Raw genomic sequence first — 115,343 nt, forward strand, 5'->3', positions numbered from 1 at the left:
TTTTGGTCCCAAGGCAAAATTTCGTCAGCCATCGATCAGGTGTTAGCATTTGCGAACACTTTTGAAGCTTGGCAAAATCAAGGTATCGATTTTGAACGACAAGTTACTGATTATCGGCATTTATTGGAGTTGATTCAGCAAGAGTCTGTCATTCAAAATGGCGCAGAAAAGCTAATGGCTTGGTTGCGACAAGCCGTTATCGAGAATACTGTTGATAGCAGCGACGATGTCTCAATGCGTTTAGAGTCTGACAGTAATTTAGTACAAATAGTAACTATGCATGGCTCTAAGGGACTTGAATATCCTATTGTTTATATTCCCTTTGCTACGGAATTTAAGGCTCAGAAAATTGCATTGCATCAATCAAAGCGCTTAAACGCTCTTAGTTTGCGAGTAGATAAACGCAAAATAGAAATGCAAATTGCGGAAGGAGAACGTTTAGCTGAAGATATTCGACTGCTTTATGTGGCGATGACACGAGCAAAACAACGTTTGGTACTAGGGTGTTTTAATTTAAAAGAGCGTTCAAATAGTAAAGACAGCAGTGTTGATAAATCAGCATTTGGTCGTTTGATTTTAGGAAAAGACAAACCCAAAATATCGGAAACTGATTGGCAGTCCGCTTTAACTTCTAAAATTGAAAGTTTAGCTGAACCTATCGCGAAGCTTTCTATTATTGGGCCACAAACTGTAAACGCTAATTTTAACGCGGTAAAAGATGAGTTTGTTGAATATCAATCTAAGCATGCAATCTCGGATAAAAAAGAGACTTATTCATGTGCAGAGTTTGAAGGTCAGATCCCTCAAAACTGGCGAGTGTTGAGTTACTCTGCATTGGTTGGTGCAGGCGAACACTTTATACCAGGTGCATCAGATGAAATGACGCACTTAGGGATATTTGATCCAGCACAGACTAATAGCTTTGAAACTCTGACGCCAGATAATGATGATGGTGATAGCTTTCCTGATAATAATCCGCTTGATGTGCGTTTCACTTTTCCAAAAGGCGCAAACCCAGGCTCTTGTTTACATCATATGTTTGAGCATTTAGATTTTACTCAACCAGTCACTGATCAAACTGAAATAGTATTGGACGCTTTGCAACGCTTTGGCTTAGATGAGCACCTACTTGATGATGCGATTTTATGGTTGAATGATGTTATGCGGGCCGATTTAGGACAATGGTCACTGTCTGATATAAAACACGAACAACGTTTGGATGAAATGGAGTTTTATTTTAATGTTCAATCACTTAATTCTAAAATTATTGGTAACGCGTTATCAATGTGCGGTTTTGATAAAACGAAGATAAATACATCTGTGTTAAATCTGAAAGGGCTCACGGGATTATTAAAAGGTTTTATAGATTTAACAGCCTGCGTAAACGGGCAATATTACATTATCGACTATAAATCCAACTACCTTGGTAATCGTTTTGAGGACTATCAGTCAGATAACATTTTTGATGCCATGACAGATCACAATTATCACCTGCAATTAATCATTTATAGTTATGCTTTGCACAAATGGCTCTCGCTAAAATTAGCGGATTATCGCTATGATGAACATGTGGCTGGCGGAATGTACTTGTTCCTTCGAGGAATGTCTCAAACACACAGAGGCAAAGGCGTTTACAGTTATAAAGTACCTTATGAGGTGATTCAATATTTTGATAACGCGTTACTTGAAGGCGGCGAATAATGAGTAATATGTTAGAAAATAACACACTATTACCCTCGAATGAGTTAATGACGGTGGACTCCATATTTATAAGTAAGGAGTTAAAGGGGAATTCTACTTTACAGTTTATAAATGAGCTTCGAACAAATGGTTCAATTAGCGACGCGGATTATCATTTGGCTTGTTATTACGCGAACGAAGTGAGAACGCTAGATGCTGCAACCTTTAACTTGATTGTTTTGTTGGCTCTAAGGTGCAGTTATGAACTAAATCAGCAAAACACGTGTTTTTTACTAACCCAACTCACATGGGTAGATTGGTTAATGCACCATAGTGTTTTGTTACCTGAACATAATGAATGGGCCGAACTGCTTCAGGCTACGGATTTATTTGGTGAAGATGCGCCCTTTGTTCTAGACAATGGTTTGGTTTACTTTTCTCGTTATCACAACATGGAGTTAGCTATAGCGGAGTTTGTGATTGCCGGACAGTCACGAAAACCAGCTCACCATTGGTTACCAGCAGAGTTGCTCGATGGCCAAAGCGAGATTGTTAATGGGTTGTTCCAAAGCACTTCACCTAAGGCTGATAAATTGGACGAACAACAAAATACTGAAATTGATTGGCAATATCGAGCAGTACTGAATAGTTTAAGCCATCAGTTTTCGGTTATTACTGGCGGTCCGGGAACCGGTAAAACAACGACCGTAATAAAGCTGTTGTCATCGTTAGTTCAATATTACCTGGAGCAACCTACTTTAATTCAAAAACAAATAGGTCAGTTCACTATCAAGCTCGCTGCACCAACAGGCAAGGCTGCTTTAAGACTAACTGAATCGATGTTGTCAGAAATTGATAAGTTAAATATTAGTGACGATATAAGAGCGTACATACCTACAGAAGCATCAACAATTCATCGGTTATTAAAATCTCGTGGTCGAAATGACTTCTATTACAATTCAAACAATAAATTGCCGATTGATGTTTTAGTATTAGATGAAGCGTCGATGGTTGATTTAAGTTTAATGTCTAAATTAATGTCTGCTTTACCGAGTCGTTGTCAGTTAGTGTTAATTGGTGATAAGGAACAACTAGCTTCTGTTGAAGCCGGTAACTTACTAGCTGAAATTTGTGCACCATTGCAATCAATAGGTATTGAACGGCAAAATGCTCTTCAACCCGTTACTGAGCTAAAAAAGTCTTATCGATTTGACTCTAATGGTGAGATAGGTCTTCTGGCAAAAGCAGTAAATAAGGGTGTTGGGAAAGCTGTAGAGCATTTGCTGATAGAAAATTGTTTAGGTACAGATGATGCTAACCGGCAAAGGTATTTAGAATCTGGGAGTGTGTTAACTTGGTTGGATCCAAATTCTCATTCTATAAAGCTAATAGTTGAACGTGTTGTAAGGCACCAGGTCGCTATTTTAGACAGCATCAGTGAAATAACCGAAAGTAATGAGTTCAACGTGGTTAAGGCGTTGTTTAAAAAACTTTATGAGCTGCAGGTATTAAGCTGTGTGCGTCAAAGTATATATGGTGTTGAAGAGTTTAATAAATTAGTGAAAGAACGCCTCTCACAATTGGGTAGAGTGGCTTGGCAAGATGAACACTACGCTGGCCGACCAATTCTAGTGACAGAAAATGCATATCACTTAGGGCTGTATAACGGTGATATTGGCATTCAAATACCAGATCCGGTTTCGGATCAATTAGTAACGTATTTTATAGATGGTAAAGGTGACATGATTAAATTGTTTAATCAGAGGTTGCCAGCGCACGAAAGTGTATATGCGATGACAGTGCACAAAAGCCAAGGCTCGGAGTTTGACCATACAATATTGATCATGCCTGGTGACGATGTTGGCGTTAAGTTACTAGGCCGTGAGCTTATCTATACCGCTATAACTAGAGCAAAAACCCGCTTTACTATTTTTGGGGATAAAGATAGAACAATACGAGCCGTTAATAACCACACGGTACGTCAGTCTGGTTTGAGCAAGCTGCTGTATGGGCTGTAATAGTTAAAAGTATATTAAGGTTTTATGCAATAAAAAAAGGCCAGCGGGGAGCTGGCCTTGTCCAAATTAAGTTGGAACTTAATAATGAAGAAATAACATTAACACGGTCTCAAGATGCCAATGCTATCCATATATTAAGACCGAGGTTTGCCATAAAAGTTTCACTAAAATAGGAAAATATTTATATTAATTTTTAACGACTGGTTTTTTTAACGAAAACCACCACATAAAGTGCCAACGCAAAACTACCAATAAATGCTTCAAAAGTAGCTACCGCTCTAGCTATACCAATAGGATGGATGTCTCCGTAACCAAGTGTAGTAAAGGTAACAACACTAAAATAAATAGACGATCCAAAGTGGCTTAAATTTTCATAAAAAGTGTGGTTTGAGTCAAAACCTATAGGGCCATAATTAGATTCAACGCCCATGGTAAAGTAAAAACAGGCACAAAAAAGAATAAACCACACGGAAAACGCGATAACGTTACGAGGCTTTTCACCATAGCCGCAAAATAAGTCTACGAGTTTTGAACTGATGCGCTCGGCAGAATAGCGAGGCTTCTGTTTGCGTATCATCGTCGACTCTTTATAGGCAAATTGCCCTGATAAGTTCATTAAACCATTGTCACTAGCTGCTTTTCTAAAAGCACGATAAATTTCTTCTGACTGCTCATAAAAGTCAGCTGCTTTAGTATGGTTTCCTTCACGATCAGCTTGTCTGGCGATTGACTCTTGATATACATATGAGCCTAAACTCACATTGTCTAACCTGGCGCCACTTAACTTTACGCCAAGTAAGTTACAATTAAATAATTCTGCACAGTGCAAATCAGCGTCTTTTAATTGGGCTTTCATAAAAGAGGCACCGGAGCAGTTTGCGTTAAACAAATGAGCATTGCGTAGGTTTGCGCGATAAAAGTCTGCATTTCGAAAGTCATAACCTGTGGAGTGCCCGTAGCGAACGAGCCTAACATTCTCCAAATCGGCTTTTTTTAAACAAACCCCTTGAGTAACGCCACCAGCAGCTACAAACTCTTCAAGTTTTAGCGCTAATTTCATGCCTGTTTTATCTATGGTTTTATCGTGCCAAAAACAAAAGCCATTTCCTATATCTAGCTCATTGCAAGACTCACCTTCGGTAGAGGTAAAGGAGCAACGCTTAGGGTTTGATTTATCTTCTAACATAAACCTACATATAGTTTGTTTCTCTATGTATATAAAGATAGACAAGTTTTTTTAAAATAGACAAACAAAATAACCTTTCGATATTTTAGAATACTTACAATCACATTTAGCAATTTACTTAAATTTGTAGAAGCCCAATACTACTGACATCGTAAATGCAGCTAACCTGCATCTTTATTTTTAAAGTGTGAGAACAGTATGAACAAACAAGTGTCGAAAATAATGAACGGGATGCCGACTCAGGACGGTGCTGGGGTAAACCTAACTAGAGTTATAGGGCAACCTGCGCTTAGGAACCTAGACCCTTTTTTAATGCTTGATGAAATACGCTCGGATAACCCAGATGATTATATTGCGGGTTTTCCACCACATCCTCATAAAGGGTTTGAGACATTGTCATACATGGTTCAAGGTAGCATGGAGCATAATGACTCAACGGGTGGACATGGTTTAATTACCTCTGGTGGCGTTCAGTATATGACGGCAGGCAAGGGCATTGTTCATTCTGAAACCCCAAAACAAGACTCTGGCATGTTATTCGGATTCCAACTTTGGTTAAATTTACCAAGTAAAGACAAGCTTCAAGCTCCTCGCTATATCGATATTCCGAAAGAAAATATTCCGGTCATTAGTGAATCGCCAGCTATAAAGGGAAAAGGGCAAGTAAAAGTCATAGCAGGTCAATTTAACGGCGAAGGTGAAATAGGCCCGGTTGTGCGAGATGATATTCAAGCTGAGATTTATGACATAACATTAGCCTCAGGAGTTCTAGAGACAAGTATCCTAGATGAAAAGCGCGGTTTCATTTATGTTTATCAAGGTGAGATAACGGTCAATGGTAGTAAGGTTGCAGCTAAACAAGTTGCGGTATTGTCAGAAGGTGAAGTTATTAACATCAAAAATGACCACACTGACACTAACTTTAGCACTCAAACTCACTCAGGCAGACACATTGGTTCTCACGTAGGCATTAGTGAGGAGAGTGAAGCCGGCTTTTTATTGTTGGCAGCTAAACCAATAGGTGAGCCAATAGTGCAATATGGTCCATTTGTGATGAATAAAATGTCTGAAATAGATACGGCGCTTAAAGATTATCAATCCGGACACTTTGTGTAACATTATAACCATCGACAAAATCTTGTAATCGGTTGAATAAATTACCAATCCTAGCCATAGTATGGGGTTATAGTAATTTATTTGATCGAAGTTGAGACATTTGTGGCTATACACCCACCAACCATTTTATGTGGTCCATTTCTAAGACTCGTAGACAAACATCAAGCTAATATTTGGTTTGTTGCCGATGGATTGCATGATTATCAATTAGAAGTTAAGGCCTTATCCAACAAGGTCGATATTCAGCAAGCCCTAGACTTTGTCCAGTTGGGCGAAAAGTGCTTTGCCTACCTTATTAATATCAGACCAATGGCAGAACATTGGGCGCTCTCTACTGAGCACTCATATACTATCCTTAACAATGTACCTAACGTAAAGCCTAGTGGCGAAGTCTTAGGACATTTTAAGGTTAACGAAACCATCTCTTCTGTAATACAAGGTTCCTGTCGTAAACCCGATCATCCATCGGTAGATGCTTTTAATGGTATTGCGGATAAAATTAAAGAAGATTTTGATGCGCGTCCAGATTACTTATTGATGACGGGCGATCAGGTATATGCCGATGACGTGTCTGCACCTATGTTAGTAGCCGCGCAAGCGTTATCTAAAAAGCTTGGATTATTTTCAGCGGAGCATGAGCTAGGGAATGTATCAAAGCAGCAACTTGACTGGCGATATTCATTGAATAATCGAAGCCAATTGTTTCCTAAAAAAGAAGATCAAAGTCGCTGGTCTGAATTTTGGCATGGCACTGACATCATTTCTTCTCGATTTCATGATAATCACTTAATAGGACTTGATGAGTTTTTTGCCGTTTATTTATTAACTTGGTCTTCAAGCGTCTGGAGTTTTGTTACGGACGACGTGGAAAAAGCAGAAGAGAAAGTGCATGGTCAGCTTAAAGTCGCTTATCAAAATGACTGGCAAGCATTAAAAGGCTTTATAGAAACACTGCCTGACTTTGAATATGCATTGGCAAATACCCCAACCATGATGATATTTGATGATCATGACGTTACCGATGATTGGAATTTAAGTGTTGATTGGGAAGAGCATGTCTATGGGCATTTAATAACTCGTCAAATGATCCGAGATGCTTTGTTGTCGTACACGGTATTCCAAGGCTGGGGCAACAACCCAGATAATCATCAACCGCTTATAAACACCATGAAACAGTTATCCATGACGGGGGATTTTGCCGACAATAAGTTTACTGAAAGCCTGTATGATTTTAATGACTGGCACTACGAAGTACAAAGCCAACCTAAAATAGTGGTCTTAGACACACGGACGCACCGTTGGCGCTCAGAAACATCAGCTAAAAATCCAAGTGGTCTTATGGACTTTAAATACTTAGAAGAGTTGGAGAGACAACTATTTGAGCCGCAAACCTCCATGTTATTAGTTTCACCGGCCCCAGTTTTTGGCGTAAAGGCCATAGAAGTGGTTCAAAAAGCTTGTGCTCTAGTGGGTAAGGAACTGCTGGTGGACGTTGAGAATTGGATGGCCCATCAAGGCTCCGCTAAAAAGTTAATGAATATGTTACGTCATGACAACGCGCCAGACGAAGTTATTATTATGTCTGGTGATGTTCATTACTCTTTTTGTTTTTCAGCCGAGAGGCGATTTAGCTCCGACACCGATAAAATTTGGCAGTTGACCTGCAGTGGTTTCAAAAATCAATTTCCACCAGGCTTACTTAAGTTCTTTGATTATATAGACAGGTTTCTTTATTCACCGCACAGTCTGCTAAACCTTTTTACCAAACGAAGAAAGTTGGAAATTGAACATCACCCATTAAAAGCGCAGGCAAGCCGTTTTAAACAAAGAAATTTGCATACACAATCAGCGGCAGGTTTAGTGGAATTAAATGAGGATGGAACATTAAAAGGGTATAGCTTAATTACTTCTGATAATCATCAGCTTTTCTTTGATCTAGAAGAGAGTTGAGAAAACGAACACAGAAATCTAAGTGAGATTTTATAAATCGAGTTAGAGTTTATAATAAAGTGAAAAGAAAGACGCGCCATATCAGATAACAATATGGCGCCAATAACTTAGAATACTTGGCAAACAAAACCTTTTAAGTAAAAACCTTCAGGGTATGTACTTGCAATAATGTGGTCGTGGGCTTGGTTTAACTTCTCTTTAAAGAAAACATCGCGATTTGCATCGAGAGCAGCATCAGCAACAACCTTTTGGAAAAGGTTCGTTTCCATAAGACCAGAACATGAGAACGTTAATAAGTGACCGCCTGGGTTTAATAGCTCCATAGCAATACGGTTAATGTCTTTATAACCACGACATGCACCGGTTAACTGCGCTTTAGACTCAGCAAACTTTGGTGGGTCCATTACAATCACATCAAACTTCTTACCATCTTCTTTATACTTACGAAGCAACTTAAATACGTCGTGACGAACATATTCAACTTTAGAGTTATCAAAGCCATTAAGCTCTACATTACGTTCAGCTATTGCTAATGCTTCTGCAGAAAGGTCAACTTGAGTAACACTTGTAGCACCACCACGAAGCGCATATAAACCGAAAGTACCTGTATAACTGAAGCAGTTTAAAACAGACTTGTCTTTAACATAGGTTTCTAACAATGCTCTGTTGTCACGTTGGTCAAGGTAAAAGCCCGTTTTATGGCCTTGTTCAACATCAACGTACGCTTTAATGCCGTTTTCTGAAATTATTACATCTTCAGGTAGTTCACCATGAATTAAACCACGTGTTTTTTTGATGCCTTCTTTACCACGTACATCTGCATCAGAACGTTCGTAAATAGTGAAATCAGGGAACACCTGTTTTAATGCTGAAATAATATTGTCTCGTTGGAACTCTGCGCCTGCACTTACCAATTGAATCACAATCGTCGTATCAAAAACGTCAACGGTTACACCAGGTAAACCATCATTTTCAGCGGCTAAAAGGCGATAACCTGTTAACTGACCTTTTTCAATGATGTCAGCGCGAATAGCTTTTGCACGCTCGATACGCGCTACAAAAAAGTCGTGATCAATCGTATCACCTTCATTAAAACTCCATATACGAGCTCTAATTTGTGAATGAGGAGAATAAGAGCCTGTTGCTAGCCAGTTGCCGTCTTCGTCTTTTATATCAATAGTTTCGCCTAGTTTAGGGTTATCTACTACTTTTTTAACCCCTTTAGAGAATATCCAAGGGTGTTTACGAGTTACGGCTTTGACACGTTCATTTCTAATAATAATTGCAGGCATACAGGGCTCTATTTTGTAAAGGCGATAAATGGGTCGCGGATTTTAGTCTAAATGGTAATTATAGCAATGAATAATAGGCTGGATTCAAAAAAGTTTTAATATATTAGTCATATCTTAGTCACTAAAGCTTAAAGAAATTCGCGTACATTTTAGAGCAGAAAATATACCAATCTGTTTTATTTTTTAACTTAATCAACTTGGGTAGCTTAGTCATGCCAATATTAAATAGAAGACATTCATCACGATATAAAAAGAGCCAGTCGCAAAAACTATACCTACCATCAAACAGCCGTGAAAATCAGTATTTTTTGTTAGAAATACCCACTAGCGCAATATCAAATGATATAAACAATGTTGGTTTGATTGAGCTGAAAAATCGCTTTTTTCAATGTTGTAAAGAATATGGAATTAGAAATGGTCTATTTGTTGCGAACAACAAGCTTGTGAAGGTTAGGTACGGGGAAGAAAATAACGTGCTTATGACAGACATGCAGTGTTTAGTTTCATATTCGCCAACTCAATACTTTGGTTTCCATAGCTATATAGAGCCTGATACTAAAGTTAGTAAAATTGTGTTTGTTGTATTGGCGTCGGGAAATGACATTCGTAGTCAAGCGGTAAACCTGCATAGTAAAGTAACTGCGTTATTGGCAGACTTTGCTAGTGACATTGATGTAGCCGTTGAGTTATTTAAATTAAGGGACTTTCAACACATTACCTATGATTTATTTGCCCCAGAAAAAGGCCATAAGCAAACGGTGACTCATGGTTTTAGGTCTGTTGTTACTCGTTATAATCAACAGGGGCTTATAATCCCAAAAGTTCACAAATCTAATCATTTTGTGGTTGTTAAAATGCCAATCAACATTGAACTTGCCAATAAGTTTGAAAATAGCCAATTGGGTTTTGAGTATTCGAGTTTATATAACCAGTTATCTAATTCTATTAAAAATGCATTAGAAGCGCAGTCACTTAATCACGCTGCAATCGTTGCCAATGGCAAACAGCCATTTATCAGTATCAACGATGAAGAATTTGAACTTGAGTCCGATGAAATTGTAAAACTCGGATTTGACAGTAATGTTAAAGATCACCGTTATCTGTGTTTGTTCGACTCTAAAATGCTGGTGGACTACATTCAGATTGTAATTTCGGCGAAGTCAGATGATGATTTCCAATCAAGTTATGCACCTTTTGTCAAAAGAGTACACAACGCTATTTCAAGTTTAACTGAGGCTTTACATATTGAACCAAGCAGGGACGTTATAACTTGTCGGTTCTTTCAGCATCTGAGATACAGTTTACCTACTGATCTAACCAACCTTTAATAACAGCTACGCTAACGTCTTGTCGTTGAGACACATAAACTCGAACTAAATTCTTAAGTTTTAGCTGCTTTTGTTTGGCGTCGTCTATTTGGCGACGCATTAAGCGCATTTTATTTCGAGCTCTCTTTAAACGCTCTTCTTTCGAAAGTTCAGTCATGACTTTGTAAGTTTATTCCTTGTTTGCCTGTCTATAAATATAATTCAAAGAACTATAAAGGGATACTCTCAATGTCAGTAGTTTCACTATATGACCAAGCAACAAAAAAATTAAACTACTTGGATGGAATAGCGCCACTTTTACTGCGTTTATATTTAGCGCCCATTTTTATCCAAGCTGGCTGGACAAAATTCCAAAATTTTGAAGGAACATCAGCCTGGTTTGGTAATCCAGATTGGGGCTTAGGACTGCCTTTTCCTGAAGTATTAGCCTTGTTAGCCGCGAGTACCGAGTTAGTAGGCGGTTTCCTTTTATTAATTGGGCTTTTTACTCGTTTAATATCAATTCCATTGGCTTTTACCATGGTTGTTGCTGCGATAACAGCACATGCTGAAAATGGTTGGTTAGCGTTATCCGATGCCACTAGTTGGTTGGCGGACGGTACTATTTTGCTGAATGAACAAGTTTTAGACGCCGTTGAAAAGAAGCAAGCGGCAATCTCAATTCTAAAAGAGTATGGTAATTATGAATGGCTCACCAGTTCTGGCTCCATCACTATTTTAAATAACGGCATAGAATTCGCAGCGACCTATTTTATTATGGTTTTTGTTTTGATTTTTACCGGTGGCGGTCGCTATACCAGTGTTGATCACTTATTGCGCAAAAAAATCTTTAAACAAGGCCACTAGACTATTGATATAAAAGGGTATGGGATAGTTTGAGTAAACACGGTAAACTAACGCCATTGCTTATTACAGGAATCGAACATGCAGGCGTTAGATCTTTTATTGACCCGATCATCATTTTCAAAGCTTACGGCACCCGCACCGTCGGGAAAACAACTTGATCAAATCATTCAGGCTGGACTAAGAGCCCCAGATCATGCTCATTTATCACCTTTTGATTTCATTGTTTGTGAAGGGGAAGGTTTAAATAAGTTAACAACTATTTTTACTGATGCTGCAATAAAAGCAGATTCTAGTATCGAAAAAATTGAAAAATCAAAAAAAATGACGTCTAGAGCGCCTATGATCATTGTCACAATCATGCGTTATCAAGAACATGAAAAAGTGCCACGTGTTGAGCAGGTCTCTACAGTAGGATGTGCAACTCAAAATATGCAAATGGCGGCACAGGCCATGGGCTTTAACGGTATTTGGCGTACTGGTAGTTTTGCTACCGACATTAACGTTCGTAATGCTTTTGACTTAAATCAAGAAGATGAAATTATTGGCTTTCTATATTTAGGCACACCTGAGTGTGAGCCGCCAATCAAAAGAGATCGAGATGCCAGCAAATACGTTCGCTATTGGCGTTAATCTACCGAATTAAAGAACACATTAGGGATCAAATGAAAATTACAAATGCGCTACAAAAATTAGGTGTAACTAATCCACTTATATACGGTTGTATGGGACTAGGTGGCGGTTGGAATCAGAATCCAGTTTCAAAAGACGACATACGCCAGGCTAATGAAGTTATAGATAGGGCATTAGAGTCTGGGTTCCAGTTATTTGATCACGCAGACATTTATACTTTTGGCAAAGCAGAACAAGTATTTGGTGAAGTATTAAAGTCACGTCCAGAACTTAAAGAGCAAATGGTTCTGCAATCCAAGTGTGGCATTCGTTTTGATGCCGGCACTACACCTAAGCGTTATGACTTTTCAAAAGAGTGGATAAGCTCTAGTGTAGAAGGCATTTTAGAGCGTTTGAATATTGAGCATTTACCTATTTTGTTGTTACATAGACCAGACGTATTGATGGATGTTGAAGAAGTCGCCGAGGTTTTTTCTGAATTGCAAAAACAAGGCAAAGTAGGTCAGCTTGGCGTTTCTAATATGTCAGCAAATCAAATGCAGCAATTACAAAGCAAAATGAAGTCGCCGTTAGTTGCAAACCAACTTGAGATGAGCTTAAGCAAATTAGATTGGTTAGAACAGAGTATTCTAAATAACGTAGGCAATGCACCTGGTCATTCTTTTACTACAGGGACTATTGAGTATTGCCAATCTCAGGATGTGCAAATTCAAGCCTGGGGTAGCATGAGTCAAGGGCTGTTTAGTGGACGTAATGTGAATGATGAAAGCCAAGCTGTACAGCAAACCGCGGAAAAAGTATGCCGCATTGCAGCTGAAAAAGAAACATCCACTGAAGCCGTTATTTTAGCGTGGCTAATGAAACATCCTGCGAACGTTATGCCTGTGGTTGGTACAACAAACATCGACCGAATTAAAGCCGCAGCACAGGCAACTAAAATAGAGTTGTCTCGTGACCAGTGGTACGAACTTTATGTATCAGCTAGGGGCGAAGAGCTTCCTTAATAGGAAACTCTGTTGGCTGTTTGTCGCTTACGATGAACGGCCAGCTAACAACCTTCCACCAATAGTTTATTTATTTCTATCTAAACCAAATAATTGTTTGTAACGTTTAGCAAAAGTTTGTTTTTTTTGTGCTCAACGTTGTCACCTTAAATTCAAGCGACTAAGGTTGCAGTTATCGCTCATTTAATGCACTGTGATCACTTATTAAATAGATAAGTAAAACTAAGTGTAGAGACACAATATATTTTATTAGTCAGTTAGTTATTATTTCAATTAGAATGCGCGCCATTCGAAGTTACCACTTAGGTAGCTCATAATTTGTTTAAGAGGATTTTGCCTATGTTGTTTAACGACAACCTAATTACAGATTGCCCAATTCGTCAAAAAATTCGAGACTTTTATCGTATTGATGAAGAAGAGGCAATGAAGTATATCCTACCTGAGGCTGAGATCAGCCTTGCTGCTCGAAGTAGAGCATGGGAAAGGGCACGTAAAATGGTTGTGCGTATTCGTAAAGAGAATACGGAAAACAGCGGCATAGATGCACTCTTAAATGAATATTCATTGTCTTCAGAAGAAGGCGTTGTACTTATGTGCTTGGCCGAAGCTTTACTGCGAGTGCCAGACAAAGGAACGCAAGATAAGTTAATACAAGATAAGATTGGCCAAGGCTCTTGGAGTCGCCATATTGGTGGCAGCGAGTCTTTGTTTGTTAATGCTTCTAGTTGGGGGCTGTTACTTACCGGTAGTATGGTTAAATACTCTAGCGACAGCACTAAAGCGCAATATGGTGTATTAAAAAGAACCGTAGGTAAGTTTGGTGAGCCTGTGATTAGAAAAGCAATGAAAGTTGCAATGAAAATCATGGGTCAGCAGTTCGTGATGGGCGAAGACATTGAAGACGCTACTGAACGCGCCATGAAAAAAGAAACAAAGGGTTACGTATATTCCTACGACATGCTGGGCGAAGGTGCTCGTAACATGGAAGATGCGGATAAATATTACCAAGCCTATGTAGATGCAATAAAAGTTATTGGTAGAAAAGCGAAAGGTCGTGGACCAAGAACGAGCCCAGGCATTTCAGTAAAGTTATCGGCAATTCACCCGCGTTACGAATTTGGTAACCGCCAACGAGTGTTAGACGAAATTGTACCAAAGCTAAAAGCGTTAACATTGATGGCAAAAGAGTGGGATATTGGCCTTACAGTTGATGCTGAAGAATCCGAGCGATTAGACATTTCATTAGACATCATTGAAGCTGTTTTTCTTGATGATGATCTTGGTAATTGGAATGGTTTTGGTCTTGCGGTTCAAGCCTATCAAAAGCGTGCAATTTTTGTAATTGAATGGCTTCGCAGCATAACGCTAAAAACAAATCGCAAATTAATGGTGCGTTTAGTTAAAGGTGCTTACTGGGATTCTGAAATAAAAAATGCACAGCGCGATGGCGAACCTCATTTCCCTGTGTTTACTCGTAAATCGTCTACAGACGTTTCATACCACGCATGTGCAAATAAACTATTAGAGTATCGCGATACCATTTACCCACAATTTGCCACTCATAATGGTTATACCGCTTCTACTATTTTGGAACTGGCGGGTGATGATAAAGAAGGTTTTGAATTTCAATGTTTACACGGTATGGGCGACAGCCTTTACGACCAAATTGTAAGCGAACAGCAAATTCAATGTCGTATTTACGCACCAGTAGGTGTGCACGAAGACTTACTTGCTTACCTAGTAAGACGTCTTTTAGAAAATGGCGCAAACTCGTCATTTGTTAATGCGATAGTTGATGTTGATAAGCCAGTAGAAGACTTGCTCTTTGACCCAATGGAAAGAACGCAACGTTTGTCTTCTATTTACAACGAACAAATTAATTTGCCACATCAAATATTTGGCAAAGAAAGAAACAATTCGAAAGGTCTAGATCTAACAGACATTAATGAGCTTGTGACACTTAAAAAGTCATTGGTCAATTGGTTTGAAAATAATCAAGCAGACGTGAAAGCATCTACAACAGCCGATGCTTCAAATAAAACGCTACATCCGGTGTTAAACCCAGCAAATCATGATGAAGTTGTTGGTTACCATCAGTTTGCAGAGCCTGCTGACATGTTAAGTATGCTAGAAAAAGCTGACTCGACGTTTAACTCATGGTCTCAAACTCCAATTGCGGAGCGTGCTGAATTATTACGCCGAACTGCAGACATTCTTGAAGAACATATGGAAGAGCTTATTGGTCTTTGTATTAAAGAGGCCGGTAAAATAGCAAAGGATGGCGTGGATGAAGTTCGAGAAGCAGTAGATTTTTGTCGTTATTATGCGGCCCGCGCTGAAGAACTAGCAGAAGATAATCGCTTAGAACCTCGTGGTGTTATCGTTTGTATTAGCCCTTGGAACTTCCCGTTAGCAATATTCTTAGGCCAAGTGGTTGCTGCTATTGTGACCGGTAATACGGTACTAGCAAAACCAGCTGAGCAAACGAGTTTAATTGCTATTAGAGCAATTGAATTAATGAAGCAAGTTGGCCTTAAAGAAGGTGTAGTGCAACTTGTTATCGCAAAAGGCCCAGAAGTTGGCAGTACATTATTGCCTGATGAACGTGTTAAAGCAGTAATGTTTACTGGTTCAACACAGACAGGCACTCTAATTTCACAAATATTGGCTGAACGTGGCGGAGAGCAAGTTCCTTTGATTGCTGAAACGGGCGGTCAAAACTGTATGATTGTTGACTCTACAGCGTTACCTGAACAGGTTGTTGATGACGTGATTGCGTCTGGTTTCCAAAGTGCAGGCCAGCGTTGTTCGGCGTTACGTGTACTGTTTGTTCAAGAAGATATTGCTGATAACGTAATCCGAATGATTAAAGGCGCATTAGAAGAATTGTCCATTGGCGATCCCGCTTTGTTATCAACGGATGTTGGCCCGGTTATCGATGAAAAAGCGCTTTCAACATTAACCAGTCATGCTGAGTCAATGAAATCAAAAGGTAAGTTAGTTTTTGAAGGTGTACTTGGTGAAGACTGCCAAAACGGAACTTACTTTGCCCCTCGTTTATACGAAATCGATAATATTAATCAGTTAGAGAAAGAAGTCTTTGGTCCATGTGTGCATGTTATTCGTTTTAAAGCGGATCAAATCAATGAAGTAATTGAGCAAATAAACTCAACTGGATTTGGTTTAACCATGGGCATACATTCTAGAATTGAAGAGCGAACACTTGAGCTGGCAAGATTATCACGAGCGGGTAACGTATACGTAAACCGTAACATGATTGGCGCAGTAGTTGGTGTTCAACCGTTTGGTGGACGAGGCTTATCAGGTACTGGACCTAAAGCGGGCGGACCAAACTACTTACCTCGTTTAATGATAGAAAAAGCAACGCCAGATGACTTTGAATATCCTGATGAAGATCCAGCGCTAGAGACGGACGACCTGTCTATTGATGCCGCTGGTGAGTTAATGGATACAGCAAAAGTAACAAGAGAAACGTGGCGATTAACTGATTTGGTTCAACGTTTGTCTTATGTTCGTCAGTTGTTAGCAAGTATTGCAACGGTTGATATTGTAGAAGACTTAGCGGATGACTTAGAAGAGACGTTAAGAGCTTCTCGCAATCAGTTAATTAACATTGAACGTAAGATGAAGCGTCCAGTTCAATTACCTGGACCAACGGGTGAATCAAATACTCTGTACTATGAACCTCGTGGTACGTTAGTTTGTTTCGCCGATAAAAACGTATCTTTCCACTATTGGACGCTTTCTGTAGTTACTGCACTGGCAACGGGTAATGTAGTTGTTGCTGTGGTATCAGACTTATTCTATGAGGAAGCTCAAGCGTTCAGAGAAAAGTTACTAGCGACAGGTGTTGAAAAGGGAGTGTTACAGGTTGCTCGTCTTCGCCACTTAGAACCTCTATTGGCACATGAAGATTTAGCCGGTGTTGTAATCGAATCAAGATCAAAGCGTACTGCTTATGTAGCAGAGCAACTTGCTCGACGTTTTGGTGCGATATTACCTGTAATCGAAGCTGAGTATGACGATAACCTAATCTCGCGTATGTTGACTGAGAAAACAGTGAGTATTGATACAACGGCTTCTGGCGGTAATACATCATTGATGACGCTTACTGAAGAAGACTAATTTTATAGATAGTAAAAAGCCCGCTTAAAGCGGGCTTTTTTATTGGGAAAACGTTAGCTTTTACCTTTCAAATGGAAACGGCCTAATCAGGTAAAAACGTATCTGGGTGTTTAAGTGTTTTTCTGAGCCAGTAGAAGAACATTACTGACGCGGCACTTAAACCTAATACAATTCCCCACCAAAAGCCGGCTGGCCCCATTGCTGGGACGAGTATGTCGGTTCTGCCAAGCATATAACCAAGTCCAAAACCTAACGGCCAGTAGGCAATAAATGTAATATAAAGCAGAGGCTTAGTGATTTTTAATCCTTTAAAAATACCAGCACACATTACCTGAACGGCGTCTGGTAATTGGTATATAGCGGTAATGATTAAAATACTAGAGGCGAGGGCAACTACTTCAGGCTGCTCTGTATACATAGAAATGATTGAGTCTCTGAACAGATAAGTTATTAGCATCACAAATGAACCAAATGCTGCGGCTAAAACAAAGCATGTTTTAATTGCCTGTTTAAGCATATTTATATCGCCAAAACCTTTTAAGTAACCAATGCGAATAGTGGCCGCCATAGATAAACTTAGCGGAGCCATAAATACAACGCTACTGTAGCTAAATGCAACTTGGTGACCAGCAATAGCAATTGCGCCTAGTGGTGCAATCGCTAACGCTGAAAATGCGAATAGGGTAGTTTCAAATAAAAGTGATACAAAAATAGGTAAGCCGATTCGAGACAGGCTTTTAATTTTTTCTAAATTTGGTTTTTCAAAACGGCTAAATACTTTCATTGGTTTAAGCTTTTTGCCTTTGTGTAAATAAATTAAAAGCACAATAAAGCTTATCCACTGAATGATGGCGGTAGCTAATCCGCTGCCCGCTCCACCAAGTTGTGGCATGCCAAACTCACCAAAAACAAAAATATAATTGAGAGGAATGTTAAGAATTAAACCAATTACGCCGGTAATCAAAGCTGGAGTAGTTAAGCCTATGCCTTCAAAAAAGCTTCTGAAAACAAAAAATAAACAGGTTGGTAATATGCCCCAAATAGCAAACTGCAAATAACCTAAAGATTTTTCATGGAGTTCAGGTTCTAAATCTAGGTTATCAAGCGGTACGTTTACAAACTGATAAATTAGTACCACAAAAAAGCAAACAATTAACGCGAGGTACATTCCCTGATAAAGCGTTGAAACAAGTGGTTTTGTATCATTATTAGAGCCAGAAGCCCCTAGGAGTTGTGCTACTACCGGAGTAACGGCAATTAGCAGTCCTTGGATAGAAAAAACAACAGGTCCCCACAAACTAGTTGCAACGGAAACTGAGGCCATATCAACGTGGCTTAACTGACTTGCAATAACAGTATCGGTAAATAGCATTAATGCCGTAATTACTTGGGTAATTAAAAGCGGAATGGCCAGCTTTAAAAGGTGTCGAGTTTCATTTAAATCAAACAGTTTTGATTTTACTTGGGTCATTGAGGCACTTCTGAATAGCATAGGGTGCTTTATTATCTATTTAAACACTATTGATGGCTAGAAATAATCTGTTGATTTGAGTTATTTGGCGACTAATAACTAAAAATAATAAATTATTAGTATATACACTCTATTTTCCTGTCAGAAATAGTTTAAATATTCCTTACAGTATGGCTTAATGGGGACATAGGTTTGGCAAGTAAGATGTCTTTTGACCCTTTTCTTTTTGTCCTACGTTTTTTGTTAAACCACTTAGTTTAAATTTCAAACAAGGTTATCTGTTAAGTGACATTAGCTTCTATTAATTCTGTACTTTTCGTGTGTTTAGGCAATATTTGTCGTTCACCATCAGCTCATGCTGTTTTTAGACATAAATCTAAAAACGCTGGGTTTGATATAACTGTGGATAGCGCAGGCACAGCGGCATATCATCAAGGTGCACGCCCTGATAGTCGTTCTCAAAAAGTAGGTGAAAATAGAGGATATGACTTCACAGAAATTTCCGCGAGAAAAGTAGAGCAACATGACTTTGAAAAGTTTGACCTTATCCTAGCAATGGATAACGCAAATTTTTCAGATTTAATAGAGCGCTGCCCAGAAGAGTACCAACCTAAAGTAAGGTTAATGACTGAGTTTTGTCAGACGTACGCTGACGAAAGTGAAGTACCTGATCCATACTATGGTGGTGCCGCCGGATTTGAATTTGTTTTGGACCTCATTGAAGACGCAAGCGATGGTCTTCTTCATCAAATTAAAAACGAACCTAATTAAACTAAGGGTATTAAGTGACCAATTGGACTCCCGAAAGTTGGAGAGCGTTGCCAATACAGCAACAGCCAACGTATAAAGATAAAGAATTATTAGCAAATGTAGAAGCTCAAATTCATTCGTTTCCTCCTCTAGTTTTTGCAGAAGAGACTAGAGAATTACATCGTCAATTAGGCGAAGTAGCTAATGGCCGTGGATTTTTACTACAAGGTGGTGATTGCGCGGAATCCTTTAGTGATTTTAGTGCGACAAATATTCGCGATACATTTAAAGTTATGTTGCAAATGGCCGTAGTACTTACCTTCGGTGGTAAAGTACCGGTAACTAAGATTGCTCGTGTTGCAGGTCAATATGCTAAACCTCGTTCGTCGGACTTAGAAGAAGTTAACGGTGTTAAACTGCCAAGTTACCGTGGCGACATAGTGAATAGTTTTGAGTTTAATGAGTTAGCTCGTGAACCTGATCCTCAACGTTTAGTGACAGCTTACCATCACTCTGCATCAACACTGAATTTGTTAAGAGCCTTTGCACAAGGTGGACTAGCAGACTTGCATCAAGTAAACCGTTGGAACATGAGCTTTGTTGAGTCAAACCCGAACAGAGACCGATACCAGCATTTAGCTGATCAGTTGAAAGAAACGCTGGATTTCATGCAAGTTATTGGACTTACGTCTGAAACAACGCCAATGATTAAAGAAACGCAGCTGTTTACGTCGCATGAGGCATTGCTTCTTAATTACGAACAAGCGTTAACGCGTAAAGATCATTTAACGGATAAATGGTACGACTGCTCTGCGCACATGGTTTGGATTGGTGAGCGTACGCGTCAATTAGATCATGCACACATTGAGTTTTTCAAAGGCATTAATAACCCGATTGGCGTTAAAGTAGGTCCAGGTATGCAACCTGATGAACTTATTAAACTAATTGATGCATTAAACCCAAATAACGTACCTGGTCGTTTAACCTTGATTACTCGTATGGGCGCTGATGTTATTGGTAAGAAGTTACCAGCACTTGTGCAACGTGTGAAGCAAGAAGGTCGTCATGTTGTATGGAGTTCAGATCCAATGCATGGCAATACAATTAAAGCCAGCAACGGTTATAAAACACGTAACTTTGATGCGGTACTAACTGAAATTCAAGACTTCTTTAGCGTTCATAAAGCGGAAGGCACTTGGGCTGGCGGTGTTCACTTTGAAATGACAGGTCAACACGTCACAGAATGTACCGGTGGTGCTTACGGTTTAAGTGAAGCTGATTTAAGCAAGCGTTATGAAACACAATGTGACCCTCGTTTGAATGCCGATCAAGTATTGGAACTCGCTTTTCTAATTACAGATGCACTTAAAGACGCAAGATAAAGTTATGAACAATGTGCGTTATCCCGTTATTGATTGGTTTCGGGGTTTCGCAATTTTGTTAATGGTGATTTATCACCTATGTTACGACCTAGATGTTTTTGGTTATATTGATACGGTATTTGGTACTGGTTATTGGGTACCGTTTCGTTACGTTATTGTGATAAGTTTTTTACTGTTAGTTGGCCTCAGTTTACAGTTTGTTCATTACAAAAAAATAAACGTCAAAAACATGAAAGTAAGAACTCTGCAATTAGGTTTAGCCAGTGCAGTTGTAACAATTTCCTCTTATTTTATTGCTCCGCAAAAAGCCACTTTGTTTGGTATTTTACATCTTATTTTACTAGCCAGTTGGTTAGGCCTGTTATTCATAAATCGACCTAAGCTAAGTGCTATCGCTGGCACCACTATTTTTGCACTAGGCCATTTTGTTGAAACAAACCTGTTTGATTCTAATTGGTTACATTGGGTAGGAATGGTTGAATACGTTCGCCCAGCGCTAGATTACGCGCCATTATTTCCTTGGTTTGGTGTTGTGTTGTGGGGGATTGCGCTCGGTTATGTAATACAGAGCAATGTTTTTATTAGTCGCAGCTTACTAAATATAAATGTCACTCAATCTAAATTTAATTCGTTTTTAAATTGGGCTGGCAAACATAGTCTTATCATTTACCTTATTCACCAGCCTTTAATGTATGGCGTATTAATGGTTGTGTCGGGCTAACTTCATTGCTGAAATTATTTTTGCCGATATCTCTTCAACCGAAAAGTGCGTGGTATTGATAAAAGGTATTTTATTGCCTTTATACATGCGCTCAACTTCACGTAATTCCATTCTGCACTGCCTTAGAGAAGCGTACTTACTGTTTGCATAACGCTCATTTCTAATTGCAGCAAGTCTATTTGGTTCAATGGTAAGTCCAAAGATCTTACGTTTGTTTTCTTTCAGAACCGCAGACAGTTTAAAGTCTTCCATGTCATCTTCAGTAAAAGGGTAGTTTGCAGCTTTAATTCCGTACTGGAGCGCTAAATAAATACTGGTAGGTGTTTTACCACTTCGAGACACCCCAACCAATATTACATCGGCATCTTTATAGTTATCAGTTGTTTGGCCGTCATCGTTAGTCAGTGCAAAATTCATCGCTTCTATTCGAGCATCATATTTATGCTCTTTAATAGAGTGTGTTCTATGCTTAACGGGATTTGCTGGGACGTTTAGCTTATCGCTAATTACTTTTGAAAATGGTTCCAATACGTCAAAACATATTGAATGAGAGTCTGCAATTTTTTCAGCTAATGACTTATCTACAAAGGTATGAAATACAAAAGGGCGATGACCTGTAGTTTTAAAACGTCTATTTATCTGTTCTTTTAATAGATTAGCTTTTTCATCACTTTCAATAAATGGCACTGTTATATGCTCTATCGTAAAGTCATATTGAGACAAGGTAGCATGGCCAATGGTTTCAGCAGTAATGGCGGTGCCATCTGAAACATAAAATGCAGTGCGAGTCATAGTTGTCCTTTGTAGTAATAAATTTTCAAGTGCATTTAAATTTTACCAATTGAGGTTGGTTGTGTAGAATGCGCTCGCGTTTGTAAGTCTTTTTGTAATAATACAAATCATATAACAAAATAGGCTTCGAACTCTATTTTATCTCAAAACTTATTAAAATTAGTGGAGAATGTCACGTGCAGGAATATGTACTCTGGTATCAAGAATTAGGAATGAACGACGTCAACCAAGTTGGCGGTAAAAATGCGTCATTAGGCGAAATGATCAGTAACCTCGCCAATGCTGGAGTGAAAGTGCCGGGTGGATTTGCCACAACGTCTTTCGCGTTTAATGAATTTTTAGAACAAAGTGGTTTAGAAGCAAGGATTCATAACATCCTTGATACGTTAGATGTAGATGATATTGCTGCACTAACAAAAGCAGGTGAGCAAATTAGAAACTGGATCATTGAGACTCCGTTTACACCTGCATTAGAATCAGCGTTAGCAGAGTCTTATGAAAAATTAGCAGGTGAATTAGGCGAGCAAGCGTCATTTGCGGTTCGTTCTTCTGCCACTGCCGAAGACATGCCAGATGCATCATTTGCCGGTCAACAAGAAACTTTCCTTAATGTAAAAGGCTTAGACGCAGTAAAAGTTGCCGTTAAGCACGTTTTTGCATCTTTGTTTAATGACCGAGCTATTTCTTATCGCGTACACCAAGGTTATGACCACAAAGGCGTGGCATTATCAGCGGGCATTCAGCGCATGGTTCGCTCTGACCGTTCTTCTTCAGGTGTTATGTTCTCTATCGACACTGAATCAGGCTTTGAAGACGTTGTATTTGTAACGTCAGCATTTGGTTTAGGCGAAATGGTTGTTCAAGGCGCAGTAAATCCTGATGAGTTTTACGTACATAAACCAACACTAAAAGCGGGGCGCCCAGCTGTAGTGAGAAAAACTATGGGTAGCAAAGCTATTCAAATGGTTTATGCCGATACTCAAGAGCACGGTAAGCAAGTTAAAATTGAAGATGTTGATGTAAACAAGGCAAACGAGTTTTCATTAACAGAAGAAGAAGTAATGGAGCTTGCAAAACAAGCCGTTATTATTGAGCAACATTACGGCCGTCCAATGGATATTGAATGGGCCAAAGACGGTTTAGATAACCAACTTTATATTGTTCAAGCTAGACCGGAAACCGTTCGTAGTAACGAAGAAGCGAATGTAATAGAGACTTTCCAATTAGAGCGCCGAGGTACTGTTAAGTGTACAGGTCGTGCTATTGGTCATAAAGTCGGTTCGGGTGAAGCTAAAGTTCTTAAGTCTATTGCTGAGATGGATCAAATCAAGCCTGGCGATGTCCTAGTTACAGATATGACTGACCCAGATTGGGAACCTATCATGAAGCGAGCTTCTGCGATTGTGACTAACCGTGGCGGGCGTACTTGTCACGCAGCAATCATTGCTCGTGAACTAGGAATTCCTGCTGTAGTAGGTTGTGGCGATGCAACTTCTTTAATTACCACAGGTGATGAAGTAACAGTATCGTGTGCAGAAGGCGACACAGGTTACATTTACGGAGAAGTTTTACCATTTGAAGTGGTAACCTCAAAAGTAGATGAAATGCCTGACTTACCAGTAAAAGTAATGATGAACGTAGGTAACCCTGACCGTGCATTTGACTTTGCTAGGTTACCGCACGCAGGTATTGGTTTAGCACGTTTAGAATTCATTATTAACCGTATGATTGGTGTGCACCCTAAAGCACTATTAAACTATGATGTGCAACCAACTGACGTTAAAGATGAAATCGACGAATTGATTGCGGGTTATGATTCACCAGTTGAGTTTTACATCAACAAATTAAAAGAAGGCATTGCCACTTTAGCAGCCGCTTTTTATCCTCAAAAAGTTATCGTTCGTATGTCTGATTTTAAATCAAACGAATACGCTAATTTAGTTGGCGGTGAGCAGTACGAACCAGACGAAGAAAACCCAATGATTGGCTATCGAGGAGCTTCTCGATATATCTCTGACAGCTTCCGTGATTGTTTTGCTCTTGAGTGTGAAGCATTGAAGCGTGTTCGTAATGAAATGGGCCTAACAAATGTAGAAGTAATGATCCCATTTGTAAGAACCGTTGGTGAAGCAAAACAAGTTGCTGAGTTACTAGACGAACATGGCTTAAAGCGTGGTGAAAATGGCCTTAGAGTTATTATGATGTGCGAGTTGCCATCTAATGCATTGTTGGCTGACCAATTCCTAGAGTACTTTGATGGGTTTTCAATTGGTTCAAACGATTTAACACAGCTGACGTTAGGTTTAGACCGTGATTCAGGTTTAATTGCACACTTATTTGATGAGCGTAATGAAGCCGTTAAAGCTTTATTATCTATGGCGATTAGAGCAGCGAAAAAGGCCGGTAAATACGTAGGTATTTGTGGTCAAGGGCCTTCAGATCATGAAGACTTTGCAAACTGGTTAGTAGAAGAGGGTATTGACTCTGTTTCTTTAAACCCAGATACAGTATTAGAAACATGGTTGTATTTAGCGGAACAAGAACAAAAACGTTCTTAACCCAATAGTACAAGACTCACCTTAGTAAAAGTCAGCCATGTGCTGGCTTTTATTTTGAGTGACACTTTTTAAATTTTTTACCTGAACCGCATGGGCATTGTTCATTGCGTTCTATTTTGATGATTGGCGTATCAAACAGCTCTCCACTATCGTATTTCCAATGTTCATCTTCTATTACAAAATATGATTGTTCATGTATTTGTTGTAAATAACCGTCTGCAATAAAATCCGCTTTAAACTCTACAGTAGTGTCTGTAGCTTCAACAATTGTAAGACCTATAAAGTGACAACTCATACACGCTGCTTCTAGATCTTGTTCAGTTAACTCTAACTTTAGTTTGTTAGAACTTGTTTGGTATAAATAATCACTAGCGCCAGTAGCAAATGCAACATAACGAGAGCGCATTAATTGCAACGGGTTATCCGCTTTACGCTTGGCAGAGATAATATCCTGACAAGGGCAGGAGATTTCTTTAGATTTACACAAACAGGATGACAATATTTAACGCCTTATAATTGAGTAGTAACAACCCCAAATTAATGAGCTTGCAGTGCGCCCTCAATGTTATCAGATTTTATAGCGTGAATCGCTACTTCCGAATCGGCCCCTTTTAAATAGATTGATTTTTGCTGTTCTGGAGATAGTGCGTCTTCCCAAAAGATTATAGCTGAGCAATTGTGATGTTTAATTGCTTCGCTCGCAGTAAAAAATACGTCTTGGCAATGTTTCTTTTGAAAAACAATTACCTTATTAACATCTATACTATTGCGAGTTAAAAACTCTTTTGTTGGGCGACCATCAGGGGCAATAAGTAAAATCCAACCGGCTTGGGTACTATATAACTTTAGTAAAGGTATTAGCCCAATGTCACTTTTAGTAATATTATTCAAAGGGTTAAACTGATATTCTGTTTTTTCGTTTATAAGATTATTAAGCATTTTCAAAACCACTGGATAAATGAACAGTGGTTGTAATTTAGTTGGTTTTTTATACCACTGCAAGTTTTTTATTCATTTAATGTAATAAAATTTTATAGGACTTAGTTTTGAAGAGTTTCAACAAATATTTATTAACGATTATATTTTTATCACCTATTGTCGCGTTTTTAATAACGACGACTCAATCGTTTAATAAACTTGATAGTTTGCAAATAGGAGACAGTGAGTTAACAACTTCTATTACTAAGTCTTATTATGTAGATGAGGGACAAGGGGCGTTTTTAGATCAACAACTTAAAGAGTTAAGCTTATTCGATTTACCTTACAAGGACTTTACTGGCACCTTAAATTGGGGATTTGACAATAGAACGTTTTATTACAAATACGAAATAGAAAACCTATCAAAAGAGGCAAGAAGCTATGTTGTCCATTTTGACAATCCTACAATAGATAGGTTAAGCGTTTTTGAGGTGACCAACGTACAAAATGTATTACTGGCAGAGTTTGGTGATACCGCTAAAAATGTAAGTCAGAGTAATAAAGCCATGCCATCCGTTATAGTTGGAGTTCCTTCTGGGCAAACTAAAACACTGGTTTTTGTATCCAAAACGACAGGCGCTGCTTTTTTACCTGTACTTATTTTCCTATCCGACAGCTTCTCAGAGTATCAACAGTTCATATATTTAATTTGGGGAGCGTTTATCGGTATTTCCGTACTTATGTCGCTTTACAATTTAATCCTTTTTGCTGGTGCCAATGAACGAATATATTTGTATTACATTGGGTACGTGTGTTTTTTCCTTGTGCAGCTTGGTGCATTGCATGGTTTTAACGCTTATATAATTGGTGGTGAGTTAAATCAATGGTTATCAAAAAACATAAATGTTCTCAGTTGTTTTGTCAGTTTTTTCTCGGTTAAATTGGCATTACGATTTTTAAAGCTAGATCACCTAAAGGATTATATATGGGTGAAAGTAGCAAATATCTATAGTTACACCTTGGCGTTTTTTGCTTTTGTATTCATTTTTTTAGAAGAGTCTACGGCAGCTTCTATATTTTTCTTCTTGTTAATTGCTGCTTATACAATCGCAATTGCGTTGATGCTTTATAAATTTAAAGAGCGTATTAAGTGGACTAAGTACTATATTATTTCGTGGGTGCCGCTATTTGTTGGTGCTGGTTTAGGCTCCTTAATGTTTGCGGGCGTGTCAGAGTATAGTTTTTGGAATCGTCACGCTTCACTAATGGGCGTGCTAACCGAAATGGTTTTAATATCTATGGCTTTGGCGGAGCGATTAAGGAACAGTGAAGCAGAACGTCTATATCAAGCATCCCATGAACCTTACTACAAGTTACCAAATGTAAACTTATTGGAGCAGAAAGGGCTCGAGCTAAGCACAAATAATACAAACTTTGATTTTTCTATCGTTTCTGTGTCTATCAACAACTATGAATCATTAGAATCGTACATTCCAAAAGATAGACTAAAGGAAGTTGTTTATAAATTCTTAACCGATATCGAACAAAGGTTAAGTTTAGATCTACAGCTAGTGGATTTTGACTCCGATTCTTATTTGCCAAATGTGGCCATGCTAAATGACGGCGTGTTTAGCTTTTTAGTCTCAAGTAGTGACCAAATGCTTTTGAGTAGTGCCCTAAAAAAAGTGTCAGAGCGTCAGCCTATAAAAATGGAAATACCAGAGTTACCCCTACAGTTAAACTTCGTTGTTGGTGCCTCATCATTTATTGATAGTCCCTACGGAGTAACTGACGTTATTTATAAGGCGCAGTTAGCTGTTGAACAAGCTAAGGAATTAAACAAAAACGTATGGATATTTAGTCAATCGGAACCAGAAGCTAATAATAGAAAATTTAGAATGGCCAGCGATATCAAGTTGGCAATGCGAAGTGGAGAAATGTTTGTTAAGTATCAACCTCAGTTTGATATTGATAGTGGTGAGATAGTTACTTTTGAAGCGTTACTAAGATGGAGACATCCCGAATTAGGAGATTTAAACCCTTTAGAAGTAATAACTGTTGCAGAAGACACAGGGCTCATTGAAGAAGTTACTATTTGGCTAATAGAAGCTTCATGCCGTAACTTCTCACGTTTTTACAGCGCTGAGAAAAACAGTGAGCTTTGTATTGCTATTAATATGTCGACACAGGTTATTCTATCGCCTTCTTTCTCGCAACGGGTCATGGATATTATTGAAACCCATAAACTTAAAGCGAGTCAGTTTTTACTGGAAATTACAGAAAGGTCATTCAAGTCTGATTCGCAACAATTAGAACATAAAATTCGAAAGCTAAGGGCTTTGGGTTTTAAAATTGCTATTGACGATTTTGGTACAGGCTCAGCATCATTAACATATCTCAATAAAGGAATATTTAACGCCTTAAAAATTCCAAAAAAATTCATTCAATCTATGCCTGGGAATGAGCGCAGCCAAAGCATTGTTAGATCTTGTATATCTTTGGCAAACCAACTAGAGATGGATGTCGTTGCTGAAGGTGTAGAACGAGAGATTGAACTGGATTTATTGAAAACGATGGATTGTAAAAGTGCACAGGGATTTTTGTTGTCCTATCCGCTTACCGTAGAGGAAATAGAAGATCAAATTGAAAAAGGCTGGAAGTTAAACGGAGTTGATTAATTATCGGTAATATTAGTTCAATCAATTGGTAATTTTAGATTAGTGAACTCTTCTTTAAGTTGCTTAATTATAGAGGGGTCTGTTCCTAAACTGGCAGCTAAATAAAACTCTTCAGATAGCTCCTTGAAGGTATAAATCGTTTTGAAATCTGATGATTCACATCCGGTTTTTTTACAATAATACTGAACGATATGACGATTAGCAGGAATAGCATCAATCCTGTGTCTTTCTAACATTTTCATAGTAGAAACGGAACTAACGATCTCTACTAACTCTCGTTCAAATTCAAATCCATTCTTGCTTAAAAAGTTAGCTACGGCGTCCTGGCGCTTAACCCCAATTTGAATATTCGACAAGTCTTCTAAATCGTCTACTGGTTTAATATCGGCGTCTTTAAGTGAAATGAGCCGCGTAGTAACGTGTGCAACTTTACCAATCCAGATAAATTTATCTTCTCTTTCAGGTGTTCTTATTAGAGAGAAGATTAACGTATTGGGCTGATTTAATGCAATTTCATAAGCTCTAGCCCATGGCATTACGTCAACTTTACTAGTGGGTAATACTATATCAATAAGCTCAGAGACTTCTTTTCCTACTGAGCCTCCAATTAAATCATTATTGCGACTAATTTGATAAGGCGGAAAATGATCGGTCACTATTCGAATGAACCCGTCGTTGGATTTTGCCGGCACCTGAAGGCTAAAAACAATTAGTAGTGACAACAATAAACTTGAAGCATTAGACAAAATAGTGGAATCCATAAAAATAACTATCTTTAATTAATAGCGCGTGATCGTTATTCTTGCAAAAAATAGGTAGTGCATAAGCTATTAACGTAATCAGGAAAACTATTGAAAAATCAATTTCGAGCTCTTCAATTTGCCATTGTGGCCGTTTTGCTTTGGTCAACGGTAGCCACCGCATTTAAAATTTCATTGGCTGGCATGACGCCAATACAGCTTTTATCAGTAGCCAGTATTTCTTCGTTTATTGCTTTATTCTCTGTTGTAATTTTTACTGGGCGTATCGTTACTTTTAAAATAACACTGAGGAAAAAGTGGAAGTCCTTTGTCTTCTTTTCCTTATTAAACCCAGTTGCATACTACTTAGTATTGTTCTCCGCTTATGATCGATTACCTGCTTCTCAAGCACAATCGTTAAATTACACTTGGGCCATTGCACTTACTGTTTTGAGTGCCGTTTTTTTGGGGCAGACGATTAGAAGGCGAGATTGGGTTGCTTGTTTCCTAGGCTATTTTGGGGTTTTTATTATAGCGACGAGTGGCAACATATTTAACTTAGAGTTTGAAGATTCTCTTGGCGTAGGTCTTGCGCTACTATCTACTTTTTTATGGGCAACGTACTGGATTTTGAATACAAAAATGAAAGCGGATCCTATCGTATCAGTGTGTTTGTGTTTCTTTTTTGGTTCGTTGTGGTTGTTACCCGGCGCAATTTACTTTGGTGGCTTTAGCGGAATCACGCAATCTGCTCTGTTTGGCGCAGTTTATGTTGGCTTGTTTGAAATGGGGATAACGTTTGTGTTTTGGTTAATGGCAATGCGTTACGCCACCAATACGTCATTAATTAGTAACCTAATCTTTGTATCGCCATTCATATCATTACTACTTTTGCACTTTGTTATTGGCGAAGAGATATTCGCATCAACAATAATTGGTTTGGCAGTCATCATTTTAGGCTTGTTGGTACAGAATCTGAACTATAGAAAGTGATTGGTACAACCGAGTGGATTCGAACCACCGACCCCCACCATGTCAAGGTGGTGCTCTAACCAGCTGAGCTACGGTTGTATAACACGAGTATCGCGAAGAGGTTGTATGCTAAACAACGGGCTTTTAAAGTGCAAGCCGTTTTATCATAATTTTGATTCAACTGATTAATTTCCCAACAAAACCTGAACTTAAGGCCTCTATCGTAAGTATTCTAGAGAAAGGTGTTGGGCTCATTGGCCAATTTTTTATATAGTAGCGGTTCTAAAGTTGAGGGCTAATTAATGTTTACAGGTATTGTGCAAACAAAAGCAACGGTTATCGGTATTACCGGTCACGACGCATTTAAGACAATTTGCTTGTCGGTAGGAAATGAATATTTAGAAAGACTTACAATAGGGGCGAGTATCGCAATTAACGGTGTTTGCCTAACTGTAACTAAGTTTGAAAGCCGGTTGTCTGACGTGGTTGGGCAAGTGTTTTTTGATGTAATTGATGAAACGCTCGATGTAACTAACTTGAAGTCTATAAAGCAGGGCGACCAAGTTAACTTTGAACGAAGTGTTACTTTTGGTACTGAAATTGGTGGTCATATTGTATCTGGCCATATTCACGCTACGGCGATTTTAGAAAAGGTTGAGCGAAGCCCTGATAATGTAAAAATGACGTTAACTATTGACCCACAATGGATGAAGTACATTCTTCACAAAGGGTTTGTTGGCATTAACGGCTGTAGCCTAACAGTTGGCGATGTTAGCTCAGATAGTTTTGCACTGCACCTCATTCCAGAGACGTTGCAAATTACCAACTTGGGTAATTACGAAGAGGGCGATCAGTTAAATATTGAAGTTGATCAACAAACATATACAACGGTTCAAACAGTTGAGCGTTACTTAAAATCACAAAGTCGTTTTAACTAGTCACTTTACCTAGTCGATTTAATTAGTGAAGCTGTAACCGTTTTTGACTAGTAGATTTGTTCGTCATCGGCATCTACTTTCAATTCTACCTTTTGCCTCAGTTCGTCAATGTGGGTATTTAAGTGAATTGCGTTGCAACAAGCCGAACAGTCTTCGTAGTAGTCTTGATCACCATTTGACATATCAAATTGAAAACTAACGTGGTGCCCACAGTGTGGGCATTCTATGGTTTTAGAAAATGTATCCATAAGCCTTCCTCAATATTAGGCTTTACTTCCCCCATTTATGCTTCTGCCGCCATCCACTGCCAAAATCTGTCCTGTTACATACGTAGCTTTGCTCATATACAAAATAGCTTCCGCTATATCTTCGGGAGAACCTAACCTAGCTAAACCTATCTCACTGAGAACTTGTTTTTTGTCTTGTTCCGATAGGTCGTTTTCGTGCCAAAGTATCGCACCTGGTGCAATACCATTTACTCTAATATTAGGCGCTAATTCTCGAGAAAGCGATTTTGTTAGCATGACTAATCCTGCTTTAGCCATACAGTAAACTGGATAATCCTTTAACGGACGATCAGCATGTATATCTACCATATTGACAACATTACCTTTATTTTTGGTTAATTCAGGTAATAGGTTTTTAATTAAGAAAAAGGGCGCTTTAAGATTAGTACCCATTAAGTCGTCCCAAACGTCTTCATTTACATCGTTTACGGGGGTTGGGTAAAATGAAGATGCATTATTTACTAACATATCAATACGACCAAATGCGGCCGTCGCACCATCGGCTAAAGACTGAAGCTCGTCTAATTTAGTAATATCTGCTTTGACACGTTTTGCAGAGTTTGAGCGAATCGCATTTAGTTCTGAAACAAATGCATCAGCTTCGTCGGTAGAGTGGTTACAATGGACAACAATGTTATAGCCATTTTGATGTAAAAGAGTCGCGGTTTGTTTACCGATTCTTTTTGCAGCTCCAGTTACTAAAACCGTAGGAGAGGTGGTTTTCATTTGTCTTTCCAACTATAAAATTTAAAAATAATGAGGCTAGTACGTAATAAATCTAAAATAAGCCTAAATATATTCGTTATTGCGCTTACGTTGCTTGAGATCTAGCTTAAGATAAAATAACATTCGCTTCAGACAAATGTCGAATTCTCGGCCCAGTTTAAATGGATTGTAACCGTTTAACACGCCAAAACTTTAAAATTTATACTGTATATGCGACGCATTGTAGGCGCCGCCACTGTACTAAGGAAATAAAATGCCTGTTATTACTCTTCCTGACGGTAGTCAACGCTCGTTTGATAATGCTGTTTCTGTTCTTGATGTTGCTGGTGACATTGGCCCTGGTTTAGCAAAAGCGACCATAGCTGGTGTTGTTGATGGCAACCGCGTTGATGCAAAAGACCTAATTACCGAAGATGCTAAATTGCAAATCATCACTGCCAAAGACGATGATGGATTAGAAATTATTCGTCACTCTTGTGCGCACTTATTAGGACATGCGATTAAGCAATTGTTCCCAGATGTAAAAATGGCAATTGGTCCTACTATTGATAACGGCTTTTATTATGATGTAGACCTAGATCACTCTTTGTCTCAAGACGATATTGCTGCTATTGAAAAGCGTATGCTTGAATTAGCAAAAACGAATTATGAAGTTGTTAAGAAAACCGTTTCTTGGCAAGAAGCTCGTGACGCTTTTGAAGCGCGTGGCGAGACTTACAAATTACAAATCTTAGATGAAAATATTGATAAGTCTGACAAACCAGGTTTATATCATCACGAAGAATATATCGACATGTGTCGTGGTCCTCACGTTCCAAATATGAAGTTTTGCCAACACTTTAAACTGATGAAAGTGGCTGGTGCATATTGGCGCGGTAACTCTGATAACAAAATGTTACAGCGTGTTTACGGCACAGCATGGGCAGACAAAAAACAACTTAAAGGTTATTTAAAGCGTTTGGAAGAAGCAGAGAAGCGTGATCACCGTAAAATTGGTAAAGCGTTAGATTTATTCCATTGGCAAGAAGAGGCGCCAGGCATGGTATTTTGGCATAACGATGGTTACGCTATTTATACTGAACTAGAGCGCTTTATACGTCGCAAGTTAACTGAATATAACTACGACGAAGTTAAAGGTCCATTAATGATGGATAGAAGCTTGTGGGAAAAATCAGGTCACTGGGACAAATACGCAGACAACATGTTTACGACAAGTTCTGAAAACCGTGAATATGCTATAAAGCCAATGAACTGCCCAGGCCACGTTCAAATATTTAACCAAGGCTTAAAGTCCTACCGTGACTTGCCATTACGTATGGCCGAGTTTGGCTGTTGTCACCGTAATGAGCCATCTGGTGCATTACACGGTTTAATGCGTGTTCGTGGCTTTACTCAAGACGACGCCCATATTTTCTGTACTGAAGAACAAATTCAAGAAGAAGTTATTGGCTGTATTCAAATGGTTTTTGATACTTATAAAACGTTTGGTTTTGAAAATGTGTCAATTAAACTTTCTACGCGTCCAGAACAGCGCGTAGGCAGCGATGAAATTTGGGACAAAGCAGAAAAAGCATTGGCTGATGCGTTAGATGCAAATGAATTAGAGTATGACTTGCAGCCTGGTGAAGGTGCATTCTATGGTCCTAAAATTGAATTCACATTACATGACTGTTTAGGTCGTGCTTGGCAATGTGGTACGGTTCAAGTTGATTTCTCTATGCCAGGTCGTTTAGGTGCAACTTACGTTGGTGAAGACAACGAACGTAAAACACCAGTTATGATCCACAGAGCAATCTTAGGTTCGTTAGAACGATTTATTGGTATTTTGATTGAAGAGTACGCAGGTCTTCTTCCAACATGGTTGGCCCCAAAACAGGTAGTAATTATGAATATTACCGATTCACAAGCCGAATATGTGAAAAAAGTGGAAGAAAAGTTGAAGCAAAGTGGAATTAGAGTCATTTCGGACTTGAGAAATGAGAAGATAGGCTTTAAAATCCGTGAGCACACTCTTAAGCGTATTCCGTTTATGTTGGTTGTTGGCGAAAAAGAGAAAGAATCAGCACAAGTTGCAGTTCGAACTCGAAAAGGTGACGATATGGGCTCAATGCCAATCGATGACTTTATCGCACAATTTAATGAAGTAGTGAGCAAATACGAATAATATTCGTAACTAATATCGAGCATCGCAATGAGTATAAAATTATAGAAAACGACTCGCGGTGCTTTATTTATAATTTTTTTGGAGGATTTTGCCATTAGAGCGCAAAACAAACGTGGCCAAAAGGCTGCTCAAAACAGGTTAAATGAAGAAATTACCGTTCAAGAAGTTCGATTAGTCGGCGTTGAAGGTGAACCTTTAGGTGTTGTTTCTATTAAAGAAGCATTAGCAGCGTCAGTTGAAGCAGGGATGGATCTTGTAGAGATCAGTCCAAATGCTGAGCCACCTGTTTGTAAAGTTATGGACTACGGCAAATTCCTATACGAAAAGAGTAAAGCTCAAAAAGAGCAAAAGAAGAAGCAAAAACAGATTCAGGTTAAGGAAATTAAATTCCGTCCTGGAACTGATGAAGGCGATTACCAGGTAAAACTACGCAACCTGCGTCGCTTCATTGAAGCTGGAGACAAGGCGAAAGTCACTATCCGCTTCCGTGGTCGAGAGATGGCTCATCAAGATATCGGACTAGATCTACTAAGACGTGTTAAAGCGGATTTAGAAGAAATTTCTACGTGCGAATCTTTCCCTTCACGTGCTGAAGGTAGACAGATGATCATGGTACTCGCACCAACTAAGAGCAACTAAGCTCTTAAACTAGTCGGTAGGTAAGGCCTTTAACAAGTAATTGGTGAGTTTCGACAAACCAGTTCGCCTTAATACCATTTTAATTAACACTCTAACAATGCGGAGTCTAGGCAATGCCTAAAATGAAAACTCATAGCGGCGCGGCAAAGCGCTTTAAAAAGACTGCCTCTGGTGGTTACAAACGTAAACAGTCTCACTTACGTCACATTTTGACTAAGAAGAGCTCTAAGCGTAAACGTCACTTACGTAGCAAGTTAATGGTTTCTTCAGTAGATAAGCCGTTGATCGATCGTATGTTAGCTGGCGCTTAAGAGAGGAGACTGAATAATGGCAAGAGTAAAACGTGGTGTACAAGCTCGCAAGAGTCACAAAAAAGTACTAAAGGCAGCTAAAGGTTATTACGGAGCACGTTCACGTGTTTACCGCGTAGCATTCCAAGCTGTAACAAAAGCAGGTCAATATGCATACCGTGACCGTCGTCAAAAGAAACGTGTTTTCCGTCAATTATGGATTGCTCGTATCAATGCAGCGGCTCGTCAAAACGGTTTGTCATACAGCAAATTCATGAACGGCTTGAAAAAGGCGTCTATTGAAGTAGATCGTAAGATCCTTGCTGACATCGCTGTTCACGACCAAGCAACATTCGCTGTTTTAGTTACTAAAGCAAACGAAGCGTTAGCTGCTTAATCAAGCCAAAATTTGATTTTGATGAAAGGAAGCCTAGGCTTCCTTTTTTAATACCTAAAATTTAACGATGTTCTTCAAGCCGGTTAAATTACTAACTAACGGTTATTTTTAAATGGCGTTCAGTTCCACAGTTCGAACTTAAGTTATACTCTTGAGTGTCGACTTTTTTACTCAAGGTTAAGCTAGCTGGAATGTAGCAGGGTTTATTGAACTCAATTTTTATAGTTTTGTTTGGAACATTTTGTTGTTCAATGATTTTATTTAAACCCAAATGAGCGTTTAACATTCCGTGCACTAAAGCGCCTTTTAAACCAAATAGTTTTGCGAAGGTATTGCCCATATGAATTGGGTTAAAGTCTCTAGAAATACGGGCATATTTCCAGACGTCTTTTTGGCTAATCTCAAAATTTGTTAATGTTTCAAAATCCGCGTCATTATTTGAAGCCACTTTGATAGACGAACGGCCTTGATAATAGCGACTCTTATCAAGCATCTCATTGATATTGACTAAGGTTACTTGTTTATTTTGCCAGACAGTTGTCTTAATTTTGTAAAGAAGCCCTTTATCTGACTCGTCTATCGATTCAATTTCTACGACAACCGTGGAAGGTAATCGCCAATTCTGCGGTCCTAACACTTCTACTTGAGAAGATATGTGAATTAAACCCAGTAATTTAGATGGAATGTCACTTTGCGCTACGCACTGAAGAATGAGTGGAAATGTCGCATTAAAAACAAAAGTAGGTCTAGCTTCTACGGCACCAAACTTAGCTTCAAATCCATTTAGAACTTTATAGTTTGGGTAATAGTTATCTACACTAATTGCAAAGGGTTTAAACAAACCTACATCACGCGGCGTTCGTGTAGCTGCAGTATAAATTAATTTACCTACAGAAAATGGTGGTTGTTGAATGAGCATAATTAAATATATTTCCTTATTCTTGGTTATGTCCACTTCAATTGTGGCCAACAAGATAATAGCTGACTCAAATAATATCAATATTTCGGTAGGAATAGCACCTCCTTATATTAATGAAGCGGAAAAAGAAGTCGGGTTTGTTACTAAGATCATACTGGAGTCATTGAAGGAGAGTAAAAACGTCCCAAACTTTATAGTTAAAGATTGGCACCAAGTTAGTTCAGCCGTTGATCTTGAGCATCACCTTTCATACTGGTGGCACAAGACACCTGAAAGAGAAAAAAAGTGGTACTTTTCACAACCTATTTTTAAAGCGGAATTTGTATTTTTAGCTCGTAAAGACGTTCGTTTTTACTGGACTAGATACGACCAATTAAGACCTTATAAAATTGGCCTTTCGCATATACAAAGTTACGGTCCTCTTTTTGATTCATATATTCAATACTTACAAACAGAAACTTTAATATCTGACTATAGCGGTATTAAAGCATTATTAAAGGGAGATGTTGATGCCATATTGATTGAAAAATCCATGGCGATTCACTTGTTATCATTTTTTAATAAAAAAGAGCAAAACAGGCTGGAGTTATTTAAAAACAAGATTATTTATGAAGAGCCTTATTTTCTAGTTTGCGCAAAGTCATTTAGTAACTGTAATTATTATATAGAAGTTTTTAATGTTGGCCTTAACAAGGTAAAATCATCTGGTAAGTATGACAAGATCATAGAAGAGTTTAGTAGAGGCCATAAATGAAGATTGAAGTATTACCTGTTACGCCATTTCAGCAAAATTGCAGCATCATAGTTTGTACTGAAACAAACCAAGCCGCTATCGTCGATCCTGGCGGAGAAGTAGACAGAATTATTGCTAAGCTTGAAGAGCTAAGCGTAACGCCTCAAAAGATTTTAATTACTCATGCGCACATTGATCATGCAGGTGGAACAAAAGATTTAAGTGAACGTTTGAATTTGCCAATCGAAGGTCCTCAAACTGAGGATTCATTTTGGATTGACCGTTTAGCAGATCAGTCACGTATGTTTCAGTTTCCGGAAGCTAAACCATTTGAACCAACAACTTGGTTAAATCACAGTGACAAAGTAACCGTTGGCAACTTAGAGTTTGAAGTTAGGCATTGTCCAGGACATACACCAGGCCACGTCATATTTATAAATCATCAATATAAATGGTGTTGGGTCGGGGATGTTTTATTTAATGGAAGCATAGGCAGAACAGATTTTCCAAGGGGCGATCACGCTACGCTGATTAATGCTATTAAGGAAAGCCTGTTGACGTTAGACGATGATTACCAGTTTCTTTCTGGCCATGGCCCAACATCAACAATAGGTTATGAAAGGGCTCATAACCCATTTATTCAGTAGAGTAATTAGAGAGCCGTTAGTTACGGTTCTCACATACTTTTTTCACACAATTACCATAAAGGTATAAACTGTGATTGGTAAGTTCTATGCCATTTCTCTTAGCAACGTCGTCTTGACGCTGTTCAATAACATCATCAGTAAACTCTAATACTTTGCCACAATCTAGACAAACTAAATGGTCGTGATGCTTTTTGTTTGCTAATTCAAAAACCGATTTACCACCCTCAAAATGATGACGAGTAACAATACCTGCATCATCAAATTGATTTAAAACACGATAGATTGTTGCTAAACCAATTTCTTCGTCGTGCTCTAACATTAATTTATATAAATCTTCCGCACTTATATGCTCATCTTTTAAAGACTTTAATAGCTCTAAAACCTTTAGGCGAGGAGAGGTTACCTTTAATCCGGCGTTTTTTAGTTGAAGATCATTTTCACTCATAACTTTCTTTCTTTTTTATTGGTCTAATTTCATTATACGCATAACACTCAATATTAGAACCGCAAATACGGCTCTAATCGGATTTATATAATATTAAGCAATTTGGCCCCAAAGGTCATATTCGTCTGAATGTTCAATTAAAACATCAACTAAGTCACCTGGTTTAACATCTTTTTCTTCATTTAAGTAAACCATACCATCAATTTCTGGTGCATCTGCATAACAACGACCAATGGCACCTTCTTCATCAATTTCATCAATCAATACTTTCATTGTAGTACCAATACGAGCTTTTAATTTAGCAGTGCTAATTGCTTGTTGTTTTTCCATGAAACGAATGTAACGTTCTTCTTTAACTTCTTCAGAAACATCTCCACCAAGCTCATTAGCTTTAGCCCCTTCAACTGGGCTGTATTTAAAGCAGCCAACTCTGTCTAGTTGAGCTACATCCAACCAGTCGAGCAACATTTGAAAGTCTTCCTCAGTTTCGCCTGGGAAACCAACAATGAAGGTTGAACGTATAACAATCTCAGGGCAAATGTCTCGCCATTTTTGAATGCGTTCTAGTACTCTTTCTGCTTGTCCTGGGCGTTTCATCGCCTTTAATATTTTAGGACTGGCATGTTGAAAAGGTATGTCTAAATACGGTAATAATTTACCCTCAGCCATTAACGGTATTGTTTTATCAACAGAAGGGTAAGGGTAAACGTAATGTAAGCGAACCCACATACCCATTTCGCCAAGCTTTTCACATAGTGTTTTCATGTCCGTTTTAATTGGCATGCCGTTCCAAAAATCCATTTTGTGTTTAACATCAACACCGTAAGCACTTGTATCTTGTGATATTACTAATAACTCTTTTACACCTGCCGCTTTTAAACGTTCCGCTTCTGATAAAACTTCTCCAATTGGGCGGCTAACTAAATCTCCGCGCATTGAAGGAATTATGCAGAACGTACATCTGTGGTTACAACCTTCAGATATTTTTAGGTATGCAAAATGTTTTGGAGTCAGCTTAACGCCGTGATCAGGAATTAAGTTTTCAAAAGGGTTATGTTCAGGTTTAGGAAGATGTTCGTGTACTTGGTTAAGTACTTCTTCGTAGGCATGTGGACCGGTAACTGCTAATACGTTAGGGTGAATCTCTCTGATTTCATCATCCTTAACACCCAAGCAACCAGTCACGATAACGCGGCCGTTTTCTTTTAACGCTTCGCCAATGGTATCTAAAGATTCTTGAACGGCACTATCAATAAAGCCACAGGTATTAACAATTACTAAATCTGAATCATGGTAAGTATTAACCACCTCATAACCTTCAGTTCGAAGTTGAGTCAAAATACGTTCTGAGTCGACTAAGTTTTTAGGACAGCCTAAACTTATGAAACCGATTTTACTCCCTACATCAAAAGTTTGACCTTCCGTTAACGTAGCCGCACCTTGTGCTTTATTTTGCTCTGCAATTACTTTAACTGGAGTCTCAAGCGTTGTTGTTTTGTTTGGAGTGAATTTTTCGACTGTCATACTTTGCCTTCTTTAATTGAACGTTCGAGCAGGGCTTTCAAAACAGCCCTGCCGAATTTGCGCAAGATTATACAGGATAGAAGGGTGCCTGAGTAGTAATACCTGTGTTAACTATTGAGCTCAACTAATTTGAAACTGGCTCCTTTATTGCCATCAATCAATACTTGGCATTTACCCCAAGATTTAGGAATTAACCACTGATTGTTTTCCTCGATAGTAAAGACATTACGTTTATTATCACAACGAACATCTAACTTATCTAAATCACCATTTATGTCCTGAATTACAAACGAGTTACGGGAAAGTCTATGGCTCCAAGTACCTGCTTTGGTAAGATTCGCATCACGAATAATAAGATTATCACTAGCAATGTGTTGTTCAATTTTTTCTGCAAAAGGGGCTAATGCTTCTTTCGTTTTTATAGCTTGCTCAGATTTGAAATGCTTTAAACTATTAAAGGTATAGAGCGCGTCGTTAAATCGTTGTTGATCAGCTTCAATAATAAACATTCTATGCAAATTACGTATAGTTGTAGCCTCCGGTAACCTGCTGTTATATTTATCATGTTTGGGCTTTTGAGTCGCTTTGTAGAGATGTTTTAACTCATTTTTTTTATCTCCAATCAGAAAGTAATACTCCGATTGTAAATAATGAAACCAAGTTATTTCAGTTAAATTAGACTCTCCCGCCCACTCAGCGTTTGCTAATTCAAGCCCCAACTTATCAGCTTCTTTGTTTTCCACTAATTTAGCCGCACTGTTATAAAATGTCCTGAATTTTTTTGATACGCCATTATTATTGATTGAAAAATCAAACTGTAGCTTTGTATCGCACTGTTGTATTGCTTCGCCATCTTTTTCGGCAGGCGTGTATTTCCATTTTTTAATCGCTCGCAATGCAGCACGTTCAAACGCAACGTCACCGGCCGAATCTATAACCGTGGGTTCAAGAACCGAACCGTCTGTATCAATTATAAAACTCATTTGCACCCAACCTTCTCTTCCACGTTTTGCAGCGCTTGAAGGGTATATAGGACCTTTTCTCTCAATAGGTGTTGCGTCAACAATGGACTCAACTAGACGAGCTGTTTTGATATCAGAATTTGGAATGTTTAATTTGGAACTTGCATGCACATGCATAGAAAATACAAGTGCAAGCGCTACTGGACTAAGCTTTTTGATGCGTGTGACGTTACGTGAAATATGTTTCATATTGTTCCCTCAATAGTAATACCCGAATTATTAGTTATTTATACGGTTATTGCAAATGGATGATGTTTAGATAACTTATGTACTATTAGCTTTAAATTTCGTAGGATTCCCCGATAAAAATGAAAAGTACAAATAGGCCCAAATGACAATCTCTAAGAATAAGTATCCTCCAAAATCATTGTTAGTTTGTATTGCCGGCACAAATTTAACGAATGAAGAAAAGCTTCGTTTAAAACACCCATTAGTTAACGGGGTCATTTTATTTTCAAGAAACTTTAAAAATAGCTATCAGCTAAAAGAGCTTGTGGATTCGATAAAAAGTGTTTCTGAGACACCTTTACTAGTTGCTGTAGATAACGAGGGTGGACGTGTACAACGTTTCAAATCCGATGGCTTTACACATTTACCAGCAATGGCTGAACTATATCGTTACTTTGCGAGTTTAACGAATGCACAGAGATCAGAACGGGTCAAACAATCTGATCCTAAAACATCTTATGACCAGCCAAGTACAAAATGTTTAGAGGCAGTTAATGATATTGGTTATCTCATGGCGTTTGAATGTTTGTCGCATGGTATAGATTTGAGTTTTGCTCCGGTAATGGATATTGATCAAGGTTCCGATGTGATTGGTGACAGAGCCTTTCATGAATCGCCAGATATCGCTGCAAAACTTATTAATGCTTTTTGTACTGGAATGCGAATGGCTGGGATGCCAACAGTTGGAAAGCACTTTCCAGGACATGGCTCAACAAAAGAAGACTCTCACTTTCATACTCCTGTTGATACTAGAGAGTGGACAGAAATTAAAGACAATGATTTGAAAGTGTTTGAAACGCTACTGTCAAAAACCATTATTGATGGAATTATGCCAGCTCATATTATTTTCGATCAGATAGATAAAGAACCAGTTGGATATAGTAAGTTTTGGCTTCAAAAGGTATTAAAAGAAGATCTGAAGTTCAAAGGTATAATCTTTAGTGACGATTTGGCGATGGTTGGTGCCGGAGTTTCTACGAAGAATCCGTTAAGTTACATAGAGCGATATGAAAAGGCGATAGAAGCTGGTTGCGATATTGCGTTGTTATGTAATAAACCTGACGATGTTGATTTATTATTGAGTCAGATTAAACCATCAGATGTCAGCCAAATTATGAATAACAGCGGTTTTAAGTTTGATAGTCAAACTAACAACGTAATTTACAGAGATAAACTAGATGCCGCTAAAGATGTCATCAAAAAAATAAACGAATGGAAATCCGCTTAATATAATAAGAATAAGAACGGAGTAAAAATGAGCTTTAATAAGCAGAGTTTAATTTGGCTAGCACCACTCATAGCATTTTGTATAGGGTTTTTAACTGCAGAGCTTGGTCAACCTAAAGAAATTGCCATAACGTTAGCGATAACCGTTTGGGTTGGAATATGGTGGGTAACAGAAGCGGTACCTATTCCGTTTGCTTCACTTGTTCCTTTTGTGTTTTTACCAGCATTTGGAGTTATAGACTTTAAAGAAGCCTCTTCGGCATTTGGTAGTCATGTCATCATATTATTAATGGGTGCATTTCTATTGGCGAAGGGCTTAGAATCCAGCGGGGTTCATAAACGAATCGCGTTTAATATTATTAATGCTCTTGGCGGTACTAGCGCATTTCGAATTATATTTGCCTTTATGGTGGCCAGTAGTGTTTTGTCTATGTGGATCTCAAATACGGCAACTGTATTGGCTCTAATCCCCGTTGCTACGGCAATTGCTCTATCTGCTAACAACAGAGACTTTGCAGTAGCCCTGTTATTAGGATTAGCATTTTCGGCAAGTATTGGTGGAGTAGGTACATTAATCGGCACACCACCTAATGTTATATTTGCATCGGTATATGAAAGCTACGCTGGCAACGAGTTTGGTTTTGTTCATTGGATGAAATACGGCGTTCCTGTAGTAATAGTTACCATTCCTATTGTGGCGCTTTATTTGAGCAGGGGCATTACTCTAAATCACAAACTAGAACTGCCTGAGGTTGGAGAATGGCGCACGAGTGAAAGACGTGCACTCATTGTTTTTTTGGTTATTGCTTTACTGTGGATTTTTAGGAAACACCCTTTTGGAGGTTGGTCCGAACTTACGGGAATGACACTCGTTGGTGATGCAACAATTGCGTTGTTTGGCGCTATGTTAATGGCAATTGTTATTGGCGATGATAACAAGCCAATTTTGAATTGGCAGCAGGCAAAAACAATTCCTTGGGATATGCTCATTTTATTTAGTAGTGGTATTTGTCTAGCTAAAGGTTTTGCTGCGTCGGGTTTAAGCGAATTAATAGGTAGTCAACTTTCTTCAGCTTTTGCATTACCGTTATTCTTTTTACTATTGGCGTTGTGCCTAAGTTTGTCGTTTTTGACCGAGGTGACTTCTAATACCGCGACCGCAACCTTGTTCATGCCAATTCTAGCTAGTGTAGCTATAGAAAAGGGCATTCCAATGGAGCTTATAATGATACCGGCTGTAATATCTTGTAGCTTTGCTTTTTGTTTACCCGTTGCAACGGCCCCAAACAGCATCGTATTTGCATCTGGGCAGTTAACAATTTCAGACATGGCTAAAAAGGGTGTAGGTTTAAATATCATTGGTGCGGTTATTGTTTCAACGGTGGTTTATGTAATTCACTAGCGCTACCTTAGTACGAATGAGCCAATCATTAGGTTGGCTTAAACTCTAGATACAAAAAAACCAGCAATGTAGTATTTACACTTGCTGGTTTTTTATTGCTTTAAAAAGAAAGTTTAATACTTTCTCAAACGGTTAATTCGTTATTAGGCTAGTTCGTCTAAACACATCTCTTCACGAATTTGAGCACACCATTGTTTAACACGTTGCTCTGTTAGCTCAGGCTGTCTATCTTCATCAATTCCTAAGCCAACAAAATGGTCAGCATCTGCCATGCCTTTAGAAGCTACAAAGTCATAACCTGCTGTAGACCATTGACCCAATAGTACCGCACCTTTAGTTTCTACAATGTCACGAACCATGCCCATTGCATCTAAGAAGTACTCTGCGTAATCTTCTTGATCGCCACAACCAAAAATAGCAACAAGCTTTCCGTCGAAGTCAATTTGCTCTAGCTCTGGGAAAAAGTCGTCCCAATCACACTGCGCTTCGCCGTAATACCAAGTCGGAATTCCAAAAAGAAGTAAATCATATTCAGCGATTTCTTCTTTAGTGCTTTTTGCCACATCGTGAACGTCAATTAGATTTTTACCTAACTCTTTCTGGATCATTTTTGCGATATGTTCAGTATTACCAGTATCGCTACCAAAATAGATGCCTACACTTGCCATCGGATTAACCTTCTAATAAATTTTTTAATGATTCTTCAATTAACTCTGCTAATAATTCGCTGCGGCTAATCCCGCGTTCTTCTGCTATTACCGTTGCATCGTCATAAATTTCTCTGTGCAGTTTAATCTCTACACGTTTTAAACCAGCTTGCTTATCACGCGTAAGCTGATTTTTTTTATTAATTCTTATTTGCTGTTCACGACTGTATGGCGACGATTTTGGTCTGCCTCTTTGTTTATCAGTTGCAAACAGATCTATAGTTGTTCTATCAATTGTAGCTTTAGCCATTTACTATAAACCGTTATTTTCCCAGAAAAATTGAATAATTCCTTTTGCAACAAAACCGGCGCAACCTAAAAATAGTACCAACCAGACAAAGACCCTACCAAATTTTGGAACATCGCCTTTTTTTAATACGTCTTGTATGGCTAAGCCGATAAATACAAAAATGCCTAAAAAAAACAAATTAAGACCGATTGTTTCTGCTATTGCATACTGCTCTGGTGTCATTACTTCACTACCTTAAAAGAACATTAACGACGTTTTATTCGCTTTACTTTGTTGCTGGTTTGGACGCAAAGACCCAAACGGCGGCGGATTTTAACAAATTTAAAGAGTTATTTCAGCTATTCAGATAAAAAATCTCTACATATTTTTACAAATGCAACTGACCGTTCTGCATGTAGCCAATGTCCCGCTCCATTTATGGTTTTAGCTTTGGTATTAGGGAACCGCCCAACAATCTCACCTCTATGCTCCGGCAATACATAGCTAGATTCGCTACCTATGATAAAAAGAGTAGAGCCAGAGTATGTCCCTTCACGGTTACTTTTTATTAGTTCATTGTAGTCTGAAGACAACTGGTCTAAATTAAATCGCCACACCCACTCTCCAGGTTTAGATTTATCTCGTACTAAACTCTTCAACAAAAAGCTTCGAACGCCTGGTTCATTGATCTTTCTCGCTAAAATTTCGTCGGCGTCTTTTCTATTTTCCAATGTGGATAATGGCACTGCCTGCAAACTGGAAATAATGTCATCATGTCGCGGTTTATATTGCACGGGGGCGATATCCGCAACGATTAACTTAGATATTAACTCAGGATTTGCCAAAGCAATTTCCATCGCAATTTTACCGCCCAGCGAATGCCCCAATATTTGTACAGGACCAACATTCAGCTGTTTGATAAAATCACTTACCGCGTTTGCCATGTTTGCAATTGAAAGTGGTACGACAGTATCTGAGTCACCATGTCCAGGTGCATCAATTAAGTAGACCTTATGCTCATCACTAAGTTCTCTAGCAACGGCTTTTAAGTTGTCTGACGTGCCGAACAAACCATGAATTATGATCAACGGTTTTCCTTCGCCCATGGATTGGTAATTTATTGTCATCAATTTGCCTTAATTAATTTAGGTTTATTAACCTATACTTTGACTTTATTTTCCCTTACACCACTAATTAATGCAATTAGGCTTTAAGAGCAACTTTGATTCTGGTTATAATGAGTTATTCCTTAACATTTCTGTTAACGATCATTTTAAACAAATAATAATTAGTAATGATTGGATTTTATGAAAACTATTCAGATAGACGATGATTTATATCAATTCATCGCAGCAAACACACAAAAAATAGGCGAAAGCGCCTCAGATATTCTTAGAAGACTGTTGTGGGAAAATACCCAATCTAAGCAAGTTGAGGTAACACTTCAACCTTCTGCGGCAACAACTTCAAAGGTTAGTAGCTCAAAAAATGACAATGTCTCAGAGATAAACAACCAACCTGTTGTTGATTCATCAGTTAAAGTAGATGCTCCCGATACTAAAGTGGAAACAGCTCCATTAGTAGAAGAACCTGAAACACAAGACGACCACGTTTTAGAACCTTCAATTTGTAAAGATACCACTGTATTTAACTTGCTCAATAAAGAAGAAGTAGCAACTCAAAAAGGTGCAGTAGGGCGTTTTCTTTTCATACTCGGTAAACTGCATCGAGCGCACAATTCTAATTTTAACAACGTACTTGAAATTAAAGGCCGTGAACGTAATTACTTCGGTTTGTCGGCGTCTGAATTAGAAGCAAGCGGCAGTAGCATCAAACCAAAACAAATTCCAAATAGTGATTACTGGGTAACGACAAATAATAATACACCTAGAAAGAAGTTTATTATTTTTGAAGTGGCTAAACATCTTGGTTACGAAGAAACGGACGCTGAAAAGCTACGTGAACTAATTTAAGGAATCAATATGGCATTGCACGAACGAGCTGGTTTGCCGGCGTTACCTGAAGACCTAATTAATGTTCCAAGGTTGATGGCAAGTTATTATTTAAATGAGCCGGATGTTGAAAAATACCCTGAACAGCGCGTTGCCTTTGGCACGTCTGGCCATCGTGGTTCAGCGCTTAATACAACATTTAACGAAAGCCATGTGTTAGCAATCACCCAAGCGATATGTGAATACCGTATTGAGCAGCACTATGAAGGCCCGGTTTATTTAGGCTTTGATACGCACGCTTTATCAGAAGCAGCTTTTGCTTCAGTTATCGAGGTTTTAGTAGCCAACGAAATTCAGGTCGTGGTGCAGGCTGGTTTAGGTTATACGCCTACTCCTGTGATATCCAATTTGATTATTGAGCACAATAAAGACCATCCAGCATTTTTGGCTGATGGCATTATTATCACGCCGTCGCATAATCCTCCCCAAGATGGTGGGATTAAATATAACCCGCCGCATGGTGGCCCTGCTGACAGTAAAGTTACTAAGTGGATTGAAGATCGAGCAAATCAACTACTGATTGAAGACTTAGCCGACGTTAAACTATTCCCTTACAGCCAAGCATGGAATACAGGTTACGTTAAAGAGCAAGACTTTATTGCTGACTATGTTAGCGGCTTAGAACGCGTCATTGATTTTGCAGCTATCCGTAAAGCGGGTATTAAAATAGGCGTTGATCCTTTAGGCGGCTCTGGTATTCACTATTGGCCAGAAATAAAGGCACAATATGGTATTGATTTAAACCTGGTAAACGAAATAGTAGACCCAACTTTCTCTTTTATGTCTTTAGATAAAGACGGAAAAATTCGTATGGATTGTTCGTCAGAAAAAGCGATGGCGAGCTTAATTGGTCTTAAAGATCAGTTTGAAATCTCCGTTGCAAACGACCCTGACTATGACCGCCACGGTATAGTGACTAAAACGCACGGGCTTATGAATCCAAATCATTACCTATCTGTTTGTATTGATTATTTATCTAAGCATCGCCCAGAATGGGACGCAAACCTTAAAATAGGAAAAACGTTAGTTTCAACCTCTATGATTGACCGTGTAGCTAAAGCCAACGGCAAAGATGTTGTAGAAGTGCCAGTGGGTTTTAAATGGTTTGTAGAGGGTTTATCTAATCACCAGCTTATGTTTGGTGGAGAGGAAAGTGCAGGAGCGAGCTTCTTAACGCGTTACGGTGACGTTTGGTCAACGGATAAGGATGGCATTATTTTAGCCTTGCTAGCGGTGGAGATCACAGCTGTTACAGGTCTAAACCCGTCAGAATACTATGACAAGCTTGTAGAAGATCATGGTAAACCTTTTTATAAGCGAATTGATGCGCCAGCGAGTCCAGAGCAAAAGTCTGTACTTTCATCATTATCACCAACTGATATCACATCAAATATGTTGGCAGGTGAAGAGATAGTCTCAATACTTACTCAAGCGCCTGGGAATGATGCACCAATTGGTGGCTTAAAAGTGGTTACTCAAAATGGTTGGTTTGCTGCTAGGCCATCGGGTACAGAAAATATATATAAAATATATATGGAGAGCTTTATTGGTGAATCGCACTTAGCCAAAATTGAAAAAGAAGCGCAACAAATCGTCGCGTTAGCTTTTAATAGCAAAGGCTTGTAGTCTTTATTTTACCTTGAATTTTTGGCGTGCAAACGTATGTAGGTCAAAAATTCAGGTCATCGGCTTGGTCAAAAACCCGCTTACCTATATATTCCTTCCCCATATTTTGACTATTCTTGAACTCAAGCTCCTCAAAGATTTTCTTTTGAGCATAATTCAAATAACGCTGAGTCTTGAAACAAAAGGGCAATTCACATGGCGAATAACAGCAAAACTTCATTTCCACTTACAGCGGACGTAACCGCTGCAGCGTTTAAGGATTCTATACTTAAACACCTTAATGCAACGCACGGTACTGACGTAAATAAGGCAACCAACAGAAGTTGGTGGGACGCAGTATCTTCTGCGTTAAATGAGTATGTTTACAACAGCCTTAGCCAAACCCAAAGAACTTATTTTGAAAACGATACGCGAGCAGTGCATTACTTTTCGTTAGAGTTTTTGATGGGCCGTTTAACGGGCAACAACCTACACAACTTAGGTTTGTATACCGTTGCACAAGAAGCGCTTAAAGAATTAGACATCAATATCGAAACTTTGGTAGACGAAGAAGAAGATATGGCGTTAGGAAATGGTGGTTTAGGTCGTTTAGCAGCTTGTTTTATTGACTCTTTAGCTACGATGCATTTACCAGCGGTTGGTTATGGCATTCATTATGAACATGGCTTGTTCCGCCAAGAGTTTCAAGATGGTCACCAAATAGAGAGACCAGACAGTTGGCGTGAATACGGCAATCCATTTGAGATTTGTCGTCCGGAAAACGTTCAAGAAATACCTGTTTATGGTTACGTAGAAACTAAATTTGATGACAACGGACATATTGCTAAAGTTTGGCATCCAGGTCGTGTGATTAAAGGTGTTCCTTGGGATGTACCAGTTGTAGGTTATGAAGGTACTAACGTAAATATTCTTCGTTTGTGGGAGTCTCGTGCATCAGACTTCTTTAACTGGGATGTATTTAATGCCGGTGGTTACCATGACGCTCATAAAGAAAATGTAGAGTCAGAGACTGTTTCTAAAGTGCTTTACCCAAATGATGAAACAGAAGCTGGTAAAGAGTTGCGCTTAATTCAGCAATACTTCTTTAGTGCTTGTTCATTAAAAGACATTATTAATCGCTATCAGCGAGCTCACGGTGAAGATTGGAGCAAGTTTAGTGCGCAAGTAGCGGTTCAGCTTAACGATACCCATCCAGCTGTGGCGATACCTGAACTAATGCGAATTTTGGTTGATGAGTTTAATCAAGATTGGGATTACGCATGGAACTTATGTCGCGAAACATTTAGTTATACTAACCACACTTTATTGCCAGAAGCATTAGAGAAATGGTCTGTAAGCTTGTTTGAAAAAGTGTTACCGAGACATTTAGAAATCATTTATGAGATCAACCGTCGTTTCCTAAACGATGAAGTTGAAGCTAAGTGGCCAGGCAACGATACAATTAAGTCTAAGCTTTCTATTATTGAAGAAGGCCATGAACGCATGGTTAGAATGGGTAACTTAAGTGTTATTGGCTCTAATAAAGTAAACGGCGTTGCTGAAGTTCACTCTGCATTGGTTAAGAGTGATTTATTCCCGGAGTTTGACGCACTTTGGCCAGAAAAACTAACAAACGTAACCAATGGTGTTACGCCAAGACGTTGGTTAAAAGCATGTAATCCTAAATTATCAGAGTTAATAGACGCGACAGTAGGCGATAAGTGGCCAACAAACTTAGAGTTGTTGCGTGACTTAGACAAAAAAGCAGACGATGCTGAATTCCAAAAGCAATTCATGGCCATTAAACATGAAAACAAAGTTGAGTTAGCGTCAGTAATTAAAGAGTTAACGGACGTTGAAGTAGATCCTTCAGCTATTTTTGATATTCAAATAAAGCGTTTACATGAATACAAACGTCAACACTTAAACTTATTGCATATCATGGCTTTATATCGCCGTTTATTGCAAAACCCAGACTACGATATGCACCCTCGAGTGTTTATCTTTGGTGCTAAAGCAGCGCCAGGATATAAATTGGCTAAAGATATTATTTATGCCATCAATAAAGTAGCTGACAAAGTGAATAATGATGAGCGTATAAAAGGTAAACTTAAAGTCGTATTTTTACCAAACTATCGAGTTTCTTTAGCAGAAAAAATGATACCAGCAGCTGATGTTTCTGAACAAATATCAACAGCAGGTAAAGAAGCGTCTGGTACAGGTAATATGAAACTGGCGTTAAACGGTGCAATTACTATTGGTACGCTTGATGGTGCAAATATAGAAATCGCCGAAGAAGTTGGTGAAGACAACGTTGTTATTTTTGGTTTGACGGTTGATGAAGTTAAAGCCGTTAACAAAGCTGGTTATAGCCCTTGGGACTATTACTACGCAAACCCAGAGATTAAAGCGGTATTAGACTGGTTTGAAACTGACTACTTTACGCCAGGTAAGCCAGGTGAGTTAGCATCAATAAAGCATAGCCTTTTGGAAGGTGGTGATTCGTACTTATGTTTAGCTGATTTTGACGGTTACTCAAAAGCACACGAGCAAGTTAATGCTAAGTACATTGACAAGCAAGGTTGGGCGAAGAGCGCGATTCTAAATACAGCTTATATGGGCAAGTTCAACTCTGACCGTTCTATACAAGACTATGTAGACAGAATCTGGAAACTAAAATCTTACCCAGTAAAAGTTAACTAATTTACTTAAGTTAATTTACTTAGGTTAGCTCCCTTAAGTGAGTTCAGAAAAAGCCCAGTTAATCTGGGCTTTTTTGTATCCGTTTACCGAAGTCTTACTGGGGTTATGTAAATTGGTTGGATTTGATAAGATATAACTTCATCAACATATTTTTAGGACTACTCCCTACATGGCTACTACGTTTGATTTAATTTCACCAGACTTCCTGACGATTACTAGAAATAATGAATGGCATTTAGATGCGTTCAATGTTCCTAACGAACTTTATAACGTTCAAGTTTGGGATACAGGTGTTATCTATTTCTCACCTAAAAATAACGCCTCAGAACAAGAACAAGCATTTGTTTTCTCTTCTGCCATTCATGGAAATGAAACAGCGCCTATAGAAATATGTACCGATATTATTAATGGTTTGGTTAGTAATACTTTGGCAATAAAACACCCTGTACTTTTCATTTACGGTAACCCAGCAGCTATTAACATTGGCGAGCGTTTTGTTGAAGAAAATCTAAATCGTCTGTTTAGTGGTCGTCATACGAAAGCAGATCCAGAGAGTAACGCTGCGTTACCATTTGAAAATAAAGAGTGTGAAAGAGCCGCTAAACTTGAAGAATATGTAACTCGCTTTTTTGAGTTGCACCCGCAGGCAGAACGAACACACTATGACTTACATACAGCAATTAGAGATTCTGCTCATGAGAAGTTTGCTGTATATCCGTTTATTCATGGAAAACCATGGAAAAAGCAGCAATTTGAAATTTTACGCGCAATGGGTGTGACTACCTTCTTGTTAATGGAAAAGGCTGCCACCACCTTTAGCTACTATTCATCAAATGAACACAAAGCAAATTCATTTACGGTTGAGCTAGGAAAAGTAAGACCGTTTGGTGAAAATGATCAAACCAAATTTGCAGCGGCAAAGCAGACTCTAATAAACCTTTTAAAAGGCACAAACTTTGATGGTGAGTCTTTTGATGCTACTAATTATCAAATAATGACAGTTTTTAGAGAAATTAATAAAACCGATGAATCATTTGAACTGTCCTTTGCCGACAATGTAGCGAACTTTACGGAGTTTAAAAAAGGCCAGGAGTTAGCAAAAGAAAAGGGCGAAGCGATAGTCGCAAACGAAGATGGCGAAGCGATTGTATTTCCAAATGCGCACGTTGCAATTGGCCAACGAGCATTGTTAACTGTGTTACCTACTGATATTTCAAATAACTTGGTTTAACTCTAAAAGCCTAAGTCTTAAACCTTATACTTGAAATCTAAAGCGCTGCCCTAGCGCTTAAATTCACTTTGACAATCTAGCCCGAATTTTTATCTTAATAGCTTCGGGTTAGGCATTCTTATTCACCTTGGCTTAATAATTAGCCAAAAGTGGCAATTTTTCTGAACACTTTTCATTCCTAAACTATTTACTCTAAAAGCCCTAAAAATTGAACGTGTAGCCCGTCACAGGTAAAGTCCTGCTCAATATAAATAATCTAAAAAAATAGCAATTGTGAAAGCATTAACACCAACTATTTGTTCGGTGGCTTTGCATTGAAAGGGGACAAGTCTAAATGACTAAGTTATTAAACGTCGATAATCCAAATAACACGTCAAAAAATGACACGTTAAACTTGGAGTTCGTAGACGAGCACGCGTTGGCTATTCCAACATTTAAAATGTTAGATGATAATGGTGAGCTATACAAAGACGCACAAGCATCATCGATGGATAAAGAGACGGCGATTCGTATATACGAAACGATGCGTTTTATTCGTGTTTTTGATGAACGTATGTTAGCGGCACAACGTCAAGGCCGTGTAAGCTTTTACATGCAATGCTTAGGTGAAGAAGCTGCTGTTACAGGCAGTGCTGCAGCACTTGAAGATAAAGACATGATTTTTGCACAGTACCGTGAACAAGCTGCATTAGCTTATCGTGGTTTTACGCTTGAGCAGTTCATGCACCAAAACTTTTCAAATGAGAAAGACTTTGGTAAAGGCAGACAAATGCCAATTCACTACGGTTCAAAAGAACTGAATTACTCTACAATTTCTTCTCCTTTGGGCACGCAAATCCCTCAAGCGGCTGGTTATGCTTATGGGCAAAAGCTGAAAGGCGATAAAGCCTGCACAATTTGTTATTTTGGCGAGGGAGCTGCTTCTGAAGGCGATTTCCACGCTGGTTTGAATATGGCTGCTGTTCATAGCGCGCCAACGTTATTTTTTGCTAGAAACAATGGCTACGCGATATCAACGCCTGCTTCAGAGCAATTTAAAGGCGATGGCATTGCAGTAAGAGCTGTTGGTTATGGCATGAAAGCATTACGTGTTGATGGCGTAGATGTATTAGCTGTATATGAAGCGGTTAAAAAAGCGAGAGAATTTGCAGTTGAAAACAATGCTCCCGTGCTTATTGAGTCAATTGCATATCGTTTAGCAGCGCACTCAAGTTCAGATGATCCTACTGGTTATCGCGAAAAAGAAGAAGAAGAAACGTTCCGCGCAAATTGTCCTATTGAACGCTTTAGAAAGTACATGTTAAAGCAAGGTTGGTTAGACGAAGCAGAAGATGAAGCAGCTAAAGAGAAAATCAAAGCCGATGTATTAAGTGCTTTAAAAGTAGCTGAAAAAGTTGCTAAACCTGCTCTTGAAGAAATAGTAACTGATGTTTATGAAGACGTTCCTTTGCACTTGCAAAAGCAATACGAGCAACTAAAACAACACATTTTGAAGTACCCAGAAGCTTATCCTGCTACTGCAAGTCGTATAGAGGAGACTAAGTAATGGCTAAAATGAATATGTTACAGGCAATCAACTCTGCGTTAGCAATTGCCATGGAAGAAAACGAAAACGCCTGTGTGTTTGGTGAAGACGTGGGCGCTTTTGGCGGTGTATTTAGAGCAACCAGTGGTTTACAAGAGAAGTTTGGTAAAGATCGTGTTTTTAATACGCCACTAGTTGAGCAAGGTATCTTAGGTTTTGCTAATGGCTTGGCTGCACAAGGTACGTTAGCCATTCCAGAAATTCAGTTTGCGGATTATATTTTTCCAGCCTTTGACCAAATTGTAAATGAAACCGCTAAGTTTCGTTTCCGTTCTGGTAATGAGTTTAATGTTGGCAACCTAGTAATTCGTACACCATACGGTGGCGGCATTCATGGTGGTCTTTATCACTCACAGTCACCAGAAGCTTATTTTGCGCATACACCTGGCTTAAAGTTAGTGTTCCCACGAAACGCTTATCAAGCAAAAGGCTTATTGGCGGCGAGTTTAGAAAGTAACGACCCTGTAATCTTTTTTGAACCAAAAAGGTTGTACAGAGCGTCAGTTGGCGATGTACCTGAAGGTAAATATACAATTCCATTAGGTAAAGCTGAAATCGTTCAACAAGGTACTGATATCACTCTTTTAGCTTGGGGGGCTCAAGTTGAAATGTTAGAAAAAGCCGCAGAAATGGCGTCTAAGGATGGCATTTCTTGTGAGATTATTGACTTGCGTACGGTTGCACCTTGGGATGTTGAAACGGTTTCTCAGTCTGTTATTAAAACAGGACGCCTAGTGGTTTCTCAAGAAGCTCCATTAACGGGTGGTTTTGCTTCAGAAATTGCAGCAACTATTCAAGACGAGTGTTTCTTGCATTTAGAATCGCCAATTGAAAGGGTTTGTGGATTAGATACACCTTATCCGTTAGCGCATGAAAAAGAATATATGGCCGATCATCTAAAAGTTTACGAAGCGATAAAACGCTCTATTAACTACTAATCTGGAGAATTAAGAATGAGTACTGATTTTATTTTGCCAGATATTGGTGAAGGTATTGTAGAGTGTGAAGTCGTTGAATGGTTAGTCGCAGAAGGCGATACGGTTAAAGAAGATCAGCCAATTTGTGAAGTGATGACTGATAAAGCAATGGTAGAAATACCAGCAAAGAGTGATGGTGTAATTGCTAAGTTATATTACCAAAAGGGTGAAATAGCAAAAGTTCATGGTCCATTGTTTGCGATTGAAGAGTCAGGCGGCGATGTTAAGTCTGAATCTTCAACAGAAGCTGCTTCGAATTCAACAAGCGTAAATCCAGTTCAAAATCAAAAACTAGATAATTCAAATTCTAGTGGCACGATATTAGAAGACTTTCTATTACCAGACATTGGTGAAGGAATTGTAGAGTGTGAAGTTGTTGAATGGCTAGTTGCAGAAGGCGATGCGGTTAAAGAAGATCAGCCAATTTGTGAAGTAATGACCGACAAAGCTATGGTAGAAATTCCAGCTAAAAGTGACGGTACGGTAGCTAAACTTTACTACCAGAAAGGTGAAATAGCGATTGTACATCAGCCGTTATTTGCAATTGCTGTGGCCGGGAATGGACCTGCTCAGGCGGAAAGCCTAACTCAGCAAGTTAAAGCTGAAAAGGCAGTTACTAATAATACTCAAAACGTGTCTTCATCTGCACAAGTTGACTCAAATAAAATATTACCTAATGGTAAAAAAGCCGTTGCTTCTCCAGCAGTTAGACGTTTAGCTAGAGAAATGAACTTAGATATTACTATGGTTCAGGGCACAGGCGCTAAAGGGCGAGTTTATAAGCAAGACTTATTAAATCACAGTGCTACGCAACAGGCTTCTGCTACGCCGGCTTCTTCGTTAAATGCAGGGGCAGTTGAAAAAGTAACTCAACCTTTAACAAGAGTAGAACCTATTCGTGGTGTTAAGTCTGCAATGGCAAAAGCAATGCAAGACTCAGTTTCAACGATACCTCACTTTACCTACTCAGATGAGATTGATCTAACTGCGCTATACGCACTTAGAAAACAGTTGAAGCCAGAGTACGAAGCGCAAGGTATTAAGTTAACCATGATGCCTTTCTTCATGAAAGCGATGTCTTTGGCGATGAAACAGTTCCCAATAATGAATTCTAAGCCTAATGCTGATTGTACAGAGTTAACTTACTATTCTGAGCATAATATTGGTATGGCTGTTGATTCTAAAGTGGGGTTACTTGTGCCAAATATTAAAGGTTGTGAATCTTTAAGCATTAAAGAAATTGCAGTTAAGATGACTGAAGTTACCGAGCAAGCTAGGGCAGGTAGATTGTCCCCTGAACAGCTTAAAGGCGGTACTATTTCAATATCAAATATTGGCGCTTTAGGTGGTACTACAGCAACACCAATTATCAACAAGCCTGAAGTAGCAATAGTTGCGCTAGGCAAGATGCAGCTATTACCTAGGTTTAATGATCAAGGTGAAGTAGAAGCTAGAAGAATGATGAACGTTAGCTGGTCTGGTGATCATCGTATAATCGATGGCGGTACAATTGCTCGCTTTAATAATTTATGGACAAAGTATCTAGAAAACCCTTCGTCTATGATTATGGACATGGTCTAAACAAAACTTTTAATTATTCAAACTAATAAAAACCCCAGACTTTGTAATAAAGCCTGGGGTTTTTTGGTATTAGCTTCGTTTAGTTATTAAAACTTAGTAACCACCTTTACATCTCCCGTTACCTTCGAAGCATCGATATATCCGATAACACTTGGGTTGGTAGAAACGAGCTTAAGTACCTCTTCCGAGTTCGCTACAGACTGAGGAGGGGTTCCTTTACCGGTAAACACAAGCTTTGACCAATATGCTTTTAATTGGCTTTCAGAACGTTTCAATACCTTCTCATTGAATTCTGAAGTTGCAGCCTGGCTATTATCCAAATTAACAGGAATGATTTGATTCCCATTGGGGAACGACTTCATTTTGCCTGTAAAGATACGAGCTACGGATTTTTCATCCAAAGCTGAGTCATTTGACGGATGAACAATAACTGCGATTTCTGCAAACGAGTTAAACGATAGTGCTGCTAATATTAATAAAAGTTTTTTCATTTTTTTCCCCTAGAAAACTAAATCTATACCAAATGTAAGTGCTTTACTGTCACCAGCTACTGCATATTCATATGAATTATCGTTTACAACATCATATTGAACTTTAAATGCAGCTGATGGATGGAAGTCATAACGGATACCTACAGAAGTAGTATCGTGGTCCTCGCCGTCACTAATTGGTGAACCGTCTAGGTAATCACCAGTTTGATCAAGCTTTGAATATGATAAGTATGGTGTGAAGGTGCCAAAGTTATGGCCAATACTCACCATTAGAGAATCAAGTTCTCCATCGTCATCTAATTCAAGTTGGTTTATTTCGGTAAGTAGGAAAGTATCACCCCAGGTGGCGTTTATGGCCATTCCTAAAAAAGTACCATCGCGCTCTGTTTTTCCACCCCAAGTTTGTTGCACTCCGCTACGAAAACGCTCGTTTGTATAAGTCATTGCGGTGAAACGCAATTCTAACCAGTCGTTACTAGCGTTAAATACAGCTCCAAAAATATCTTTCCAAATCTCTGTTGTTGGCTCTATAAAGAAAAACTGACTCAACAATCTGTTGTTTTCGCTTTCTTCTTTACCGGTATAAAAGTTACTGCTTATAGACCAGTCACCAATATGTCCAGAATAAAGTGCATTTATACCGTTGTAGTTAAATACTTGCCAGGTATAGGTGTCAGCAGGCGGTCTAAGCCAAACATAAGCAAAGCCTACATCATAAAAATCTGAGTAGTAAAAGAGCGGTAGGCGTTTTTTACCAGCCTGTATGGTCCATTGATCATTAATTTCGTACGAAAGGTAGGCCCATTCAAATGTAGTATCGAAACTATCAGCGCCTCGAGAAACAATTTGAGCTGTCGCAGAAAGTCCATCTGACAGCGTTGCTTTAACTTGCAGTCCGAATAAACTTTCTTGTTTAAAAGATAAATCTTCACTGTAGGCCGATACAATTGGGTAATCAGCTAAAAATGTGGGAGGAACGTCATAATGGGGTACACCGTCGCCACTTAAAACTTTACCCGCCGTTATACTTGCAAAGCCAGTAAAATCGATATCGGCTTTAGCACTTCCATGTGCGAGCAATGTGCAAATAGCGGTAACTAAATAAACATTTTTTCGCATTGTTGAGACCTTAAAAACAATTAATGTCTTAAAGGTATATATCCGAAATGGCAAATTTACAAATATCGAGCGGTAATTTTTATGATAATCATTAGAATACGCGGAGATTGAGATCAAGAAAGGCACAACAAGTGTTGTGCCTTTCTTTTGAAATGTGGTGGAGGGAGGTGGATTCGAACCACCGAAGGTAGAACCGTCAGATTTACAGTCTGATCCCTTTGGCCACTCGGGAACCCCTCCAGAACGAGACGCATAATAACAAAGAAAAAAATTCTGTAAACAAATAATTAAAGAAAATTTGACGACTGCCGAAATAATGACTAGTTAAGGTTTTAAAGAAGTAGCCATAGTGTCAAATAATGTAGATTACAGCCCTGAATATTCCACTGTGAATCAGACTGCCAATGTTGTTCGTGAGTCGGTGTATTACAATGACATCAGAAAAGCAGTAGATAGTTCGGACAGCGGTAGTTTTAAGATGTTGTTGTCGATGTTAACGAAAGACGCAACTGAGTTTGACCAGTTTAATCAGGTTTCTACACGTACAACGCTTACGGATAAAAATGTTCAACAAATTTTTTCTACTCCGAGTGCACCGCTTTATGGACAAACAGACCGACAACGTTCTACACACCAGAATGAATTAATATCCAATGGCCATTTTCAAGATGTCCGTCTAGAAAATACACTTAGGCCTGAAGCTCTATCTTATAAAAGCCAATTGCTAGAACAAAGTCTTATAGACAGCTTGGATTACAACGTAAAACAACGAACGGTCAATCCCGCAATTATAGGAAGTCAGGAACATTCAAATTCATCTCATGAACCAAAAGCTACTAATCATTCGAAAATAGTGAATATTCATAGTATTGAACGTCCTAACTCAATGGATATCGATAGTTGGTTCAATACGTTAACTGCATCAAGAAGTTTAGACTTAGTTGGGTAGAACTGGTTATAATCAAGCTAATTAAGTTTAGATTGTTGAGTATTACAGCCGCTATGATCCGTAGAATTCCCGCTCAAAAAACGTTAGACCCAGTTGTTGCTGACTTCTGTTCGTTATTATCAGAACGAAGCTCATCATATTGTGGTGACATTGAGACAAGTTACGGCTCTCGATTATCCCAGTCTACGGATAACAGTATTTACCAAGCCATTCCTCAAGCAATCTTATTCCCTAAAACTAAAGCTGATGTTTTAGCAATAATGTCGGCAGCAAACAAAAACGAATACAAGCACTTAAAGTTCACACCAAAGGGCGGTGGTACGGGCACTAATGGACAGTCACTAACTAATTACATAGTTGTAGATATGTCTCGTCATATGCGAGAGATAATCGAAATAAACGTTGAAGAAAAATGGGTCCGTGTACAGTCAGGTGTTATCAAGGATCAATTAAATGACTTTTTGAAGCCCTATGGTTTCTTTTTTGCACCAGACTTATCTACTTCAAACAGAGCTACCATAGGCGGTATGATAAATACTGACGCATCTGGTCAAGGTTCACTCGTTTATGGCAAAACTAGTGATCATGTTATAGAGCTAGATGCTGTCACTGTTTCAGGGCACAACCTTTCTACCAAAAAAATGTTAACGTCTGAAGCATTGAAGATTGCGAACAGCGATGATCAAAATGCAAAAATTTACCGCCAAGTTTACGAAACATGTTTTTCACAACGAAATAAAATCCTTGAAACGTTTCCAAGATTAAATCGCTTTTTGACCGGCTATGATTTAGAGCATGTTTTTAACGACGATTTAACTGAGTTTGACTTAGGAAGGGTATTAGCTGGTTCTGAAGGTACATTGGCGTTTATAACAGAAGCAAAGTTAAATATAACGCCTATCGCAAAATTCAAAACCATGATTAATATCACCTACGATAGTTTTGATTCGGCTTTACGTAACTCTCCTTTTTTAGTCGACGCAAAAGCAACATCAGTTGAGACCATTGACAGCACAGTTCTGAACCTAGCGAAACAAGATGTGGTTTGGGCGGACGTAGCAGATTTGATTATAGAAAAGCCTGGTAGTGTTGTTGATGGCTTAAATATTGTTGAGTTTAATGACGAAGATGATCAGAACCAAACGGCGAAGGTTTCAAGCCTGTGTAACCGATTAGACGATTTGATTGCCAAGCAGCAATCCGGTGTTCTCACTTACAGCGTGACAAATGACCGTGCAGACATGGGCCGAGTTTATGCCATGCGTAAAAAATCAGTGGGCTTACTAGGTAACGTTCAGGGAGATAAAAAGCCGATCGCTTTTGCTGAGGATACAGCAGTCCCACCAGAGAATTTAGCAGATTTTATCTCGGAATTTAGGGCTGTACTGGATAAACATAATTTAAAGTATGGCATGTTTGGCCATGTAGACGCGGGGGTGCTTCATGTGAGGCCTGCGCTTAACATGATGGACCCAGAGCAAGAGAAAGTCTTACGTAGTATATCTGATGAAGTCGTAGCACTTACGGCTAAATATAATGGTCTAATGTGGGGCGAGCATGGAAAAGGTTACCGTAGTGAATATGGCCCAGAATTTTTTGGTGCTGAATTATTTAATGAACTGAGAAAAATAAAAACTGCATTCGATTCTAAAAATAGACTAAACCCAGGTAAAATTTGTACGCCGTTAGATTCAAACGAAAAACTAGTAAGCGTAGATAGCGTTAAACGTGGGAAGTTTGATAGCGAAATACCTATTGAGATTAGACAAGAATTCCCTCAAACAATAAATTGTAATGGTAATGGCTTATGCTTTAATTACGATGAATCTAGTGTGATGTGTCCCTCTTATAAAGCAACACGCGATAGACGTTTTTCTCCAAAAGGACGTGCAACGTTAATGCGAGAATGGCTTCGCCTTCAAGGTGAAAACATGTCTCCATCAAATATGATGCTTGCTAAAACAACACTGATAAACTTATTGTGGCTACCATATAAGGTCGTTTTTTCTATTGGTAAAAAGCTAGGCATGTATGACTTTAGTCATGAAGTAAAAGACAGTATGGATGCCTGTTTAGCTTGTAAAGCATGCACATCTGCTTGTCCGGTAAAAGTTGACGTACCAACCTTTAGAAGTAAATTTTTAGAGGCATATTACTTAAGATACTTGAGACCTATTAGCGACCATTTAGTATCGAATGTCGAATTAATGATGCCGTTGTTATCTAAGCAATCAAGGTTGTTCAATGCGTTAACGCATAATCCATTTAGCCAGTTTTTAATAAACAAAGTAATCGGTTATGTGGATGCTCCTAAGCTATCACCTCATCCTACTCAACGCATTGATAAGTCTTTCTTTTACAGTGAAACGCGTTACCAAAAACTATCTAGTGAAGAGACTAAAAATGTTGTTTTTCTAGTACAAGACGCATTTACCTCAAGCTATGAATCGCAACTGTTAGCGGATACCGTTATTGCGTTAAATGGCTTAGGTTTTTATCCACTGATATTACCTTTTCAAGTGAATGGCAAAGCCCAACATATTAAAGGTTTTTTAAATAGATTCGAAAAGTCAGCTAGAAAGGCCACCACGTACTACAACAAAATAGCTAAGTTTGGTCGACCTATGATTGGCTTAGATGCATCGATGGCACTCGTATATCGTGACGAATATACAAACCTTCTTGGTTCAAATAAAGTTAACTTTAAGGTAGAGCTCCTTGGTGAATGGCTGATGAGTCAAATATCTAATATTGATTTACCAATGAAGGAGGCGAAGGCAAACTCAATTTACTCAGTACTTAATCACTGTACGGAAAAATCATTAATAAACGACAGTACTTCACATTGGCCAACAATATTTTCTCAGCTAGGTTTAGAGGCAGAGTCTGTTAACACCGGTTGTTGTGGTATGGCCGGAACGTTCGGGCATGAGAAAGGCAATCAAACCGTTTCGAAAAGCCTTTTTGACGCTAGCTGGAAGCCCGTTTTAGACTCAAGACCAAAAGAACAAATATTGGCAACGGGTTTCTCTTGTCGTTGTCAGTCTAAACGATTTGCGGAAGCCAGTCTTAAGCATCCAATACAGATTATTGCTGATTTACTTAAATAGAATTACTAGGAATAGGTATAGATGGACCTTACAAAATATGCACTAGAGTTTGTTACGATTGCAATAGCACACATTTTTGCTGTAGCGAGTCCAGGACCTGACTTTGCAATTGTCATGAAACATTCTATTCAATACGGTAAACGAGCCGCATTAATAACGTCAGTAGGTGTTGGGACGGCGATATTCATTCATGTTGCTTATGCATTGGCTGGTATTGGCTTGATAATCAATGCAACGCCTTGGTTATATGATGTGTTGATCGTTATTGCTTCGTTGTTTCTCATTAATATAGGTTTAGGCGCGATACGTTCTAAAGCACATCTTCAAACAAACAACGAAAGTCAGCTAAAGGCAACTAGTATTTCTGATAAAAAGGCCTTTGCTTTGGGATTTATGACTAACGGACTTAACCCAAAAGCGACACTGTTCTTTCTATCATTGTTTACTGTTGTGGTTTCGTTAGAAACGCCATTAATTATCAAAGGGGCGTACGGTGTTTATTTAGCTATTGCGACTACCGCCTGGTTCTGCTGTTTGTCTTTGGTGCTTTCTAAAGAGTCTGTAAGGAAGTTGTTTAGCAAGAATGCCTACTTATTTGATCGAGTAATGGGGTGGGTATTGATATTGTTAGCGATAAACATACTAATAAGTGAGTTTGGTTCGCGAATTATAGGCTTGTTCTAAACGTTGGTTGTAGAACGTTTTAAATGAGCCCAAGCACTGTTTCTAACACTTGGACTCTTTAGAGGCTATATATCTAGGTTTCTTAAGCGTCTAATTTTTATGCTTAACATCGATTAAATCAAAGGCAGCTAAGTCTGGATGTGCAGCTTGTATTTGTTTCTCTAGGAAAACTAACTCTTCAACTTTATCGCAAACTATATCCGCTTTCTCTTCTAACAGTTCCGCTCTGGCCTCAATTTCCTGCTCAATGTTTGCTTCTAAATTTTCTAGTTCAGTAAAATCAGTATCGCCATTTGCTATAGCTTCGCCTAGCATTTTAAACACGCCGCCAATTACTGAAGGTAGAGCTTGCTCAACTACTTCGCCAATTGCTTTGTCCAACTCTTCATCTGCAAAGTCCATATTAAATGAACCTTCTTCAAAAGTGTAATGTCCGTCTTGGTTGGCAAATTTCTCCTCTAGACGTTCTTTTACATTGGCTAATTTTGAATCTAGCTTTGTTGAATCTCCAAACTGGCCTAAACCTGCATTAATTCCGTCAAATGCAATACCGACTGCTTCTAAAGCAATTTCCGTAATGGTAGGTATTAGCGAACGGGTTTCGTTTGAAAAGCGACTAACAAGCTCATTATCAGATGCGTTTAATTTAATTTGTTCGCCTTTATAAAAAATAGTGTCATTGTTATAAATATCATAAATAGTTTGGTTACCTTTGATCACTAAAATGTGTTCAGGCGTGATAGACACTTTGTTCTTAAAGGTAACATCACATTGTTCGGTAACAATGCCGTCGTTATTAGCAAAAGTAGCACTCGAAACTAACAATGCTGGCGCGGCAATTAAGCCAAAAACTAAAGATGATTTTTTCATTTTATTTCCAATTTAAATTTTAATTATTCTAAATACTGGGTTTAGTGTATCAAGCATTGTGCCATTTCCTTATACCTAGGCTGATTAGGGGATTCAAGCGTTTTGAGTATGTTTGTAAGTTTTGTTAATTGTAATTTGTTGGTGAAAAGGACTAGTTATTAGTAATTTTGCCCATATCTAAAGTATCTGATTTTATTTGTTTTAAAAGTGTTCAAACAACAGTTTATGCTTGGCGTAACCAATGAGCATAGTGGTATACTCAAACTAATTCATAGAATAATAAGGGTTTAAAAATGGCGGATACTGAGAATCGCCCATCGAATTTCATTCGCAACATTATAGATGCGGATTTGGCGGCTGGTAAGCATAAAACGACACATACTCGGTTTCCACCTGAGCCGAACGGTTTTCTTCATATAGGTCATGCTAAATCTATCGTATTAAACTTTGGTATTGCCCAGGACTATAATGGTCTTTGTAACTTACGATTTGATGATACGAACCCAGAAAAAGAAGACATTGATTACGTTAATGCCATCAAAGAAGACGTAAATTGGTTAGGCTTTAAGTGGGACGGTGACATTTGTTATTCGTCAAACTACTTTGATCAATTATTTGGATATGCAGAAGAGCTTATTAATAAAGGGCTTGCTTACGTAGAGTTTTCTAGTCAAGAAAAAATACGTGAAATGCGCGGTTCTTTAAAGTCGCCTGGCCAAAATAGTCCTTATAGAGAAACATCACCAGAAGAAAACTTAAAACTATTTCACGAAATGAGAGATGGTAAGTTTAAAGAAGGCGAATGTTGTTTACGTGCCAAAATTGATATGGCCTCTAGCTTCATCTGTATGCGCGATCCAGTTATTTATAGAATTCGATTTGTAAATCATCATCAAACCGGTGACAAGTGGTGCATTTACCCAATGTATGACTTCACGCACTGTATTTCCGATGCATTAGAAAACATTACGCATTCTCTTTGTACACTAGAATTCCAAGATAACAGGCGTTTATATGACTGGGTATTGGACAATATTTCAATAGAATCACGCCCTCATCAGTATGAGTTTTCAAGGCTAAACCTTGAGTATACTCTTATGAGTAAACGTAAATTAAATACGTTAGTGACAGATGGCCATGTAGAAGGTTGGAATGACCCTCGTATGCCTACAATAGCTGGCCTAAAGCGCAGAGGTTATACACCTGGTTCAGTAACGGAATTCTGTAAGCGAATTGGTGTTACAAAAGTAGATAATATGGTTGAAATGGGCATGTTAGAAGCTTGTATCAGAGAAGATTTAAACGAAGCTGCGCCAAGAGCGTTGGCAGTAGTTGATCCTATCAAGCTTGTGATTGAAAACTTGCCTGATGGACATGTAGAGTGGATTGATGCGCCAAATCACCCAAATAAAGAAGAAATGGGTACACGCAAGGTTCCATTCAGTAAAGAGATTTACATCGAACGTGAAGACTTCCGTGAAAGTGCCAATAAAAAGTATAAGCGCTTAGTAATAGATAAAGAAGTTAGATTACGCAATGCCTACTTTGTAAAGGCCGTTCGCTTTGATCAAGACGAAGAGGGTAACGTAACAACAGTTTACTGTGAATATGACCCTACAACTCTAGGTAAATTACCTGCGGATGGTCGTAAAGCTAAAGGTGTTATCCATTGGGTTTCAGCGTCAGAAGGCGTAGAAGCAGAAATTAGAGATTACGATCGTTTATTTACGGTACCCAATCCAGCTGCAGAAGAAGATTTTACAACGGTTCTAAACCCAGAGTCTTTAGTCATTAGAAAAGGTTATATAGAGCCTAGTCTATTGAATGCAGAAGCACAGCAAGGTTATCAGTTTGAGCGTCTGGGTTATTACTGTTTTGACGGAAAAACTAACGACGAAGGAAAGATGATATTCAATAAAACGGTTGGTTTAAGAGACTCTTGGGGCAACGGTGACAAATAGATTCACAAGTAATTCTATTTGATGAAAACAAAAAAGGAGGCTCTAGCCTCCTTTTTTAATGAGCGAAACTATTGACGCTTTAAACGTGGGTCACATCGATAATTAGAGACTCATCTATATTTGAAGAAGACACAGTGGCTTCACTAAACTCATATTCTTTGCGTTCTTCGCTACGATCAATAGGAAGGTTTTTAAAATCAAAAAGCTCACCATCGGCTAATTGACTTAAGCTCACGCTTTTCATTGAGTTAAAGATATTTTCTATTCTACCTGGCGTTTGGTTATCCCACTCTGTCAACATCGCTTTGATAGACTGACGTTGCAGGTTCTCCTGAGAGCCACAAAGGTTACAAGGAATGATAGGGTAAGCTTTATGCTCAGCGTATTTTATTAGGTCTTTTTCACGACAAAATGCTAATGGGCGAATAACGACATTTCTTTTATCATCAGACCTTAACTTTGGTGGCATAGATTTTAACTTTGCCCCGTGAAACATGTTTAAGAACATTGTTTCTACCATGTCATCCATATGATGGCCGAGAGCAATTTTAGTCGCTCCAATAGACTCTGCAAAAGAATATAAAGTTCCTCTTCTTAGTCTTGAACATAATCCGCAGGTTGTTTTACCTTCAGGTACTTTTTCTTTTACAATTGAGTAGGTATCTTTATCTACAATATAGTAAGGGATATCTAAAGACTCAAAATAGGCAGGCAATATATGCTCAGGAAACCCTGGCTGCTTCTGGTCTAAGTTTACTGCAATTATTTTAAAGTCGATAGGCGCAGACTTTTGCAGTGCAATCAGAATGTCCAACATAGCGAAGGAGTCTTTTCCGCCGCTAATGGCCGCCATCACAACATCAGACTCTTCAATCATATTGTATTCAGCTATTGCTTTACCCACACGATTACGTAATCTTTTCTCAAGTTTATTTTGCTCGTGGATAGCTTTTCTAGGGTCTGTATTGTTCATGTTAAACTGCGTCTAATATAAAAGGGCGCCTATTTTACCTATGCCTGCCGATTTAACAACTATTTGATCGGACAATCAAAGTCCGATGGCTTAATGGCTAAAAGGTCACAGTTAATGTTATCCATCACATGTTCTGCGGTATTTCCAATAAGCGCAGCGGTGATACCTTGACGGCCAACAGTTCCCATAACCACTAACTCAGCGTCTAAATCTTTTGCTACTCTAGGTATAACATCTTCCGGCATACCTTCTATCACATGGCATCGAGTGCTAGGTACCTGATGTTTGTTCGCTAAGCTCTCCATGGACTTCACATGGAAGCTTTTCATAGTTGAGTTATATTCATTAGGATCAAACTCAGGAATTTCCACTGCTATGTTAACAGGCGTTGGAGGGTAGGCATTCATAAGGTGTGTATCAGATTCTAATAAGTCAGCCATGCTGATTGCATTGCTAATAATTAAATTATTTAAGTCTTGATGTTGTTCGTCTTCCACTCCAGCACTAACGGCTGCTAATACTTTGCCATGCGCTGGCCATGCGTGTTCTTTAACCAGTAACACTGAAACAGGGCACTTTCTAAGTAGGTGCCAATCGGTAGGAGTAAACAGTACGGACTTTAACGTGTCGTGGCTATGCGTTCCTTTGATAACTAAGTCATAGTTACCGTCAATGACTTCTTTGATTATGCTTTCGTAGGGGCGATTGTGCCAAACAACTTTACTTAATACTTTGATATCAGTGTCGTTCTCTTTTACTAAACCTTCTAACCACGCAGTTCTATCTGCAATTACAGCGTCTCGCATGTTATGACGTTCATCTGAAGACAACATTGTCGTCATTTCGTAAGAAAAATCATAAATGGAAAGAAATAGAGTGATGCTAATCGGTTGCTTTTCGGCAAGTTCTAAGGCTCTTGAAAACGCCTTTTGGTCATCTTCTGTGGGGTCTATTACAACTAAAACATTTTTAAAATTATTCATAATCTATCCTTAATTTTCCCTAACAGTTTAAGTTTAGTAAAAATAATAGAATTTGGTTATGAAAACATTGAAGTAAATCAATAAATGAACGTTCTTTTAATTAACTAAGTTCTCAACTTTAGGGAGATCTAACACGCTAATAAACTTACCATCAATAGCAATAATGCCGAGCTTTTGTAATTTACTAAATATTCGACTCACCGTCTCAACCGTTAGTCCTAAGTAATTGCCTATTTCAGCACGTGTCATTGGCAACCTGAATGTAGTTGACGACAAATTACGTTCGCTAAATCGATTTGATAAGGTGGAAATAAAACTGCATATACGTTGCTCGGCGGTTTTTTTATTGAGTAACATAAACATGGATTGGTCGCTTTTTATTTCGTTACTCATTAAACGTGTTATTTGCTGCCTAAGGTTGGGCATATGCCCTGAAAGATCTTCAATAGTTGTATAAGGTATTTCACAGACCATTGAGGTTTCCATCGCTTGTGAATAGGTAATATGGCTATTTGTGGAAAGGGCATCAAAGCCAATAATATCTCCAGGCAGGTGGAAGGCTGTGATTTGTTCAGTACCATCATCGTCCACTAAATAGGATTTAAAGCTACCAGAACGAACAGCGAATAAGGTTTTTAGTGGTTGACCCGCATCAAACAGAGTTTGATTTTTTTGATATGGCTTTTTTCGTTCAATTAAATCATCAAGCTTTTCCAGCTCACTGTCTTCGAGTGTAAAAGGAATGCACAGCTGGCTTAAATTACAGTTGGTACAGCTAATTGAAAAAGAGCCACAATTATGTTTTTGCTTAGTACCTGTCATTGCTGTAATCCTGTAAACTTTTGGTATGTGAGGTATAACTGATATAACGCCATTATAACGATCACAGCGCCAAAAAATAGCCGATTTTTTTTGTTTTTCATTTGTTGGTTTAATTGGCTATTAAAGACAGTCATTCCGACTACAGCTGGTAAAGTGCCCAAGCCAAAACAAAACATTACAAGGCCGCCGTGAACAGGGCTTTCTGCAACTAACGCCAAAGTTAATGCGGTATAGATTAAACCACAAGGCAAAAAGCCCCATAACAAACCATAGCCAACACACTTTGCTAAGCTATCGATTGGAAGAATTTTTTTCTTTAAAGGTTCTAGGTATTTGTTCAGTCGTTTACCAATAACTTCAACATAAAGAACAAAATTTGAGATCTTAGCGATGTGAAGACCTATACCAATCATAAATATACTTGAAACAACCGATAGCAATAGAACGCTGCCATTAGTAATTGAGAGGAAAGATTGAGTAAATAGGTTTGCGATAAAACCAATAAAGCCGTATCCCAAAATTCTAGAGACACTAATGACACTGGCATAGGTAATAAAACTTTTGTTATGAGGAACAGAAAAACCAAGCGCCATAGAAAGAGAGCCACACATCGCAACACAATGTGCAACGCCCATTAGCCCCATGATGAATGCCGTTATTAATAAGGTCACTGAGTTATTTGGCCAGGGGTATGTTTACGGCTAAACATTTAAAGTTCATTTTTTGAACTTGACGCAGACTCTAACGGCGCAGTTTTTGTAGCTGCTGTTGTTTCGTCACCTGAATCAGTTTTAGCTGGCTTTACGTCATCCATTAAAATTGATAAACCCTGCTTCTCTAGGTCTTCAAATTGCTCTGACTTTGTTGCCCAAAAAAAAGCGATAACGCCAATGACCATAAACAAAATAGCGACTGGGATTAGATAGTAGATGATATTCATTTTAATAACCTCAACGAGTTGCTCACGACAATAATGGAACTAGCGGACATGCCTATTACTGCGATATAGGGAGGAACGAAACCCATCATAGCAATGGGTAATATACTCAAATTATAAACTAACGCCCAATATAAATTCTGTTTAATGATACGACGGGTTTTAGCAGCGTTTTCAAGTAGAGTAGCAACAGCGTTTAAGGAGTTGTTCGCCACAATCACATCGGCTACTTGTTTTGTAATATCAGCACCATCACCCATTGCTAAACTTACATCGGAACTTGCAAGTACAGGGGCGTCATTAATCCCATCTCCAACCATAAGAGTAGATTGGCCTTGCTTTTGTAGTTCTTGTATATAGTTTGCTTTAAACTTTGGTGAACAACCAGTTCTCACTTCTTTTAGAGGTAAACGGTGTACCAATTTAGCGGCATGAATACTTGAGTCACCCGTTAGCATGATTAAGTTTTTACCTAATTCGTTTAGGGCGTTTAAGGTTTTTTGAGCGTCCTCACGCAATTTATCTTCCGCTAAAAAGCGCACAACAAGCTTATCGTTGATCACAACATAAACGTTAACATCACTTGCTTCTACGCCGCAAAACTCAGCACTGCCTATTTTAATATTTAAGCTGTTAATTTTCCCAGAAATGCCTTTACCCATAACGACATCGACATTAAATACTTTATCGTTGCTGGTATCTATCATATCTATCTTTAGTGCTTCTTTTGAGAATGCTTTCGAAATTGGGTGTTCCGAATATTTTTCAAGCAAGTGTATGTAACTTAGTATTTTTGTTTCAGTGAAACCATTTGGGATATTCTCGTTTTCCCAAATTACTTTAGTTATAGAAAATTTACCTTCCGATAGTGTGCCGGTTTTATCAAAGATAACCGTGTCGATATGATTAAGTCGGTCAAATGCAATTGCATCTTTTATTAGAATGCCGCTTTTTGATAACGTTGATAACACACAAGTATAAGCCGTTGGGGTAGCAAGGCTTAGTGCACAAGGGCAGGTGGCCACTAATACTGATAGCGATATCCATAAAGCATCAGCAGGACTCGTTTGACTCCAGAAAACATAAGTAATTACAGAAATAACAAGCTGTGCCAGCACAAACCAATGGGCAACTCGGTCAGCCACTTGACTATATTTCGGTTTGAAGTCTGCAAAAGACTCTTGCATAGAGTTAATTTCTGATAACGCAGTATCTTGGCCAACAGCGGTTACTTTAACGGTTACAAAGCCATCGGAGTTTACGCTTCCTGCTAACACGGTATCGTGTTTCATTTTTCGTATTGGTGCAAATTCGCCTGTTAACACTGATTCGTTAACTTGTGTTTGACCATCAACAATTACACCATCGATAGCTATTTTTTCACCGGCCTTAATGTTTACTAAATCGCCAATAACGATATCTTTAACTAATACAGTTGTTTCTGTGTCGTCTGTTACTTTATTTACTGTAGAGGGTAAAGACGCCGAGAGGTTAGAGTTTGATAAAATAGCCTTGCTCTTTGCTCTGAACTCAAGATATTTCCCTATCAACAGAAGGAATGTAAACATAGAGATGCTTTCAAAAAACACCTCGCCTTTAGAGCCATCCATGCCGTTTGCAATTAGCTGATACAAGCTTGCGATAAATGCACCGTAAATAGCAACAGATACAGGCACGTCCATATTTAATGTCTTAGCTTTTATTGCACTTATCGCGCCGGTAAGAAAAGGGACGGCTGAATATAAAATTACTGGCATAGATAGCAGAAAGCTAATCCACTTAAAGTAACCGACTTGATGACTTTCCATACTTTCAAAAGCGCCAAAATACATGGCAACCGCTAACATCATCACTTGCATAGTGAATAACCCAGCCACACCGAGTCGTTTGATGTATTGTTTTTCTTTGTTTTTTAACGTGACTTCTATGTCTGAAACTTTAAATGGGGTCGCAGGGTAACCGATGCTGTCAAAGCGCTTTAAGATAACGTCGAGTGATACTAAACTGTTGTCCCACTGTAAAGTAGCCCGCTGGCTGATAGTATTAACGGTGATTTTTACAATGCCTGGAACGCTTGTTAAAGACTGTTCGATTAACCAAGCACAAGCAGCACAGTGAATATGCTCAATCGACAAGGTGATATGATGGATACCATTTTTTTCCGATGCAATAAGCCCTAAATATGACTTATCTGCGTAAATATCGTAGGAAGTATTATCGTATTCATCCGTTGGTTTAGAAGCAAGTTCTGAGCGGTACTCATAATAGCTAGACAAACCATTACCCAAAATATGTTCAGTAATAGCTTTGCATCCACGGCAACAAACCGGGTGCTGTTGTTCATCTTTTTTTATGTACAGTGGCTCTCCGCTTTCTAAAACTTCTGAGCCACAGTGAAAACAAGGTTCCAATACAGTTATTCCGCTACTAATTTAGTCCAAGACGCATTTGGGAAAGCAAGCTTTTGTTGAACTTTCCAAGAGCCATCCATAGGCTCTACAAAAACGGTCCATTTGCCCGTTAATGCTGTTTCCAGTGACTTAGTATACGTGCCAACGCCGTTTGGGGTCATAACGAAGTTAAGATCTCTTTTCCCTTGAGTTGAATGTACAAGGTTTACTTTTATACCCGAAAGTTTCTCTGAAGACTTCAACTCAAAGCGTTGTTCTTCTAAACGCACTTCAAGCTCTATTCCAGAATCAGTATATGCTTGATATAAGGTTAACTCTTGGTTAATCGCTTTTCCCTTTTTATAGTAGTCATCTACAACCATTTCAGGTTGATTTAAGCTAGTTATAACGACGGTTGCGATACCGGCGACTACTGTAAGAGCTGGAAGGGCGATGATCAACCAAACCCATCCATTTTTGTACCAAGCTGTGCTATTCGATTTCATTAAACTACTCATTATTTTTTAGACATAAAAAAAGCCTCCGAAGAGGCCTTTTATTTTACCCTAATTTATTTGTCAGGGTGTGAAATATTGTAAATATATGCAGAAATAACATGTACTTTATCTTCGCCAAGTACATCTTTCCATGCTGGCATTACGCCGTTGCGGCCATATCGAAGAGTATCTTCAACCGCTTTTTTAGAACCACCATATAACCAGATGTTATCTGTTAAGTTTGGTGCACCAAATGGAAGGTTATGAGCTAATGAGCCTTTACCGTCTGCACCGTGACACGCCGCACACATACCAAACTTAGCTTCGCCTGCATCAGCTAATTTATCATTAACTTTACGGCCAGCTAGCTTAAGTACATAAGCTGTCATCTCTTCAATGCCTTGATCTCCAAGCGCCGCTTGCCATGCTGGCATTGCTGCTTTGCGACCATACAACAGAGTCTCTTTAATAGTTTCAGGTGAATCACCGTATAACCAATCGTTATCACGAAGGTTAGGGAAGCCTTCTGAACCACGTGCATCTGAACCATGACATAATGCACAGTTTTGTAGATACAAACGTTGACCTACTTTAAAACCTTCTTCGTCATAAGCTAAGTCAAGAATAGGTTGGTCAGCTAACTTTTTGAAAACAGGACCATAAACTTCATCAGCAGTTTTCATTTCTTGGTCTAATTCAACCAACAAACCTTCAGCTTTTGCTTTTTCAGAAAGTGCTTTAGATTCTGCTAAAGTTGTTATGCCTTGGTTTGAGCTTTTCCAGCCTAGAAGGCCTTCATAGTTTCCTAAACCAGGGAATAACGCTAAATAACCTACTGACCAAACCAAGATGAAATAGAACAAATATGTCCACCATTTAGGTAGTGGATTATTAAGCTCTTCAATGCCGTCAAATTCATGACCCATTGATTCACCTTCTTCAACGTGAGTATAGTTCTTAAGGTTAGCGGTAATGATTACAAAACACGCCACAATGGAGAACACAGTAAGGATAATTATCCACCAGCTCCAAAAATCAGTCATTATCATTTGATGATTCCTTTTTACGCGGATTATCATTTACGTCATCTTCTAAGATGGACTGGGCGATATCATCAAAATCGCTTTTACGATTTTTACTATATGCCCAATAAACGATAATCAAAAATAAAACTAATAAAATTAAAGTATAAACGCCTCTATATGTACCGTAATCCATAACGTCTACTTAAGGTGAGTACCTAGTTGTTGCAAATACGCGATAAGAGCCTGCATTTCAGTTTTACCTTCAACAGCAGCTTGCGCACCAGCAATGTCTTCAGCTGAATAAAGAGGAATGTAGTTACCATTCTTATCTTTATGTGTTTTACCAGCTGTTAGACGGTTAAATACTTCGAATTTCTTCGCTGTATACTCGCCCGTAAGAACGTTCTCATCAAGCCAAGGGAATGATGGCATGTTTGATTGAGGTACAACGTCTCTTGGATTCATTAAATGAGCGTAATGCCAGTCGTCACTATAGCGCTGACCTACACGTGCCAAGTCTGGACCAGTACGTTTAGAACCCCATAAGAATGGGTGATCCCAAACTGACTCGCCCGCTACAGAATAGTGTCCGTAGCGTTCTACTTCAGCACGGAAAGGACGGATCATTTGACTGTGACAGTTGTTACAACCTTCACGAATATAAATGTCACGACCTTCCATCTCTAGAGCAGTCAATGCTCTAAGGTTTTTAATAGGCTGCGTTGTATCTTTTTGGAACATTAATGGAGTAATTTCCACTAATGCACCAAAACTGATAGCGATGATAGTAAAGATAACGAGAAGCGGTACGCTTTTCTCTATTTTCTCATGATGGTTAGTTGCCATTATATAACTTCTCCTTACGCCGCTTCTGGGTATTCTTCTTGTTGTGGTTTAGCACCACGAACAGTTTTATAAACGTTGTAGGCCATAACAAGCATACCAGCAACAATAAACACACCACCTACAAATCGTACAAAGTAGAACGGTTTTGAAGCTTCTAAGCTTTGAACAAAGCTATAAGTTAATGTACCGTCAGCGTTAACTGCACGCCACATTAGACCCTGCATAACACCTGAAATCCACATTGCAACTATGTATAAAACTACACCAATAGTGTGTAACCAGAAGTGATGGTTAACAAGCTTAAGGTCAAACATTTGAGTTTTACCGTAAAGACGAGGAATAAGGTGGTATAAAGCACCAATTGAAATCATTGCAACCCAGCCTAAAGCACCTGAGTGAACGTGACCGATTGTCCAGTCTGTATAATGTGATAAAGCATTTACAGATTTAATCGCCATCATAGGGCCTTCAAACGTAGACATACCGTAGAAAGACAAAGAAACAATTAAGAAACGAAGTACTGGGTCAGTCTTAAGTTTATGCCATGCGCCAGAAAGCGTCATGATACCGTTAATCATACCACCCCAAGAAGGAATGAATAGGATAACCGACATAACCATACCTACTGACTGCGTCCAATCTGGAAGAGCAGTGTAGTGCAAGTGGTGTGGGCCAGCCCAAATGTATAACGAAACTAGTGCCCAGAAGTGAACAACTGATAAACGGTAAGAATAAACCGGACGCTCTGCTTGCTTAGGAACGAAGTAATACATCATACCTAAGAAACCAGCGGTTAATAAGAAACCAACTGCGTTGTGACCGTACCACCACTGAATCATGGCATCAACGGCACCTGAGTAAATGGAGTATGACTTCATTTCATTAACAGCAATAGATTGACTGTTAACAATGTGAAGCACAGCAACGGTTACGATGAAACCAGCGTAGAACCAGTTAGCTACATATATGTGGCTAGTTTTCCTGATGGCTAGAGTTCCTAAAAACACGTAAGCATACGCAATCCAAACAACGGCAATAGCAATGTCGATTGGCCACTCTAATTCTGCATACTCTTTAGAGGTTGTATAACCTAAAGGTAAAGAGATGACAGCAGAAAGTATAATTGCTTGCCAACCCCAGAACGTGAATGCCGCTATTTTGTCGCTAATAAGCCTTACTTTACAAGTACGTTGAACAACATAGTAAGATGTTGCGAATAGGGCACTTGTACCAAATGCGAATATAACAGCATTGGTATGTAAAGGACGTAATCTTGAGAATGTTAACCAAGGTGTATCAAAGTTTAGTGCAGGCCATATTAATTGCGCAGCAATCAATACACCTACGCTCATACCAATGATACCCCACAATACAGTTGTTAAAGCAAATTGCCTAACGACCTTGTAGTTGTACTCTGGGTGAGCAATATTTGTTGTTGTCATAGTATGGTTCCACTTACCCGTGAAAAGTATTATTAAAGTTATAAATATTAGACTCTTTTTCAAATTTTTGGCGGTAATTTATCCACAAATTTAAATTAGAGGCTTTTACGCACGTGCATGATAAAGACTTTGAGCGTAAAATCATAGCGACCAAAGGCAATATATTGTCCCAGATCAACAATTAGAGAATTCAAGTGGTTAAAAAAACAACATTGATACAAATATTGTTACTGAGCAGTAGTTTAGTTTTTATACTTTGCGGTTGTTCGCCTCAAAACACAGCTCAAAAATCCTCAGACTGTAATAAAAAACAAGCGTCATGCCTCACGTTAAGCTTTACGGAAAGCGAAGCGTATTTCGATCATAATTTAATACTTTCTGAGCAAGTTTATAATGTAACGTTTTCAAGTCGTAAGCCTATTAAAGAGGTATGGCTCGAAGCTCAGAATATGCAGATGGGCAATATTGTTTTGTTTTTGAAAGAAGTTCAGCAGTACCAATATTCAACTAAATTGATTATTGGTTTGTGCGCTAAGCCGGTTATGGAATGGGTAATGTACATAAGATTTGAAGATGGGACAGTAGACCAACAATCTTTTACAAGTTATTGGTCCGCTGACTATCAACAAAGTAATTAAACAGGCTCGTGGTGAGCACCGCGAATTGGGTAATCATTGTCTGGGTTACGAACCCACTTTAACCCATTCAGTAGATTAAGAACGTCGGGTCTAGAAAAAGGATTGTTACTTAAATCAACAGCGATAATTGTTTTTTCGCGGTTTATCACGAACATCGCAGGCTCTGAGAAAACATGATCAGTTTCATGATCGTTTCTTGGTGTAGATTGGTAAACGCCTAACTGGTCCATATCCGCGAGTGATAACCCATACCCTAGAGTAAAGTTAACTTTTAAGTCCTTTTTATGCTGGTCTAATTGTTCTAATCTATCTGCTGAAATAGCCACAATTTCGATGCCTATATCTAAAAATAGATATTTAACTTCTTCCAATTCATTTAAAAATTTGGTGCAAAGGGGACAGTGAGCGCCTCGATAAACAATAATTAGTTGCCAATCGGCATCATTGTTAATGTTAGAGCCAAGCGTAAATGTTTCGGTTTTTGAGAGGTTAACTTCAACATGTGGGAAAGAGGTGCCTGGATGTAGTTTGTTAGTAAACATAATGCTCCAAATAGGTTTATTACTTGTAAGTACGACAAATTACGTACTTACAAGTATAGACGATCAAGAGTGCCTGTTAATCAATTAACTTTGAACGTTCCTACTAGTCGGTCTAGTTGCGCCGCTAATGCGTTAAGCTCATCGCTAGAATGTGACATTTCAGTTGCATTGTTTGCAGATTTTTCGCTGTTTTTACTTACATTTTGAACATGTTCATTTATTTCATTAACAACGGTTAATTGCTCTTCAGTTGCAGTGGCAACTTGAAGGTTTAAACCTGCCAACATGTCTATTTGTTTTGCTATTTCTTGTAAGGCTTCGTTTGCTTCATGAGAAGATTCTGCACCTTGAGAAGCAAGCTGTCTATTTTCTCTGACGCCTTGGACCGCAATTTCCGATTCGTTTTGAAGCTGTGAGATCATCGCAGCAATTTCATCTGTCGATTCACTTGTACGTTTAGCTAAGTTTCTAACTTCGTCTGCTACGACTGCAAAACCTCTACCTTGCTCCCCAGCTCTAGCAGCTTCTATTGCAGCATTCAGCGCAAGTAAATTTGTTTGCTCCGAAACACCTCTGATTACGTCCAACACACTACTGATATTGCCGCTTTTCTCTGCAAGGGACTCTATAGTTTGAGAAACACTTTGCATTCCATTAGCCATAACATTAATGAATTGGGCAGATTCACCAACTACGGTTTGGGCTATCTGTGCTTTTTCCATTGCTACCTGTGTTGCATCAGAAGCTACATTTGCACTTTTAGCTATATCGCCAATGGTCATCCCCATTTGATTTACCGCAGTGGCAGCGTGAATTGACTGATCTCGTTCTAACTCTGCGCTGTCTTTCGTTTCTTTAGCACTATGAGACACAACATCAGACGCGTGTTTTAACTCTATAGAAGTATCTGATACGTTGATGATGACGTTTCTAATCTTGTCTAAAAACTGATTAAAGCCTTGAGCTAATCTCGCTATTTCATCATCACCGTAGCGGTTAATACGATAAGAAAGGTCACCAGAACCATCCCCGAGGTTCTTAAATACATTCGCTAAAGCAATAATTGGCATCATTAACATTTTTGAAAAATACCTAGCAATAAAGCCTAAAACGCATACAACTATAAAAAACCACATAATCATATGGTTTCGACTTTCATCGAGCCCCGCATATAGCTCTGAGGTAGGCACTTCGGCTACGACATACCATCCTAGTGAAGGTATAAAACTAGTTGCGACTACAAAGTTGCCGTCATTCTCAAATGCAAAATCGTTTTCTAATAGGAGCTTGCGCGTATTAATCTGTTGGTATTGATTAGCTAAAGTTTGAGTGTTTCCTAAAGACTTATCTTTGTGAATTTGTACTAAACCTTCTTTGTCCACTATATAAACGAACCCGCTTTGTTCTAGTTCAAATCCACTTAGGTACTCAACCATATTATTTAGAGACTTAGAAACCCCAGCGATGCCTTTACCACCAATCATTTGGTAGTTTACAAACATATCAACATCACCGTTAGGGTAGCTATAGATACTCGCTGATTCTGACTCATTACTATTAGTGAAGGCAAAAAACCATCCGTCGGCTTGGTCATTTTGTAATACTCTCAAAAAGCCGTCTTGGTTCCAGTATTCAGCTGTATCTCTGTTTGCAAAAGAGGCATTGCTTAAGTCATTGTCTTGTTGGATTTGCTTTAAATATTTAACGAGTGTTTGCTCACCAGAATCTGGACGCCCATTTGATAGCCAGCTATGAATAAACGGGTTAGTCGCTATGCTTCTGGTAATTGCTTTCATAGAAGCAGTTTCACCTTCAACTTTATCTCTTATGCGCTGAACTATGTTGGGTAGCTCTATGCTTTCCATACGTTCAAGCACTATAGATTGTGCTTTTGAGTGGCCTACGTAACTAACCACACTGGTAGAGATAATAATGGCACCAATTAAGGTTAGGGTGATTTTTGTTTGTATTGGTAAAGAGAAAACGAACTTCTTTAGCATAATAAATCCAAATATGCGGAGACAACTGTCCCTGTTAAATAATGTTTTACGAATCGCTATGATTGTATCGTTAGATTTATAAATGTCTTTAATTTATTTTTATTTTCCGTTGTTTAACCAATTTTAACGGCTGTTCGCAGGTAAATTAGATAAGTTATGTTGCAAAAGTATTCAAATTTTATATGGTCTACCTAATTAAATTTAAACAAGGAAATGGAATGAACGTTAGATGTATTGCTTTGGCGATAAGTATATTTACTACTAGTAGCGTACTGGCGACCAATAATATAGAAATGTGGAAAGGCACTTCTTACAATCAAGATGTACCAACGGTAGAGTCTGTATTAGGGTATGAAATAGGTAAAAAAATAACCTCCCACGCAGATATGGTGACCTATTTTAGGGCGTTAGAGAAAGCAAAACCAAATTCTATAAAGATTAAACGTTACGGAACTTCATGGGAAGGTCGAGAGCTTATTGTAGCAGCCATAGGGAGTGACGATAATATAAAAAACCTAGAGTCTTTTGCTGAAGACATGCAGGCATTATCTACCAGCTCTAAAACATCAACCTTGATAAAAAAGTTACCTGCGTCTGTTTGGTTGGGTTATTCGGTTCATGGTAATGAAATTAGTGGTACCGACTCTGCTATGATGACTGCATATCATTTGTTAGCCGCAAACAATGACGAAACTGTAAATAAGATCCTAGGAAATACTTTAGTTTTTATAGACCCTCTACAAAACCCAGATGGTCGAACTCGATTTACTAGCCGATATTATTCTACTGTAGGTTTGGTTCACAGTGACGACAGGTTAAGTGCTGAGCATAACGAACCTTGGCCGAGTGGTCGCTCTAATCATTATTTGTTTGATATGAATAGGGATTGGCTAGCGTTAACACAGCCTGAGACAAGAGGTCGTGTTAAGGAAATGAACCATTACCGCCCATTAGTCGTTATTGACCTTCATGAAATGGGTGGCGATCAAAGTTATTATTTTGCACCTGCTGCTAAACCTATTAATCCTCATATGACAGATGAACAAGTTGAGAATATGGCATTAATAGGAAAGAACATTGGAGCACATTTTGATAACAATGGTTTTGACTACTTTACACGGGAAATATTTGACGCTTTTTACCCTGGGTATGGCGATAGCTGGCCAACGTTTTATGGCGCTTCGGCTTCTACCTACGAAGTTTCGTCTTCTAGAGGTGAAATATTTAGAAAAAGTAGCGGCGAGGTCATGACCTATGCAAATACAGTTAAACGACATTTTGTTGCTTCAATAGCGACGTTAGAAGGCGCGTCGATTAATAGGGTAAAACTATTAAATGACTACGTTGCATATCAACAGTCTTCAATTAAACAAGGTAAGGAAGATAAAAATAGTCGCTACTATATTATTTCAAATAAAACGAATAGATTTGGCGCACATAAATTAGCAGCTTTGATGACAGAGCATGACGTGGAAGTGCAAGTAGCCACTCAAGATTTTAAAGTGTGCGGGAAGCAATATCCGTCAGGCACGTACTTTATAGATTCCGCTCAACCAAAAGGTCGATTTGTAAAAACAACATTTGATAAGCAAGTTGATATGAGCCAGGACTTTATAAAAGAGCAGGAGCGTTTGAGATCAAGAAAGCTGAGTAATCAAATATACGATGTAACCGGGTGGTCTTTACCTTTAATGTTTGGTGTTGATGTTCAAGAGTGTGGTCGAAAGCCTACAAAGTCTTCTGGGCTGTTTGTTGCAGATACAAAATTAGTTGGCAAAGTAATTAACAAAAATTCAAAATTTGGTTACGTAATTCCTTGGGTTGATATGGCGTCAGGCCAGTTTTTAACTCAAGCCTTGAGAGCCGGTCTGGTGGTTAAATCTGCCGATCAATCATTTACTTTAGAGTCAGGTTTACAATTTCCAGCCGGTTCTTTAATAGTTGAAAGGCATAATAATAGCGAAGATTTGACCAATATTATTGACCGTATGGCGAAGGGTACAGGTACGGTAGTGCAGGGCATTGACTCTAGCTGGGTTACAAAAGGGCCTAGTTTTGGCAGTAACAATACGCCATTAATGGTTGCCCCTAAGATTGCTCTTGCATGGGATGAACCTGTCAGTTCACTGAGTGCCGGTCATGTAAGGTATGTAATTGAGCAGGAGTTTAAGTATCCAGTTACCGCAATTCGTACAAGTACATTGTCGTGGGCTAATTTAAAAAATTATGAAGTCTTAATACTACCAAATGGTTACTACAACCGAGTATTAGGTAAGTCTGGTGCTGATAACATAAAGAGTTGGGTAAAAAGTGGCGGGGTCTTGATCACCCTTGCTGGTGCAACTAAGTTTGCCGCAGATCCTGATTTTGGGCTATTGGATACCAAACGTGAATTGGCTTATAGAGAAGGCGAATCGCTGTACAAAAAATCAGATGATGCAACTGTAGAAGGTGTTTTACTAACGAGTAGAAAAGCATTAGTAGAGTCAGCTGAAAATAGTAAAGAAAAGCCGGATTATGTAGCCGGTGTGCTGGCAAATGTTGAGGTAGATCAAGAACATTGGCTCACTGTTGGTGTAAAGTCTAATGTTGTTGGTCCTGCGTTTGGTAATGATATTTATAAGCCAATTGAATTAGCATCAGGTAAGAACTTAGCGTGGTTTGCAAATGAAGATAAGGTATTGGCCAGCGGTTACCTTTGGGCGGAAAATAAAAAACAGTTGGCGTATAAGCCATTTTTAATTTATCAACCTATGGGGAACGGCATGGTTATTGGCTTTACACAGGATCCAACAACTAGAGCCTACTTTGACGGATTGAACATTATGTTTCTAAATTCTATTTTCAGAGCGGCCTCGCACGCACGAGTTTTGCGATAAGTGCTTGAAGTATAATTAGAAATTTAAATTTAAAGTAGGTGCCTAGTTTATAGGTAGCAAAGTCTAGATAGGTATAGGTATAATGCCGTAACTTTGAAGAATCTGGAAAAACCAATGAATACAGTTTACATTAATGCAGCACCTATCGAACTTAATAAATTATTGAAGTTTGAAAGTTTGGTAAGTAGTGGTGGTGAGGCAAAAATGGTAATAGAAAACGGATTAGTCAAAGTTAACGGCAGTATAGAAAAACAGAAAAGAAAGAAACTAAACGTAGGTGACATTGTTCAATTTATGGAACAAGAGTTCATCATAGCGTTAGACATTTAATAAAAATGTATCTAGAGCCAACACAAACAGGATGTGCTGGCGATCTATCCAAAAGGGAATGACATGAGCAGAATTTTAACAATAAGAAACAAACTTCTTAGCCTTCGTGGCCAAATGGATATTAACGACGAACACGATCAAAGTCTGTTTACCGCAAAAGGTGAGCTTTCCTTTATATTTTCGCCAACCTGGCGAATTTTTGACTCCCAAAATAAATTAGCAACCATCAAAAAGAAAAAGCTAACGTTTAGGCCAACCTATTCAGTTCGTTCTATTTTTGGTAGTTATACGGTGAAACGGAAATTGCTATCTTGGACTCGTCAATACTATGTAGTCGATGGTATGTATCAAGGCGCAACCGCGAATGGCAGTTTACTTGACTTAGCATTTACGATATCTCATGGTGACCGAGAAATATCTTCTGCCAGTGAAAAATTAATCTCTTTAAGAGATACTCATGTAATAGTAGTAAACGAAGACGAAGAGCCAGATGTTTTGTTTACTACAGTCATGATGGTCATTATGCAACTTGATAAAAAGAATGACAGCGTTGCTGTCAGTGATTAAGAATAAGACGACAATGTTATGAAAGATACAAAAGATTTAACTCTCAATCAAAAACAAATATTTGCTTTTATCGATTTTTCTTTGTTTTTTAAAGGTCACTTAGGACTAAAAGAAACTATAGATAAATTTGGATTGGACCATAAAAACGCAGTTCAATATTTTGAGAGATATAAATCTTTTTTAGGTGGTCAGTGTGAGTTTGATGAGAAAGCGCTTCGCTATTTTCAGTTAGAAAACTTCAAGCCCGTTTTTAATCACGATCCAAGAAAAACCTTAGTAAAACTAGCCCATCAAATATCCGATGGTTTTGACGCTATTACTCAAACTGAGTTTCCTGTTGAGCAACCATCTTATTTAAACGCACCGGATATCGAAGTTATTGCCCGGTTAATGCGCGCTATTTTGAACGGTAATGTCGTAAATATAATATACACCTCACTGTCAAACGGTTCGGCTGGTAGAGATATTGTTCCGCATGCAATTGTAGATAATGGCCTTAGGTGGCATGTTCGCGGTTTTGATAAAAAAACTAATAGCTTTAGAGACTTTGTATTAACCCGTATCAGTAAAGTAACTATAAAATCGAATGATATAGCAACATATGAGAACAGGTTAGCCGATGTTCAGTGGCAGCGAGTATTGGATTTAGTCATCGTTCCTCATCCAAAAAATGTAGAGTTTTCAACAGCTGTTGAAATGGATTATGGCATGACAGACGGCAAAATGACGTTGAAGGTTAGGGCAGCAATGGCTGGCTACCTACTTAGACGTTGGAATGTAGACTGCACACCACAAGCCTCACTTAACTCCCCAGAGTATCAATTGCACTTAGCAAATATTGATTCATTAACCAATTTACCAGAGCTGTCTATTGCCCCTGGTTATATTTATTGATCTTTATCATTTAATTATTGCTATTTAGAAAAACAGGTCCATAATCCGCGCGAATTTTATACGGGCAGGGTTCTGCCTTAACTTTTTTCTACTATAGCGAATCGCACAATGGACAAAAATAGCACCACACTTCAGGGGCTTAGTTCTACATCATTTATTCATGACCGTTTATCGGTTTATAACCTTCAAGCAGACTATTCAACCCAGAATGATGTTTTAGATCATTCGATTACTGAACGCGGTGTTAGGTATAAGGACGCAATTCATATTGTTGTGCCAACCGGAGAATACTGGCTTTTTGACTACGGCGTAGTGGTGTTTTGGGCGGTAGAAGAAGATGAGCGAATGGCACTGATTAATCGTTTACGACGGTCTGAAAAGTCTTCAGATGACATTATTGAAGACCATTTCCGGTTTGAAGTGTCAACGGAGCTAAAAATTAGCAAGGATACTGTGTTTTTACCAAATGACCACGCACTAACGCGTTTAGCTGTTAGCCACGGATTAGCGCAATCTATTAAGCTAGTGGAATATGAACACAAAGCTCAATCGACAATTACGGATTATTCGCACTTGCCAGAAGCTTTAGCAACTACAGGTAAGATAGCGTTAAACCGAAAAGAAATAGCCAAAATACGAGGCCGACTATTTAGTACTAAGAGCGATATCATACTTCATTATGGTTTATTGGATACGCCGGAATTCTTTTGGGAGTACCCAGAACATGAAAGTAATTATAACGCGATAGTACGTTACTTGGAGATCCATCAGCGGGTTGAGCTTTTGTCTAAAAAACTAGCCACCATACATGAACTTTTTGACATGTTAGCCGACGAACAGAAGCATCAACACTCGTCTATTTTAGAGTGGATTATCATTTGGCTTATTGCTATTGAAGTGGTTATTTATGTTGGTGAAAAGGCAGAGAGCTTTCTTTAACTTTATATAATTAAAGCGCGTTTAATAGATATTAAAAAAACATAAAATTTTTAGAATAAAAAGATTGCCATTCTGGAAATATTATTTATTATGCGCGCCAATTCTTGTTGATAGCCAATCCAAGTACATCGCATAAGCGGCCAGGCAGATGAGCAACTATCCAAGGGTGAAATTGAATATTTAACTATGTTTAACTCGCTCAAACCTAATTGTAGGTTTATTTAGCTTATTCTGGAGATTGGTAATGTCTGTTACTTCTATTATTTCTGCTATTGCAGAAAACAACCTTCCTTTTGACTCTGAAAATATAGAGTCTTTAGCATCTCGTTACGGCACACCTTTAATGGTTTTAGACTGTGATGTTGTGCGTCAGCAGTTTCGTAACCTACAACAAGCGTTGCCAAACGTAGACCTACACTACGCACTAAAGCCTTTGCCACATCCAGCCGTTGTAGCTACCTTACTAGCTGAAGGTGCTTACTTTGATTTAGCAACAAACGGTGAAGTAGATTTAGTAAACTCAGTAGGTGTACCTGCGGATCGTACCATTCAAACTCACCCAATAAAGCGCGACAGTGATATTAAGCATGCCTTATCTTATGGTTGTAATGTTTTTGTTGTGGATAACATCAATGAGTTAGAAAAGTTTGCTGCCTATAAAGACGATGTTGAATTGCTGATTAGAGTTAGCTTTCCAAATGCTGATGTATTAGCGGATCTTTCTAAAAAGTTTGGTTGTAAGCCCGAAGCCGCATTGGAAATTGCCAAAAGGGCGTTTGAAATTGGTGTTCGAATTAAAGGTTTGTCGTTTCATGTAGGTTCACAAACTAAAACAGGCGATAAGTACGCTACTGCAGTGCGTCGTTGCATCGACATAATGAATGAAGTTGTAGACTTTGGATTGCCAGCGTTAAGTACATTAGATATTGGTGGTGGATTTCCTGTGCAGTATACGCCAGATGTTTTGCCAATAAGCATTTTTTGCAAACCAATACGAGAAGCATTGGCGGAGTTACCAGAAACGGTACGTGTTATAGCAGAGCCAGGTCGTTATATTGTAGCGCCTGCGGTAATAAATATAGCATCTGTTATGGGACAATCTGATCGTAATGGGCAAACATGGTATTACTTAGATGATGGGATTTACGGTTCGTTTAGTGGACTTATGTTTGATGAAGCTAAGTATCAAACCTTTGTATTAAATTCATCTCAAGAGTTATTTTCATCAGTGTTAGCTGGACCAACGTGCGACAGCATTGATGTAGTAGCTGAACAAATCATGTTGCCTAAGTTATCCAATGGAGAGCTAGTAGTTACGACGATGATGGGTGCATATACTTGCTGCACAGCGACAGACTTTAACTTCTTTAAAAGAGCAGAAGTTATAGCGATAAACGAAGCGGTAGTATTTGAAGAGATTATCACTGCATAAAAGGATACGTACGCAGTAGTACATGTATTTGTCGGAGTTCTAGAATAACAATGAACGCTTACAGTATTGTGAGCGTTCTACAGCTCGTATATAAAGCTATGAGAGTATTAGGGGAAAGCTAAGTGTATATAGAAAGATAATATGAGATTGGTGAGCCACGGCTGATGCGGGGTTGATCTTTTAACGTGAGATTCAGAAATGCACTTTTAGTCAAATAACGTGATATCCATCTTTATTTAGACTATTAATATGATATCTATCTAACGGATTTTATTAGTTATTTTAATAATTACATTGAGTTTATATAGAGTGGCAGAAAATGTCAAAGCCCCGATTTGGGGCTTTTGTATTGTTAGCGAAGAGGATTGATTCCGAGCGTAAACCACAGAGGATTTGAAGGTGGGGTTTTAGGTTTTTCAGATTTTTTTCTTGCTAGGGTTAACTCATTATAACGAAGCGCGTACAAGACTTGGTATCGGCACTGATAAATGGACGTCCCATACAAAGCCTCAATTTTGAGCTTTTTTAGCTTATTAACTTCAAATTCGAAGTCTAAATTTCTGAGAGAGCAATAGCGTCTAAAATTAAAGTTTTGTTTATCAACCTTCAAAAAATCTTCCACTAAATAGTAACTTTTTAAGGACTGTTGCCACTTGAGAGAGTAAAGCTTTCCATTTTTATTTAACTCTTTGATATCAGCACCAGTTAATTGAAAAACTTCGAGCGCCTCGTCATAACTAATCTTCGATTTGCCACGTAGGTTCAAGTGCTTAAACATATGTTTGAGGGCACTGATAGGACTAACTTTTAGCCGCTCATAGATTGGAAGATTACTGTGATTCAGAAAACCATTCAGCTCTTTGTGATAAAACCAACCAAGAATATCACTTCGATCAGCCATAAATGAAGATAACTTTTCATCTAATGTTCTAGCAAGAAGCAAGTCACCTTCAGGGGCAGAGTGTTGAAAATTCGAAAAACAGTCTTTTAACTCGTCTAAGTTGTAAAATAAGTTTCCATTTTTCTTGTGGCCATTTAATGGTAATACGTCAATATTATTCATAAATTCAGAAGTTTGATTAACGTCCAAACCAATTACATCAGCAATTGTATTTAAATTAGCCTTATCCCTAGCAAGTTGGTTTTGTTCTGAATCTGTCAAACCATGTCTTTTCCACTTTGGCCTAAACGGGAAGTATTCAACACCAAATTCGAAACATTCGCTACTAGAAGTTTTTTCACGATTCGTTGGAAGATCAAAATCTAAAACAGGCCAGTCGGATTTGAGTTTTTTCATAAATTCTTCTATTGGCGCAAATACAGCGCTATTTCCTAGCGTTTCTGAAAATTTATGACGGTTAAAGGCAAGTTCATAAGACCATTTGCTTAACGCTGTTTCATCGGTTAATAAACTATAGGCTCTTTCAAACAAGCTTATGTCTGCTGGTAATTTGTCGTAATGAATCAATTCGGGGGAACTATCAATTGGTCTTAGTATATAGCTTGCTGCACAACACAAATCCCAAATAATATCAGATCTTTCTCCAACATTAGCGCTTTCAATGAATGTCTGATGCGTAGAAACAGGATCATAAATGGGCATTAATGTTTCACCACAACTGCTGCACTTACCATTTATGAGAGCATGATCCCAAGAAAATTTATGACCACAAGAACAATATGAGATGAGTTTGGTGTTATGTTTGGAGCAATGCGTACTATAAATGTATGAGTGTTCAATCGGGCAACTTTTTTCATTCACGCAATCTAAACAAATTTTCAATTCATTTCCTATGATGGATTTGAAGTAGCGGGACTTATCATGTTCAATAACTCCATTTAACTCGAACTCGATATCTTCACCTGAGAGCATTTTGATGTTTTGGCGATGCTCAGCAAGGCGTCCTCGGAATTGTTTTGGTTGACTTCTGCCGTTTGCGGAAAGTAAATCCTGCAAGTTTGTATAACACGCCTCATCAGCAACAATTGCTGTAATATAAGAGGGGTCCTGATTAGATTTAATAATTGTCATTACGCTGCATCCTCAGTACTTACACCAATTTGATTAGCGCGAATTACCTTCTTCAACTGGTTCAACTCCTTTTCATTACAGGTGAATGGATTAACCCCCATCTCTGCGGCAAAAAGTGATGCAGATTCTTCATCATTTGTATTACAAGTTTCATAAGCTTTAGCTAACGTCTCATAGGTTATTTGTTCACCGGGTTTTACTTGCAACAAAGCATTTTCAAAAATCGGAGCCATGTAACCAATGAGTCCTTCAGACGCTACCCACATGCGATTAGCAAATTCAGTATCGTTAAGATCGATAATAGATACGTCAAATTTATTTTTAATTTCTGCAAACAAAATAGAGAAGCCATTTAGTATCTGATGCAATTGACTTTTTTTATAAAGTCCTACTGGGCGCAACTGGATAGTTGCATAAGAACGTCTGCCAACTTGCTTTTCTGCTTTCTTGTCATTTGAATTTCGAACATGAAATTGATTAGTAATTAGGCTCTTAACACTATTAAGTCCAACTAACAAAATTGAAACGTTGGTTCTATCCTTAAGAAGTTTGAGTGCATTCGCAACTTCCATTGTTTTTGCTCCAGCGTTATGCGGTAGAGCATGTTGCACTTCGTCGATGATAAACAGTCTAGTCCCATACTTTTTCGTAAGTCTGCATAAATGATTTAATGAGTCTTCTTCTTTGTAGCTAGCAGGGACTCTTATATCCATTGCTTTTAACAGAGAATCATAAATACCTTTACCGTATGTTCTGCTAACAAGCTCTGTGTAAACACACTGATGTTTAAGCGAAGAGTCGCTCGAAAGAAGCTTTTTAACTTCTTTACTAATGGCTGACTTACCAACACCAGCTTCGCCAACCATTGCTACAATTTTTGCGTTTACGTGGCTCAACTGAACGACCTGTGCAATATGTTTTATTGCTTCGGTCATTTGTGGGTACAAAAAGTGTTTATCTTTAAAGAATTTTACGTGCTCGTTTGTGCTAGGTTTAAATAGCTCTTGTAAATTGATATCTACCATAATTTTTTAACTCCATAGTTGTTTGTTTCTTTGTCTACTTCATTCAATGGCTCCTCTGTTTTGGCAGGGCTATTATCTTCATTCCGTTTTTCATTTGGCTGCTGATTAGTGTTAGCTCCAACCATAGTAACCAACTCGATTTCAGCTTCTTCAGGTGTAACCGGATCAGCATTTATATTAATTAGGCTTCCTGTTTTTCTTGGTGCTCTGTAGGTTGTCCATTCACTTTCATCACTCACGAAAACAGTCGCGCCATCAAGAATTTCTACGCCTTTGTCAGCCGCTCTTAGTTGAGAGAACGACTTACCATTCACTCTGCGAGTATTATTAGCTGTAATTAGCTCGATATTTAGCGGGTCACCTGAGATAACAGAAGGGACTATTACGCTGACGTCATCAGCGTTCAAAGGGTCAACTAAAAAGTCCACTTTGTATTCCTTGAACTTCTTAGATTTTCGCATTTTGAAATATAGCTGCTGCAATTCTGGTGAATTGAACCAATTTCCCAAATGAAAAACTCCTTGGTTTTTGTTAAGCACACGACCTTTAACAAGCTCTCCTTTGTATTTCCTCAATTCAGGAACATCATCAATATCCATCAAAGGGTTAGATCTAAATCCTTTTTTCCATGCTTGATTTGGTGTAAGTCCATTAAGTCTATCAAGTTGAGTGTTGTGATATTCCTTTACGAAATTTGCAAACATAGTTCGAAATTGTTCGATTGTTAGGTGGGCCGCTTTTTTTACCGATATATCTGTATATTCATCAGGGTTATACTTCCCAAGGTAACCTTTAATGCCACGGAAAAAATTATCTCTCACATGTCGTATCAGTCTCTCTACTGCACCTTTAAGCCAAGGAGAGCGGGTAGGCGTAACGTCAAATTCACATCCAGCAGCTTCAAGAAACGACCGTGTAGATTGAGCAATATAGCCAGCGCCAGCATCCATTAATATTCTTCTCGGAATTCCACTTTGGACATAATTGGGGTCATGTTTTATTGACATAGCATGAGTTATGGCATTAACAACAAATCCACTTTGCTCACCTTTTTGACCAATTTGAATTGAATACCCCGGAATACTTCCCGTTGTCGGTTCAAAAACAAAGTTGATACTCACAGTGCCGATGTAATAAACACGATCTAAGTAATATTCGATAATTCCGAGATTGAAGTGTGCAGTATCGACTTGAAATTCTTCACCAAACTGAAGGTAATCACGTACATCCGTTACTAGTCTGAACTCTTTTCTTGCTTCACTAATTCCTTTTCGTTTTTCTGTCTCAAGTTTTGGACAAACTTTGTCAATTCTTCTCGTGAATGTTCTCTCTGGAGGGATGTAGTCATAACCTATTCGCTTACACACAGCGACAAATTGTTTGTAAGTTCCACGTTTGTGTAACCCTTCACGCTTCAAGTAATGTTTACGTATTACTTTATCAATAAGAGACTCCAATTCTGGAGTCAGTCCCGTTCCTCTGCCTTTTTTTCCTAAAACTTGTTTTCTGATATCGCAATCATGCTCTAGATAATCGCGCACCCATCGGCTAACAGTTGAATCTCCCGGTCTATCTAAATCATTTCTTGTAGCAAATACAGATGTTACTATCTGTTTTCGTATTTCTGGACTGTGGCATTTATCGTGGCGGAGCATCGGTAATATATATGCTTCACGCATTTCCATTTCTTTCATATGCTTTTTTGAAATGCGAAAACCATTTACTGCTTTATTACATTGTTTCAGCAGTCTTATTACTCCGTTAGAATGCAGCGTCAAAAAGTCATCATAATCAATCTCACCTAATTTTTCGTTTTCGTACCGAATTAAAACAATATGAGGCTCATCTTCCAAAACGGTTAAAATCACTCCTTTTTGTGAACCGTAGATGATCTTACTACCCTTTAGATCAAAGTAATTCATAGGTTCACCTCCACTGGAGTGCTTGGGACAAATTCACACTCAAAATCAAAAACAACCTTTTTTTGAGCCAAAAGCGCAAAGGGAAAAGAAGGAGGGGAATTAAAATGGGAAACCACACCAAACAAATCATCCAGTGTTTGCACTGTCCTAAGGTGTTTTCCGACTTTCTTTAGATCAAATCTAGTTAAGTCAAATCTGCGGTAAGGGTAAAGCCGTTGTAAATTACTAACCATTGAACCTTTATCGATATCACTATATTTCCATCGAACAAGTTTTTGGCCGTATCTCAGCATGAGACGTTCATCAACTTTATCAAGACGTAACGAAACGTCTGGATCATCAAACTGATAATCCATCTTTAGTTCCCTTAATTCTTTAGTTTTATCAATGAGTAAGACACCAAAGTCAACAGTGTATCGACTTAATGGTTTATTAGGGTCTGGTTTGACAGATGCTGGCTGTGCTCGATACGAAATAACATTGTCATCAAATTCAAGATACTTTGCCGCAGTGCGTTCTGCTTCTGAATCTAACTTAAATGTTAAGCCAGTCTTAATTGACGGAAAATAGCGGGTTTGTTTTCCAGAGAAGTCGCTTTGTCTTCTTTGATTATTTGGCACACTGGTAACCTCCTTAACTATACTGCATTACATAGTGTGTATATAGTATTGATCAAAGGTTTTGAATCTGTCAAGAATAAATGCTACATTTCTCAGTATGTAAATATGGGTTTGATAATAAAATGAAAAATGAACAACTCTCACAATATGCAGACATTTCAACTGGGCGTTCTTTCCGGGGGGCCATAAAAAAGGTTGATAAAGAAGGCTATAAGGTGATCCAGATTGGCGATGTTCTTTTTGAAAAGGGCAAAGCAACCGTTGATTTTGAGCAATTAACTCAGACTGGATTAAACACAAATAGAAAAGTGGATTGTTTAAGTGATGGAGATTTGATCATGATTGCTAAGGGGAAAGAGAAGCATTTAGTTTTACTAAAAAATGTTCCGGAGAAAGTTATATGTACCCAACATTTTTTTGTAATCAAACCCAACTCACAATTTGCCAACATTACTAGTAACTTCCTAAAGGCTTATCTAGAGTCTGATTTTGCTAGGGAATGGTTAAACGCTAACTCTGGTGGGAATTATCAAAGCACTTTAAGCAAGGCAACAATAGAAAAGCTTCCTATACCTGACCTTTCTGACAAAAATGGCACGGATTTCATTGAGTATATCTTGAGCGTAATTGAAGAATTAGAAAAATATAATCAACTAATAGAGGCAAGAAAAAACCAAGTAGCCGGGTTAATAACTGAGATGGTGAAGCAATGATGACTAACGAATTAGCAGTAAAATTTGTAGAAGCTTATAAAGGCAGCGATTTGTTGCCAGCCAATATAGATGCAAGACTGTCCTTTCTAGCTTTGTTAGCCATTGAGTTACTTGCGATCACAGAGCAGGGTAAATACCAGAAGTTCTTAACGAACCTACAAGATTCTGATGATATTAAGTCAATTGACGTTGAAAAGTTTGATTTCTCTGAATCTGAACAGTTAGTTGCAAAACAAGCAATAACTCATTGTAATGATGTAAAAATCAATAAGCTCCTGAGTAGATTCAATGAGATACAAGAAGCGTTTGACTTAAGTAAGTTGACGCGTTTCGAATCAATTACGTTATACGAACAAACTCTCAAATTATTGCAAGAACCAAAAGTCTTTGAATTGATCCAAAGTGATGCGAAAGGTTTTGATTTTCAACTGCGGCCCGATGATTTTTCTAGATTGATAGCAAGTATCGTCAAAAGTAATGAGAAATTAGCTGTATATGATGCAATGGCTTCAACTGGTGAATTAAGTAATTTTCTTGCGCAATTAAACCCGCACTGGCACTTTACAACTGAGAGCTTGCTTCAAAACCCTTACTATCTTGTACACAAGTTTGTGCTAGCCGGGAATGACGATTGTGTAGTAAGCCAGAGTTATTCACTCAATAGTACTCCATTTATAAAAGCTTCAACTTTTGACTTAGCGTTTGCGCTGTATGAGCCAACAGCCGTTAGAAAATCAGCAAGTCCCAAAGTCAAAAAGTCTAAAGAAGGCGGCTCATTAAGTGGTCACTATGACCCAAAAAGAATAGATCTAGATATAATTTCCACTCAATACAATGACCATGCATTGATTCAACACCTCATCTGGTCAATTAACGAAACAGGAATTGCAATAGCATTTTTAGGACGAGGCGCATTGCAACGTATAGAAGAGGCTAAGTCTCGCAAATACCTTATTGAAAACAATTTTGTTGATGCGGTTATTCAGCTACCAACGAGCTTAATAAGTGCTAGAACAGTTGATTTGTTTGCAGTAATTCTTCGGAAAAATAAGAAAACCGATGATATCTTGTTCATCGATGCATCTTTTTACTTCAATCGTGATATCAAGCGCAACAGACTAATTCGTGAAGATGAAATAGCAAATATTCTCTCTGCTCGGAAAAACATTCCTGACATTTGCCAAGTGATGACCAATGGGCAAGTTGAAGAGTTAAGCCGGATTGATGAAGCCACCAATGAATCGAACTACTCTTTAAACGTAGCGAGTTACATTAGTAGAAGCAAACAGTTCGTAGATCCCACTTCAATTAATGAGTTAATAGACGAGCTAAGCTTAATCCAAGAAATCTCAAACCAGTTATTCAACAAATTAATGAAAGAAATTTGAAAATAATTGTCATTCAATATCAACAGCTTAATGGTTAAGTTATTGTTTTTATACATATTTGTATAATGACAAGTTTAGTAACCTCTTCTATAGATTTAGATGTTTATATAAAAGAGGTGAGTAACATGCAGCAAATAGACAGTAACCAAGAAAAACCTGAATATAATGATTTTCAGATAGATTCCTTAAAAACATATTTACGGGAAGTAACCGTTGTTTCAGTGGTTGATAAAGTGGATGGAGAGTTGATAGAAATAGCTCAAATACTACACGGCTTTGTTGAACTTGATGAAACACAAAGATTTTCTCATGATGATGTTGTGATTTCATCTCCTGTTGAAATATCATCTAACCATAATACGCAATTTATTACTAAGTCAGGCTCTTATTATGTGAGTTGCGATAAAGTAAAGCACGCCACATTGAATGGTCTAGAATGGCTAAAAATGCGGCAAACACTGATGAATCCAAAAGATATTTTGATTTTGAAATATCTCTCTTAGTCAAAAGATAAACGAAAAGGGCTTAACTGCTCCTTTTCTTTTATCTGGACATTGACGTGATTATCAAAATGATACACACTAACTTTATTACTTTATAAGAATAATAAGTTAGATGGACCTCGAAAACGTCAGTTACGCACAAAAACAACGTCTTGCTTACATTGATTTTAAGCTGATGTTCACAAGTTTGGTAACGCGTAACGAAATTATACAACGCTTTGAATGCGGTACTGCCGCAGCATCACGCGATTTAGCCCTTTATAAACAGCTCGCGCCAAAAAATCTCAAGTACAACACAACTGAAAAGCAGTACATTATTGAGTCTAGCTTTAAACCGCTATTCAATCACGATGCTCGTAAAACCCTTGTTAAATTAGCTAATGAGATTTCAGATGGTTTTGATGCGATTAGTGATACAAAATTTCCTATTGAAGCACCCAGCGCGTTGAATGTCCCTGATTTGATGATTGTTGCTCGTATCTCGCAAGCCATCTTTCAAAACAAAGCGATAAACATCATATACACCTCATTGTCGAGTGGCTCAAATTCTAGAGACATCGTGCCGCACTCAATTATCGACAATGGCCTCCGTTGGCATGTTCGAGCTTATGACAGAAAATCAGAAGGGTTTCGTGATTTTGTATTAACTCGAATTACAAAAGTAACAGTGAAGTCTGGTTTAACAAAAGCGCATGAAAACAAAGAACAAGATAAAGACTGGAATACATTTACTTCATTAGAACTGGTTCCACACCCTAAAAATATCCAACATCCAACTGCGATAGCCTTGGATTACGGCATGGTTGATGGGAGTATGACTGTCAAAGCAAGAGTCGCTCTAACAGGCTATTTATTAAGGCGGTGGAATGTTGATTGCTCAGACAATGCTGAACTTAACGGCAATGAATATCAGCTTTATCTCAATAACAAACAATTGATATCTGGGGCAGGGAATTTGACTTTAGCCCCCGGTTTTTAAATATAGATTTTTAGAATGTAAGTTAACTTACAGTTCTTACAGGGATTAAAAACACATGAAACATAAACTGACATTAACAAGATTAGAAAGCCTGCTATTTAAAGCGTGTGACATATTACGCGGCAAAATGGATGCCTCGGAATATAAAGAATACATCTTCGGTATGTTGTTCTTAAAGCGCATGTCTGATCAGTTTGAAGCAGATAAAGCCGCTATCCGCGCCCGTTTAGAAAAAGAAGGTAAATCTGAAGCTGCAATTGAAAAGCTTGTTTCTTTGCCTTCTCAGTTTGATTACTTTGTCCCAGAAGCAGCATCATGGTCAACTATTAAGCACGTTAAGAAAAACGTGGGGACTGAGCTAAATAAAGCGCTTGCTGCACTTGAAGATGCCAATATCAAAAAGGGTCTTGAAGATGTACTAAAGCATATCAACTTCAACAAAAAAGTTGGTAAAAAGCCGATGGAAGACAAAGTGTTGATTGATTTCATTCAGCACTTTGACCAAAAAGATTTTACGTTAACTAATGAGTGCTTTGAGTTTCCTGATTTACTTGGTGCAGCCTACGAATACTTAATCAAATTCTTTGCCGACAGCGCAGGTAAAAAAGGTGGTGAATTCTATACGCCTTCTGAAGTAGTTCGCTTGTTAGTTGAATTACTTCAACCCGGTGAAGGGATGGAAATATACGACCCAACCGTTGGCAGTGGCGGTATGCTCATCCAAAGTAAAAAATACGTTGAAGAAACAGGCGGTGACGTAAACAAGATAGACTTATTCGGGCAGGAAGACAGCGGCACCACATGGTCTATTTGTAAAATGAATATGATTTTGCACGGAGTAGGTGGTGCGAATATTCAAAATGAAGATACTCTTGCCAAACCCCAGCATATTGATGCGAATGGCGAAATCCGTACTTATTCAAGGGTGATCGCGAATCCACCATTTTCTCAAAACTACAGTCGTGATGGCATGAAACACCAAAGCCGTTTCCATACATGGCTTCCTGAGGGCGGTAAAAAAGCTGATTTTATGTTTGTTCAACACATGTTGGCTTCCCTCAAACAAGACGGCAAGATGGCAGTGGTAATGCCACATGGTGTGTTGTTCCGTGGCGGTGAAGAAAAAACGTGTCGCCAAAAGTTCATCGAAGAAGGGATTTTAGAGGCGGTTATTGGTTTACCACAAGGTTTATTCTATGGAACTGGCATCCCTGCTTGTGTCTTAGTATTTAACAAGGCTAATGCGGCTAAGCGCAAACATGTTGTATTTATCAATGCGGATCGCGAATACAAAGAAGGTAAAAACCAAAACAGCCTTCGCCCAGAAGACATTGAAAAAATCACTCATGTATATGAATCAATCACATCAGATACTGATAACAATGTAGAAAAATACGCACGTGCAGTGCCTGTTAGTGAACTTGAGCATGAAGAATTCAATTTAAACATTAGACGTTATGTTGATAACAGCCCAGCACCTGAGCCTCATGATGTAAGAGCACATTTAAACGGTGGTGTACCTGCTGATGAAGTTAACAGCCTTGAATCTCACTGGAAAAATTATGCCAAATTAAAAGAAGCGTTGTTTACTTTAGGCCACCCTAAACAAACAGATGGCGACTCGCTATCTTCAATATATTGGTCTTTTGCTCCGGCTATTGAAAGTAAAGCCGACATTAAAACAACTATAGAAAACCACCCTCAACTAATTGGTAAGCATAATGCTTTTTATAGGCAGTTAGATAACTGGTGGAGTGCGCACTTTGTTCCGCAATTCCATAAACTCGGCGACGAAAAATTAGGTTCTAAAGGTGTTTTTGCGTTAAGGCGTGATGCCCTAAACAGTATTGTAGGTGCCTTATTACCCGAAAACTTGCTAACTATTTATCAAGTGCGTGGTGCTATGGCGAACAATTTTAAACAACATGAGGCGGATCTTAAATCTATTGCCAACTCAGGTTGGAATGCTGAGTTAATTCCAGACGAAGAAATTCTTGAATCTCAATTCCCAGAGGTACTAGCAAACCTTAAAAAAGATGCTGCCAGAATTACAGAGTTGGAAGCATTGTTTGCTGCGGTAAATGAGTCAACTGAAGATGATGAACCAGCAGAGGACGAGTCTGAATCAGGCGTGTTTCCAAAAACTCAGGTGAAAGCACTTAAAGATGGCAAAAAAGAAAACAACGGTCAGCTTCGTGATTTAAAGAAAGAGCTAAAGTTTGCCAAAAAAGAAGACCCTACACGCGCATTGCAGCTAGAAGCTAGCATTGAAAAGTTAACCTCAGCTAATGCTGAGATAGACGCAAAGTTAGAACAACATACCACTCTTGAAAAAGAACTGAAAGAGCTAAAAGCAGGCATTAAAGAAGGTGAAAAGAAAAAAGAAGATCTAGTTGATGCTGCGCGTGAAAAAATCACACCAGAAGAAGCTAAAGCACTTATTGAGGCACGCTTTAAACAGCAGATGGTTGATAGCTATGCTAGCTACCTGCGCCAACTAGTTACACAACTAATTAAAGCGGTTGAAAACCTTCATAATAAATACGCAATAACAGCTAAAGATATTCTTGCTGAACGTGAACAGCAGTCAACTTTACTAAATGGTTTCTTAGTGGAGTTGGGTTATGAATAACGAAACTCAGTATTTAGCTTCATACAACTTAGGTAAGCTTTCTCATGTCAGGGGACGAATTGGCTGGAAAGGTTTAAAGTCCCATGAATATACAGATGAAGGACCATATCTTATTGCTGGGACACATATTAAAGGTGATAAAATACAATGGGATGAATGCCAGCATATAAATCAATTTAGATATGATGAATCTCCTGAAATTAAGCTCAATGTCAACGATATTATCATCTCTAAAGACGGCACTATTGGAAGAATAGCACTTATTGATAACTTGCCCGGCCCGACTACCATTAACAGCACGATGATGTTAGTAAGGCTTAAAAACCAAGATGTATTGTGTTCTGAGTTTATCTTTTATTTTTTGCAAGGTGAAAAGTTTAAGAAGCTAGTGGCTGAGAGAGTAGCAGGTAGCGGAGTCCCACATCTGTTTCAAGCAGATATGAAAACGCTAACGGTATTAGCCCCTTCAATAGAAAAGCAACAGAAAATAGCCAAGATACTATCTACAGTTGATAACCTTATTGATCAAACCCAATACCTTATCGACAAATATACAGCCGTTAAACAAGGCATGATGGCTGATTTATTCTCTCGTGGTATCGATTTGTCTGGCACGCCAGAAAACAACAAAAGCTATGGTCAATTGCGCCCAAGCTACGAAGATGCACCTGAGTTATATCAAGAAACTGAAATTGGCTGGGTTCCGTTAGATTGGACATTCAACCAGTTAGGAAGCTATATCGAAAAATATTTGTATGGACCAAGATTTGATGCATCAATGTACAGTGAGTACGGAAATGTAAAAACCATTAGAGGCACAGATTTTTCTAAGCAAGGTGATATTAAGTACGAGCAAGTTCCGTTAGCTGAAATACCTTTTCCTAAAATACGCCACCATATTCTCAAAGACGGTGATTTAGTTGTAGTGACAACCGCCGATTGTGGCTTAACAGCCGTTTATGAAGAGCAGTCAAGCGATTACATACCGAGTGCCTATGCCGTCAAAATTAAGCTGACAGATGATGCAAACCCTTATTTCATAAAGGCATACATGCAAACATTCTTAGCTGAAACTCAAGTAAATAAGTATGTTAGACAAGGAACTTTAGGTAATTTGCCGGGTTCAGACATTTTACGTTTTCATATTGCGTTGCCTTCGTTGAAGGAACAAAAAGCAATGATAGAACGGTTAGATTCAATTGATAAATTAATTGAGAAAGAAAAACAGTATGTTGAAAAGCTGAAACTAAAGAAAAAGGGCCTGATGCAAGATTTGCTAACAGGGAAAGTAAAAGTATAACCAGTTTTGTTCTAGGGTGTGTTGGCCTTGATTGCTCCGGCTTGACTAGGTTGACCACTCACTTGTGAGTGCAACTAATATTGAAGAGCTTGTCTCTTAGCTGTGGCTTCTTCGGAGGCTTATAGCTTGCCCCGTCAGGGGTGTTAACTCTATGTAACCCACTGACACCCTAGAACGCCTTAATAAAAAGGAAGTAGAAAAATGGCATTCTCCGACAATGTTTGGTGGACAAGAAAAGCAAGAATACAAGCGGAAAAACGTTTGCTATCTAACGCATTTCAATCACAGTTGCTATTGCTTTGGTATTCATTTTTTGGCGTTGCCGTTTCAATCTTTTACTTAAAATTCACACCATCAGCAGGTCAAGAGGACTTAGCGGGTATTAGCTGGATCGTGTATTCAGTATTGGTATTAAGCATGTCAGGGTTTATTGCTGGACTATCTTTTAAAGAACGGGCAAGCCTTATTAAAGAAAGTTATGAAACCCTCAACACTTTCTACCACAAAGCTAAAGAAGAGAATGCAGATATTGAAAAGATATCAGCAGAGTATGAACAAATTATGGGGCTGTGTGAGAATCATACGGATTATGATTATTACCTTGCCCTATGCCTTGAACACGTTACCAACAACAAAGAAGTCGATACTAGTACAGGGTGTAAAAAAGGCTTAGACCGCTGCCCTACATGGTATCACTGGTTAAGCATTACATGGTGGTTAGCTAAGCGTTATGTATTACTGACGCTTTTATATTTATTGCCCGTTATTCTTTTGGTTGCTATTGAGAAGTTAGCATGACAATTCAGCAGCAATTTAATAATCATTTTTCAGAAGAAAACTTAAAGCGAATTTTTGTTGAGCATGTGGTTTATTCAGGTGCGACAGGCATCGATAATTTAGATCAATATGCTTTCCGTGCTCAACTTGATGAGCAAATAGCCATTCTGTCTCGGAAAATGCTGGCAGGCACCTATAAGTTCACTAAGTACAAGCTAAAATTGGTGAGTAAAGGCAAAGATAAAGCACCGAGAGAGATTTCAATTCCAACCGTTAGAGATCGCATTGCAATGCGAGCGATTTGTGATTTTTTAACTGAAATTTATGACGGTGATGTTGAATTTAATTTACCGCAAAAAGTGATCAAACGAGTAAAGGCGGATGTTGCATCAGGCGGCTATACTGGCGTTATTAAGCTTGATGTCAGCAATTTTTACCCTTCGATAAAGCATAAAGACTTAAGAAGTCGTTTAGGTAAGAAAATACGTTCTGACGATATTAAGAATGTACTTTTTTCTGCTGTTACATCACCAACAGTGGCAGTGTCGAAAGCAACAGACCCGCTTTCGACAAGAGGTGTTCCCCAAGGTTTAGCGATATCTAATATTCTTGCCGCAATATACCTGTTAAACATTGATAACTACTTTGAATCGTTGCCAAACATTAAATATTACCGATATGTAGACGATGTCATGGTATTTTGCGATTTTAATGACGCGCAGACCATAGCAACTGATATAAGGAAACGTTTTGGTCGTATCGGACTAAAAATGTATGACCCTATCAAGCGCCCAGATAAGTCCACCATCGAACAATTAGGGCGCTCTTTTGACTATTTAGGTTATCACTTTTACGACTCAACAATTAGCGCTAGGCTTGGCTCTATCGAAAGGTTGAAACATTCGCTCGTCTCTATATTCACCAGCTACAAACACTCAAAACAGAAAAGTGAAGCATTTTTACTTTGGCGACTAAACCTTCGGATTACGGGTTGTGTTTTCGACAATAAAGCCAAAGGTTGGCTATTTTTCTTTTCAGAGATTAATGATGAACAACTGTTACATACGCTTGATCATTATGTAAGTAAGCTTATTAAACGCTTTAACGTAACTATTCAGCCTAAAAAGTTCGTTAGAGCTTTTAAAGAGCTTAGTCACAGAAAATACGAAACAAGTTATATTCCTAATTTCGATGACTACACATTAGCGCAAAAGAAAAAAGTGCTGACGGACTATTTTAAAGTCAACGTCAGCAAGCTAAAAAAAGTCGAAGTTGAGTTTGAATTTAATAAACGTATAAATAAACAAGTTAAAGACTTACTTGTTGATGTGCAAAGCTTTGCGTACTAGCGAGTTAAGGAGATATTTTGTTAAAACGGATTTCCACAATAAAAAATATTGGCACCTATAAAGACTGCAATGGTCGCCAAAGCCAATTTGAAAAGCTTACTCTCGTGTACGGTAGAAATACATACGGGAAAAGCACGTTGGGTGATATTTTTTCATCTCTCAAATCTGGTGAATCAACTACCCTGAGCGCCCGTAAGAGCATTCCCGATGATGGGTTAGCACAAAAGGTAGAACTGAACTTTTTAGATGCTGATGGCAAAAAAGAAGTTAAAGCTATTTTTAATAATGATGACTGGAAAAATAAGTTGCCCGGTCATTTAAGACTTGCCGTTTATGATGATGCTTTTTATCACCAAAATGTTTTCTTGGGTCGCACACTAACGCGCAATACCAAAGAGAGTTTTAGCGACTTTATTTTGGGTTCACAAGGGGTTGTTAAAGCAGAAAACATAGCAGCGAAAAATAAAGAATTAAAAGAGAAAAAGTCAGATCTCAAAAAGTTAGTTCAAAGCGAGTTTTCAAAAGTTGATGAATTAAAATCCTTTATAGCTGAACCAGTAATTGCGGATATAGACGCTACCAAAGAAGAACTAGATAAAAAACGTGAAGAATATGCTTTGCTTAACTCACAAAAGAAAGCAAGTAAGGCGATTAGGGAAAGAAAGAATCTATTTCCGCTTAAAGTAGCTACAGATTTTAGTGAAGCGGTAACGGCAATTAACACTGTACTAAAAACCGGGCTAGACAACCCACATGAAGCAGCCAAAGAAGAATTAAATCGTCATATTGAAAAACACTTTATTAAGCCTGAAGGTGCTGAACAATGGATTAAACAAGGCTTAAGTTTACTTGATGGTGATAACTGTCATTTTTGTGGGCAGGCTATTACACCACAAGCAAATGAGTTACTGGATCTGTATCGACAATGTTTTGATGATCAATTTGCTAGGCACGAAGGGTATGTAAAGTCTACTGTGGCGCAACATCACCCTTTATTGACGAAATACTGGATTGAACAGTTAATATCTTCAATCCAAAAGGCAGGTTTAGTCATTGATAGTTACCCAGAGCTTAGTCTTATTGATGAAGTTCCTGAATTAATTTCGAATATCGAAAAGTCACATGATTCAATTCAAAAGAAGCTTGATGAGCTAAACCTATTAGCTGTTCAAATTATTGGGGAGTTTAATGTCAGGATTGAAACTAAGCTAGCCGACCCTAAAAAATCATTTGAAGTTGTAGATACAGCTCAGTTTGAACTTCTTATTAAAAATATAACTAGTGATGTTGCAGATCTTAACTCGGATTACCAAACCTTTAATAAAAGAGCCAACGAATTCAAAGCTAGATTTGAAGGACACCAAATTGAAAAAGCTCTTGAACACCTTAAGCTACAAGGCACAGGCTTAGCGTTAAAGGTTGAGCGATATGAAAAGAATGACGCTTGTATAAACCACATGACTTTGTTAAAAAACATTAGCGATCTTGAGGAAGATATTCCAAAGCTAAAAGAATCGCTTCGGAACGAACAAAGCGCCTTCCTAAATCAGTATTTCACTAAAATTAATAAACATTTTAATGATTTAGGAAGTAGAGATTTTAAGCTTGAATATAAGCATGAGCCACTTGGCAACAAACCTATTTATAGCTTTAAAGTAAAGTTTAAAGGCGCTGATATTGCTGAGAATGATTTAGATAAAATTTTTAGTGAATCTGATAGACGATCTCTTGGTTTATCAATTTTTCTCGCATCGCTAGACTCTCTTGAAGACAAAACCTTAGCAAAAACAATTATTGTTTTTGATGACCCTGTTACCTCATTTGATGAAAACAGAGTTGGGCAAACGCATAGCAAGCTAGTGAAATTGGCGGATAAGTGCCAACAAGTAATAATGCTTAGCCACTTCAAGGATGGAGTCGCGAACTTTTTGAAGGTACATGGATTTTCAAAGAATGATATTGCTCTAATCGAAATTAAGAAAAATGCTCTAGGCTCATATCTTGAAGTAGGAAATAAAGATGCGTTTGTAAAATCTGCTCACCATTTGAATACTGAAGAGTTAATTGATTTTGTTGAACGAAATACCGATAAATTGAGCTGTAAGCCACGTGTTTATCTTGAAGAAGTACTAAGTTTGAGATTTTCGAAACAGATACGTAAAAAACAAATTACTAATGAATCGTTAAGTAAGCGGATTGATGCGTTAAGCGAAGAAAAAATAGTGTCGCAAGATATTGCAAAGCAATTACATGATTGGCGCGAAGAGCTTAACCCTGAGCATCATGTTTGGATGGATGACGATATAGAAAATCAAAGGACTACAATTTCTAGCTTTTTAGAGTTCGTTTTTTATGAGCTAGTGCCAGAACCTGTGGGAGAGGTTTAATGTCTGAATATCAATTTGTAGAAAAGCCTCTACTAAATCAACTAGCAGCTATGGGATGGCAAGTTATAGAGCATTCCTCTAGTGTGATACCTAAAGATCCTAGCATTAGTTATAGAGAACATTTCAGAGAATGTGTTATACAGCGAGAGTTTGCCAAGGCGATAAGCACACTTAACACTATTGATGGCCAATGTTGGTTAACTGATTCACAAATAGATGGCCTGTATGAAGACTTCACTGATTTTGGTGTTAAGAGCCTGCTTGAAAACAATCAAGAGTTTATGGAGCGAATTAAAAAGTGGCAGGTGGATGAGAACACCGTAACTGGTGAGCAGAACCCTACCGTTAAGATTATTGATTTTGATAATTGGAAGGCCAACCGATTTGTTGCTATAAATCAATTTCGTATTGATACCCCTGCTGGTGTTAAAGAATGCATCATTCCTGATGTTGTATTGTTTGTTAATGGTCTTCCGCTGGTTGTTATTGAGTGTAAAGATGTAAATAGCTTTACGTCAGACCCAATGAATCAAGCAATAGAGCAATTAAGACGATATGCCGACTTAAGGGAGCCGGAAGGTTCTCAACTGATTGAAGGTGAAGAAAAACTTTTTTATACCAATCAATTAATGGTTGGCACATATGGTGACAACGCCAAGTTCGGTACAGTTACATCAACAGAAGAGTATTATTTTAATTGGAAAACAATTTACCCTGATGATACTCCTTATGTAGACCCCACTACAGGGAAGCATCGCAAACAAGAAACCCTTGTTCAAGGTATGTTGCACCCCAGAAACCTGATAGACATTACGAATAACTTTACATTATTCATGGATGCAGGAAAGCAACGCATAAAGGTTGTTGCTCGTTATCAACAATATCGTGCGGTTAGTAAGATTATTCAACGAATTAGAACTGGCGAGACAAGTGATGAGCGCTCTGGTGTCGTTTGGCATACACAAGGTAGCGGCAAGTCTTTAACAATGGTCTTTTTAGTACGCAAAATGCGTAGTACCGAAGATTTGAAAGATTACAAAGTATTGATGGTCAATGACCGGAAAGACCTAGATAAACAGCTTGGTGAAACGGCTGATTTAACAGGCGAAAAGGTTTATCGCATTTCAAGTAGTGATGAAGTTAAGTCAGAGCTGTGTGATGATCGCTCAACTCTGAATATGGTGATGGTGCATAAGTTTAGAGAAGCGGATAACAGCAATACGCCAGATTATTTAAATGAAGCTTTGGGTAAATCTGTTGCAGAACCTTCTTCTGAGTATTCTTCTCAACCTGACAAAGACAATGTTGTGAAGCTATTTGAAAGCTTTGGTGAGGTTAATTCATCAGAGAAAGTGCTTATCATGATTGATGAAGCGCACCGTACACAGAAAACAGGGCAAGATAAAGCCAGCTTGTCGGACAACATGTTCGATGCATTCCCCAATGCAACTCGTTTGGCTTTTACTGGTACTCCTTTAATTGCCGACCACCATAACGATCCAACTTGGAAGCGCTTTGGCAATAATCCTGATGAACCATATATTGATGAATACAAACTTCAAGATGCCGTAGATGATGGTGCTACTCTGCAAATATTGTATGAGGGCAAAACAGCCGACTCAGCAATCTATGATAAACATGGTTTTGATACAAAATTTGAAAACTTATTTAAAGACAGAACCGAAGAAGAAATAGCCGCAATCCGCAAAAAATATGGTGCAACTGGCGATATATTAGAAGCTGAAGATCGTATTGAAGAAATATCTAACGACCTTGTTAAGCACTATATACAAAAAGTGTTGCCTAGTGGCTATAAAGCTCAGGTTGTTTGTTCTTCAAAGCAGGCGGCATTGCACTACCAAACGTTTATTAGAAAAGCGCTTAATGACTGGGCCGAAGAGGAAAAGCAAAAACCTACTGAAGAACAGGATAAAGAGCTACTCAAACAGATTGAGTTTCTAGATGCTATGGTTGTCATTTCTTCTGATGGAACGAATGAAAAGGCTTCATTCGTTGCTGCTAGAAACGAGTCTCGTAAACGTAATGCGGTGGAAAACTTTAAGAAGAAATTTGATTACGACAAGCCAGATACAGGCATCGGATTCTTAATAGTTTGTGACATGCTTCTTACTGGTTTTGATGCGCCTATTGAACAGGTTATGTACATTGATAAGAAGCTAAAAGAACATAACTTACTGCAAACAATAGCCCGTGTTAACAGAACATATCCCGGCAAAACAGTTGGGTATGTTGTCGATTACATAGGGTTAACTGAGAATCTAAAAGAAGCGCTATCGCTATACTCAGGCAAAGATCAAAAAGATATTTTAGATACGTTTAAATCGGTTGAGTCTGAAATGCCAGTACTTCAAAGCCGTTATAGGCAGTTGATTCAACTATTTGAAGATAAAGATATCTCACAAATAGAAAGTCTCGTTCAACAGAAGTTATCTTCAGATATTGAAAGATACAAAGTTACTGAGTCAGTCATTCAAGCATTAGAGGATGTTAAAACTCGCGATAGCTTTAATGTTTATCTAAAGAAATTCATGCAAAGTATGGATATTATTTTGCCAAACAAGCTGGCACATCCATTCAAAATACCCATGTACCAATTTAGTCATCTACAGGCTAAAGCGAGGGAGCGGTATAAAGATGACTCTATCAATATTGCTGGTGCAGGTGAAAAAGTTCGCAAGCTAGTTAGTGAACATCTAATTAGCCTAGGTATTAACCCTAAAGTGCCACCTGTAGAGTTATTCTCAGATAAATTCATTACCACATTAAAGGAGCATAAGGATGAGCGTGCTGCGGCAAGTGAAATGGAACATGCGATTCGTAAGCATTGTAAAGTGAATGAAGCTGATGACCCTGTAATGTATAAACGCTTCAGTGAAAAGCTGAATGATATTCTTAAGAAGTACAATGAGCAGTGGGATCAGATGCTGCTTCACTTGGAAACATTAAGAGAGGAAATTGATGAAGGTAGAGGTGATGATACATCTGCTGGAGATCCGTTTACTGATCTAATCATTGAGTTGGCATTTAATGGTTCTTGTCAGCCAAGTGAGATGGAAGCCGTTAAGAGTATTGTTGAGCAAATACTAGAAATAATGGCTGACAAAATTGAAGGTTTAAACTTCTGGGATCGCCCTAATATGGTTGATGAACTTGAAGGTAAAATCCAAGAAGTATTTATTTTGAGTGACATTCTGGCACTAGAAGAATCCTTTGAGCTAGTGACAACAGAGTTATTGAGTCTAGCCAAAAGAAGAGAGCTAGATATTTTGTCTAACAGAAAACAACAGGATGGTAATTAGTGTCAGATACTTTAAATGTCAGCACATATAAGGATATCAGCTACCAACTGAAGAAAAGTGATAGGAAGACAACAAGTATTTATATTGAACGTGATGGTACTGTTTTAGTAATAGCGCCATCACCGTTTGATGTTGAGAAAATTGAACAGATCATAGAGTCTAAAAGAAGCTGGATTTATAAGAGCCTAGCCGAGTGGGAGGACCTTAACAGAACGCGAATACATCGAGAGTATGTTAACGGTGAAAGTTTTTTATATTTTGGCAGAAACTACCGTCTGCAACTAGTGAAAGATCAATTAAAGCCTCTCACTTTCCATTATGGGCAATTTAAGTTGTTAGATTCAGAAGTTGCTAATGCCCCTGATCACTTTAAGAACTTTTACAAAACGAAATTGCAGCAACGCTTAAATGAAAGACTTAAGCTCTACCAGCCAAAAATGAAACTGAAACCTGTAAGCATTCGAGTAATGGAGTTACAAAACCGGTGGGGGTCATGTACTTCGAAAGGAGCAATAAACCTCCACTGGAAGTGCGCCATGTTGCCTTTAAGCGTATTAGACTACGTTATAGTTCATGAGCTTGCGCATTTAGAAGACAAAAGTCACTCTCCCAAATTTTGGCGCACGATAGAAAAAGTGATGCCTGATTATGATGAAGCTAAAAAATGGCTGAAATTTAATGGCGCAGGAATGAGCCTCTAAAAGAAAAATAATAATTAGGACGGTATTTAAATGGCTATAGAGCAGGGCATCTGGAAAATTGGTGATAAACCAACAAAATTAAAAACTATTACTTTAGAAAGTGAGCAACAATTAGAAGAACAAATTGTAGCGGACATTTCTATTTTAAATCCTAACTGGTTGCTTATTGGTCGCCAAGTTCGTACAGATTTTGATAAATATATCGATCTACTTGCTATCGATGCCAGTGGTAGCGTTATTATTATTGAGTTAAAAAGAGATAAAACCCCCAGAGACGTAGTCGCTCAAGCACTGGATTATGCTTCTTGGGTCGTTGAAATTGATGACAGCAAGCTAGTTGATATTTATTATGACTACAGTACCAAACACACATTATCGGAACAAAGCTTGGATAGGGCTTTTGATTCTAAATTTGGTGTGTCATTTAAGGATGTAAACTATGATGGCTCTCATCAAATGGTCATAGTAGCTTCCGCACTTGACGCAAGTTCAGAACGAATTATTAACTATTTAAATGACAAAGCAAAAATACCTGTGAATGCCGTATTCTTTAATGTATTTGAAGATGGAACAAATCAATATTTAAGTAGAGCTTGGATGATAGCCCCTGAAGAAACTCAAGAGCGAGTTATTTCAAAATCAACAAAAGAGCCTTGGAATGGCGAGTTTTACGTTTCGTTTGGACATGGGAAAGAACGTCATTGGAACGATGCGCTAAAATATGGATACATTTCAGCAGGTCACGGTCGTTGGTATTCCAATACATTAAACATGTTAGAAATTGGTGATCGTGTATGGGTGAAAATTCCTCAAACGGGCTTTGTTGCTGTCGGTAAAGTTATTGGTGAAATATCCAGAGCTGAAAACTACGAGTTTCCAAAGTACGAAAATAAAACCTTACTTGAGTTAGATACTGTTGGTGATTATTCAAGTTTCAAAAATTTAGACGATGATGATGCTGAGTATCTTATTCCCGTAGAATGGATTAAAGCAGTTCCATTGGCTCAGGCATTTAATGAAACGGGATTATTTGGGAATCAAAACTCTGTCTGTAAACCACAAACGCCAAAATGGTCGCATACTGTTGATAGAGTAAAAACGCATTTTGCTATATAATTAAAAAATTAGAGTGGATGAAATAAAAAACAAACAGTGTTTTCCATAAATACATCCACTCAGGCCAAAATTTAACTGATTATAAATCATAAAGTTAAGTCTAATCTCACAGAAGACTACAATCTCAAAACAAATGATCTTTTACATAAGTTTTAACTTTGATACTTACATATTGTCTATTTAACATAATATACATTATGCGCATATTGATATGCTATTGGTGTGGGGCGGTTTGAACGGTCTTATTTATAGTTTAAACGATAGGTTTTGGTTTGTATGGCTCTTACTACTATAAAATTACTTCTTTAGCGTGCTGCCTTGGCTCACTGTGAATCTGTTTCGTCCTTTTAACTTCGATTGATATAACGCTGTGTCGGCCTGTGTTATTAGGTCTAGCTCTGTTACTACTTTATTAGTATCAAAGTAATCTACAGCTATACCCACACTTATGGTAAGCCGATCGTTAATTTCGCTAAATGAATGAGGTATCATTGCGTTATATACTGAAGTTATAAGTCTTTGAGCTGTGACTTTAGCTCCGGCTTCGTCAGTCACTGGTAATATGCAGGCAAACTCTTCACCTCCATAACGAGCTATAAAATCGGTTTCTCGAGGTAGCTCTTGTGCAATTATACGGGCTACTTTCTTAAGACAGTCATCTCCCTTTGCATGACCATAATTGTCGTTATATGGTTTAAAATAATCCACATCGATAATTAAAAGTGACAATGGACTCTTGCTTCTCTGTGACGACGCGATCCCATTTGATAACCGATCATCAAATGCTCTTCGATTTGCAATGCCAGTTAAGCCATCAAGTGACGATAGTTCTTCCAAGGTTTGTTTTTGTAGTTCTACAGTATTGGCAAATATATTAAAAGTGTCTGCAATGTCTGATATTTCATCTGAACCTTTATCAATAACGTCATCTAAACTGCCATTTAAGCGCCTGTTAACTCCTTTGTTAAGGTTTATCAAGCGACCAACAACTTTATTTCTTAAATACACAGCGAGGAGTACAAATAAACTAAGAGATAGAATAAAGGCAACAACTACAATTGTTAGTTGAGTTGATATAGCTTCAGTAGCACTTTTTGTTTCATCCAGAACTTTATTATTAATGTTGAATGAGGAGTATTCTGCCTGGTTTGCATAGTCCATGATCAAGTTTCTCATGAAGTTGCCTCTACCAATTGCACGACCTTCAATACGCAATTGCTTTATACGAGTGTTTACTAAACCATCTGGAGCTAAAAGTAATGTTTGGAGTTTACTAAGAAATATTAATGCTTCTTTAGAGGCTTTTGTATTCGAACCTTCTACATAGTTCGATAGCAAAGATTCTAGGTCCTTTTGCAAAGTACGCTCTATTTGTCTAACGAGATGAAGTCTATTTAGAAATGTTAATTGAGCACTGTTTGCGAAAATATTGGTTATTAATAGCTGGCCGTCAACTAATGACGTATGACTTTCGATATCATTCAAGTCAGGCACGTTATTAAACAGCGAATATAATAATTGCAGTTTATCATCGAAGCTACGCTTGTTTTCTAAACGTTGGTTAATCAATTCATCTAATTCTTGCAGCTCTACAACTATTGCTTTTAGTTGTGTATTTCCATAGTTTTGCTGAGACAATTTTAAGCTATCGGATTTTAACGTGGAAATTAGGCTTTGTATTTGTTCGTTGGTGATCCGCTTGGCCGCACTGCTTTCTACATTAATTAAACGTTCAGTTAGAAAAATGAGCGTATTTACTTGGCTATAAGTTTTACCAGCTTGTATTGCTGTAGGTACTGAAACTTGCTGAATATTTGTCAGCACATTTTTAAACTCACCTAACCTAAAAATAGTTAGCGCAGTTAGACCCAAAAAAATTGTAAATATTAATGATAAGCCCAAAAACAGTTTGTTCTTAATTGAGTTTCGATTTTTAGAGTTATTCAGCAAGTCCATGTTAATAACACTATTTGAGTCTTCGTTTAAATGAGTTGACAGGTTATTGATAGCTATTCACCTCTTTAATGCGACCTTCAATAGAGGGAGTTGCTTGCCGGTTGTTTTGTAAATACATGATAAGAATTTCAGAAAGAAGAGGATTGACTCTTAAACTATTTTTAATCTCTCTAGATTGTTTAAAGGTTGTATACCCATCACCTCCATTTGCAATGTACTCTGTAGTGCCAACTGTATATAACTTGTTTTTATCTAATTTATTATCTCCAATATAAATATCAATAACTCTATTACCCACAGGCATTTGTTTGTTATAAGTAAACGACAAGCCTGCTACTAAAGGAAACCTACCTTTAACATCTGTTAATTGGGACAATCCATTTTCTAACGCATTTTCAATTTGTTGGCCAGTCACTTCTAAAGCTATTAATCGACTCCTAAATGGTAACTCGGTAACAATATCGCGCATGGTCCACACTGTATTTTTTGCGTAAAGAGTATCCCCCCTTACAACACCACTATTAATTAAAACAATATCAGTATTCAAAAATGCCTTGATGGCATCAGTCATTATATTGCCAAAGAAAGTTTCTTTTGTACGGATAGATAACTTTCTGGTGTCAATTTCGACATTTAATGAGGCTACATCAATGTTTAACAAACGTTCTAAGCGATTTACATAAGAATTAGATTGATTAGATAAATCTTCATCTATTGGGAAATTATTTAATTTAAACGTCGATAAAACTGTTGCTACAGGTTTTTGGGGCGTTATCTTTAACTCAATTAGTAATACTTCGCCTGGAGAATGCAAGTAAAAATGGTTTTTATGTTGTAACTTCATATAGTTTTGAGTTTGGGAAAAGGCTTTATCAACCATAAATGCAACGTCAATGACTTGCTCAAGCATTAGAGGCTCAACGATATCATTTGGGACGGAATACAAGAGTACAACTACGTCAACTCCCGCCTCTCTTAGTTTCTCAGATTCTCGTCTTAGCGCTTCAGTTCTAGGTTTTAATTTAATGCGGTCTAACAAATACTCTTCGATAACAGAAGGATTGACAGTTGATACTACACCTATACTAACGTCCCCTTTCTTAATGATAGTAGAAGGTTGAAGCCCATCAAGGTTATTGTTAGTTATCGGATCGTATATATTTGATGCAATGATAGGAAAAGCCGCTTCATAGGCTCTTTGAGAAAGCTCATCTTCTGAGTAACTAAACTCTCTTTTTGTTATTCCCATAGCATCTGGCTCTAAGCTATTGAGGATATCTATTATATGGGCGCCTTTGTCAAAAGATGACATTGGGCTAGGGCCTATTGAACCGCCACCAAATAAGAAAAAAGATGGCGTTTCTTGCGCGCGAATTAGTTTAAGGAAAGACGCTAACCTTCGATAGTCGCCGTGGACTTTATCCTCAACTAAAGGCAAATCACCAGTGAAGACAAGTTTCGCTGTTTTAGTGTTAGCGCTTATTGTTGGTGAAGTAATAACAACAAGGATAGAAAACGCGATGCTTTTAATTAATATTTTCATATCCCTACAAACTAATGTTAATTAAGCTCTTTGTCCACCCAAAATTTGGTTCCTTTAACCATAGCTTGCAGAGCTAAGCCATTCTCAGTAAAGGTATAAACCGTCACGTCTCCGTAATAAGCTTCCCCCTCAACAGAACCGCCCTTACCGCTTGCTTTTGCTGATGCATCGGCATTGCCGCCAAATGTCCAACCGTTTTCGACAAAGTCAGTCATACCTTCTGCGGTATGGAAAACCATAACGATACGGTAATCTTTAACACCAAAACCAAGCCCAACACCGCCTTCAGCCATATTCATATATATTTTTTTAGATAAGACTTTATCATTTATTACGCCGTATCCAGTGCCGGCAGAGAAAAATAATAAGTTTACATTTGCGTTACTAAAAACTGCATAACCCGGCGCCGTAGCTAATTGAGCACGAGTGTCTGGTTTGTTTTTATAAAGCTGAGTCAATACCTCACGCTCCATATCTAATATGACTTCTCTTTTTTCTGAAACACTTCCTTCGCCCATAGATGCGCACGCAGTTACAACGAATGTTATAGCTATTAGTCCGACTTTAATAAAGTTGTTCATAACTTTCCTTTTTAATACTGATATTTAAAATATAGTTAAGTACTTTAGATTAACAATGTTTAAGTTAAAAACTTAAAGGCTTTTATAGATATTTTGCATGGTACCAATTGGGTCGTTTGATTTAGTAATAGCTCTACCAATAACCAAATAATCAGAACCTGCGTCAATCGCCTTTTTCGGAGTCATGATTCGTTTTTGATCATCGGCACTTGCTTCTTCTGTTCTAATGCCGGGGGTTACTAGCTTAAATCCACTACCAAATTTACTTTTTAATAACGTTGCTTCTTGCGCTGAACAAACAACACCGTCCATTCCTGCGTTAGCGGCTAAGCCTGCTAAGAATAAGACTTGTTCTTCCGGTGATTTGTCTATACCTAAATCTAATAAGTCCTCTTCAGACATACTGGTTAGCACCGTTACTGCAATTAATAACGGGGCTTTGTCTCCGTAGGGAATTAGAATTTCTTTGGCTGCCTTCATCATTTTAGTACCACCAGAGGCGTGTACATTAACCATCCAAACGCCTAGCTCAGCTGCGGCTTTTACTGCTTTTGCTACGGTATTAGGGATGTCATGGAATTTAAGATCTAAGAACACATCAAAACCGCGCTTATGTAATTCTCGAACAAAGCTTGGACCAAAATGGGTGAACATCTCTTTACCAACTTTTAATCGGCAAAGCGTTGGATCTAACTTGCTAACTAGACGTAAAGCATCATCTTGAGTTTCAAAATCCAATGCCACTAAAATCTTATTATTTTCCACAATTTACCCTTTTAAATACCATCTAAGCCAGTTAGTGGTTTAATTGATTGCCAGTTGTTACAAGCTGGGCATCTCCAACTAAAGTTATTGGTTGAGAAACCGCAAGACTTACATTCATAATTTGGCTTTAATTCTATGTAACGTTTAATTAGCTGTTGTAGTTCAAAGAAGTGCTCTTCTGAAGTAAACAGCTCCTTTTCTAATTCGATAAGCTTGCCGAAACCTCTTACGCTTGGTACGTATCTAAGTTGTTCAATAACGTATTTTCGAGCAGCCTCTGTGCCCTTTTCTTTTGCTATAAAGTCCGCCATTTGATTGTGGGCATTTACGCTATTTATTTTTTTCTCTTTTATTAGCCAATATAACCAAGCGGCTTGTTCAAACTCGTCTACAAAACACTCCGGTGCGATATCAAAGAGTGCTGGCGCAAAACTAGGTTCTTTGTCGAGCACCTGCACCACGAGTTCCCGTGATTGTTGTTTGTTATTTAGTAATAAATAAAGCTTGGCCAACGACACTAGGCTTCTAATACAATTTGAGTTTACTTTAATGGCTCGTTTATAAAATTGCTTTTTGTTTTTTATGTTATCGGATTGGTCTGCCATTTCACAATAAAAGTGACTAACCATCTGCCGACTCTGATCATTCAACATACTAGGTTTTGCAATTAAGTAGGCTTCAACGCCCTTTTCCCACTCTCTTGTTTGTTCATAAATATGCAAAATCATTAGCAATGCTTCATTTGCATGTTCAGACTTTAGTAGCGGCAATAAAGTTTCGAGAGAGTGCTCAAGCATGCCGGCTGAGGTAAAATCCTGCGCTAATTCTAATTTGATGATCTCTAGTTCATAACTGGGGATTTGTATTTGATCTGTTTTTACTAAGCCTTCATGGATGGCTATTGCTTTGTCTATCTCGCCTTTTTTTCTAAACAGTTTAGCTAACGTTAAGTAGTTTTCTATATTAGCTGGGGTATCGTCTAGGTATTGAATTAAGCGGTCAAAGGCTTGTTCTTCTTTGTTGTTTAAAAGAAGTGAAACACTGGAGTTTAATGCTTTATTTAGAGAGTTTTGCTGCTGTAGCATTTCTTTTTTAGCATTGTGCTTCCCCATCACCCAACCATAGGCCACGGCGATTGGTAGCAGTAAGAACAGTAGTTCAAGCATTAGCTTTTTTTACCACCTTACGAAATCCTAAATAAAGAAGCGTTAATAAAGCGCCTATTGCAATTGAAGACATGATAACCAACGAAAGAGGAATATCTAGTCTAACAAATAATAGGTTTACGTTTACCAAATGTGCATTTTCGCTACCAACGGCTAGCGCAATACAAATGGCCATTACTAAAAGTATTAATGAAATCAATCTCAAAAGCCTACCCCTTAAATTAGGGGTATAAGGCTATTGTATGTTATTCAAGTAGTCAATTGCGGATTACTTAAAATCGACTCTTTCACGTAATTCTTTACCTGGTTTAAAATGCGGAACGTATTTAGCTTCTAGTTCTACAGACTCACCAGACTTAGGGTTACGACCTACTCTTGGCGCTCTATAATGTAACGAGAAGCTACCAAAGCCTCTAATTTCAATACGATCACCTGTAGATAAACATTCAGCCATATTATCAATGATACTTTTGACAGCCGCTTCAACATCTTTTATTGGTAACTGTGGATGCTGTTCAGCTAATTGTTCTATTAGTTCGGACTTAGTCATTTATTTCACCTAAAATTGAGACAAAAATAAGGGAGCAATTACGCTCCCTTATAGTTATAGCTCATTTAAATTCAAAAGCTTAGTCTTTTTGTGCATTTTTAAATGCAGCAGCCATTGCGTTTTCGAATTCTGGAGTTTGATTTTGAAGATTATCAAGTACTTGCTTCTCTTCAGCTTCGTGTATCGCTTTGATTGATAAGCTGATTACACGGTTCTTACGGTCAACGCCAACAAACTTAGCTTCAACTTCTGAACCAGCTGAAAGTACTGTAGATGCATCTTCGATACGCTCTGCAGAGATT

The 115,343-nt window shown here is 38.3% G+C and carries 100 protein-coding genes and 2 tRNA genes (2 of these 102 cut by a window edge); 54 read left to right on the plus strand and 48 right to left on the minus strand.

All coding sequences use genetic code 11. From position 1 onward, the window contains the following. Both recB and recD read left to right on the plus strand, forming a co-directional pair. Nucleotides 1–1,701: the end of an exodeoxyribonuclease V subunit beta gene (gene recB / locus ABD009_RS00500; RefSeq protein WP_343821968.1), read on the plus strand. It extends 2,040 nt beyond the left edge of the window; only the last 1,701 of its 3,741 coding nucleotides appear in the window; its start codon lies beyond the left edge, outside the window; its stop codon occupies nucleotides 1,699–1,701. Beyond that, entirely contained in the window at nucleotides 1,701–3,698 is a 1,998-nt protein-coding gene (gene recD / locus ABD009_RS00505) for an exodeoxyribonuclease V subunit alpha (RefSeq protein WP_343821970.1), read from the plus strand. The genes recB and recD overlap by 1 nt, the downstream gene beginning before the upstream one ends. 193 nt (nucleotides 3,699–3,891) lie before the next feature. Here the strand turns inward: recD and ABD009_RS00510 are convergent, their stop codons facing one another. Then, nucleotides 3,892–4,884: an ion channel gene (locus ABD009_RS00510; protein ID WP_343821972.1), complete on the minus strand. Its 993-nt coding sequence runs from the start codon at nucleotides 4,882–4,884 to the stop codon at nucleotides 3,892–3,894. 198 nt (nucleotides 4,885–5,082) lie between these two features. On the opposite strand from ABD009_RS00510, the gene ABD009_RS00515 reads away from it, so the two are divergent. Together ABD009_RS00515 and ABD009_RS00520 are read left to right on the plus strand one after the other, a co-directional pair. After that, on the plus strand, nucleotides 5,083–6,000 hold the full coding sequence (locus ABD009_RS00515; protein WP_343821974.1) for a pirin family protein: 918 nt from the start codon (nucleotides 5,083–5,085) through the stop codon (nucleotides 5,998–6,000). A 102-nt stretch (nucleotides 6,001–6,102) separates the two neighbouring features. Next, entirely contained in the window at nucleotides 6,103–7,950 is a 1,848-nt protein-coding gene (locus tag ABD009_RS00520) for a metallophosphoesterase family protein (protein ID WP_343821976.1), read from the plus strand. A gap of 107 nt (nucleotides 7,951–8,057) precedes the next feature. Here ABD009_RS00520 and ABD009_RS00525 read toward each other — a convergent pair whose 3' ends face one another. After that, nucleotides 8,058–9,242, minus strand: coding sequence for a class I SAM-dependent methyltransferase (locus tag ABD009_RS00525; protein WP_343821980.1), 1,185 nt, complete (start codon nucleotides 9,240–9,242; stop codon nucleotides 8,058–8,060). 212 nt (nucleotides 9,243–9,454) lie between these two features. Between ABD009_RS00525 and ABD009_RS00530 the strand changes: the two genes are divergently transcribed. After that, complete coding sequence (locus ABD009_RS00530; RefSeq protein ID WP_343821983.1) at nucleotides 9,455–10,570, plus strand: DUF3083 family protein; 1,116 nt, start codon at nucleotides 9,455–9,457, stop codon at nucleotides 10,568–10,570. Here the strand turns inward: ABD009_RS00530 and ABD009_RS00535 are convergent. Then, a complete protein-coding gene (locus ABD009_RS00535) occupies nucleotides 10,548–10,727 on the minus strand; it encodes a hypothetical protein (protein ID WP_343821985.1) in 180 nt (59 codons plus the stop codon). The two genes, ABD009_RS00530 and ABD009_RS00535, sit on opposite strands and share 23 nt — an antisense overlap. A 71-nt stretch (nucleotides 10,728–10,798) precedes the next feature. Between ABD009_RS00535 and ABD009_RS00540 the strand changes: the two genes are divergently transcribed. The 4 genes from ABD009_RS00540 (at nucleotide 10,799) to putA (ending at nucleotide 17,196) form a co-directional block, all read left to right on the plus strand. After that, nucleotides 10,799–11,416, plus strand: coding sequence for an HvfX family Cu-binding RiPP maturation protein (locus tag ABD009_RS00540; protein WP_343821987.1), 618 nt, complete (start codon nucleotides 10,799–10,801; stop codon nucleotides 11,414–11,416). A gap of 78 nt (nucleotides 11,417–11,494) precedes the next feature. Beyond that, nucleotides 11,495–12,046, plus strand: a complete 552-nt coding sequence (locus ABD009_RS00545) for an NAD(P)H nitroreductase (protein WP_343821990.1) — start codon at nucleotides 11,495–11,497, stop codon at nucleotides 12,044–12,046. A 32-nt stretch (nucleotides 12,047–12,078) separates the two neighbouring features. After that, nucleotides 12,079–13,050 (plus strand): aldo/keto reductase, encoded by a 972-nt coding sequence (locus tag ABD009_RS00550; RefSeq protein WP_343821993.1) that lies wholly within the window; start codon nucleotides 12,079–12,081, stop codon nucleotides 13,048–13,050. Nucleotides 13,051–13,389: 339 nt separating this feature from the next. Beyond that, nucleotides 13,390–17,196: a bifunctional proline dehydrogenase/L-glutamate gamma-semialdehyde dehydrogenase PutA gene (gene putA, locus ABD009_RS00555; protein WP_343821995.1), complete on the plus strand. Its 3,807-nt coding sequence runs from the start codon at nucleotides 13,390–13,392 to the stop codon at nucleotides 17,194–17,196. 82 nt (nucleotides 17,197–17,278) lie between these two features. Here the strand turns inward: putA and ABD009_RS00560 are convergent, their stop codons facing one another. Further along, nucleotides 17,279–18,667 carry an MATE family efflux transporter gene (locus ABD009_RS00560; RefSeq protein WP_343821998.1) on the minus strand — a complete coding sequence of 463 codons (1,389 nt, stop codon included), beginning with the start codon at nucleotides 18,665–18,667 and terminating at the stop codon, nucleotides 17,279–17,281. Nucleotides 18,668–18,952: 285 nt separating this feature from the next. On the opposite strand from ABD009_RS00560, the gene ABD009_RS00565 reads away from it, so the two are divergent. Genes ABD009_RS00565 through ABD009_RS00575 form a run of 3 tightly spaced genes read left to right on the plus strand, consistent with a single transcriptional unit; the run spans nucleotide 18,953 to nucleotide 21,520 of the window. Beyond that, on the plus strand, nucleotides 18,953–19,438 hold the full coding sequence (locus tag ABD009_RS00565) for a low molecular weight protein-tyrosine-phosphatase (RefSeq protein WP_330997649.1): 486 nt from the start codon (nucleotides 18,953–18,955) through the stop codon (nucleotides 19,436–19,438). A gap of 14 nt (nucleotides 19,439–19,452) precedes the next feature. Continuing rightward, the gene (locus ABD009_RS00570) at nucleotides 19,453–20,799 is read left to right on the plus strand and encodes a class II 3-deoxy-7-phosphoheptulonate synthase (RefSeq protein WP_343822004.1); all 1,347 of its coding nucleotides are present in this window, start codon (nucleotides 19,453–19,455) and stop codon (nucleotides 20,797–20,799) included. 4 nt (nucleotides 20,800–20,803) lie between these two features. Beyond that, nucleotides 20,804–21,520 carry a heparan-alpha-glucosaminide N-acetyltransferase gene (locus ABD009_RS00575; RefSeq protein ID WP_343822006.1) on the plus strand — a complete coding sequence of 239 codons (717 nt, stop codon included), beginning with the start codon at nucleotides 20,804–20,806 and terminating at the stop codon, nucleotides 21,518–21,520. Here the strand turns inward: ABD009_RS00575 and ppsR are convergent. After that, nucleotides 21,500–22,312 carry a posphoenolpyruvate synthetase regulatory kinase/phosphorylase PpsR gene (gene ppsR / locus ABD009_RS00580; RefSeq protein ID WP_155693410.1) on the minus strand — a complete coding sequence of 271 codons (813 nt, stop codon included), beginning with the start codon at nucleotides 22,310–22,312 and terminating at the stop codon, nucleotides 21,500–21,502. The genes ABD009_RS00575 and ppsR overlap by 21 nt on opposite strands. A gap of 176 nt (nucleotides 22,313–22,488) precedes the next feature. On the opposite strand from ppsR, the gene ppsA reads away from it, so the two are divergent. Further along, entirely contained in the window at nucleotides 22,489–24,870 is a 2,382-nt protein-coding gene (gene ppsA / locus ABD009_RS00585) for a phosphoenolpyruvate synthase (protein ID WP_343822011.1), read from the plus strand. A 49-nt stretch (nucleotides 24,871–24,919) separates the two neighbouring features. On the opposite strand, the gene ABD009_RS00590 is transcribed toward ppsA, so the two are convergent. Then, on the minus strand, nucleotides 24,920–25,369 hold the full coding sequence (locus tag ABD009_RS00590) for a YchJ family protein (protein ID WP_343822013.1): 450 nt from the start codon (nucleotides 25,367–25,369) through the stop codon (nucleotides 24,920–24,922). Nucleotides 25,370–25,407: 38 nt separating this feature from the next. Next, the gene (locus ABD009_RS00595; RefSeq protein WP_343822015.1) at nucleotides 25,408–25,809 is read right to left on the minus strand and encodes a SulA-like leucine-rich domain-containing protein; all 402 of its coding nucleotides are present in this window, start codon (nucleotides 25,807–25,809) and stop codon (nucleotides 25,408–25,410) included. A gap of 107 nt (nucleotides 25,810–25,916) precedes the next feature. Between ABD009_RS00595 and ABD009_RS00600 the strand changes: the two genes are divergently transcribed. Further along, complete coding sequence (locus ABD009_RS00600; RefSeq protein WP_343822017.1) at nucleotides 25,917–28,466, plus strand: EAL domain-containing protein; 2,550 nt, start codon at nucleotides 25,917–25,919, stop codon at nucleotides 28,464–28,466. A 17-nt stretch (nucleotides 28,467–28,483) separates the two neighbouring features. Here ABD009_RS00600 and ABD009_RS00605 read toward each other — a convergent pair whose 3' ends face one another. Next, the gene (locus tag ABD009_RS00605; RefSeq protein ID WP_343822020.1) at nucleotides 28,484–29,227 is read right to left on the minus strand and encodes a substrate-binding periplasmic protein; all 744 of its coding nucleotides are present in this window, start codon (nucleotides 29,225–29,227) and stop codon (nucleotides 28,484–28,486) included. A 90-nt stretch (nucleotides 29,228–29,317) separates the two neighbouring features. On the opposite strand from ABD009_RS00605, the gene ABD009_RS00610 reads away from it, so the two are divergent. Continuing rightward, nucleotides 29,318–30,199 (plus strand): DMT family transporter, encoded by an 882-nt coding sequence (locus ABD009_RS00610; protein WP_343822023.1) that lies wholly within the window; start codon nucleotides 29,318–29,320, stop codon nucleotides 30,197–30,199. Between the two features lies 1 nt (nucleotide 30,200). Here the strand turns inward: ABD009_RS00610 and ABD009_RS00615 are convergent. Continuing rightward, nucleotides 30,201–30,277, minus strand: a tRNA-Val gene (locus ABD009_RS00615). A gap of 203 nt (nucleotides 30,278–30,480) precedes the next feature. Between ABD009_RS00615 and ABD009_RS00620 the strand changes: the two genes are divergently transcribed. Next, nucleotides 30,481–31,116, plus strand: a complete 636-nt coding sequence (locus tag ABD009_RS00620) for a riboflavin synthase subunit alpha (RefSeq protein ID WP_343822025.1) — start codon at nucleotides 30,481–30,483, stop codon at nucleotides 31,114–31,116. Between the two features lie 47 nt (nucleotides 31,117–31,163). Here the strand turns inward: ABD009_RS00620 and ABD009_RS00625 are convergent, their stop codons facing one another. After that, nucleotides 31,164–31,364 carry a CPXCG motif-containing cysteine-rich protein gene (locus tag ABD009_RS00625; RefSeq protein WP_343822028.1) on the minus strand — a complete coding sequence of 67 codons (201 nt, stop codon included), beginning with the start codon at nucleotides 31,362–31,364 and terminating at the stop codon, nucleotides 31,164–31,166. 15 nt (nucleotides 31,365–31,379) lie between these two features. Continuing rightward, on the minus strand, nucleotides 31,380–32,129 hold the full coding sequence (locus tag ABD009_RS00630; protein WP_343822030.1) for a pteridine reductase: 750 nt from the start codon (nucleotides 32,127–32,129) through the stop codon (nucleotides 31,380–31,382). Between the two features lie 253 nt (nucleotides 32,130–32,382). Here ABD009_RS00630 and thrS point away from each other — a divergent pair, with 253 nt between their 5' ends. The 4 genes from thrS to rplT all read left to right on the plus strand — a co-directional run bounded on the left by thrS (nucleotide 32,383) and on the right by rplT (nucleotide 35,619). Beyond that, entirely contained in the window at nucleotides 32,383–34,293 is a 1,911-nt protein-coding gene (thrS, locus tag ABD009_RS00635; RefSeq protein ID WP_343822032.1) for a threonine--tRNA ligase, read from the plus strand. Between the two features lie 78 nt (nucleotides 34,294–34,371). Next, complete coding sequence (infC, locus tag ABD009_RS00640) at nucleotides 34,372–34,932, plus strand: translation initiation factor IF-3 (RefSeq protein WP_343822035.1); 561 nt, start codon at nucleotides 34,372–34,374, stop codon at nucleotides 34,930–34,932. 113 nt (nucleotides 34,933–35,045) lie between these two features. Next, a complete protein-coding gene (gene rpmI, locus ABD009_RS00645) occupies nucleotides 35,046–35,243 on the plus strand; it encodes a 50S ribosomal protein L35 (RefSeq protein ID WP_343822038.1) in 198 nt (65 codons plus the stop codon). 16 nt (nucleotides 35,244–35,259) lie between these two features. Then, entirely contained in the window at nucleotides 35,260–35,619 is a 360-nt protein-coding gene (rplT, locus tag ABD009_RS00650; protein WP_208832356.1) for a 50S ribosomal protein L20, read from the plus strand. A 91-nt stretch (nucleotides 35,620–35,710) separates the two neighbouring features. On the opposite strand, the gene ABD009_RS00655 is transcribed toward rplT, so the two are convergent. Next, nucleotides 35,711–36,538, minus strand: coding sequence for a MaoC family dehydratase (locus tag ABD009_RS00655; protein WP_343822048.1), 828 nt, complete (start codon nucleotides 36,536–36,538; stop codon nucleotides 35,711–35,713). Here ABD009_RS00655 and ABD009_RS00660 point away from each other — a divergent pair. Then, nucleotides 36,531–37,292 (plus strand): substrate-binding periplasmic protein, encoded by a 762-nt coding sequence (locus ABD009_RS00660; protein ID WP_343822051.1) that lies wholly within the window; start codon nucleotides 36,531–36,533, stop codon nucleotides 37,290–37,292. The two genes, ABD009_RS00655 and ABD009_RS00660, sit on opposite strands and share 8 nt — an antisense overlap. Next, nucleotides 37,289–37,918, plus strand: a complete 630-nt coding sequence (locus ABD009_RS00665) for an MBL fold metallo-hydrolase (RefSeq protein ID WP_343822054.1) — start codon at nucleotides 37,289–37,291, stop codon at nucleotides 37,916–37,918. Before ABD009_RS00660 ends, ABD009_RS00665 begins: the two co-directional genes overlap by 4 nt. 16 nt (nucleotides 37,919–37,934) lie before the next feature. Here the strand turns inward: ABD009_RS00665 and fur are convergent, their stop codons facing one another. From fur to ABD009_RS00680, 3 genes are all read right to left on the minus strand, one after another. Next, complete coding sequence (gene fur, locus ABD009_RS00670) at nucleotides 37,935–38,363, minus strand: ferric iron uptake transcriptional regulator (RefSeq protein ID WP_343822057.1); 429 nt, start codon at nucleotides 38,361–38,363, stop codon at nucleotides 37,935–37,937. Between the two features lie 93 nt (nucleotides 38,364–38,456). Beyond that, entirely contained in the window at nucleotides 38,457–39,887 is a 1,431-nt protein-coding gene (gene rimO, locus ABD009_RS00675) for a 30S ribosomal protein S12 methylthiotransferase RimO (RefSeq protein ID WP_343822060.1), read from the minus strand. A gap of 107 nt (nucleotides 39,888–39,994) precedes the next feature. Further along, nucleotides 39,995–41,098, minus strand: coding sequence for an energy transducer TonB (locus ABD009_RS00680; RefSeq protein ID WP_343822063.1), 1,104 nt, complete (start codon nucleotides 41,096–41,098; stop codon nucleotides 39,995–39,997). 142 nt (nucleotides 41,099–41,240) lie between these two features. On the opposite strand from ABD009_RS00680, the gene nagZ reads away from it, so the two are divergent. Both nagZ and ABD009_RS00690 read left to right on the plus strand, forming a co-directional pair. Continuing rightward, complete coding sequence (gene nagZ, locus ABD009_RS00685; RefSeq protein WP_343822066.1) at nucleotides 41,241–42,365, plus strand: beta-N-acetylhexosaminidase; 1,125 nt, start codon at nucleotides 41,241–41,243, stop codon at nucleotides 42,363–42,365. A gap of 27 nt (nucleotides 42,366–42,392) precedes the next feature. Beyond that, nucleotides 42,393–43,766 carry an SLC13 family permease gene (locus ABD009_RS00690; protein ID WP_343822069.1) on the plus strand — a complete coding sequence of 458 codons (1,374 nt, stop codon included), beginning with the start codon at nucleotides 42,393–42,395 and terminating at the stop codon, nucleotides 43,764–43,766. 143 nt (nucleotides 43,767–43,909) lie between these two features. On the opposite strand, the gene fldA is transcribed toward ABD009_RS00690, so the two are convergent. The 4 genes from fldA to ABD009_RS00710 all read right to left on the minus strand — a co-directional run bounded on the left by fldA (nucleotide 43,910) and on the right by ABD009_RS00710 (nucleotide 45,829). Beyond that, nucleotides 43,910–44,434, minus strand: coding sequence for a flavodoxin FldA (gene fldA, locus ABD009_RS00695; RefSeq protein ID WP_155694897.1), 525 nt, complete (start codon nucleotides 44,432–44,434; stop codon nucleotides 43,910–43,912). 4 nt (nucleotides 44,435–44,438) lie between these two features. Next, the gene (gene ybfE / locus ABD009_RS00700) at nucleotides 44,439–44,723 is read right to left on the minus strand and encodes a LexA regulated protein (protein WP_343822077.1); all 285 of its coding nucleotides are present in this window, start codon (nucleotides 44,721–44,723) and stop codon (nucleotides 44,439–44,441) included. A 3-nt stretch (nucleotides 44,724–44,726) separates the two neighbouring features. After that, nucleotides 44,727–44,945: a DUF2788 domain-containing protein gene (locus ABD009_RS00705; protein ID WP_155694893.1), complete on the minus strand. Its 219-nt coding sequence runs from the start codon at nucleotides 44,943–44,945 to the stop codon at nucleotides 44,727–44,729. 116 nt (nucleotides 44,946–45,061) lie between these two features. After that, the gene (locus ABD009_RS00710) at nucleotides 45,062–45,829 is read right to left on the minus strand and encodes an alpha/beta fold hydrolase (protein WP_343822080.1); all 768 of its coding nucleotides are present in this window, start codon (nucleotides 45,827–45,829) and stop codon (nucleotides 45,062–45,064) included. Between the two features lie 180 nt (nucleotides 45,830–46,009). On the opposite strand from ABD009_RS00710, the gene seqA reads away from it, so the two are divergent. The 7 genes from seqA to ABD009_RS00745 all read left to right on the plus strand — a co-directional run bounded on the left by seqA (nucleotide 46,010) and on the right by ABD009_RS00745 (nucleotide 56,396). After that, nucleotides 46,010–46,675 carry a replication initiation negative regulator SeqA gene (seqA, locus tag ABD009_RS00715; protein ID WP_343822082.1) on the plus strand — a complete coding sequence of 222 codons (666 nt, stop codon included), beginning with the start codon at nucleotides 46,010–46,012 and terminating at the stop codon, nucleotides 46,673–46,675. Nucleotides 46,676–46,684: 9 nt separating this feature from the next. Further along, nucleotides 46,685–48,340: a phosphoglucomutase (alpha-D-glucose-1,6-bisphosphate-dependent) gene (pgm, locus tag ABD009_RS00720; RefSeq protein ID WP_343822084.1), complete on the plus strand. Its 1,656-nt coding sequence runs from the start codon at nucleotides 46,685–46,687 to the stop codon at nucleotides 48,338–48,340. Between the two features lie 195 nt (nucleotides 48,341–48,535). Further along, nucleotides 48,536–51,022 (plus strand): glycogen/starch/alpha-glucan phosphorylase, encoded by a 2,487-nt coding sequence (locus ABD009_RS00725; protein WP_343822086.1) that lies wholly within the window; start codon nucleotides 48,536–48,538, stop codon nucleotides 51,020–51,022. Between the two features lie 169 nt (nucleotides 51,023–51,191). Further along, on the plus strand, nucleotides 51,192–52,253 hold the full coding sequence (gene astE, locus ABD009_RS00730; protein ID WP_343822088.1) for a succinylglutamate desuccinylase: 1,062 nt from the start codon (nucleotides 51,192–51,194) through the stop codon (nucleotides 52,251–52,253). A gap of 334 nt (nucleotides 52,254–52,587) precedes the next feature. Continuing rightward, nucleotides 52,588–53,799, plus strand: coding sequence for a thiamine pyrophosphate-dependent dehydrogenase E1 component subunit alpha (locus ABD009_RS00735; RefSeq protein WP_343822090.1), 1,212 nt, complete (start codon nucleotides 52,588–52,590; stop codon nucleotides 53,797–53,799). Continuing rightward, nucleotides 53,799–54,776 (plus strand): alpha-ketoacid dehydrogenase subunit beta, encoded by a 978-nt coding sequence (locus ABD009_RS00740; protein ID WP_155694881.1) that lies wholly within the window; start codon nucleotides 53,799–53,801, stop codon nucleotides 54,774–54,776. Before ABD009_RS00735 ends, ABD009_RS00740 begins: the two co-directional genes overlap by 1 nt. A gap of 15 nt (nucleotides 54,777–54,791) precedes the next feature. Beyond that, a complete protein-coding gene (locus ABD009_RS00745; protein WP_343822093.1) occupies nucleotides 54,792–56,396 on the plus strand; it encodes a dihydrolipoyllysine-residue acetyltransferase in 1,605 nt (534 codons plus the stop codon). 86 nt (nucleotides 56,397–56,482) lie between these two features. Here ABD009_RS00745 and ABD009_RS00750 read toward each other — a convergent pair whose 3' ends face one another. The 3 genes from ABD009_RS00750 to ABD009_RS00760 all read right to left on the minus strand — a co-directional run bounded on the left by ABD009_RS00750 (nucleotide 56,483) and on the right by ABD009_RS00760 (nucleotide 58,246). Beyond that, a complete protein-coding gene (locus ABD009_RS00750) occupies nucleotides 56,483–56,887 on the minus strand; it encodes a type 2 periplasmic-binding domain-containing protein (protein ID WP_155694878.1) in 405 nt (134 codons plus the stop codon). A 9-nt stretch (nucleotides 56,888–56,896) separates the two neighbouring features. Beyond that, the gene (locus tag ABD009_RS00755) at nucleotides 56,897–58,006 is read right to left on the minus strand and encodes a porin (protein WP_343822097.1); all 1,110 of its coding nucleotides are present in this window, start codon (nucleotides 58,004–58,006) and stop codon (nucleotides 56,897–56,899) included. A gap of 155 nt (nucleotides 58,007–58,161) precedes the next feature. After that, a tRNA-Tyr gene (locus ABD009_RS00760) sits at nucleotides 58,162–58,246 on the minus strand. Between the two features lie 109 nt (nucleotides 58,247–58,355). Between ABD009_RS00760 and ABD009_RS00765 the strand changes: the two genes are divergently transcribed. The 3 genes from ABD009_RS00765 to ABD009_RS00775 are packed head-to-tail and all read left to right on the plus strand — an operon-like array spanning nucleotide 58,356 to nucleotide 62,749. Further along, nucleotides 58,356–58,955, plus strand: coding sequence for a VC2046/SO_2500 family protein (locus ABD009_RS00765; RefSeq protein ID WP_343822099.1), 600 nt, complete (start codon nucleotides 58,356–58,358; stop codon nucleotides 58,953–58,955). 53 nt (nucleotides 58,956–59,008) lie between these two features. Next, nucleotides 59,009–62,065, plus strand: coding sequence for a D-2-hydroxyglutarate dehydrogenase YdiJ (ydiJ, locus tag ABD009_RS00770; RefSeq protein WP_343822101.1), 3,057 nt, complete (start codon nucleotides 59,009–59,011; stop codon nucleotides 62,063–62,065). A gap of 21 nt (nucleotides 62,066–62,086) precedes the next feature. Further along, nucleotides 62,087–62,749, plus strand: coding sequence for a LysE family translocator (locus ABD009_RS00775; RefSeq protein WP_343822103.1), 663 nt, complete (start codon nucleotides 62,087–62,089; stop codon nucleotides 62,747–62,749). 90 nt (nucleotides 62,750–62,839) lie between these two features. Here the strand turns inward: ABD009_RS00775 and ABD009_RS00780 are convergent, their stop codons facing one another. Further along, nucleotides 62,840–63,619, minus strand: coding sequence for a DUF2884 family protein (locus ABD009_RS00780; RefSeq protein ID WP_343822105.1), 780 nt, complete (start codon nucleotides 63,617–63,619; stop codon nucleotides 62,840–62,842). A 293-nt stretch (nucleotides 63,620–63,912) separates the two neighbouring features. Between ABD009_RS00780 and glnS the strand changes: the two genes are divergently transcribed. Continuing rightward, the gene (gene glnS, locus ABD009_RS00785) at nucleotides 63,913–65,580 is read left to right on the plus strand and encodes a glutamine--tRNA ligase (protein WP_343822107.1); all 1,668 of its coding nucleotides are present in this window, start codon (nucleotides 63,913–63,915) and stop codon (nucleotides 65,578–65,580) included. A 79-nt stretch (nucleotides 65,581–65,659) separates the two neighbouring features. On the opposite strand, the gene ttcA is transcribed toward glnS, so the two are convergent. The 11 genes from ttcA to ccoN form a co-directional block, all read right to left on the minus strand. Next, nucleotides 65,660–66,553 carry a tRNA 2-thiocytidine(32) synthetase TtcA gene (gene ttcA, locus ABD009_RS00790; protein WP_155694868.1) on the minus strand — a complete coding sequence of 298 codons (894 nt, stop codon included), beginning with the start codon at nucleotides 66,551–66,553 and terminating at the stop codon, nucleotides 65,660–65,662. 59 nt (nucleotides 66,554–66,612) lie between these two features. Next, a complete protein-coding gene (gene uspE, locus ABD009_RS00795; protein ID WP_343822111.1) occupies nucleotides 66,613–67,536 on the minus strand; it encodes a universal stress protein UspE in 924 nt (307 codons plus the stop codon). Nucleotides 67,537–67,632: 96 nt separating this feature from the next. Continuing rightward, nucleotides 67,633–68,358 (minus strand): fumarate/nitrate reduction transcriptional regulator Fnr, encoded by a 726-nt coding sequence (fnr, locus tag ABD009_RS00800; RefSeq protein WP_343822113.1) that lies wholly within the window; start codon nucleotides 68,356–68,358, stop codon nucleotides 67,633–67,635. Then, complete coding sequence (locus ABD009_RS00805) at nucleotides 68,355–69,029, minus strand: sulfite exporter TauE/SafE family protein (RefSeq protein WP_343822115.1); 675 nt, start codon at nucleotides 69,027–69,029, stop codon at nucleotides 68,355–68,357. Before ABD009_RS00805 ends, fnr begins: the two co-directional genes overlap by 4 nt. A 38-nt stretch (nucleotides 69,030–69,067) precedes the next feature. Beyond that, nucleotides 69,068–69,298, minus strand: coding sequence for a cbb3-type cytochrome oxidase assembly protein CcoS (gene ccoS / locus ABD009_RS00810; protein ID WP_343822117.1), 231 nt, complete (start codon nucleotides 69,296–69,298; stop codon nucleotides 69,068–69,070). Next, a complete protein-coding gene (locus ABD009_RS00815; protein ID WP_343822119.1) occupies nucleotides 69,295–71,706 on the minus strand; it encodes a heavy metal translocating P-type ATPase in 2,412 nt (803 codons plus the stop codon). Before ABD009_RS00815 ends, ccoS begins: the two co-directional genes overlap by 4 nt. A gap of 5 nt (nucleotides 71,707–71,711) precedes the next feature. Then, entirely contained in the window at nucleotides 71,712–72,191 is a 480-nt protein-coding gene (locus ABD009_RS00820) for a FixH family protein (RefSeq protein WP_196492424.1), read from the minus strand. A 65-nt stretch (nucleotides 72,192–72,256) separates the two neighbouring features. After that, on the minus strand, nucleotides 72,257–73,225 hold the full coding sequence (gene ccoP / locus ABD009_RS00825) for a cytochrome-c oxidase, cbb3-type subunit III (protein WP_155694850.1): 969 nt from the start codon (nucleotides 73,223–73,225) through the stop codon (nucleotides 72,257–72,259). Further along, complete coding sequence (locus ABD009_RS00830) at nucleotides 73,218–73,400, minus strand: cbb3-type cytochrome oxidase subunit 3 (RefSeq protein ID WP_155694848.1); 183 nt, start codon at nucleotides 73,398–73,400, stop codon at nucleotides 73,218–73,220. Before ABD009_RS00830 ends, ccoP begins: the two co-directional genes overlap by 8 nt. Nucleotides 73,401–73,405: 5 nt before the next feature. Continuing rightward, on the minus strand, nucleotides 73,406–74,053 hold the full coding sequence (gene ccoO / locus ABD009_RS00835) for a cytochrome-c oxidase, cbb3-type subunit II (protein WP_155694846.1): 648 nt from the start codon (nucleotides 74,051–74,053) through the stop codon (nucleotides 73,406–73,408). Nucleotides 74,054–74,067: 14 nt separating this feature from the next. Next, a complete protein-coding gene (gene ccoN, locus ABD009_RS00840; RefSeq protein ID WP_155694845.1) occupies nucleotides 74,068–75,495 on the minus strand; it encodes a cytochrome-c oxidase, cbb3-type subunit I in 1,428 nt (475 codons plus the stop codon). Between the two features lie 194 nt (nucleotides 75,496–75,689). On the opposite strand from ccoN, the gene ABD009_RS00845 reads away from it, so the two are divergent. Next, entirely contained in the window at nucleotides 75,690–76,133 is a 444-nt protein-coding gene (locus ABD009_RS00845; RefSeq protein ID WP_343822125.1) for a hypothetical protein, read from the plus strand. On the opposite strand, the gene ABD009_RS00850 is transcribed toward ABD009_RS00845, so the two are convergent. Together ABD009_RS00850 and ABD009_RS00855 are read right to left on the minus strand one after the other, a co-directional pair. Continuing rightward, nucleotides 76,130–76,675 carry a redoxin domain-containing protein gene (locus ABD009_RS00850; protein WP_343822126.1) on the minus strand — a complete coding sequence of 182 codons (546 nt, stop codon included), beginning with the start codon at nucleotides 76,673–76,675 and terminating at the stop codon, nucleotides 76,130–76,132. The genes ABD009_RS00845 and ABD009_RS00850 overlap by 4 nt on opposite strands. Before the next feature lie 80 nt (nucleotides 76,676–76,755). After that, entirely contained in the window at nucleotides 76,756–78,675 is a 1,920-nt protein-coding gene (locus ABD009_RS00855) for a methyl-accepting chemotaxis protein (protein ID WP_343822128.1), read from the minus strand. Between the two features lie 218 nt (nucleotides 78,676–78,893). Here ABD009_RS00855 and ABD009_RS00860 point away from each other — a divergent pair, with 218 nt between their 5' ends. The 6 genes from ABD009_RS00860 to ABD009_RS00885 all read left to right on the plus strand — a co-directional run bounded on the left by ABD009_RS00860 (nucleotide 78,894) and on the right by ABD009_RS00885 (nucleotide 85,716). Next, entirely contained in the window at nucleotides 78,894–81,554 is a 2,661-nt protein-coding gene (locus ABD009_RS00860; RefSeq protein ID WP_343822130.1) for a M14 family metallopeptidase, read from the plus strand. Between the two features lie 114 nt (nucleotides 81,555–81,668). Continuing rightward, nucleotides 81,669–81,884 carry an RNA-binding S4 domain-containing protein gene (locus tag ABD009_RS00865; protein ID WP_155694837.1) on the plus strand — a complete coding sequence of 72 codons (216 nt, stop codon included), beginning with the start codon at nucleotides 81,669–81,671 and terminating at the stop codon, nucleotides 81,882–81,884. A gap of 63 nt (nucleotides 81,885–81,947) precedes the next feature. Further along, nucleotides 81,948–82,451, plus strand: coding sequence for an LURP-one-related/scramblase family protein (locus ABD009_RS00870; protein ID WP_343822133.1), 504 nt, complete (start codon nucleotides 81,948–81,950; stop codon nucleotides 82,449–82,451). 18 nt (nucleotides 82,452–82,469) lie between these two features. Further along, complete coding sequence (locus ABD009_RS00875) at nucleotides 82,470–83,345, plus strand: WYL domain-containing protein (protein ID WP_343822135.1); 876 nt, start codon at nucleotides 82,470–82,472, stop codon at nucleotides 83,343–83,345. Nucleotides 83,346–83,453: 108 nt separating this feature from the next. Next, nucleotides 83,454–84,284 carry an RMD1 family protein gene (locus ABD009_RS00880; protein WP_343822137.1) on the plus strand — a complete coding sequence of 277 codons (831 nt, stop codon included), beginning with the start codon at nucleotides 83,454–83,456 and terminating at the stop codon, nucleotides 84,282–84,284. Between the two features lie 244 nt (nucleotides 84,285–84,528). Continuing rightward, nucleotides 84,529–85,716, plus strand: coding sequence for a type III PLP-dependent enzyme (locus ABD009_RS00885; protein WP_343822139.1), 1,188 nt, complete (start codon nucleotides 84,529–84,531; stop codon nucleotides 85,714–85,716). Between the two features lie 352 nt (nucleotides 85,717–86,068). Here the strand turns inward: ABD009_RS00885 and ABD009_RS00890 are convergent, their stop codons facing one another. Genes ABD009_RS00890 through ABD009_RS00905 form a run of 4 tightly spaced genes read right to left on the minus strand, consistent with a single transcriptional unit; the run spans nucleotide 86,069 to nucleotide 91,315 of the window. Continuing rightward, the gene (locus ABD009_RS00890) at nucleotides 86,069–87,748 is read right to left on the minus strand and encodes a hypothetical protein (protein ID WP_343822140.1); all 1,680 of its coding nucleotides are present in this window, start codon (nucleotides 87,746–87,748) and stop codon (nucleotides 86,069–86,071) included. Then, the gene (locus tag ABD009_RS00895; protein ID WP_343822142.1) at nucleotides 87,748–88,773 is read right to left on the minus strand and encodes a TniB family NTP-binding protein; all 1,026 of its coding nucleotides are present in this window, start codon (nucleotides 88,771–88,773) and stop codon (nucleotides 87,748–87,750) included. Before ABD009_RS00895 ends, ABD009_RS00890 begins: the two co-directional genes overlap by 1 nt. Continuing rightward, nucleotides 88,767–90,695 carry a hypothetical protein gene (locus ABD009_RS00900; protein ID WP_343822144.1) on the minus strand — a complete coding sequence of 643 codons (1,929 nt, stop codon included), beginning with the start codon at nucleotides 90,693–90,695 and terminating at the stop codon, nucleotides 88,767–88,769. The genes ABD009_RS00895 and ABD009_RS00900 overlap by 7 nt, the downstream gene beginning before the upstream one ends. After that, nucleotides 90,692–91,315, minus strand: a complete 624-nt coding sequence (locus ABD009_RS00905; protein WP_343822146.1) for a PDDEXK family nuclease — start codon at nucleotides 91,313–91,315, stop codon at nucleotides 90,692–90,694. The genes ABD009_RS00900 and ABD009_RS00905 overlap by 4 nt, the downstream gene beginning before the upstream one ends. A 122-nt stretch (nucleotides 91,316–91,437) precedes the next feature. Between ABD009_RS00905 and ABD009_RS00910 the strand changes: the two genes are divergently transcribed. The 12 genes from ABD009_RS00910 (at nucleotide 91,438) to ABD009_RS00965 (ending at nucleotide 108,480) form a co-directional block, all read left to right on the plus strand. Beyond that, the gene (locus tag ABD009_RS00910) at nucleotides 91,438–92,028 is read left to right on the plus strand and encodes a restriction endonuclease subunit S (RefSeq protein ID WP_343822147.1); all 591 of its coding nucleotides are present in this window, start codon (nucleotides 91,438–91,440) and stop codon (nucleotides 92,026–92,028) included. Further along, the gene (locus ABD009_RS00915) at nucleotides 92,025–93,416 is read left to right on the plus strand and encodes an N-6 DNA methylase (RefSeq protein ID WP_343822148.1); all 1,392 of its coding nucleotides are present in this window, start codon (nucleotides 92,025–92,027) and stop codon (nucleotides 93,414–93,416) included. The genes ABD009_RS00910 and ABD009_RS00915 overlap by 4 nt, the downstream gene beginning before the upstream one ends. Before the next feature lie 125 nt (nucleotides 93,417–93,541). After that, nucleotides 93,542–93,919, plus strand: coding sequence for a hypothetical protein (locus ABD009_RS00920; protein ID WP_343822149.1), 378 nt, complete (start codon nucleotides 93,542–93,544; stop codon nucleotides 93,917–93,919). 112 nt (nucleotides 93,920–94,031) lie between these two features. After that, nucleotides 94,032–94,898 carry a WYL domain-containing protein gene (locus ABD009_RS00925; protein WP_343822151.1) on the plus strand — a complete coding sequence of 289 codons (867 nt, stop codon included), beginning with the start codon at nucleotides 94,032–94,034 and terminating at the stop codon, nucleotides 94,896–94,898. Nucleotides 94,899–94,953: 55 nt separating this feature from the next. Next, nucleotides 94,954–97,530, plus strand: coding sequence for a type I restriction-modification system subunit M (locus tag ABD009_RS00930; protein ID WP_343822153.1), 2,577 nt, complete (start codon nucleotides 94,954–94,956; stop codon nucleotides 97,528–97,530). Beyond that, nucleotides 97,523–98,830, plus strand: coding sequence for a restriction endonuclease subunit S (locus tag ABD009_RS00935; protein WP_343822155.1), 1,308 nt, complete (start codon nucleotides 97,523–97,525; stop codon nucleotides 98,828–98,830). Before ABD009_RS00930 ends, ABD009_RS00935 begins: the two co-directional genes overlap by 8 nt. A gap of 201 nt (nucleotides 98,831–99,031) precedes the next feature. Continuing rightward, nucleotides 99,032–99,628, plus strand: coding sequence for an SLATT domain-containing protein (locus ABD009_RS00940; RefSeq protein ID WP_343822157.1), 597 nt, complete (start codon nucleotides 99,032–99,034; stop codon nucleotides 99,626–99,628). Then, entirely contained in the window at nucleotides 99,625–100,956 is a 1,332-nt protein-coding gene (locus ABD009_RS00945; RefSeq protein ID WP_343822159.1) for a reverse transcriptase domain-containing protein, read from the plus strand. The genes ABD009_RS00940 and ABD009_RS00945 overlap by 4 nt, the downstream gene beginning before the upstream one ends. Before the next feature lie 17 nt (nucleotides 100,957–100,973). Further along, nucleotides 100,974–103,343, plus strand: coding sequence for an AAA family ATPase (locus ABD009_RS00950; protein ID WP_343822161.1), 2,370 nt, complete (start codon nucleotides 100,974–100,976; stop codon nucleotides 103,341–103,343). Beyond that, nucleotides 103,343–106,663, plus strand: a complete 3,321-nt coding sequence (locus ABD009_RS00955) for a type I restriction endonuclease subunit R (RefSeq protein ID WP_343822163.1) — start codon at nucleotides 103,343–103,345, stop codon at nucleotides 106,661–106,663. Before ABD009_RS00950 ends, ABD009_RS00955 begins: the two co-directional genes overlap by 1 nt. Further along, nucleotides 106,663–107,364 carry a M48 family metallopeptidase gene (locus ABD009_RS00960; RefSeq protein ID WP_343822165.1) on the plus strand — a complete coding sequence of 234 codons (702 nt, stop codon included), beginning with the start codon at nucleotides 106,663–106,665 and terminating at the stop codon, nucleotides 107,362–107,364. The genes ABD009_RS00955 and ABD009_RS00960 overlap by 1 nt, the downstream gene beginning before the upstream one ends. Before the next feature lie 30 nt (nucleotides 107,365–107,394). Beyond that, complete coding sequence (locus ABD009_RS00965) at nucleotides 107,395–108,480, plus strand: hypothetical protein (RefSeq protein WP_343822167.1); 1,086 nt, start codon at nucleotides 107,395–107,397, stop codon at nucleotides 108,478–108,480. A gap of 297 nt (nucleotides 108,481–108,777) precedes the next feature. Here ABD009_RS00965 and ABD009_RS00970 read toward each other — a convergent pair whose 3' ends face one another. The 8 genes from ABD009_RS00970 to rpsA form a co-directional block, all read right to left on the minus strand. Beyond that, on the minus strand, nucleotides 108,778–110,304 hold the full coding sequence (locus ABD009_RS00970; protein ID WP_343822169.1) for a diguanylate cyclase: 1,527 nt from the start codon (nucleotides 110,302–110,304) through the stop codon (nucleotides 108,778–108,780). Between the two features lie 175 nt (nucleotides 110,305–110,479). Further along, nucleotides 110,480–111,979: a bifunctional metallophosphatase/5'-nucleotidase gene (locus ABD009_RS00975; protein WP_343822171.1), complete on the minus strand. Its 1,500-nt coding sequence runs from the start codon at nucleotides 111,977–111,979 to the stop codon at nucleotides 110,480–110,482. Between the two features lie 17 nt (nucleotides 111,980–111,996). Then, nucleotides 111,997–112,560 (minus strand): lipid-binding SYLF domain-containing protein, encoded by a 564-nt coding sequence (locus tag ABD009_RS00980; protein WP_343822173.1) that lies wholly within the window; start codon nucleotides 112,558–112,560, stop codon nucleotides 111,997–111,999. A 72-nt stretch (nucleotides 112,561–112,632) separates the two neighbouring features. Then, entirely contained in the window at nucleotides 112,633–113,325 is a 693-nt protein-coding gene (pyrF, locus tag ABD009_RS00985; RefSeq protein WP_425543050.1) for an orotidine-5'-phosphate decarboxylase, read from the minus strand. A gap of 11 nt (nucleotides 113,326–113,336) precedes the next feature. After that, a complete protein-coding gene (locus ABD009_RS00990; protein WP_343822175.1) occupies nucleotides 113,337–114,491 on the minus strand; it encodes a hypothetical protein in 1,155 nt (384 codons plus the stop codon). Next, nucleotides 114,484–114,696: a lipopolysaccharide assembly protein LapA domain-containing protein gene (locus ABD009_RS00995; RefSeq protein ID WP_343822177.1), complete on the minus strand. Its 213-nt coding sequence runs from the start codon at nucleotides 114,694–114,696 to the stop codon at nucleotides 114,484–114,486. Before ABD009_RS00995 ends, ABD009_RS00990 begins: the two co-directional genes overlap by 8 nt. Before the next feature lie 63 nt (nucleotides 114,697–114,759). Further along, nucleotides 114,760–115,041: an integration host factor subunit beta gene (locus ABD009_RS01000; RefSeq protein ID WP_155694817.1), complete on the minus strand. Its 282-nt coding sequence runs from the start codon at nucleotides 115,039–115,041 to the stop codon at nucleotides 114,760–114,762. Nucleotides 115,042–115,120: 79 nt separating this feature from the next. Further along, nucleotides 115,121–115,343: the 3' portion of a 30S ribosomal protein S1 gene (rpsA, locus tag ABD009_RS01005; protein WP_343822179.1), read on the minus strand. The gene runs 1,445 nt beyond the window's last position; the window shows 223 of its 1,668 coding nt (coding positions 1,446–1,668); its start codon lies beyond the right edge, outside the window; the stop codon is at nucleotides 115,121–115,123.

Source organism: Psychrosphaera haliotis, from assembly GCF_039523615.1.
GTDB lineage: Bacteria > Pseudomonadota > Gammaproteobacteria > Enterobacterales > Alteromonadaceae > Psychrosphaera > Psychrosphaera haliotis.

Excerpts from the sequence above, each read along its gene's own strand:
- recD (WP_343821970.1), top strand. The coding sequence starts at position 1,701 with ATGAGTAATATGTTAGAAAATAACACACTATTACCCTCGAATGAGTTA.
- ABD009_RS00510 (WP_343821972.1), bottom strand. The coding sequence starts at position 4,884 with ATGTTAGAAGATAAATCAAACCCTAAGCGTTGCTCCTTTACCTCTACC.
- ABD009_RS00515 (WP_343821974.1), top strand. The coding sequence starts at position 5,083 with ATGAACAAACAAGTGTCGAAAATAATGAACGGGATGCCGACTCAGGAC.
- ABD009_RS00525 (WP_343821980.1), bottom strand. The coding sequence starts at position 9,242 with ATGCCTGCAATTATTATTAGAAATGAACGTGTCAAAGCCGTAACTCGT.
- ABD009_RS00530 (WP_343821983.1), top strand. The coding sequence starts at position 9,455 with ATGCCAATATTAAATAGAAGACATTCATCACGATATAAAAAGAGCCAG.
- ABD009_RS00535 (WP_343821985.1), bottom strand. The coding sequence starts at position 10,727 with ATGACTGAACTTTCGAAAGAAGAGCGTTTAAAGAGAGCTCGAAATAAA.
- ABD009_RS00540 (WP_343821987.1), top strand. The coding sequence starts at position 10,799 with ATGTCAGTAGTTTCACTATATGACCAAGCAACAAAAAAATTAAACTAC.
- ABD009_RS00545 (WP_343821990.1), top strand. The coding sequence starts at position 11,495 with ATGCAGGCGTTAGATCTTTTATTGACCCGATCATCATTTTCAAAGCTT.
- ABD009_RS00550 (WP_343821993.1), top strand. The coding sequence starts at position 12,079 with ATGAAAATTACAAATGCGCTACAAAAATTAGGTGTAACTAATCCACTT.
- putA (WP_343821995.1), top strand. The coding sequence starts at position 13,390 with ATGTTGTTTAACGACAACCTAATTACAGATTGCCCAATTCGTCAAAAA.
- ABD009_RS00560 (WP_343821998.1), bottom strand. The coding sequence starts at position 18,667 with ATGACCCAAGTAAAATCAAAACTGTTTGATTTAAATGAAACTCGACAC.
- ABD009_RS00575 (WP_343822006.1), top strand. The coding sequence starts at position 20,804 with ATGAACAATGTGCGTTATCCCGTTATTGATTGGTTTCGGGGTTTCGCA.
- ppsR (WP_155693410.1), bottom strand. The coding sequence starts at position 22,312 with ATGACTCGCACTGCATTTTATGTTTCAGATGGCACCGCCATTACTGCT.
- ABD009_RS00595 (WP_343822015.1), bottom strand. The coding sequence starts at position 25,809 with ATGCTTAATAATCTTATAAACGAAAAAACAGAATATCAGTTTAACCCT.
- ABD009_RS00605 (WP_343822020.1), bottom strand. The coding sequence starts at position 29,227 with ATGGATTCCACTATTTTGTCTAATGCTTCAAGTTTATTGTTGTCACTA.
- ABD009_RS00620 (WP_343822025.1), top strand. The coding sequence starts at position 30,481 with ATGTTTACAGGTATTGTGCAAACAAAAGCAACGGTTATCGGTATTACC.
- ABD009_RS00625 (WP_343822028.1), bottom strand. The coding sequence starts at position 31,364 with ATGGATACATTTTCTAAAACCATAGAATGCCCACACTGTGGGCACCAC.
- ABD009_RS00630 (WP_343822030.1), bottom strand. The coding sequence starts at position 32,129 with ATGAAAACCACCTCTCCTACGGTTTTAGTAACTGGAGCTGCAAAAAGA.
- thrS (WP_343822032.1), top strand. The coding sequence starts at position 32,383 with ATGCCTGTTATTACTCTTCCTGACGGTAGTCAACGCTCGTTTGATAAT.
- rpmI (WP_343822038.1), top strand. The coding sequence starts at position 35,046 with ATGCCTAAAATGAAAACTCATAGCGGCGCGGCAAAGCGCTTTAAAAAG.
- rplT (WP_208832356.1), top strand. The coding sequence starts at position 35,260 with ATGGCAAGAGTAAAACGTGGTGTACAAGCTCGCAAGAGTCACAAAAAA.
- ABD009_RS00660 (WP_343822051.1), top strand. The coding sequence starts at position 36,531 with ATGAGCATAATTAAATATATTTCCTTATTCTTGGTTATGTCCACTTCA.
- ABD009_RS00655 (WP_343822048.1), bottom strand. The coding sequence starts at position 36,538 with ATGCTCATTCAACAACCACCATTTTCTGTAGGTAAATTAATTTATACT.
- ABD009_RS00665 (WP_343822054.1), top strand. The coding sequence starts at position 37,289 with ATGAAGATTGAAGTATTACCTGTTACGCCATTTCAGCAAAATTGCAGC.
- fur (WP_343822057.1), bottom strand. The coding sequence starts at position 38,363 with ATGAGTGAAAATGATCTTCAACTAAAAAACGCCGGATTAAAGGTAACC.
- rimO (WP_343822060.1), bottom strand. The coding sequence starts at position 39,887 with ATGACAGTCGAAAAATTCACTCCAAACAAAACAACAACGCTTGAGACT.
- ABD009_RS00680 (WP_343822063.1), bottom strand. The coding sequence starts at position 41,098 with ATGAAACATATTTCACGTAACGTCACACGCATCAAAAAGCTTAGTCCA.
- nagZ (WP_343822066.1), top strand. The coding sequence starts at position 41,241 with ATGACAATCTCTAAGAATAAGTATCCTCCAAAATCATTGTTAGTTTGT.
- ABD009_RS00690 (WP_343822069.1), top strand. The coding sequence starts at position 42,393 with ATGAGCTTTAATAAGCAGAGTTTAATTTGGCTAGCACCACTCATAGCA.
- fldA (WP_155694897.1), bottom strand. The coding sequence starts at position 44,434 with ATGGCAAGTGTAGGCATCTATTTTGGTAGCGATACTGGTAATACTGAA.
- ybfE (WP_343822077.1), bottom strand. The coding sequence starts at position 44,723 with ATGGCTAAAGCTACAATTGATAGAACAACTATAGATCTGTTTGCAACT.
- ABD009_RS00705 (WP_155694893.1), bottom strand. The coding sequence starts at position 44,945 with ATGACACCAGAGCAGTATGCAATAGCAGAAACAATCGGTCTTAATTTG.
- ABD009_RS00710 (WP_343822080.1), bottom strand. The coding sequence starts at position 45,829 with ATGACAATAAATTACCAATCCATGGGCGAAGGAAAACCGTTGATCATA.
- seqA (WP_343822082.1), top strand. The coding sequence starts at position 46,010 with ATGAAAACTATTCAGATAGACGATGATTTATATCAATTCATCGCAGCA.
- pgm (WP_343822084.1), top strand. The coding sequence starts at position 46,685 with ATGGCATTGCACGAACGAGCTGGTTTGCCGGCGTTACCTGAAGACCTA.
- ABD009_RS00725 (WP_343822086.1), top strand. The coding sequence starts at position 48,536 with ATGGCGAATAACAGCAAAACTTCATTTCCACTTACAGCGGACGTAACC.
- astE (WP_343822088.1), top strand. The coding sequence starts at position 51,192 with ATGGCTACTACGTTTGATTTAATTTCACCAGACTTCCTGACGATTACT.
- ABD009_RS00735 (WP_343822090.1), top strand. The coding sequence starts at position 52,588 with ATGACTAAGTTATTAAACGTCGATAATCCAAATAACACGTCAAAAAAT.
- ABD009_RS00740 (WP_155694881.1), top strand. The coding sequence starts at position 53,799 with ATGGCTAAAATGAATATGTTACAGGCAATCAACTCTGCGTTAGCAATT.
- ABD009_RS00745 (WP_343822093.1), top strand. The coding sequence starts at position 54,792 with ATGAGTACTGATTTTATTTTGCCAGATATTGGTGAAGGTATTGTAGAG.
- ABD009_RS00750 (WP_155694878.1), bottom strand. The coding sequence starts at position 56,887 with ATGAAAAAACTTTTATTAATATTAGCAGCACTATCGTTTAACTCGTTT.
- ABD009_RS00755 (WP_343822097.1), bottom strand. The coding sequence starts at position 58,006 with ATGCGAAAAAATGTTTATTTAGTTACCGCTATTTGCACATTGCTCGCA.
- ydiJ (WP_343822101.1), top strand. The coding sequence starts at position 59,009 with ATGATCCGTAGAATTCCCGCTCAAAAAACGTTAGACCCAGTTGTTGCT.
- ABD009_RS00775 (WP_343822103.1), top strand. The coding sequence starts at position 62,087 with ATGGACCTTACAAAATATGCACTAGAGTTTGTTACGATTGCAATAGCA.
- ABD009_RS00780 (WP_343822105.1), bottom strand. The coding sequence starts at position 63,619 with ATGAAAAAATCATCTTTAGTTTTTGGCTTAATTGCCGCGCCAGCATTG.
- glnS (WP_343822107.1), top strand. The coding sequence starts at position 63,913 with ATGGCGGATACTGAGAATCGCCCATCGAATTTCATTCGCAACATTATA.
- ttcA (WP_155694868.1), bottom strand. The coding sequence starts at position 66,553 with ATGAACAATACAGACCCTAGAAAAGCTATCCACGAGCAAAATAAACTT.
- uspE (WP_343822111.1), bottom strand. The coding sequence starts at position 67,536 with ATGAATAATTTTAAAAATGTTTTAGTTGTAATAGACCCCACAGAAGAT.
- fnr (WP_343822113.1), bottom strand. The coding sequence starts at position 68,358 with ATGACAGGTACTAAGCAAAAACATAATTGTGGCTCTTTTTCAATTAGC.
- ccoS (WP_343822117.1), bottom strand. The coding sequence starts at position 69,298 with ATGAATATCATCTACTATCTAATCCCAGTCGCTATTTTGTTTATGGTC.
- ABD009_RS00820 (WP_196492424.1), bottom strand. The coding sequence starts at position 72,191 with ATGAAATCGAATAGCACAGCTTGGTACAAAAATGGATGGGTTTGGTTG.
- ccoP (WP_155694850.1), bottom strand. The coding sequence starts at position 73,225 with ATGACTGATTTTTGGAGCTGGTGGATAATTATCCTTACTGTGTTCTCC.
- ABD009_RS00830 (WP_155694848.1), bottom strand. The coding sequence starts at position 73,400 with ATGGATTACGGTACATATAGAGGCGTTTATACTTTAATTTTATTAGTT.
- ccoO (WP_155694846.1), bottom strand. The coding sequence starts at position 74,053 with ATGGCAACTAACCATCATGAGAAAATAGAGAAAAGCGTACCGCTTCTC.
- ccoN (WP_155694845.1), bottom strand. The coding sequence starts at position 75,495 with ATGACAACAACAAATATTGCTCACCCAGAGTACAACTACAAGGTCGTT.
- ABD009_RS00850 (WP_343822126.1), bottom strand. The coding sequence starts at position 76,675 with ATGTTTACTAACAAACTACATCCAGGCACCTCTTTCCCACATGTTGAA.
- ABD009_RS00855 (WP_343822128.1), bottom strand. The coding sequence starts at position 78,675 with ATGCTAAAGAAGTTCGTTTTCTCTTTACCAATACAAACAAAAATCACC.
- ABD009_RS00860 (WP_343822130.1), top strand. The coding sequence starts at position 78,894 with ATGAACGTTAGATGTATTGCTTTGGCGATAAGTATATTTACTACTAGT.
- ABD009_RS00865 (WP_155694837.1), top strand. The coding sequence starts at position 81,669 with ATGAATACAGTTTACATTAATGCAGCACCTATCGAACTTAATAAATTA.
- ABD009_RS00870 (WP_343822133.1), top strand. The coding sequence starts at position 81,948 with ATGAGCAGAATTTTAACAATAAGAAACAAACTTCTTAGCCTTCGTGGC.
- ABD009_RS00875 (WP_343822135.1), top strand. The coding sequence starts at position 82,470 with ATGAAAGATACAAAAGATTTAACTCTCAATCAAAAACAAATATTTGCT.
- ABD009_RS00880 (WP_343822137.1), top strand. The coding sequence starts at position 83,454 with ATGGACAAAAATAGCACCACACTTCAGGGGCTTAGTTCTACATCATTT.
- ABD009_RS00885 (WP_343822139.1), top strand. The coding sequence starts at position 84,529 with ATGTCTGTTACTTCTATTATTTCTGCTATTGCAGAAAACAACCTTCCT.
- ABD009_RS00890 (WP_343822140.1), bottom strand. The coding sequence starts at position 87,748 with ATGACAATTATTAAATCTAATCAGGACCCCTCTTATATTACAGCAATT.
- ABD009_RS00895 (WP_343822142.1), bottom strand. The coding sequence starts at position 88,773 with ATGGTAGATATCAATTTACAAGAGCTATTTAAACCTAGCACAAACGAG.
- ABD009_RS00900 (WP_343822144.1), bottom strand. The coding sequence starts at position 90,695 with ATGAATTACTTTGATCTAAAGGGTAGTAAGATCATCTACGGTTCACAA.
- ABD009_RS00910 (WP_343822147.1), top strand. The coding sequence starts at position 91,438 with ATGAAAAATGAACAACTCTCACAATATGCAGACATTTCAACTGGGCGT.
- ABD009_RS00915 (WP_343822148.1), top strand. The coding sequence starts at position 92,025 with ATGATGACTAACGAATTAGCAGTAAAATTTGTAGAAGCTTATAAAGGC.
- ABD009_RS00920 (WP_343822149.1), top strand. The coding sequence starts at position 93,542 with ATGCAGCAAATAGACAGTAACCAAGAAAAACCTGAATATAATGATTTT.
- ABD009_RS00925 (WP_343822151.1), top strand. The coding sequence starts at position 94,032 with ATGGACCTCGAAAACGTCAGTTACGCACAAAAACAACGTCTTGCTTAC.
- ABD009_RS00930 (WP_343822153.1), top strand. The coding sequence starts at position 94,954 with ATGAAACATAAACTGACATTAACAAGATTAGAAAGCCTGCTATTTAAA.
- ABD009_RS00935 (WP_343822155.1), top strand. The coding sequence starts at position 97,523 with ATGAATAACGAAACTCAGTATTTAGCTTCATACAACTTAGGTAAGCTT.
- ABD009_RS00940 (WP_343822157.1), top strand. The coding sequence starts at position 99,032 with ATGGCATTCTCCGACAATGTTTGGTGGACAAGAAAAGCAAGAATACAA.
- ABD009_RS00945 (WP_343822159.1), top strand. The coding sequence starts at position 99,625 with ATGACAATTCAGCAGCAATTTAATAATCATTTTTCAGAAGAAAACTTA.
- ABD009_RS00955 (WP_343822163.1), top strand. The coding sequence starts at position 103,343 with ATGTCTGAATATCAATTTGTAGAAAAGCCTCTACTAAATCAACTAGCA.
- ABD009_RS00965 (WP_343822167.1), top strand. The coding sequence starts at position 107,395 with ATGGCTATAGAGCAGGGCATCTGGAAAATTGGTGATAAACCAACAAAA.
- ABD009_RS00975 (WP_343822171.1), bottom strand. The coding sequence starts at position 111,979 with ATGAAAATATTAATTAAAAGCATCGCGTTTTCTATCCTTGTTGTTATT.
- ABD009_RS00980 (WP_343822173.1), bottom strand. The coding sequence starts at position 112,560 with ATGAACAACTTTATTAAAGTCGGACTAATAGCTATAACATTCGTTGTA.
- ABD009_RS00990 (WP_343822175.1), bottom strand. The coding sequence starts at position 114,491 with ATGCTTGAACTACTGTTCTTACTGCTACCAATCGCCGTGGCCTATGGT.
- ABD009_RS01000 (WP_155694817.1), bottom strand. The coding sequence starts at position 115,041 with ATGACTAAGTCCGAACTAATAGAACAATTAGCTGAACAGCATCCACAG.